This window comes from Acaryochloris thomasi RCC1774 (assembly GCF_003231495.1).
Classification (GTDB): domain Bacteria; phylum Cyanobacteriota; class Cyanobacteriia; order Thermosynechococcales; family Thermosynechococcaceae; genus RCC1774.
Map to the genome: position 1 here is coordinate 57,672 of NZ_PQWO01000003.1, position 115,343 is coordinate 173,014.

Consider the following 115,343-nt stretch of genomic DNA (forward strand, 5'->3'; position numbering starts at 1 on the left):
TTCATGGAGTTTGATGGCCTGCTGAAAGGCTCTTTGGCTGGCGTCAATTTGACCTATTTTGAGCAATGCAACGCCCAGATTTTGGTGGGCTTCTGCATAGCTTGGCTGGTGACAGATGGCCTGTTGATAGGATGCGATCGCATCTCCAAAGTACCCCATCGCCCGCAGCGTCAGCCCTAGATTGTTATGGGCGATTGCCAGAGTCGGCTGCGCCACAATCATCGATGTATAGAGCTGTCGCGCCCCTTCTAAATCACCCTGAATCTGAAGCAAATTTGCCAGATTATTACAGGCTCCGATTTTCAGCAGGAGCGGTAAATCGATAGCGAGCGCCTGCTGATACTGCTCCTGTGCTTTACTTCTCTCACCCAGCGACTCATAGACGTGGCCTAAATGGTAATGCAGCTCATAGATCACAGCAGGCTCCGGCGGCTGGAGATTCAAACCGCACCGGAGTAGGGCCATTCCCTTGTCTAGCTGGTGGTTTTCAACGTATAGGGCACCTAACTTACTGCAAAGATAGGCATCATCTGGCTCGTTGGCAAGCGCTTGTTCCATAATCCGCTGCGCCCGCTGGGTTTTCTGCTGCTGATCAATGCGTTCAGCCGTGTAGCCTTCATGGAGGATCGCAACAGGTTCTAAACAGCCAATTTTCCAGTGCTGCTCTTGGGCCTGCAGGGCAACGACGCTGTCGTCAATCAGCTCATGGTAGGGGCAGTGAAACTTGATTTTAGGGTGATTGCGAAACAGCCGTGACATTAGGGTGTAGGGGGACTGCTTGGCACCGACTTCCTGACGGAGAAGATTTATCACCAGCACATCGGGCTGCTGAATCGCTTGTTTAAGCTGGGAAATAATATCAGGGACTAGGGTTTCGTCGGCATCTAAGACTAAGACCCAGTCTCCAGTGACGTACTGAAGGGCAGCGTTGCGAGCGGCGGCGAAATCATCGCACCAGGCAAAGGTGTATACTTCTGCGCCGTGGGATTGGGCGATTTGGGGGGTGCGATCGCAAGACCCGGTATCAACGACCACCATCTGATCGACCACGCCCTGTACACTCTGCAAGCAGCGAGACAGAGTCCGCTCCTCATCTTTGACAATCATGCAAAGGCTAAGGGTCATCGCAAATCTGAAACAACGTCAACAGACCGACGGCTTTATCTTGGCACAAGAATTGCGCGTTAGAGTCTTGATGTCCATGATCGCTAAGACATCAAGAGTAAATACTGTACGCTTCAACCAGTTGAATGGAGAAGCTTAGATGGAATTCTCTTCGTAGGTTTCAGAACCTATAAATAAGCAGCAGGCAATCGCAACAATACCTAGCAGGAAAAAGAAAAACTCTTCCGATTTACCCCAATTCACCACAAGATTCTCTCTGTAAAATGTCAAAGTCTTACCGTTCAAGACGCCAATATCGGTTGATTGATCGTGAGAACCAGCACTTTTAGTCTTCCCCGATACACAGGAAAAAAGACAATCTGTTTCGGGCTGTTTATTCAGCGGGTGAGGAATACGGCATGATGGATTCAGGCGCTTGAGAAATTTGTACACAATAAGGCAACTGAGCGGTAATGACTTCAATTCGGATTGGCAACGGCTACGACATCCATCAGCTTGGACCGGACCGACCGCTGATTTTAGGCGGGGTTCAAATTGACCATGAGCTAGGACTGATCGGCCACAGCGACGCCGATGTTTTAACCCACGCGATCATGGATGCTCTTTTAGGTGCCCTCAGCCTCGGCGACATTGGTCACTATTTCCCGCCCACCGACCCGCAATGGAAGGGGGCCGATAGTCTGAAGCTGCTGGCCCAGGTCAATCAGCTCATTCAAGAAAAAGGCTGGCAGGTGGGCAATATTGATTCAGTAATTGTGGCCGAGCAACCGAAGATGAAGCCTCATATTAGTGAGATGCGCGATCGCCTTTCTACAACCCTCAAGGTGCAGCCCGACCAGGTGGGCATCAAGGCCACCACCAACGAAAGGCTGGGGCCGACCGGGCGCGAAGAAGGGATTGTCGCCTACACCGTTGCTCTGTTAGTCCCCCTGACTTGATAGGGCGTACCTTAAATCTTGGTGGTCTATGTCTGCAATTCCAATCTTCAGGCAACGTGTAAATCATGACTTCTTCGCAATCAAAACCGTGGCCCTTTTCTCAGCAAGACGGCTACCGCATCTATCAGTCGGGTCACCACAAATCTGGTACTTTCCAGCGCATCTATGTGCCTGAGACTGCAACTCAGCCAGAGGCAAAATTGCGGCCCATACTCTACCTACACGGCTTCGCTCTATGTATGCCCTCCTTCTACGAGACACACTTGATTGAACTCGTCAAAGAGGGTTATATCGTCTTCTTCCCAGACTTTCAGCGCAGTGACTATCCCGACACGCTTCCGACAGATTTATTGGTAACACGCGCAGAAGATATCCAGCACTTTCGGCACTGGCTTTCTATTGCGACGCAACTGCCTTCTCAGGGAGATGACCGTCTCTCAGCCAGTGAAACACCGTCACTATATGGAAACGCGCCCCAACAAAAAGAGATGCCTTTGGGACCTGGACTGCAAAAGCCAAAAGTTAGTGATGTACGACGAGTTGCGTGGGCCTTGGTCATCATTATTGGAATCCTGAAGCTACTGAGCTGGTTCCGCCGCGATTACGGGAAAAATCTCATTCACCTGCTGTCAACAGTGGGCATCAGTTTGTTTCACTTCCCCACTGAATGGTTAGCCAATGCGATCAGCTTGCCAGAAGCAGCCTGGGAGAGATTGAGTCAAGATTTTCCCCATTGGGCCACGGAAAAAATGGAGGTCCATGCCTTCGGCCATTCTCTCGGTGGGTTAATGGCTCTCAGCCTTCCTGATGGTTTTAAAGGCAGGCAGGACCAGCGATTTTTCCCGCAGCAGATTGTCACAGCAGATCCAGCGCCCAGTACTGAGATGGGCATTCCTGGCCCTGCAATCTGGCTCCTTAAGTTATTTAATTCGCCCTTTACCCAAAAACCGGTCCTGATTAGCGAGACAGGAAAAAGTCTGAACATTCCTGTCGTGATTTTGCACGGTGGGGCGGATAACATCGTCAAACCGCAGCAGTGGGTAGGACAGACAGGAGACACCCCCTCTAATTACGATGCGATCGCAAGTCAAGAGAAAGCCATTTACTTTTCTTACTCCAACCCAGAACCTCAGCCACCTCTGGTAGCCTTTCATAATCAGGCTGTAACCAGTACTCAATATTATGGAGATGGTCTGTTCAAAAACTTCGGCGGTGTCAAGGATGGACCCAATGCCTATAACTATGAATATGTATGGCCCGGATTAAACTTTATTTTTACGGGACAAGCGACGCCAAGAACTCTTCTGGCAAAGCTTTTAGAACTGAGACCAAGGAAGTTTGACATCAAGCCAGTGCCCCCCGAGGCTCCAAGGAGTAGCTGGGGTTGGATCATCGGACTGTTACTTTTAGCTGGCATCGTTTACTGGGGCTGGCCCCTTGTTCATTAATCGATATCTGTGGCAAAAATGACTCACACGACCGGTATCATCACCAACGGAGATTTAGAGCCAACTAACGGCAAAGCAAGTCCGATAATATCCACGCTGACTCTACTCGTGGCGCTCATCTGAGATGGTTGACATCCCTCAAGTGCTGGGTATCGATGTCGGTGGCACAGCAATCAAGCTGGGGCGTTTTTCTGCTGAGGGGGATTGCCTTCAGTCATTCTCTGTTGAGACGCCCCAACCTGCAACGCCAGAGGCCGTGGTCCCGGCTATCGTGGCGGCCATCAAAGAGGTGGATCGGGACAGAGTTGCGATCGCAACCGGTATGGGCACCCCTGGCCCCGCAAATGCAGCAGGCAGAGTCGCAAGAATCGCCTTCAATCTCCCTGGCTGGGTTGAAGTCCCCATCGCAGATCAAATCGAAGCCCTCGATGGGCGACCCGTCACCATTGCCAACGACGCCAACTGCGCCGGATTAGGTGAAGCATGGCTAGGCGCTGGCAGCGATTATCAAGACTTTATTTTGCTCACCCTGGGTACAGGCGTCGGGGGAGCCATCATTCAAAACGGCGATCTATTTTTGGGTCGCGGAGGCGCGGCCGGAGAACTAGGGGTCGTCACCCTCAACCCCGATGGACCGCCCTGCAACAGCGGTAATCAAGGCTCATTAGAGCAGTATGTTTCCGCCACTGCTATTCGGCGGCGGACAGGAATGGAACCCCATGAACTGGCTAAACGAGCTAGAGAGGGAGAGGGAGATGCGATCTCATTTTGGCACCAGTACGGTCGAGATCTTGGGGCCGGTCTCACCAGCCTCATCTACGTTCTGACCCCAGAGGCGATCGTGATCGGCGGCGGCGTCTCCGCCAGCGCGGATCTGTTCTTACCCACGACAGAACGAGAAATTGAGCGGCGCGTACAGCCCGCCTCCCGCGAGGGGCTGGTCCTCAAAAAAGCAGAACTAGGAAACCGGGCTGGGATGGTGGGAGCCGCCCGCCTCGCTTGGCAGCGGCTCGGAGGTCAACGGCTCGGAGACAGCATAAGCTGAACCATTCAGATTCTGAGCCGCCTCTACAAAACCACGGAATAGAGGATGTGGGCCGTTGGGGCGCGAGTGGAATTCAGGGTGGAACTGAGTTGCGATGAAAAACGGGTGGGCCGGGAACTCAATCATCTCCACCAGGCGACCATCAGGGGACGTTCCGCTAATCAGGTAGCCAGATTCTAGAAACAAACCCCGATAGGCATTATTAAATTCATAACGATGGCGGTGACGTTCGTACACCACCGTTTCTTGACCATAGAGTCGAGCGGCTAAAGACTCGGGCTGTAGGCGACAGGGACATAGCCCCAGACGCATCGTTCCGCCCAGATCAACCACATCCTGCTGCTCAGGCAATAGGTTAATGACCGGGTGGATTGTTTCTTGATCAAACTCAGCACTATTAGCCTTATCAAGGTGGGCAATATTCCGCGCCCACTCAATCACAGAACACTGCATTCCTAAGCACAGACCTAAAAATGGGATCTGCCGCTCCCGAGCATAGTTAATCGCGGCAATCTTACCGTCAACGCCACGATTGCCAAACCCTCCTGGAACGACAATTCCGGCGACGCCATCTAAATGTCGTTCAGCCCCCTCGGCCTCCACCGCCTCGGAATTTACCCAGCGGACATTGACCTCAATCCCCATTGCCACCGCCGCGTGGCCCAGAGATTCCACCACCGACAGGTAGGCATCATTGAGGCGAACATATTTACCCACAATCGCAACTTCAATCGAACGGGTTGGATTTTCTAAGCGATTGACTAAACTTTGCCACTCTGTCAGGTCGGGCTCTCGCTGCTCCATATTTAAGAGATTCAAGACTTGTCCGGCCAAGCCCTCATTTTCAAGCACCAGAGGCACCGCATAAATGCTGCTAGCATCGGGAGCCGTAATCACCGCCTCCACTGGCACATCGCAGAACTCAGAGAGTTTTTCTTTGATGCCCACCGTGAGCGGGCGATCGCATCGACACACCAAAATATCCGGCTGAATCCCGATGGAGCGTAGTTCTTTGACCGAGTGCTGCGTGGGCTTCGTCTTCATTTCACCCGCTGACGGAATCCAGGGCAACAATGTCACGTGGGTATATAGGAGATTTTGGCGACCGACATCTTTACGGAACTGGCGAATCGCCTCTAAAAAGGGCAGCGACTCAATATCGCCCACCGTGCCCCCAATTTCGATAATCAGCACGTCGGGCGTGGTCTGCTGCGCCACCCGCAAAATGCGCTCTTTGATCTCGTTGGTAATGTGGGGAATCACCTGCACGGTGCCGCCGTTGTAGTCTCCTCGCCGCTCTTTGTTTAAAACCGACTGATAAATCGACCCTGTGGTGACGCTGTTGAGGCGAGACATGGGCGTGTCGGTAAACCGCTCATAGTGACCCAGATCTAGATCAGTCTCGGCGCCGTCATCGGTGACAAAGACTTCGCCATGCTGAAACGGGCTCATGGTGCCAGGGTCGACATTGATGTAGGGATCCAGCTTCAGAATTGAGACCGAATAATTCCGAGATTTCAGTAAGCGTCCCAAGCTAGAAGCAACGATGCCCTTACCAATGCTAGAGACAACGCCGCCGGTGACGAAAACAAACTTAGTCATGATTGATTCCAATTCTGAAGGCCCGACCGACCTATTGTGACATAGGTTTCTCAGGCAAAGGATGGATTTTAAGATCCCAACAGCTTTGGATTCACCCCCAGCCAGCGTTCTCCCAGATCCTGCTGCGCTTGAGTTAGATTGTCGAGGGGCTGGATTTTATAGGCCGTAGGACGCGACTCTGTCAGGGTGACAGAGTAGGTCCGTAACTCCTCGTCATGGAAAACCGTGACTTGAATTTGCTCGTTGGGCTGATAGTTGAGCAAGCGATCGTTAAGCTGATTGGCCCGGACCCGAAACCCGTCAATCGCCAAAATCTGATCGTCAGGAGCAATACCGGCATCGTGCGCTGGGGAGTCACAGAAAACGGTCTTGACCATCGCGGTTCCAGTTTCTGACTTCAGTTCAATGCCCAGATAGGGTGGTGCATCTTCAGCCGTTTCAACCTTCACGCCCAAACCAAAGGGGTTGAGAAATTCGTCGTAGGGTAGCTCAACGGTGCCTTCGATATATTTTTCCCAGAAGTCAGTGAGGTCGATACCAGCAACAGATTCCACGACGGATTTGAGCTGGGCGTGGGTGTAGCCTGTTTCAGACTGGCCGAACTGCTGCCACATTTGTTGCATGACCTGATCTTGCGATCGCATATTCCCGCTCTCTCTCCGAATCAGCAGATCCAGCAGCAGCGATACCAGTTCACCCTTCAGATAATAAGAAACCTGAGCATTCTTGCTGTTGGCGTCCGGTCGATACAATTTAATCCAGGTATCAAAACTCGACTCGCTGAGTGACTGCACTCGCCGTCCCGGAATCGCCTGCAAACGCGTAATAGAATCAGAAATCAGCTTCAGATAGTTCTGGGCATCATAGATTCCTGCCCGCATGGGAATGGCAAGATCATAAAAGCTCGTCACCCCTTCGCAAAACCAGAGACAGTCGGTGTAGTTCTCTTGGTCATAGTCAAAGGTTTCGAGCGCCTTGGGCCGAATCCGCTTCACGTTCCACAGGTGGAAAAACTCATGGGCCACCAAACACATAAATTTGTTGTAGTTCTCGGTGGTACGGAAATTAAAACGCGGAAAAAGTAATGTCGTGCAGAATTTATGTTCTAGACCGCCATAACCCCCAGCAGATAAGTGCAGCAGAAAAAAGTAGCGATCGTAGGGCAATCCACCAAAGATTTTGGCTTCGACTTCAACAATTTTTTGCGTATCGACAATGATGCGATCAATATCGAAGTTGCCTTTACCCCAAATCACCCATTGATGGGGTTTACCCAGCACGTCAAAGTCATACAGCGAGTGGGCACCAATCTCAACGGGGCTATCAACAAGGGTATCGAAGGTATCCGCAACAAACGTATTCGGCTTACCTTCTACAGGGGGTAGAGCTGTTGTCACAGTCCAGCCCGCCGGAGGCGTGACCGCCAAAGTCGTCTCAGCCTCTTCAAATCCGGGAATATACATCAGTACTGCCCCCGGATTGAAAAACCCGTGGCTTGCATCCAGATGATTGGTGCGGACCGTCAACTCATGGGCAAAGACTTGATAGCAGACCTTGAGCTGAGTCACGTCGCCCGATTCAATCTGCCAGTGATTCTTACTCACCTTGCGCCAGGATAGCGCTTGTCCTTGATCATCTTCAGCTCGAAACGTCTGAAGATGCTTCGCATATTCCCGGACCAAGTAAGAGCCAGGGGTCCATACCGGAAGCTTCAGATCTAAAATCGCAGAATTCTGATTCTGTATCGTTAGCATCACATCAAATAGATGTGATGCAGGGTTTGGCATCTCCACTTGATAGTGGATCGATGGCTTAACGGCAGATGATGCGATGTTAGGGATGCGAACAGCTTCAGTCATACGGGCCTAAGAACTCAGAGCAGAACCTTAAGCCACACTAGCAAATAGTTCATGGAAAGATTGCTCAGGCGCATCGGGTTGAGCCACAATTTCAACAATCTTGTTGGCAGCTTCAGGATCAGACAACGCTTCAACGCAAACTTGCGCCACCTTTGTTCGAGGCAAGCTCCCCTCAAATAAGGTATCCGCACCAGACATGACGATTCGATCATTATTGTCTTCGTTCTTAAGACCACCGGGTCTAACGATGGTGTACTTCAAGCCACTGGACTGCAGATAGGCTTCTGCTTGTTTTTTCCAGACCAGAATCAAAAAGAACAAATTGAGGGGATGCAACAGCTTCGATGTACACAGTGATGAGACCATCACAAACTGTTCGAGCTGCTTTTCTTTGGCAACATTGACGAGGTTCTTCGTGCCCACATAGTCAACGGAATAGGGACCCAGTGGATTAAAGCTAGGCGCGGCACCCGTTGCGCTCAGCAAAACCGTGCTGTCGCCGATCGCATCCAGTAGCGACTGGGTGTTGAGGACATCGCCGATCACCAGCTCCGCTTCGGGGGGAAGAATTTCTTGCGCTTGGTTGCGATCGCGAACTAACGCCCGTACGTCAACACCCCGTTCAACCAACTGTGCGACAATTCTTCGTCCCGTATTGCCCGCCGCTCCCGCAACAAATGCTTTTACCATCTCAATTCACGCTTTCGCTTTCTGACCGATTCTGCATCTCTACTACAATCATCACACAATGACGGTCGTATTCCTGAGCTGCTTCAAACTAGGACTAGCTTAAACAAATGTCCCCGTGGATCAAGATTCATGCCGTTAGTCGGCCATCACAATCCGATCTACCGCTTGCGATATAAACCAATCAGTTGCCCAGAAAGCGGTCTAGACATTTTATTTGGAAGCAGATCAAAAGCGGCTTCAACCAACAATCTAGCTCCAAACAAGAAACTCTGATCATTGCTTTTTCGAAAATGACCATGCGTAATGGCACCTCGGCGAAAGTCAACCAACTCAAATCCGGTGTTTTTTAATATCTCTTCCCATGCCTGAATCGTTTTACAGGACACATGACCATATACGTCTATTTCTTTACCCTCACAGGTGAACTTGCGAGGTGTTTCTCTAAGTTGTTCAACCTGCTTCAGCATTTTCTTCCGTCTTTTAGACGACCAAAAGCTCCGCTGAAAAACATTTGGCTCATTGGGAGTTGTTAAAATCAGATAGCCACCGGGTGCAATAAATTCATGAATTTTGGACAGGAATTTTTCTGGCTCTGGAATATGCTCAATAACCTCAGAGCAGTATAAAAAATCAGCCTGTCCGTAATGGGATGGGAATTTGAGTTCAGCAAAGTCCATCCAAGAAAAGCTAATATTATCTGACTCTGAACAGTTCTCTAGATGAAATCTTCTTCTTAGATTACACAGCTCTAAATGCTTGGGCGCACCTTCGAATCCAACATATTTAAAGCTATCTTTTTTCTGCTCTAGGATGCTCCTGATTGCAAATATTTCGACACCATGACCACAGCCAAGCTCGACAAAGAGCTTCTGTGATTCCCTGTCTTTTGGCGAGAACAAATCGATATTATCTCTAACAAGTTCAACAACCTTGTTTGTTTTTCGATGCCAAAAATAAAGTACTGACGGAGATTTATTCTGCAGATCATCCTCTACTCCGAAAGAAAATTCTCTTTTCCAGTAGGAATATTCTTCCTTAAGGTCTAATTGCACTATTTCTTTAGACATTTAATTTCCTTGCTCCGACTCCTGTGTTTATGAGTTCAAAGACTGTAGCAATGCATCAACAGACTGTTGACAACTGTAGGATTTCAATAATCTGTTGTACGAAATATGATGGAGATCTTACATTGTATGGTCAAAAAAGTTATATGAAAGATATAAAAAAACTGTATTACGATTGTCCTGCTCAACGATCTTTGAGGGGCTTGCATTTCTGCATACTCTACAAAGGCTGGTCGGCCGTAGACCGAGCCTCAACTGCCGCAAACCTAAAATATCAGCTGCCAGAGCTGACGCTAGCCTACATACTTCAAACATGAATACCATACTATAAAGTACCAAGAAAGTCGTACAGCCTAGAGAAGCTCAGTTGAAGAGCTCACAGGGTTCAAATTCCCAAGCCTTCTGTTCGACAGCAAGCCGATGTTCTTCGTTTCGAGCCACAGAACCCTTTACCATATCGATAGATTTGAACTTCACCTCAAATACCTCCATGACTACGACTCCCTTAAGCTGGCCGGAACTGGAAGCACTAGCGGCGGCTCCCATCGATACAACCCACGGCCCCACTAACGCCCAAGCCAGCCTCCGTCTCTTTGGTCACGCTGAATCTGAGATTCAAGTCACGCTATACCGAGACAACCATGCCTGGTGCCCGTACTGCCAAAAGGTGTGGCTGTGGCTAGAGGAAAAAGAGATTCCCTATCGGATCGAGAAGGTGACGATGTTTTGCTATGGGGAGAAGGAACGCTGGTTTAAACGCATTGTGCCGTCAGGAATGCTGCCCGCCGTGGAGCTGAACGGTCGACTAATTACTGAAAGTGATGATATTCTCATTGCTCTAGAGCAGGTCTTTGGGCCTCTGAGCCGCAGCCTCAAAGATCGGAAAGTTATTCCCTTACGGCAGCTAGAGCGGCTTCTGTTTAGGGCTTGGTGTTCATGGCTGTGTTACCCCACCCGATCAGCGCGAGAAGAGCAGCGCAATCGAGAACAGTTTGTCGGGGTAGTCGCGAAGGTGGAGAAGGCGCTGGCAGCAACGCCGGGTCCATACTTCTTAGAGGAATTTGGAGCCGCCGACGTGATTTTTACGCCCTACGTCGAACGGATGAATGCCAGTCTGTACTATTACAAAGGCTATTCCTTGCGCGAAGAAAACCCTGGTTTCTCGGACTGGTTTGATGCAATGGAAAGCCGCCCCACCTATCGTGGAACACAGAGTGATTTTCACACCCATGTCCATGATTTACCGCCCCAAATGGGTGGGTGCTACGAGAATGGCGAACCTCAAGCACAGCTCAATCAAACACGCGTTGATCACGGGCCGTGGGCCGAATTGCCAGACGCTACCTATCCAGAGCCTGAGACGTCTCAAACCGAAGCACTCCATCGTGTTGCGAAGCACCGCGACAATATTATCCAGATCAATCCGGCCCAGAATGAGCTGTTTGATGAAGCGCTGCGCTGCGCATTGACGTATATGGTGACTGATGAACGGTGTACACCTCCGGCGAAAACGGATATGGGGCTGCGATATTTGCGCGATCGCATCAGCGTCCCCAGAGATATGTCGATCTACGCCGCCAAACGCCTGCGGAAAGCCCTAGAGGAAACCGCAGCTTTAGTGGGAGATCATCAGGGCCCACCCATTCCCGTTAGGCATCGACGAGACCAAGACCCGGCCAACTTTGCAAAGCCTTAGCTGCGCTGCATTGTTTGCCGACTGTAGTAAAACCAGAACACCAGCAGCGGGGTTGCTAAACAAGCCAAGATAAACAGCGTCACAACCCCAGACAGACCTGCAGGCCCATGAGCGAGACGGACAAAATCGTGATCTAAGACGCCGCCTTTACCTTGTATATAAATCTGCCGTATCTCTGGGTCAAACAACAGGTTATGGGCAAACTTTAGATCGTAGAGAAAGATGTAGGAGGCCAACATTCCATAAACAGGTCGCTCTGCCGCCATCCGACAGGCGGCACCGCTGAGGGCGCGATAGAGGAATAGCCCCGCGAACCCCAGTTCAAAGCCGTGGCCCATGCTCACCATCAAAGTTTCCTGGAGGCCAGTGAACGCAAACAGGGTGTACACAACACCAATGCTCAGCAGAATTTGCGAGAGACGGACTTCGGAACGAAAGCGGTACAGTCCATATCCCCAGGCTGAATACAGCAAAAACAGGATAGGGGTAAAGCGCTCATTGGCCTGCAGCGTAATACCGCCCCCATGCACAAAATCAAAGCTGGGGATAGCTGGATAGCCAAACAGCCACGAGATCGCAGCATGCCCAAACTCATGCACCAAAGTCACCAGTGGACTGAGGATAAAGGTGAGTTGCGGCGAAGCCAGAATAATCAGCGCGAGTACAAAGCCGATCGCTAGAGTACGTCCCGCTTCAGCATCCAGCAGAGGCGGATCCGGCCGTCGAGGGCGTCTTGAGGGTGGGATGCGACGAGGTGACATATCCTTAGACTGCCCGACTTTTAAGGCTCCCTATACACAGTCCCTATACATAGAGTTAGCGGCTAGAAGGTCTGGGTTAAGGATTAGTAGCGAGAGGCAGAGTTTGCCGATCAACCCAATAGAGATCCCATGCCCGATTGAGCATGACTGTCTTCATTGCAGCGAGTGCATCAGCCGTGGCTTCCGACCAATGCATCCCTTTATTTTTCTGGCGTTTAGCGACAATCAGATCACAGGCTTTCTCTGCATGAGCACTACCCATATATTGTCGGTTTAGACGACGCTCATTGTAATTAACTATGTAAGGTTTACGAGCCTTGAGATAGTCAATTAATTCTTGGAGCTTCTGCTCATTTTTGGTATGCGGGCGGCAAGCTTCTAGCGCTTTAATAGCTGGACCTATCCGTCCTATCCATAGAGAGGAATTGAGCTTACTCTTGAGTGCCTTCTTTTCTTGCTGAGTCGAACAAATCATCCCGGCAAAATCAGCACATTTTCGATGAAGGTGATACCAGTCAAGGAGTAGCTCCTTCTGGGTAAACTCACTCAGGTCCCTGTCGAAATAATTGCGAATCCACTTGGCCCCATCTCCCAGCAGTGTCACCCAACCATTGAATCCAGCACAGAACACTAACAGCAGAGACATTTGTCTGAGCACCAGTGAGCCGGTCCCACTCAAATACCGATATCCCGTAGCAGTGGCAATCCGAGCCACCCGAATGGTTAACCATTTACTCGCCTGTGGCCGACGAACCAAAATGTCATCGGTTGCCGCGATGGTCTGGTCTGGCTGAATTTCAGGCCCCAAGCGTCGTAGTTTTTCAACTGGCCAGCAAGCCGCTTCACCAGCGCGGGCTTCTAGAACCCGTTGCCAATCTTGTTGAGTGACACCCTCAGGGGCTTTGGGATTAGGGTTGGCTAGGGCTTGCTCCACTGCAGCCGTTAATTCCACCGGCCATGCAGCACGGTGTCGAGGAGCCTCTGCATCAATGAGATTGACCTCAAACTTGCTCAGGTCACTTTGGTCTTCCAGTTGCTTTGCTTCTTCGGCTTCAGCCGCTCGGATCATCTCACCATGTCGTTGCACCAAGCGACTGACTTCCCCTCTAGAAATCACTTTGGGCTGCTGGGTTTGCCAGCCCAGTAATCGTTCAACTGTTCGGAAGGGTAAATCTTGCGGGAATAAGCAGGCCCACTCTTGGAGCGCTCGGGTAATAATCGTTCCATTATGCTCGGGCAATAGGTCATTTCCAGGCATGAGATGTTTGCCGGTCTGCGAGTTAAAACACACTTGTCGTTGGAAATGCAAAATGCCCAAACGACACGCTATCTTTTGGCTAGCGTAGCCATCGCGCTCCACGACATCCGGGTCAAATTGAGCACTGTAGTCATCGACTTGCTGTTGGTCGAGTTGATCCCAATGAAGGCACAACAGATGACGCATCACCTCTTGACCAATGGTGATAGTCTGGTGCTCTAAAGCATCCAAAGTCTGGCTGAGTGCTTGAGCATTTAATTCCAGATTAGGAACAGGTATCCGATTGAATTCACTCACGGGCGATGAAGGTGAATCGTCTTCAACCCAACCTATTGAAATACACAAGTGACCCATCAGATGTCCTACCAGTAAGGAACGGAATAACCTTCTTCCCTACCCTATCAGGCATTAGCGATTTTATTTGCTTAACCCAGACCTTCTAGCCGCTAACAAGAGGAATCAGATCGCCAGTGGCGGACTTGCCGATTTCGCTCAGAATCGCGGTGGTGACTGCGCTAGAGATAGCCTCTAGTAGCTTGCTCTCTGCGTTATAAGTATCTAAATTCGTGACCTCAATATCCTCGATTTCTAGGGTGCGGGTTAGACCTAAGTTTGCGATCGCAGATACTTTAACTTGGGCATCAACTCCTCGAATCGTCAGTCGCTCAATTTCAATCTGCTTCCCTGAGCCAGACCCAGAACTGCCACCGCTGTTGCTACTCCCTTTAGATGCCTGCAGCTGATCAACAATGGTAGCGATATTATTGCGAGCCAGCTTTTGCTCTAGCTGAATCTGTACTCCCTCCACGGCAATGGACTGGATCTGAACGGTATCCTGCCAGAGCGTATCAGGATCGAGCTTAATGTCTAAACGGTCTACCTTGAGAACATAGGGTGTCTTGAAGCCATCAGGATTACTGAGCAGGAGTGTATCAATGCTAAATTCACCTTGAAAAGGCTGAGAATCGACATCTCTGAGTTGGGCCTCAACACCCGTCACGGAGCGCAGCGTCCGCTCCAACATAGAATCTAGAATCGCATCTCGCTGCAGCCAACCAATCCCAGCAAACACAACACCGAGCGTCAGCCCTCCCCCTAAAACACCGAGAATTAGCGTTCCTTTACCCATGCCTGCACCTCACCTACTATTGTTCTGACCGAGCCACCGTATCGCTTAGTTCCCGCCAGCGCTTCCCTCAGCAGAGGTTTGACAATTTCAATGGAGCATAAAAACAGGGGCATGGCTAACCATACCCCTATCTGATTGATTCAAGGTGAAGAGAAAGTGAAAACCTTAGACAACGGGTGCTAATAGGTTTGTCGCCACAAACTCACCAATGTCGGCCCCCACAATCGCAGCATCTTGGGTTGACTCTAGAACGTGAACACCCGCAAAGACACGGCTAACAGCATCCTCAGCCCCCACCTCGGCATAGCTTTCAAAGGTGCGTACCGGATTGAAATCATCGATATCGAACAGAGCGTCATTGGTGGTCTCGAAGATGCCATTGCCTGGAACAATATCTTGAGACACAACTTGAATATCCGTTGCTTCTGGAAACAGTGCATCCAGGACGCCCCCAAAGGCTCCGCCAAAGGTAGAGTGACCCGACAGGTAATCTGGGAAGGGCGGATCGAGCAGTAGGGGCTGCCAATCAGAATCTGCGATTGTTTCAGCCAGTCCATCTATCTCAGCAATCGCTGTCCCCTGACCATCGCCTGAGATAACATCCTCTGGGCGAGGTTGCGTCTCAGCGTACTTCTGGTTCCAGGCAGTAATACCCGCGTCGGCCAATGCAATACCCGTTAAGCCCAAAATTCGTGCACTATCAGCGAGATCAGCGCCTTGCCGGAAAGCCGCTTCTTGGGCAATTTGATGCAAATGACCATAGGGACGGAAGGTATCTGAACGGTCGAAGGACCAGAAGATAGCAACCTCTGTCTGGTCTTGAGAGCGGGTCACCTCCGTTAGATCGGTACTTTCTAGAGCACCTAACTCTCTCACCTGTTCAATTTCGGTTGCATACAGATTCTTCTGAAAGTTACCCACCACTGGGTCAATTCCGTTGGCAAAAGGACGACCATCTAAGTTCAAACCATCACCGTTGGCATCAATACCGGCATTGTTGAGAAAATCTTCAACCGTATTCCCCGAGAATGTTCTAATCTGCCCCCAACCAGGGCTACGAGCAAAGGGCGTATCGCCAAATACGGACTCTCCAGTAACGGTGTCAAAGGTAGGCTCAGGCGTCCAAGCATAATCTTCGAAGTCTCCGCTAGGCTGGTAGCCGGTGGGATCGTCTGGACCTTGGAAGAAACCCACATAGCCATCATCAGCACGGGCATCGATCACTTGACTGGCCGCATTGACACCGAGCAGAAAACCATCCAAGACATCACTCGGAACGTCTGCCACCGCGTCTGCCACAACATCGGGGCTTCCTGGCAAAAAGGGAGCGGCGAAAGAGGGAACAACTTCACCTGGGGTTGGGTCGCCCAAAATGCTCTCTAAGCCACCCGCCGTCAGTAAACCTTCAACCTGGCTTCTATCTAGACCCAAACTATTCTCTAGCTGAGCCACAAGTGCATCACCAAAAAACTCAGTCCCAGGAAAGACGTGAGCTAGAGATGCGACTGCGGCACCTGCCACAGCAGCATCTTCTGATGCGCCCTCGACAGGAGCGCCTGGATCCAAACCGAGGTAGGACTCATACTCTCCGCCGAAGGCATTTACCGCGTTGAAGACAGAGGTCTGCACAATACCCAATGCCCTAGAACCAGTGGTTGGCTGAATTCCAATCGCTGAGGTATCGTTTTCACCAAATTCTTGAATGGCATTGAGGGCGGTTGCATGCCAGGACAAAACTGAATTTGAGCCGGTTGCTGAGACCAGTTCACTGGTCAATTCACCGCCTTCAACACCGGCCAGCAGGTGATAGGCACCCGGTGCAACCACTGATGAGAGATTCTCATAGTCGATCTCTACCGTTGTTGAGTCCCCTGCCGCTAGGTCCACATCAACCGAGAGATTACGAAGCAGGCCATCATTGCGTTCATCGCTAACGGAGTCCTGATCGTCATCGGTGGAGATGAACAGGTCGAGGCTAACGGGACCAGAAAAGCTGCGTCCTAGAGTATTGGTTAGCTCTAGAGTCACGGAGCCTGTATCACCAAAGTTAATGGTCTCCGGTAGGCTGATGTCGTCAAAGCTAACTGAGATGGCTCCTGCTGCTGCAGTTGTAAAAAGAGTGTCAGCATTCTCAGTTAAGACATCTGCAGAAATGCCGGTGACAAATGCGATCGCATCCCCAGTTTCGCTCACCTCAACGCTCGTTCCACCAGCCGTATCGGTGAAGGATAGATCGCCCTGCGTCAGATCGCTATCTAAGGCTAACCGATCGCCCTGTTCGAGGTTGAAAGCGTTGATCGTGTTGAAGCTGCCTTCAGTGCCAATGATCAAAGTATCAGCACCACCATTCCCACGATAGGTGTTGCTGCCAATACCACCATCAAGCAGGTCAGCCCCTCGACCGCCGAAAATAATATCGTCTCCGAGACCGCCACTGAGCGTATCATCTCCACGGCCACCGGCAAGGGTGTCATTTCCGCGACCCGCAATCAGCAGATCGCTGCCCCCTTCTCCCAAGAGAGAGTCGTCTCCCGCACCACCTTCAAGGCTATCGCTTCCACGACCACCATTTAAAGTGTCTGAACCAAGACCCGCTCTCAGCAAATCATTGCCAGTTCCGCCGAAGAGAGAATCATCTCCTTCACCACCGTCAACAGTATCGCTACCGCTGCCACCACGAAGCGTATCGTTCCCCATCTGGCCGTTGAGGAAATCGTTGCCGAGCGCGCCAAACAGCAAATCATTACCGCCAAGGCCGCTAAGAGCGTCGTTTCCGTCACTTCCAACGATGGTATCGTCGCCAGCAGTTGCTTCACCTGTAACAAGACTGGTCTCTTCTGGAGGCTCAAGACCCATCACCGGAGCAGCGGCGCGCACGCTAAATAGCCCCTCTTCTGTCTCGATCAAGTTATCAACAATTTGATCATTCATGAACCACAACACCTAGTAACAACAAAAATCTGATCACTATTCATTTACCCCAAGCGCAAATGGCCCCTTTGCATAAGGTCCATAGATATGGCCGGGGCTTTACCACAATCAATCGACATCGATTGCGCCCAAATAAGGAGGGGGGCTTACACGCTGCTATCTATCGCAGTTGCTTAAGAAGAAAGAACGTAGAGGCTCAAGGCTGCACGAAATTGAACACCTATCAAAGACAAGGTGATCAAGAAGAAAGCACTAAACATCGACCCGTACAGTACGGGTTAACGCCCTTAGCTTCTAAAGATCGGCACCATAGCAAGAACTTGGCAGCTCCAACCTTCTTGCAGATTCAAGCATTAGAACCTATTGCGTACAATTACCTATGAGCGAGAATAAGCGTCTCCGTGAGACTAAGACAAAACGAAGCGGAGTAATATACTCCCTCCCCCCATATTTGATAGATAAGATCAAATAAACCCCGAATATCAAGCTTTTTGTCTCTTAGTAGGATACTGCCACAGCTCCTGTGAAGTTTTCGTGAAAGACTGATTAGAAAAGCAAACACTTCCAGAGGCAAACAAGTAGGCGTTTTACACGACGATACGTCCATTACCCTGTAACTTTCGCCAACGATTGATGGCTGCAGCCAACTCAAACACTCGAAAGGTGGTGGTCAAGTCACCCTGCAGAATCGTGCTGGGCTGATCAAAGCTTTGGGCTTCAATGAAGGCGATACGCTACTGAATCGTTGAGGCTTTCACCATATTTGCCAATGGCTTTAGGCTCAATATGCTTTGACCAACGAGGCATATGATTCAACTTGAGGTGTGATTGACCTAAACCGCTTCATCCAAAACCCGAATATGTAGAACCTCATTACTGACTAAAGGTTCGATCTGTGACTCTGCAACAACAAGTACTGAGATCGTTTCTCCCACTGCGTTGAAGACTTCTAAACTATAGCCATCCTCTGCATCTAATACGGGATGGTGCTCTACGACTGTTGCGACATCACCTTTACAAAGTTTGTAGCGTGGAAAATCTTCGCGCAGTGCCACCCGTGTAAACAGCTCAAACGACATTACTGAGTCCTCTTGTCTGGATATTAAGGTGATGAACTTGGTTTGTTGGGTTTCATACTCGGTCATCCAAATGTGATGACCGCTAGTTCAATACCATTCGGCCCTGCCAAAGTGCCTCGGATTTCATAGACATCGCCAAATCGATTTTCTTCGTCGCTTGGTACTGCATCTTGTGACAGAATCTGGGTTCTCAAATCAGATTCCAGTTGCTGCCAGTTATTTTGACCCTAACCTGCCTGAGCCAAAAATTGTGACTTGTCATTTGCTTCGCGCCAGATCAGCAAATATCTTGTCAACTTAGGGGTTGCAATAATCGCTTTAGGCGAAAGCTTCATTTCATTGCGTCCGCTCGTTGAGCATACTTCAAACGCGGGCCAAGTTTAGAGGTAGCAAGGCTATCAAGATTATCTGAATCGAGATATCGGCTCGTACATCAGTACATCTCTATTACTCCTACCCTAGAATAGCGATGGCAGGATGGTGGAGCGAATTACAGTAATGTTGCCAGAAGTAGGGCTAGGAAAGGCTGTTGTAGGTGTTATTGCACGCAAGGTCATAGAGGCAGGCACTCAAAGCATCACCAATCAGCTAACCGCCACTGAAGTCGAAAAGGCCCTGGTAAATGCCATTGATGAGGCGCAAGCGCTGGGAGAATTGGTGCCGTCATTGAATCTACAGAACCCACTGTAGATTCAATGACGGCATAAACAAAATTTTCTTTATAAGGAATGGAAAATGTCAGCCTAAAAGCAAACTTTCAGCCAGTTATGCAAATCTGAAGCTTCAGAAAAATCAAGCAACGCCTCGCCCAACGCATCCAACCGAGCCAAGGGCAGCGAGCGCACCTATGCTTCTAACTCCGGCGAAAGCACACCCAACTGTCGAGTCAATTAACGCAGAATCAACGCTAACTGACCACCCAATGCAAACTCTGGTATTCAATCAGAAAAAATTTCTTCCAAATTCTGCCGACCGCCAAGCACCCGCAGGATTTCAACCCCATCATCGACAACCTGATAAAAAATGATGTATCCCTCCAACGGGAGACCGCGCATTCCTGATCGAATAGCATCGTAACTTCGTCCTAACTTTGGAAAGCGCATGAGTTTTTCACATTTTTGAGTGAATTCCAGACAGATTCTTTCTCCAGCCTCAATATTCCGTGCTAGGAAATAATCTGAGATCGCATCTAAATCCTGACTCGCTTGCCGTGAAAGAAAGCAGTTGTTCACCCTTGTTGTTCACGAGCCTGACGAAACTTGGCCTGAAGCCGATCTGTGACAACTTCTAGCGGAATTCTCTCACCTCGCTCTAATGACTGCGCCGCTTCCTCAACTTTTTCTCGAACCTCTTCGACCCAAGCCTGCTGTCCTTGCTGTTGGCGTTCTAGTACTCTCAATGCAGTAATAACAACTTCGTCAGCAGACTGATACTTGCCCTGAGCCAATTGTTCACGGATGAATTGTTCTTGTTCCGAGGCTAAAGAAATGTTCATGAGCGCACTGCATTACAAAAGCACTCTTTTATCCTAACCTCAACAACAATGGCCCAACGTATCAAAATTTTGGAGAAGCCAGAGTGTGACAACACAAAACAGGGCAATCACCCTACCTGCAGTCTGCGCCAATGATTGATGGCTGCAGCCAACTCAAACACACGCACCTTCGTCAAGTCTCCCTGCGGGATAGTGGTGAGAGTATCAAACCCCTCGGCTTCAACAAACGCGATCGCATCTCGCAAAACATCAGCAAAAGGCTGGTTCTGAGGCTGCAGCCAAAGCATCGTAGTGGCAATTGCCCTCAGCTGCCCCACCTCCACCAACGACTCCACCGCGCTCAGATCAATCGCCTCTTTATCCAACGAGATCGCATCCAATCCCCGCACCTGAAACTTAATCCGCCGCTCCTGGCGTTCTAGCCCCAAACTTTCTGAAGTAAGCCTCCGCGTCGCAATCTCTCCAAACACTTCCCCGCCCTCGTGAGAGCGCACTGTCGGATACTGCTGCACCAGAGCTTTTGCCCGCTCTGTCACATCGTAGGGCTGAAAATTATCAAGTGCGATCGCAACGTCAGCCACATCAAAATAGTCACCGCTGCCCCCCATCACCAGAACAGTGGATACACCGTATTGTGTATAAAGCTGCTGAATTTTATCCATCAATGGGGTGATGGGTTCTTTATCATTGGTTATTAGGGCCTGCATTCTGCGATCGCGAATCATCAAATTTGTCGCCGAAGTATCCTCATCGATCAGCAGCACCTTGGCCCCCAGCTCTAACGCCTCCACAATATTTGCCGCCTGAGAAGTACTGCCGCTAGCATTCTGCGTCGAGAAATGAGTCGTTGAACGTCCCTGAGGCAGATGATTAATGAAGGGCGAGATATCAACCCCCGCCACACTCCGACCATCTTCAGCTCGAATCTTAACCGCAGCCGGATCAGTCACCACTCGCTCGCGACCATCGCCTGGGATATGGTTGTAGATACCCCGCTCGATCGCCTTGAGCAGCGTAGACTTTCCATGAAAGCCACCCCCCACAATCACCGTCACCCCAGCAGGAATGCCCATTCCCGTCACTCGCCCCTGATGCAGACAGTCAAATTCGACCCTCAAGCTCTCGGGGCTTTGAAAAGGAACTGCTTCCTGTAGCGGGCGATCATCAACACCGCTGCGACGGGGAAGAATTGCTCCATCGGCAATAAAGGCAACGAGGTTCCGCTCTGGCAACTGCTGACGTAGCCAATCTGCATCTTCAGCCGTTTCAATATGGTTCAGTAAAGCCGCCGCATCAAGTTGGTCATAGTGGAGATTCTCTGCCACCAGCCTCGGGATTTGTTCACACAGCATCTCTGCAGCCTGCTCTCCGGCAATGCGGCGACCGAAGGCCGGGAGTCCCACCACGAAACGAACCTCTATACATTGATCGTCAATGAAGGCAGTCGTGCGTTCTAGAATTTGTTGGGGAGGGGATGCGATCGCAACTAGCCCACTTTTTCCACTCCCTTTGCAACCGGGCAACGCCTGCATTGCTCGCTCAACCTGCCGCGTCAGATAATCTCGCAGCGCAATTTCTCGGCTGCGGTTGTTATACAAATCAGCCGGAAACTCCGCAAAATTTTGCGGCACCTGCACTCGGCACGGACTCGGGGCCGCAAAAGGATCGCCCTGCACCCGATCGATCCAAAGCGTAAAATCTGGAAAATCATAGCTGCCGCGAATAGATTGATAGGTTCTGTACCCTCGTCCATCTATCTGTAATAGAGCTTGGCGCAAAGCTTGATCGGTTGCCATAGAGAAAATTGTTGCTCAAGCCGTCGCATCCGTACCTCATAATTAATAGACGAAGTGCAGTCCGCTGTCAGTTTTTGAGCCCACAGCCTGACACCATGATCGCCAAAGACACACGCTGGGACATCACTACAAAGAAAGAGGTAGCGTATTATTTTGTCTTCATAAGTTTTGTTCAAGCCAGCATCATATCCAAGGATTCTCTATGGTGAAAAACAACAAACCCTCCGAGGAAGGTGGAAAGTTTGCCAAGGACCGTGCAGGGGGTTCAGGTCTAACGGCAGCCGTCAATCGATTAACGGACTGGCACTATGAGCAGACCAAAGCGTTGACGCTCCTAAACTGGGTCGGCTATGGCCTTTTGATCTTTTTCTTGTTTGACCTTATCGAAATTTTCTACGCCCCTCAATTTATGAATCCCGCCTGGGAACTCGAAACCCTCGGGAAGCTAACCGAGCGCGTTGCCGTACCGCTGATCGGCTTCGGCCTCGTTTTCATCGGTGGCCTTGAAAAGCGTGGCGAGATAGAACGATCGTGGGTCAAATTCTTATCTTGGGTGACGCTCCTGGCCGCCATCGTTTTTTTGCTGTGGGTTCCCCTAGGCATCTTCGACACCATCCGCATCAATCAGGCAATGCAAACGCAAATCAACACGCAATTAGAGCAGCAAACCGAGCAGGCCCAAACTCAGGTCAAGGCCGTTAAAGAACAGCTAGACCAAGTCTCCAGTCCCGAGGAACTCAAAGAATTTCTGAGCCGCCTCAAGCTCGACGAGCAGGCCCAAACCGTTGAAGATCCTCAGCAAGTGGCTCCCATCAAAACCCAAATTTCAACGATGTTGGACAACCGCGTTAGCAACCTTGACGTTCAGGCCCAGAATGCGCTCACAACCCAGCGCACCACCCTAATCAAGCGCTCTCTCAAATGGAATCTCAATAGCCTCGTCTCAGGCGCACTTTTCTTTAGCTTTTGGCGGGGCACCCGCTGGGTGAGACAGTATCGATAGCTGGATATCTCTCATGCGGCTCTCCCCTTTACTCGCAGTAACGGTGCTGCTCCTGTCTAGTTGCAACCTTCTGCCTTCGCAGCCCCCTTCCCTCAGCCAGCCCCAGGCCAAACGCCTGCCGATTGAATTTGAGGGCGGACATATTTATCTCAAAGCCAGCCTCAATCGCGCTCCTCCAGAGTGGTTTATTCTCGATAGCGGCTCGACCCATACCCTGATTGGCCAATCTCAGGCCCAATCTTTAGGTCTCAAGCCTCAAGGTAGCGTGCAGATTAAAGGTGTTGGTGACCGTAAAGTTCCGGCAACCTTTAGTTCGGGCACTGCCTTTGATCTGTCAGGGGTCCACTGGAACAGCTCAGAATTGCTCGTCGTACCGCCTTCTTTTTTTGCGCCACTGCAGCAGTATTTTGGCCGTGAATTTAGCGGCATCATCGGGGCCGATCTTTTTGAACAGTTCGTGGTTGAAGTGGACTATGCAGAGCAAACTCTGCGTCTATCGGATTCCAAAACCTATCGCTATCAAGGGAATGGCTATAAAATCCCGCTGAAGCTGCGCAAAGGAAAGCCATATATTAAGGGCATTCTTCAGCCAGCGTCGGAACAACCGCTCAAAGGTCAACTGCTTATCGATCTCGGCAGCGGGGCAGCGTTAGATATCAATGAACCCGTCCCCGAAAAGGTGCATCAATGGCTGAGTCAAACCCCTTCCTTGCCGCGATTAACCCTGGGGGTGGGGGGAGAGAAGGCTGTTCAAATTGGTCGCATTCAGCAGTTACAGATGGGCGATCTGAAGATTGAGCAACCGATTACAGAATTTAGCCTGGAACGCCCCCCTCGGCCTCAGCAAAAACTATCAGGACGAATCGGCAGCCAGATCTTAAGCCCGTTTCGGGTCACGCTAGACTATGGGCGTAAGCGTATGATTCTAGAACCTCAAGCCCAACAGCCGCCAATTGATTACGACATGAGCGGTCTGTGGCTCAAAACCCAGGGCAGGCCATTTGATCAGGTTTGGGTAGAGCGGGTCTTTGAGAACTCTCCAGCGGCTGAGGCAAACATTAGGGCAGGAGATCGCATCCTCTCTATTGATCGTAAACCCATCTCGGAACTCTCGCTCAATCTAGTGCGACAGCGGCTGAAAATCCCAGGCCAAACGGTGCAGCTTCAGATCCAGCGGCAGCAGAAAACTCTACCCGTTCAGTTAACTCTCAAGTCGCTTATCTAGCTCACGCCGCACTCTGGGCAGCAGGCAGCGGCAAGGTCCAGTAGAAAGTTGCGCCTTGGCCAGTGGCAGTATTGCACCAAATTTGGCCGCCGTGACGAGCGACAATACACCGGGCCATCGCTAGGCCAATGCCTTGGCCCTCATCTTCGGGAGTGAGCTGCTGAAAAGGCGTGAAGACCTGTTCACTGTGCTGCATGTTGAAGCCAATGCCGTTGTCTTTGACAAAGTAAACGCGCTGTTCTGCAAGACATGGCATCGTCTCTGGCAAATCCGACGACTGGCAGAGGCCCACTTCAATGTTGGCGGGCTGGCAGCCATGCGTAAATTTCCAGGCATTGCTTACTAGGTGATCAAGCAGCATCCACAGAAGCCGAGAATCTCCTCGTACTAGAATTTGAGGTGCGATCGCAACCTTCACCTGTCGCTTCGGGTGCTGTATCTTCAGCTGAGAGACAATCATTTGAGCCGTTGCGCTCAGATCAACCGACTGCACCTGCAGCGGACTGTGGCTGAGCTGTGCAAGCTGCAGCAAGCCTTCAAAAACGTCCCCCATTTGATGGCTGTAGTCTTGAATCATCCCTAGATAGCGGGTGACCTTACCATCCTGTTCGCCGAGGCTCGCGTTAAGCAAAGCACAGGCGGTCTTGATACCCGCTAGCGGGTTCCGCAAATCGTGGGCAACCGTATGATTGAATGCAGCCAAATCGGCATTGGCGTCAGCGAGCTGCTGAGCCTGCCGCTTGAGTTCTTGATTGGTTTCCTCTAGCTCTAGGGTCCGCAGGCGAAGCACTTCATCTGTGCGCTGTCGCTCAATGGCATAGCGAATAGAGCGCACCAGTACTTCTTGGGTAATCTGCCCCTTCACAAGGTAATCCTGAGCACCTTGATTAACGGCCTGAGTAGCCAGGGTTTCGTCGTTGGTCCCCGTCAAAATCACTACGGGTACAGAGGGAACGACTTGCTCCAGTTGCTCAAGGCTTTGTAAGCCTCGGCTATCCGGCAGGGAAAGGTCCAGCAGAATCACTTGGTAGGGGTGCTGCTTAAGGGTTGCGATCGCATCTCCCAGGCGCTCAACGTGCTGGAGCTGAAATTCTTTGGCTTCAGAGGCTCCCACCACTCCTAGCATCCCTTGAATCAGGAAAGCATCTCCCAGGTTATCTTCCACTAGCAGTACAGAGAGAGCCTCCTGTGCTGCGGAAGATTGCAAGACTGGCTGAACGGTCGCAGAGTTATTTACCATAGCAAATCGCAGAAATTCTCACACATCAACATTGAGTCTTCGATCCTGAGGTTCCAGGCAAACGAGGTAATGCAGCCCCCACCAACCAGAACTGCTCTAGAGCCAGCATTAGAGTCGCCGAATCCTGAAGATTTAGAGGCTTCGTCAGATAGCAATTCGCCTGCAGGCGGTAGCAGCGTAGAATATCTTGCTCAGCGCCAGAAGTCGACAGCACAATCACCGGGATATGCATCAGGTCTGGGTCAGCTTTAACCTGCCGCAGAACCTCGTAGCCATCTATCTGAGGCAAATTAAGATCTAACAGCATCAAGTCAGGGAGTTGAGCCGCCTGCTTCAAAAAATCCAGCGCCTCTCTACCATGAGAGACCTGATGCAGAACCGTTGCCGGGCGCTGCTCAAGGGCGTGACTCACCAGGAAAGCATCTCCCGGATTATCCTCCACCAGTAAAATCTGAATCGGCTGCTCGCTCATCACTTCACTTGACGTTGGCCTTAGGTTAGACAATATGACCCGCAATTCTGACAATAAGCCACAAAATATCTGTAAAAGAACCTCCCTCAAGCCTCTCTTCTGACAGAGAGTTAGGGGATAAAGACAGCTACTTCGGGAGCGTAAAGTAGAAAGTCGATCCCTTACCCAGCTCTGACTCCACCCAAATCTTCCCCCCCAGTTGCTCGACAATTTTGCAGCAGATTGCCAAACCAATGCCCGTCCCCGGATATTCCTGCTTCGTATGCAGCCGCTGGAAAATCATGAAGATCCGCTCAGCATGAACCGGATCCATACCGATGCCGTTGTCGCGCACGAAAAATTGCCACTGATGGGTCTGCTCCTTGGCTCCAATCTCAATCTCAGGCGGGCAGTCACGGCGATACTTAATTGCGTTCCCTAAAAGATTTTGCCAGAGCTGCTGGAGCTGCAGGCGATCGCTCACCAACGTCGGCAATGGTCCCTGATCAATTACAGCCTGACTTTCGGCAATCGCTATCTGCAGGTTGGCCTTAGCAGCTTCCAACACTGCACCACAGTCTAGAGACACTAGGGTATTTCTTTGGGTACCAACCCGTGAGTAGGTCAGCAAATCGTCGATCAGCTGCTGCATGCGAGCTGCGCCATCCACCGCAAACGCAATCATCTTATCGGCCTTATCATCCAACTGTCCGGTGTAGGTTTGAGCCAAAAGCTCAGTAAAGCTGGTCACCATCCGCAGTGGCTCTTTCAGGTCATGGGACGCTACATAGGCAAACTGCTCTAGCTCTCGATTGGAGCGAATCAGTTCAGCATTTGCCTTTTGCAACTGCTGCTCCACCTGCTTTAACCCTGTCACATCAATGATCACCGCCAACGATCGCTCAATTTGGCCTCGGGAATCCCGCTCGGCAATCGCAGAGAGCAGTACGTCCATCACCGCTCCAGTCTGGGTCACAAACTGATAGGTCGCGTTTTGCACAAATCCCTGCTGACGGAACTGGGGCATATAGAGGTCTCGGGCCTGCTGTTGTGAGGCTGGAGTGAGGAATTCAGTTGATTTTCGGCCTAAGACTTCATGCCGCTGATACCCCATCTTTGCTAGCCAGTAATTACTGACGCTAATTAAGTTCCCTTGAGCGTCAATGGAGTGCAGCATGACGGGCGTATTGTCATAAATCGCTCGATAGCGAGCTTCACTCCGCCCCAGTGCAGTTTCAAACTGTTTGCGATCGCTAATGTCGCGGGCCACCCAAAGCACCGCCTGCTCAGACATGGGGGAGACGCTGGCGGTGAACCAATGCTCATGGTTATCAACGGCAAGACAATACTCAAATTCAATCGATTGCCCCGTTGCTAGCGCCTGCTGAACCTGAATCCCCCAGTCATTGTCGCCACCGTTCCACAGATGCTGGACCGTTTGATTCACGCAGTCACTCTCAAAGTCTTCATAGATTGAGGGATCGGTGGGAGCAATTTCAATGTCTGTAATTTCACCTTCCTGTACATGACACATCAATACAACATCGTTCATGGCTGCAAAAATGGCGCGCATCTGCTGCTCTGAACTTCGGAGTCTGGTTTCTAAGAGTTTGCGATCGCTAATATCTCTCTGCAGCACCAGCACATAGGGATCAACTTCCCCGTAGCGAATCACGCGCCAGGAACAGTCCATGCTGCGCGCCTGTCCCTCCGGCATCATCCACTGCACCTCTTGCCGCCCAATCTCTTCCTCAAACAGATCGATAAAGACCTGCGGATCGCTCTGCTGATCAGTCGGTGCCAAAAAGTCTGCAAACGCATGGTTAAGCAGTTCTGCTTCTCGATAACCCGACCGCTGCAGCACCGTTGGATTGACCTGTTGAATCATCCCTCGAAGGTCTAAGACAAAAATAAAGTCTGGGGCAGCCTCAAAGAGAGATCTCCAGCGCTGTTCACTCGCCTGCAAACGAGCCTCAGCCTGCCGTCGTTCCGTGGTATCTCGCGCAACCGCATAGATTGCACCCAGCGGATCAGGGGAAGCCGTCCAGGCCAGCCATCGATAGGTTCCATCAGCACACAGGCAGCGTTTTTCAAACTCTGGGGTGGCCTTACCCTGCTGCAGCTGCTGCAGCTCCATGCGAGTAGCGGCATGATCATCAGGATGAATAAAATCAAAAATAGACTGGCCAAAGAGCTGATCATTCGTATGACCCAGCGTTTTGAGAAAGGATGGATTCACGCGCCGAAAATGACCGCCCGTATCGGCAATACACAGCAGATCCATTGAGAGAGAGAAGAACTGCTCAAGCTCAAGCTCGGCCTGTTGGCGCTCAACCACTTCTTGCTCCAGTCTCATGTTGGCATTCTGTAAATCTACCGTCCGTGCTTGAATCCGCCCCTCTAGCTCTGCATTAAGCTGCTGCACCCTCATCTCTGCCAGTCTTCGATCTTCAATTTCAGCTTCTAAACGTCGATTGATGGCCTCTAGCGCCTGCGGATTTGGGAGTGCCAGCGCCTGTGGCAGCACCGGTACCAATGCAACAGCGGTGTAGCAAGACACAAGGGCTGTCAATGCCTTGACACCCCCTGACAGCCAGTAAACCGGCTGCCAAAGGGTCCAGATCTCTATGAGGTGAGTTGTCCCACAGGTCAAGATAAATGCGCTGAACAGCACAAAAATCCGTCGGAAGGGCACATCTTCTCGCTGACGCACAAAGTACACCAGCAAAATGGGAATGGAATAGTAGGCCAGAGCCGTCAATAGATCAGAGACGACATGCAGTCCCACCAGCCCTGGCTGCCATAAATAGCAGTGCCCGTGGGGAATATAGCGCCGAGAGAACAGAACGCTCTGCACAAAATTCAGCATGGTGATCCCTCAAACGCTTTGCGGTCTGGGTGTAGGGTACACCGATAGGGCAAAGACCTTTCGTCTTGGAAGACTTCAACTGCAAACGTTTTGGGCAAACCTGTTCCTTCGCTAAGATGGGGATAAATTCAGAACGTCCATCCGCATTAGAAATCTTGGAGCAGTATGACTCAATCACACCCTCTCAACTCAGCGCTTGTTCTAGTCGCGGGTGCGACGGGTGGGGTGGGGCAGCTCGCGGTCGGGCAGCTCGTGGCTCAAGGGATTCCGGTCCGGGCCTTAACGCGCAATCCTGAGAAAGCGGAGCAACTGTTTGCGGGGCCTACGTCTGACCCACAGGCAACGCCACTACAGATTACCCAGGGCGACATCCTCAATCCAGCAACGCTTCCGGCAGCCGTCGAGGGCGTCACCCACATCATCTGCTGTACGGGCACTACGGCCTTTCCGTCTCAGCGATGGCAGTTTCCAGAGCCAAAGGAGTCCAGCAATCCCTTGGCTTGGCTAGAGATTTATGGCAGTCCGCAGAACTACGGCGAGATTGCACGCAATAGCCCTCAAAAAGTTGATGCCGAGGGAGTGGGAAATCTAGTGCAGGCGGCCCCTAAGGATCTACAGCAGTTTGTTCTCATCTCATCCTGCGGCATCCTGCGCCGCCAACAGCTACCGTTTAGCATTCTGAACGCGTTTGGGGTGCTGGATGCCAAACTGCAGGGTGAGACAACCCTGATCCAGTCAGGCTTGCCCTACACAGTCATTCGCCCCGGTCGGCTCATTGACGGCCCCTACACCTCCTATGATCTGAATACGCTGATCAAGGCGAAGACAAAGGGTCAGTACGATGTGGTGCTCGGGCAGGGTGACACGCTCTCAGGGGAAGCCAGTCGGATTGACGTGGCAAGGGCTGCGGTGGAGTGCCTGAAAGCACCGGTCACGGTTGGCAAAACGTTCGATCTGATCAATGAAGGTGCTAGACCCACGGCGATTGATTGGTCTAGTTTGTTTAGCACGTTGGCTTAGAGCGTGTTCAGATAGCTCAGCAGATCGGCCATTTCTGCTGGGCTAACCTGGAATTTTGGCATCGGTGGGGTCTCGCCGCTGGTGATTTGATGCATGAGGCTGAGTTGCGATCGCTTCCCTGAAATATTGCGCAAACTCGGTCCCACTTTACCGTTGGCTTTAGTTCCATGACAGCCCGCACAGTTGAGCTGAAAGATGGCTTTACCCTGTGTAACCTGTCCCTCTAGAGTCAGCACGTCTCGAACGTAGGGATCTGAGAGCCGGATTTGATAGATCGCTGTCGCTGTAATTGCGATCGCAACCACAACCCCCAGCAACACAGCTATAGTTCTCCAAACCCTAGGTTCAGAAGTGGACAGTACCTCAGAAGTCGCTTGCTTATCCAAAAGAATTGGCCTGTGCTGAAGTCAGGTTCATCTTTCGTTATATAACATATCTTTACGTAATTCTTAAAGGTATCCAGCATTACTAAAGATTTCTCCCCCTTATGATTTTCTGGGTAGAGGGCTAATTCACAATCTTCCGCATGTACTGCCCCCAGAGCGTTGCAGCCTGACCACTACTGCCCGATGTTGGCTGATTATCATCATTCCCCAGCCAAATGCCCGTGAGCAGACTGCGACGGGGCACATAGCCAATAAACCAGAGATCGCGCCCCTTATCAGTGGTGCCGGTTTTGCCCGCTTCACCCAGTCCCAAGCTGGCCGAGCGCCCTGTCCCCGAACTAATCACGCCCTGCATCATTCGAGTCATTGTCCGGGCAATCCGGGGCTCTAACACTTGCTCTGCCGATTCCTGACCGCGATTGAAGATCACCCGACAGGTTTGAATATCCTGAGCATCCTCACAATCCCCAGCATCGAGCACCTTACGAATCGCTAGGGGCGTCGCCTTCAGGCCACCATTGGCAACCACCGCATAGGCGCGGCTCATTTCTAAAACAGTGGACTCATTTTGCCCCAGCACCACAGCAGGCACAGGATCTAACTTTGATTCAACACCCAAATCACGCGCCGTCTGGATGACACGATTGAGGCCCGCATCTTGAGCCACCCGCAGCGCCACCACATTCTCCGATAGCGCCATACCGGTATACATATTGACGCTGGCCCCGCCCGAGCGACAGCCCTTATAGGTGAAGCCCTGATAGGTCAGAGGACTGCAGGCATAGGCCTTGCTGGGTGAAATGCCCCGATCAAGGGCGGCGGCATAGCCAAACAGCTTGAAAGTAGAACCGGGCTGGCGCTTTGCCTGAGTTGCCCGATTAAACTGGCTTTTTGCATAATCCACTCCGCCGACCAAGGCCAAAATTTCGCCGGTTCGATAGTCTAGGGTCACAATTGCCCCTTGACTGAACCGAAATTGCGACCCCGCAGTACTGACGGCCTGCTGCAGAGAAAGCATTGCCTCTTCTTGGATCTTGGGATCTAGACCCGTTTCAACGATGAAGTTACCTTCTTGAGCCAAGTCTGGACCCAGAAGCGTTTTGAGTTCATCAAAGACGTAGCTGTAGTAGTAGGGCGCTCGATTACTCTGCAGTGCCTTTTTCGCCTTGGGGCTAATTTCAATGCGCGATCGTCTGGCCCGATTGCCTTCTTCTTGCGTAATGCGACCTTGAGCCGCCATCCGGGTAATCACCCGATTGCGATAGAACAGCGCCGCATCGTAATCTTGCACCGGATTGAAGGCGTTGGGCGCAGGCAAAATTCCAACTAAGGTTGCCGCCTCTGAGATCGATACATCGCCAGCAGACTTATCAAAGTAGAAACGGGCCGCATCTTCAAACCCATTAGCGTTGACGCCCAGATAGACCTTATTGAGGTAAGTCAACAGAACAAGGTCTTTACTGTAGAAGGTTTCCAACTTGAGGGCCACCATAGCCTCACGATATTTGCGGGCAATGGAATTTTCTGCCCCCACATAGCCACGAAACAGACTTCGGGCGACCTGCTGGGTAATACCGCTGCCCCCCTGCTGGCTACCGCCACTAACGTTAGTAAGAAACGCCCGCAGTGTTCCGATGGGGTCAACACCCAAGTGCCAGTAATAGCGACTGTCTTCAGAGGCCAAGAGGGCGTCAACGACGTAGGGAGAAAACTCAGATAGAGACTTAAGCTCACCGTGGGCAGATGTGCGCTGCGGCGTCAGGGGGGTTTGGTCACGAGCCAGCACGACAATCGGCCCCTGATTGACAACAGGTAGAGGCGTCACCTCAAATTTTTGCCACTCAAATGCAACAACGGCGGTGACAAGCGCAATCATGCCCGTCACACCGTAGAGCGCATAACGAAGCCCCCGAATGTACCAAGGGGGCGGATCAATGAATGTGATCTGCACCGCTTCTGCTAAAGCAGGCGGACCAAGGGTTAACTGGTCTTTGTGATGAAGCCAGTACTGTTTAACCCGCTGCTTGCGATGAAAGGTACCGTTCGTAGAGCTTTCATCTAAAAAAACAAAGCGATTCGAACGCTTTTGATCTCGCTGCAGTGAGGCATGCACCTGACTGACGATGGGGTTGCGAATCACGATGTCACAGCCCTGAGAACTCCGCCCAATCACATACCGATCCCCAATCAGCTTATGTTCCTTGGGCTGGTCTTCACCTACGCGGATCAAGAGCTTTGGCACCCTGGCATTACTCTTGAGGACAAGCTTCGTCACATTAGCTGGGGCAAAGATAGTCTTCACGACCTGCGTGACGTTGCCCAGGATAGTACGAGAGGGAGGGGGATCGGGAGTCATTTAATCTGTCACAAGGTCAGCAAGAAGCATGCTTAAACAGAGAGACGAAAACCTTGAGAATAAAGTTCTAGTTCAAGGGTTATCGACCTTACGTACAACATACTGAATCTTGATCATACAAGCAGACGTTGTAACAGTGGTCCAAGAGGCCTCCATATGGTAATCACGGAATCTGGAACAGGAGGTCAGATACGATTGACTATGCCTTATCATTTGCAAAATTTCTTGCACAGATCGGGTGAGAAGGTCCAGGTTTTTGGGCTACGGCTTCTGATATTTCAAGAGGTTGAGTTGTTAACGCAACATCACCGTCTGCAGTGATATGCCATCCGTGTGCCTCAACAATGCGAGTTTGTAACTTCGCAACTGTTATTTTTGAAGACTGCCTATTTCTACGAGCATCCTCCTTAGCAGCACTTATATTTTTTGACTGTCTTAAGGCCCAATTTGCAACAACAGCATCTTGGCTAAGATTTCCATTAGGATCAGGAGATAAACCACCACGACCAGAAACAAAAAATCGACTCAACCGCGACTCTTTTCCCGTTTTGTCAGTACAAACAGCAGCAAAATCTTCCGAGAATATCTTGCTCCTAAATCTTCGTAAATTCATTGGATTCACTGCATTCTCTCGTGAATTTATTTGAATTATTTCATTCTCTCGTGAATTTGCTTGATTTTTTTCATTCGGTTGAAGTCTTAGAGTCCGTTGATCTTGAACAATCAAATCGATACGACCAGTACTAATCATTACATTCCCTCCCATTAGGAATAAAGACAGGTCTGGACTTACTCCCAAGCCTGTTCGATCTAACAGAGAATTCATTATTGAGGATTGGCTGCTAATCGAAGCTGGATTCTCACCCAACTGCAGACCCACTGGCGTACTTATTGTCAGCAGAGAAGATGTTTGTGGCTCTACAGCACTAAACGATGAGCCATCAGAGAAATCAAGCGAAGCAGCATTACTAGCAATAAATGAGCCACCAATATCAAGAGAGGAATTTGGTCCAAATATAATCCCATTAGGATTCAAGAAGAAAAAATTAGCATTCCCATTAGCTTTAATTAAGCCATCGACATTAGAAATACTTCCACCCGTTACGCGACTAATAATATTTTCAACTGAAGCAGAATTATTAAACCGAGCTTCGCCTCCACTCGGTACAGAGAACCTTTCAAAACTGTGAAACAGATTTCTGCCACGTGTTGTCCCCTGATCGATTTGATACAGCAAACCATCCTGAGTTGAAACAGCAGAATTAGCAGGTAAGGTTTGATCTCCAACAACCTGCCCCCTCAGAACCGCCTGGTTTGAGAAGAATATAAATACAGCCCAGAATATTAGTCGCTGGGGTCGAGGCCATCTTTTAAGCAGAAAAATAGCGCGTTGCCCCCATCGCTGCCGACTTACTATGCGTTCAGCCATATACGTTCCAATCACGAAAGCTAATCCCACAGACATATCTCTGGAGGCGGGTGCATTTATGCAAAACTTGGCAAACGCAAAATTAAAACAGGCTCAGCGTCATAGGCATTTTGTTAGAGGTACGACAATCACTTGATTGTTCCTCACGATGGCACAATAGTCCCTACCCTACTCAAACTCTTGAGGACGATAAAAATGTGGAAAGTGATCATCCACTGCTCTGCCGACGGTTGGCGTAACTATGCCACTGCCTTTCGGGAGATTGCAGACAAATACCCTGCTGGCACACTCTTATCCTCACGCAAACTAAAAGGAGATGAGCGCCGAATCATGGAATATGAATTTGAAGATGCCAATGATGCAGAAGCTCTAATGCAAGAATGTATGACCCTCGAAGGCTTTGTGGCCGCCTTTGAGTCAACATAAAGCTCAGTCAACGAAGTATGCCAGTCCAGTCTCTACTTTCTTCAAATTAATTTCATTGTTGAGAAAGATCTGAAGAAATTGAGTTCGCACCAAATCTTGCGCTACGATCCAAAGCTGTTCGTTTAATCGCAAGGGGGTGTCTATGGGCACGCAGCACAGTCTCGAAACAAAATGTCTACACGCCGGTCAAGTCCCTGACCCCACGACTCTATCGCGGGCCGTCCCGATCCATCGCACTAGTTCGTACACCTTCCGCGATACCGAACATGCAGCGAATCTATTCGCCCTCAAAGAACTCGGGAATATCTATACTCGCCTCGGCAACCCCACCCAAGATGTTCTCGAACAGCGCGTGGCTGCAATGGAAGGCGGAGCCGCCGCTCTAGCCGTGGCTTCCGGCACCAGCGGTATTTTCTACAGCATTATCAACATTTGTCAGACCGGTGATGAGATTGTCTCAGCCAATAATCTCTACGGCGGTAGCTACACGATGTTTAACGACATCCTGCCGCAATTCGGAATCAAGACACACTTTGTAGACCCCAGCGACCCAGCCAATTTTGGTAAGGCTATTACAGACAAAACCAAGCTAGTGTTCTGCGAGACAGTGGGTAACCCTGCGCTTGAAGTATCAGACCTTAAAGCTATTTCTGCCATTGCCCATGAAAATGGCCTACCGCTGATTGTGGATAGCACCTTCACAACCCCCTATCTTTTGCGCCCCATTGAGCACGGCGCTGATATCGTCGTTCACTCACTCACAAAGTGGCTGGGCGGTCACGGGACCGGCATCGGCGGTATTGTTGTTGACGCCGGTAAGTTTGACTGGACTTCAGGCAAATTCCCGCTCATGAGTGAGCCAGACCCCAGCTACCATGGTCTCCGCTATGCCCATGACTTAGGGGATTTATCTGCGATCGCATATATCCTACGCATGAGAGTGGTCCCCTTGAGAAACCTGGGTGCCTGCATCGCCCCGGACAACGCTTGGTTGTTCCTTCAGGGCATCGAGACCCTCCATCTGCGTATGCAGCGCCACTCTGAGAATGCATTAGAAGTCGCAAAGTTCCTTTCGAAGCACAAAGCTGTAGACTGGGTTCGCTATCCCGGCCTGGAATCCGATCCGGGTCACGCGACGGCTAAGAAATATCTCAAAAATGGCTTTGGAGCGATGGTAATTTTCGGTATTTCTGGCGGACAGGCAGCGGGACAAAAGTTCATCGAAAAATTGAACTTGTTCTCTCACCTGGCAAACGTCGGCGATGCAAAAAGTCTAGCCATTCATCCCGCTACCACCACTCATTCACAGCTTACAGAAGAGCAGCAGCGTTCTGGCGGTATTTCCCCTGAACTAGTGCGGCTTTCGATTGGGATTGAGAACGTGAGCGATATAATCAGCGACCTCAAACAGGCGCTGTCCTAGATGAGCGTAGGGCCTGTCTCAACTCAGTTTTATACCTTTGAGCGGCCCTTTGAGCTGGAGTCGGGGGATCGGCTTGATGGGGTTGCGATCGCATATGAAACCTACGGCACCCTCAATCCAGAGGCCAATAATGCAATCTTAGTCTTTCATGCCTTAACGGGCAGCCAACATGCCGCTGGCGTCAACCCTCACGTCCCTGGCGTAGAACCCCTGTGGACTTCAGACTGCGAGCAGGGCTGGTGGGACGCCTTCATCGGCCCTGGTAAAGCCCTAGATACCGATCGGTATTTCGTCATCTGCGCCAACTATCTGGGGAGCTGCTACGGCTCCACCGGCCCCCACTCCATTAATCCGAAAACAGGAACCTCCTACGGCAGCTCTTTCCCCCCGGTCACCGCCTGGGACGTGGTTCAGAGTCAAATAATCTTACTAGATGCCTTAGGAATTGACTGCCTTCATGCGGTCGTAGGCGGATCTTTAGGCGGCATGTTGGCGCTACTGCTTGCCACCCGCGCCCCTCAGCGGGTCAACAACGTAATCTCAATGGCAACAGGAATGCAGACCACCGTGCTGCATCGCATCCTGAATTTTGAGCAAGCCGTCGCGATTCGCAACGACTCTGACTTTAAGCAGGGGGACTACTACGACATCCACAGACCTAAGGTTGGCCTAGCCCTAGCGCGGATGATTTCGCACAAAACCTTTGTGTCTCTCGAGGTACTAGAGAACAGAGCAACCCGAGAGATCATGCCTCAAGATCTAAGGTCAAAGAACTATCCGCTATCCCATCCCATCGAATCCTACATGCTGCATCAGGGACAAAAATTTGCCGATCGCTTTGATGCCAACAGCTATCTGTGCGTCATGGATATGTGGCAGCATTTTGACCTCGGCGATCTCGGCCCGGAGCTATTTTCAGGGTGCAACCATCAGACCTATCTCGTTTTCAGCGTCGATTCAGACGTCTGCTTTTATCCCGAGGAGCAGCTTGCGATCGTTCAAGCTCTCAAAAACAGCAGCATCGCTGTCAAGTACATCACTGTTCATTCAGACAAAGGACATGACTCATTTTTGCTAGAACCTGAGCTATTCACGCCATATATCCAGTTTGTACTCAACGGCAATTGATTTTCCGTTTCGTCACTGGAAACCCTCTTCACGATTCCTTCCCAGTTGCTTGATAGTTTTTAAAAACGGTTAGTGTTTCCCAAAGCGTTACCGTATTTCACCTTGACTGAACCAAAATTCTCAGCAACTCGCTGGGAATTTTTTTTGTCAGGTTCATTTTTAAGTACAGCTCAAAGCATCGCCTCAGTCATGTGAACGTCTTCGGGCTTCTTGAGCTTTCCTCAGGTAATCGCGGCAGAGTAGACTACTTAGATAACAAATTGCTAAGCTACATTGCTTTTAGATTCCCATGAACTTAATAAAATTCGTTTCTCTTTTTTTGGCTAGCGCAACTGTTTTCCTAGGCACAGCCATAGCTGAAGCAGCCAACCCAGAACATCTTCAGCAGCTTTTACAGACCAATGAGTGTATTAACTGCGACCTAACCGATGCAGACCTAAGGGGCAAAAATCTTAGGGGGGCAAAACTCATGGGTACCTCTCTAACACGGGCTAACTTATCAGGGGCTAATTTGGATGATGCCAACCTAGGCGACACAAACCTACTGCAGGCAAACCTTGAAAGTGCCACCCTGCGCAGAGCCAATTTGAGTACATCTATCAAGCGGCAGGCCGATCTACGCCAAGTGAACCTCAAAAGCGCAGTTCTCAGCTATGCCCAGCTCAATGGCGTCAATTTAGAAGGGGCCAATCTAGAAGGGGCCAATCTAGAAGGAGCTAACCTATACGCAGCCATTATCAGGACGACGGCAAAAGAGCGGCATATCGTTCCCACAACGTTGCGGCAGGTCAATCTGCGCAATAGTACACTTCGGAGAACCAAGCTTGATCAGGCAATCGTTGAAGATACAGACCTGACCGGCGCAAACCTACAGGGTGCGAGCCTCAGACAAAGCCGAATTGCACGCTCTAACTTAAGCAAAGCTGACTTCAAAGGAGCAGATCTACGGCGAGCATCTTTTACTGAAACCAATTTAACAGGGGCAAATCTAAGTGCAGCTTTTCTCGCGAAAAGTAACATGCAGAATGTCGATCTCCGCGAAGCCGACCTTCGTAACATTGACCTGCGTGGGGCCAAGCTCTGCAGCGTCATGCTACCCACAGGAAATCGCTCTGATAAAGGCTGTTAGCAATAACGCTAGTTTTGCACCGAATCACTAGGCATGATTGCCCCAGACAAGTTAGCGCCCGTTAAATCCGCACCCTTTAAATCTGCACCCGTCAGGTTCGCTCGCTCAAGATCGGCTCCTGACAAATCACTACCCCTGAGGTTAGCGCCCGTTAAGTTAGCTGCAAATAAATCAGCCTTCTGCAGTTTGGCACCGGATAAATCAGCCTCGCTGAAGTTGGTCCCTCTCAGTTTTGCTTCGGTTAGCGTGGCATCTCGGAAGTCAGCTTTGGGGGCGCGGGTACTGCGTAAATCAGCCCCCGTCAAATTAGCGTCCCGTAAATCAGCCTGACTCAGATCAGCGACATTGAGCCGAGTGGTTTGTAGATTACCCGACCGCAGCTTTGCTCGAATCAGTTTTGTATCTGTCAAATTCGCTGCACTCAAATTGGTCCGCTTGAGATTGGCTTGGATGAGATTGGCGCCTTTCAGATTTACGCTGCTGAGGTCAACACCGCTGAAGTTAGCTCCTGCTAAATCACAGCGAATACAGATTCTCGTATCGAGCAAAGTTTGGATGTGCTCAGGCAGCCTAGCCTCAGCCACACTGGCAGCCAACAATACAGCAGCCAAAGAGATTTGAAGCTTCATAGCGAATACCTGCCTTAGAGACTACGGGGCTTATCTTCTGCAATGCCTTTACCAGGACCAAGATCTAAGCGCTTACGTCCGGGAGAGATTTGCAGCCAATACCCATAGCGATCGCGCACCACCCCAAAGGAGTAAATAAGACAGTTCTTAGTGGGACAATCCACACGAAAAACACCCTTCTTACCCGTTTTGACAGTTTTGTAGCCCTCTTTATCCGTTAGCAGTGGCAGAAGCTGCTGATCAAGCTGAGAAAAAACATTCCAGGCTTCTTCAGGCCGCTCCAAGGATAGGCGAGCCTGACGCATTTCTGACTGAGCCTGCGTTAGCTCTGCCTGTATCGCCTCTTGCACCTGTATACAGTCATTTTTAGGAGAGCACGGAATGTAGTGAATCGCGTTGTCTTCTAATGGAGCATCCCCACTATCTGCAAAAGTGACGTACTGGAAACCAACAATCTTGCCCGCCGCTTCCGCCGATCCCATCCAGCCCAATGTACCGAGCAGCAGCGTTATTAAACCCTGTTTAATCTTCATCGATTTTTCCTTGGCCGGTGTGATTAATTTTTTTTACGGTTGCTGTATATTATTTGAGCCTTTTTGGGACACTTACGCAAGCAGGGGCAACCTAGCCCAAAGCCCTGAATCATCGTGTGATCCCCGACGGTACAGAGTTCTGACAGCCATGTAAAACGTATTTGTACTTACCAAGCCGATGGAGCTATCCCCCCTTTGGCTTAGGGCTCTCCGGCTCATCTATCGCCCTTCTCTAAAATCGGAATCAAAGCTTCTTAAGGCTTTTGTAACTTTTGTGTCATCTTCCGAAGTAAGCCTCTGTTATTTATTTGGAACGTGTACTCTAAAAACATAAAGAAAATCTTAAGCAACAAAACCACTCCTGAATTTAGTACAGAACATTCCCTAGGCGGTGAGAGCTATGACACCCGATGCAATTCATGAACTTTGGTCCTTAGTTGAGTCAACTCAGACGAACGTTCTGCTGAACTTGGATGATACGACCCTTGTGCAGTGGTTAATTAAGCGCCTAAAGCAAAAGGGTATTCAGGATACGGCAGCCTGCAGTACTTATATCAGTAGCCGTTTGCCCCTTATTCGCGATCTGGCCAGCGATCGCAACTTGATCTATCAATAATTGAGTTGAAGATGGTCTAATAGAGGCTGGCCAGAGTTCTACATGGATATCGGCCCCATTGTTCAGACTCACAATGCCCCTATGGATGATCGGTTTACGGTAGAGGTTATTTCTCAGACCCCTAACCCCCAACAAGTTGCCTACGCGGCAATGCACCAAGACTATGCAGAGCAGCTTGTTTGGACAAAGCGCGATAGCTGGCCCGGCGAAGAGAAATGCGGCGAGCTAATCGTTAAGAATTTGCTTCAGGGCAATCGAGGCCATTATGGCCCACTAGAACATCCCCAAATTGTGCTTAATTTCGGCTACTTTCCGCACAGTACGATGCAGCAGATGCGAACTCACCGGAATGTATCCTTCGATGTACAATCCTTTCGGTACACCGGCAAAAGAATTTTGGATGTTGTCGCAGGTACGCAAGAACTAGAGGATGTTTTTTATCTGCGGCCTGTGGGTAGCTACAGTGATCGCCAGGGCAAAAAATATGACTACACCGCCGAACAGCGTCAGCAAGACTTAGACTGGTGCCACCAAGGGTGCCAGCGCTATGCCGAACGCATTGAGCAGGGACTTGCAGAAGAACATGCACGGGGGCTAATCCCCTTTGATGTGCGGCAGCATTGGGTGATGTCAGCCAATACGCGATCTCTGATGCACCTGCTCGACATTCGCGGCAAGTACGATGTCCAGCTTGAAACCCGCGTGATGACGGAGCTAATGCTGGAATGCTTCAAAGCCTGGATGCCAACGCTTGCAGAGTGGTATGAGAAAACTCGCTGGCGCAAGGGACCATTGGCTCCGTAGGTTACGTCAAAGTAGTGCAAGTGGCGTGAGGCAGCAATGCAAAAATCGAAATTAGCCTGGATAGCTCTAATTAGCAGCGTGACGATACTGGGCTATATTCAGCCTGTCCACACGCTAGAAGATAGCCCCAAAGCTCTCGTTGATCAGGCTTGGCAAATCGTTCACCGTCAGTACGTTGACCGTGATTTTAATCAAATTGATTGGCAGGCGGTTCGTCAAGACTATCTGAAGCGCAGCTATAGCTCTCCACAACAAGCCTATATTGCAGTGCAGGAGATGCTGAAGCCGCTAGAGGATCCCTACACGCGTTTCTTGCCGCCTAATAATATTAAAGATTTGGTCGATAAAGTTTCGGGCGAATTCATTGGGGTCGGTTTAACCGTGGGCGTCAACGCTCTCAGTGACGAATGGGTTGTAGTTGAACCTTTACCGGGATCTCCAGCAGCAGAGCAAGGCATCAAGAGAGGAGATGTTGTGGTCAGCATCAATGGGACTCGCACACCCAATATCGATCCTCGAAAGGCAAGTCAGTTCATTATTGGTCCGGTGGGCAGTAAGGTGACCCTTAGCGTTCGCAGTGGCTCTAAGACAACTGACTATGAGCTTGTGAGGGAGCAGCTTGATCTGAATCCTCTGACCTTCAAGGTGCTAGAGACTGCAGCGGGTAAGGTTGGCTATATTCAGGTTCCGGTGTTTACGACAAAGTCACCCAAGGCAATGCGTGCAGCCATTGAGACCCTAGAGGCTCAGCAGGTGAAGGGGTATGTTCTAGATTTACGTGGTAATCCGGGCGGTGTGTTTGAGGCCAGTGTAGAGATGGCCCGCATGTGGCTGAGGCCCAATCGTCTGATTTCTCTGGTGGATCAGCGCGGTGAGATTGAACGCCACGAAACAACGCAGAAGGAACTCACAGCAGCACCATTAAAGGTTCTCGTTGACGGCGAGTCGGCTAGCGCCAGTGAAGTGTTGGCAGCAGCACTCCAGGATAATCAGAGAGCGACTGTCATCGGAACTCAGACGTTTGGTAAAGGGGTGATTCAGTCTTTAGAAGCTCTGGAAGATGGATCTGGAATCGTGATTACGGTTGCCAAGTATTTAACCCCTAAGGGGCAGGATATTAACAAGATCGGGATTACCCCCGATCTTGTAGTTTCCGCTGCTGATAGAAAATCAGCAGAGCAGTCAGAGTCACGTCAATCTGAGAATATTGCGAGGATCTCCGACCGGCCTTCGGCCATCGCAACTCAGCAGCCCAGAGCTGATCAACAGCTTCAGCGAGCCTTAAAGGAGCTAGCGCAGCAGATGCGTTGAATCTAAACATTTTAATTCAACGCATCTATTGTCTTTAGAGGCTAAACTGTGGGGCACATAGAATGCCCCAGCACAATCAGCGGAGACACTCTAGATACTGATGCTATTCAAGATTAAAGAGGGCTTTAGGTAGGGATACTCAATCACGCGTTTGCGGTTATCGAGATCAATTTCAGTCTCTACGACTCGTAGATTCTGCTTGAACTGCTCGACAACAGCATCAACAGCGGTGTCAAAACTGCTTCCAGCAAAAGCATCCTTGAAGGTGCGGTCATAGTAGCCCAACTTGTCATAGCGATAGTCCGTCAAAATATTCATGATTTGAAGCTGTCCTGCAGCCTGCTGGTAGGGCGGCAGATACTGCATCAGGTGGGCTTCGTCAGTGATGGCAGGTTTAGTCTCGGAGCCGTTTTCAAGACCTGTTAGATCTTGATAGGCCGCTAGGGGAATGTTGGAGGCCAGAGCCATATATTCATATTGGGTATAGTTGACGGCACAGTGCTGCGGGCCACAGGTAAAAATAATGGTGGTCACCATTTCAACGAGCGGCTCTAGCGCTTGAATATGCTCGGGCACGCCTTTGATGCGTCCGCCCTGCGGATCGCGCAGTTCTTTAAGCCAGCTCTGTAGCTCTTCATCGTTTTTAAGAGCGTCAGAGTCAGCATAAAAGAGCCGCAGGTAGTCGGTCACAAATTTATAAATCGCATCCCAGACGAGCTGGCCGTCATCTCGGTAAGGGAAATGGGGCAGATCTGGGCTATCCATACCGCGATTGCGAACCTCGGTGGGGAAGGAAAACTGATCAAGGCTCCAGGATTCAAAGGAATTTTTGACAACCTGCAAAGATTCGGCCAGCGTCCCGGCCAAAAGCTTATCTACCGGGCCACCGTGTTGTATGAGCTGCTTCCGGCCCAGCTCGTTGTTGGCCAACATAAATCGGAAGTGAGGCTGCAGTAAAATATAGAGTGGGTGATCTTCGGCCAGTTGGCGTGCAGTGACTACGGCAATGGGTTCCATAACAAAATGAGTGCGACACAGATGGCTGCTCATCTCGTGATGATTACCGTCAGCAATCTGGACACAGAGTTTGGCAAATAACCAGTCAAGATGGGCATCTCGGGGCGTATAGACTCGACCACTGTTGTTTTGCTGAATCTGAATGGCAATGGGCAGTAGTTCGCCATGATCGCTGGTCTTGTGATCGCGATACCCCATTGACTGCCAACTAAAAAGAGCAAAGGGAGTGGGTAGGTACTTTTTGCCCTTGGCGTAGGTTCCCCCCTGGATAAAGCTGAGTTCGCTGTAGTCAACGTAGTAAAGATTACGCTCGACGAGCGTTTTACCCTTGGTTGCTAGCTGTTGCTTAATATTGAGATATGCCGACGGCGGATTGCTGGGATCAAGTCTGCGAATTGCCATTGGATTCGCTCCTGACAACCGCTGTTCAGCAAAGACTTCATCCGTTTGGAATGTATTGGCAATAGCCGGTTTAGGCAGCAAGGTAAACAAGTCGTCATAATCCTCCAGGCGATCTAGGGGATCTAAGAGAGAATGAGCCTTCGCCGCCAACATATTGACCGGGAGATCAGCGGCGCGCGTTAGACGTTCGGCAAGATAAGCGCCGGAGAAATTCTCATCCTTGGGAACTTCATCCAGCATGGCCAGCGGTGCCAGATACTCGAAGTTAAATTGATAGCGCTCCTGCTGCTGCTTGAGTAGAGCTTGACGCGCTTGTAGGTCGGGATCGTTCTGAGGCAGGCTGGGCATGACAGTTACCTAATTCACTAAACTGATCTAATGAAGACTTCAGGCAGAACGACAATATTTATGTCGGATTTGGGAAATGCTTACAATCTGAAATGTCTATCCTCAGAGTGTTCAAAAGCGGCTGGTGCGTTTATCAATCATGTCGGCCAGTAGGGCAAAAATACCAACTTGAGTGGTCGCAATTAACAGTATGAGGGTCCGCTCAGTCAAATCCTGACGGATAAAAATATCTTGACCGAGAGTAAACAGAAAACCAACGAAGAATAAGCCCGCCAAAGGCAAAAACACCTTCAATGGCGCAAAGTAAACGCCGGTTCGCAAAATCAACTGAACAAAGCGAATCGTGTCACGGATCGGCTTAATCTTGCTGCGTCCCACCCGCAGATGATAATCAATAGGCTCGTAGTGAACGGCATACTGATTGGTCAGCATGGCAACCGTGATGGTGGTCGTAAAGCTGAAGGTATCCGGCAAAATTCGCAGGAATCGCTCAGCAATAGATTTACGAAACACTCGCATCCCGCTGTTGAGGTCAGGAATCGGGGAACCGGTAATCCACTGAGCAAACCGGACTAAGAAAAACTTAGGAATCTTGCGAATATTGGAATAACGAACATTGGCCCCAGTTCTGGCCCCCACCACCATATCGAAGTCAGCCGCGAGAGAAACAAGATAAGGAATCTGTTCGTGGGGATAGGTGCCGTCGGCGTCGGTAATTACAATCCAGGGATATCGCGCTCTTTTGATACCGGTTTTCAGGGCTGCGCCATAGCCGCGATTGCGCCTGTGGGTGAGTACGGTAACGTCTTTACGGGTAGCGAGAACGTTGGGGGTGCGATCGCAAGATCCATCGTCTACAGCAATAATTTCATACTGACACTGGGCCGCATCCAAAATTTCTTGGAGCTGCTCAATGGTGGATTCAATGACATCCTCTTCGTTGTATACCGGCAGAACGAGGGAAAAACTAGAGTCGGGCATTTGAAGCTTAGGAAACAAAGTGAGGCATGACCTGTGCTGAAGTCAGCAATCCACAGAATCCCTGCTGGTGAAGCTGAGCACCTGCCTTCAGGTAACCAAAGGCGGGACCGCAGACATTTGCCGCCATGCTAGTTTCGTCACCGAGCGTAAAGGTGTGGGTCGAAATCTTGCCTTCAAAGGTACGTCCCGTGATTTGAACATTCGTACTCAGGGGCTTCTTGGCGTTGCGGGTATCGACAACGCCACCAACGGTGACGCGATCTCGTCCACAAATTCCGGCCATTTCTAGAATCACGTCGTCAGCATGTTCCATGTCTTCGAGAGTGAGCAGACCATTCGTCTCTTCTAAAAGCGTCTCTACCTCTGCATCCGTCATGGCCTGAGCCTGAGCAATCGTGTACCCCGGTAGATGACCGATATCTTCTCGAATGGTGGCTCTATAAGCCTCCCAATTGCCGATGCCAACGCCAAAGGTGATTTTGACCTGATGAATTTCAGCGTAGCTTTGGGCTGCGAGGGCTGCTGCTGCCGTTAGCAATCCTGGAGTTGCACCGCAACCGGTCACATAGGTAATACCCGCTTCTTTTAGCTCTGACTGCAGTTCAATGAGCTGCTCAACGGCGCTGGTGCGCTTAATGGCGTCCACGAGGACACCCTGCCAGCCGGAGGCAACAAACTGCTTGGCAACCGAGGCCATGAAGGTGTTAGGCAAGTTGGGGAGCGCCAGGAAGAAGCCCGCTACGTTCTGACTACGTCCAATTAAATCGGCGATGCTTTGTTCGCTAAGGACGCCACTCGGCTCTAGATACCCCAAAGAGCCTTGGGATTGATAGGTTGCGATCGCATCTTTCAGATCAAGTCCTTCAGGACTATAGGCATAGCCTTTTTTATCCGCTGCCGCCACTAGACGCATCTGCTGCTTGGGAGCCAACACATGAGCTGCAGCCTGACCCAGACCACCAAAGCCCAAGACACCCACCGGAATTGGATTGACCTGATTCGTCACTGGCTTCTTTCCTATACGTGAACATGCCCCAACATTATCAGCCAAGAGGGGAGCCTGCGATCAAGTTGAGAACGATAAAGTCTCACGATTGACCCACGAAGGGTCCAGGCAAGACAATGCTTCATGAAAATTCACATACTGGCGACAGCTCGACACAGAAAGGGACTCAGTATAAACTCACAGTTAAAGCAACTGCTCCTGCAATTAAATACTTTTATGATGTTTTCAATGCAGTTCGTAACGTTTTACACGCGTTAGCTTCAGAAACAATTAGATAGCCCCAAGTTCAGCCCCTGCATCGCCTTAGTTTTTTAGTACGACAGGAACAGCATGGAAACCCTGGAATTTGTCATTCACCCCGATGGTCGTGTTGAAGAGAAAGTGACTGGAATCGTGGGGTCTTCCTGCGCCGAAGTCACCGCCGCCATTGAGGCACAGCTCGGTCCGGTCATTAGCGCCCAGAAAACCTCAGAATTTTTTGCCCAAACAGAGACGGTGCAGCAGAAAGACGCAACCGCTGCAAAAGTTCATAGCCAGTGGTAGGCAGCGCCTTGCCCCTGAGAACTTGGTTCACGCTTCCTTTATTGTTCAGCTAATTTTAGATAACGCTATGTCACACTTCAGCCAGATCAAAACTCAAATCCGCAACCTACCTGCTTTAGAATCTGCCCTTGCTGACCTTGAACTGCCCTATAAGGCTGGTCCTCACCCTGTACGCGGTTATCAGGGCCAAACCCAAACGGCAGAGGTCGTCATTGAGCAAGAGAACGGTTACGACATCGGCTTTAGCAAGCAAGGCGAAGCCTATGAGTTAGTGGCTGATATGGACTTCTGGGCTCAGAACTGGTCTGTGAATCGCTTTCTAGAAAAAGTGACGCAGCGATACGCTTATCACACCGTCGTTAGCACGACAGCCGATCAGGGCTTTCAGGTCACTGAGCAGAAAGAAAATGCTGACGGTACTATTCAGCTTGTTGTCCAACGCTGGAGTTCCTAGATGACTGGACCTTCTGACCCTCTTCAGACTCAATCCTCGACAGAGGAAAATCGGTCGGGCTTAGAACCTGAATTGGGCGGTCAGCTCCGCAGCCATCCTGAACGCTCTGGCCTAGAGCCGGAGCTGGGTGGGGTGCTTAGGCAGAAAGGTGTATACGTCGATGAGCCAACCTGTATTGGCTGTAAGCATTGTGCCCACGTGGCCCGCAATACCTTTTATATAGAGCCGTTCAATGGTCGCTCACGGGCCTTTCGGCAGGATGGCGACCCGGTAGAGGTAATCCAAGAGGCGATAGATACGTGTCCGGTGGACTGTATCCATTGGACCGACTATACAGAGTTGAAGCAACTGGAACGCGATCGCAAGTATCAGAAGGTCAACATCATGGGTTCACCGGTTCCCGCAACTTACAAGCGACGCAAGCAGGGCAGAACAAAGCCAGGGCGTTCGTAGAGATGTAGTGCGGTTTAGCAGAATGCTGATAGAGCTGATTAGAACAACGTAGTGCGCCATTGCATTCATCAGCCTTTTACAATTTCTCCAAAATCAGCCAGCACACGGGCCTGATTGCGTAGAACTCCGAGCAAATTTAGGCGGTTCTGCTTCAGTGCTGCATCTTCTGCCATTACCAAAACACTATCTGGACCGTTAAAGAATGCGCTCACTTTTGGAGCACTTTCCGCTAGTCCCTTTACCAATCGCTGATAATCTCGCTGCTCCTGTGCGGCTTGCACCTCTGGCAACAGCTTATTTAACGCGGCATAAAAAGCTGACTCTGAATCTTGCTCAAAGCGTTTAGCATCCACCACGGTTGTTGCATCTAAAACGTTGAACTCTAGATTGCCCTTGCTTGCCAGTCGTGCGGCCCGGTTGACAGTTTCATAGATACCACCAAGCGTCTTGTCATCCCGAATCTGCTGCAGGAATTTAGCGCGATCGCAAACATCCAAAACATCCACCAGCGCCCTCTGCGTATATTCGGGGTCGTCGGTCCCCAACACAGCATTCACAAGATCATAATCAATCTTCAGCTCATCCTGAAGCAGACTGCGAATCCGCACTAAGAAAAACTCCTGAAGCTTCTGCTGGAGTTCTGCCGCCGGCATCGACTTCTCTACGGTCTCAGCACAGGTCGCCGCCGTATCGAACAGAAGCTGATGCAAGTTCAGCGGCAGTTGAGCATCCCAAGTAATATTGATAATCGCATTTGCCGATCGCCGCAGGGCAAAGGGATCTGACGAACCAGTGGGAATCAAGCCCAGGCAAAAAATGCTCACGAGGGTGTCTAGACGATCTGCAATCGCAACCACCTGACCGGGCAAACTCTGGGGCAAATCATCATCGGCTCCCTTGGGTAAATAATGCTCACCAATCGCAGTCGCCACCGCCTCCGGCTCACCACTGGCCGTCGCATACTTTTGTCCCATCAATCCCTGCAGCTCTGGGAACTCCCCCACCATTTGAGTCACAAGATCTGCCTTACAAAGCTGAGCTGCCCGTTTAACAATGGCTTGAGCATTTTTATCAAGCTGGAGCTGATCCACAATCCGCTGAGCGTTTTGCTCAATTCGGTCAGTCTTCAGACGCACTGACCCCAAGTCTTCTTGGAAAGTGACTGTCTCTAGCTTGGGTAAATACTCATCGAGCTTGACGCCCTGATCGGCTTTATAGAAGAACTGACCATCAGACAAACGCGCCCGAATGACTCGCTCATTCCCAGCCGAAATAATTTCGGACTTAGCCGGATCACCGTTAGAGATGGTAATGAAATGGGGCAATAGCTGACTCGATTTGACCACCGGAAAGTAGCGCTGGTGGCTAATCATCTCGGTCGTGATCACTTCAGTGGGCAGCTCTAGGAATTCCGACTCAAATCCACCGCCAACGGCTGTCGGCCATTCTACTAAATGCGTCACTTCTTGAAGCAAGGAATCACGGATATCCGCTTTGCCGCCCAGTTTCTTGGCGACCGCTTCGATTTGTTCGGCGATTTTTGTTTGTCGCTGATCTTGATCCACCTGCACAAAGGCAGCTTCGAGCGATGCGATATAGTCCTGGGCGTGAGGAATCGATATCGGCTCTGGATGGAGAACGCGATGGCCCTGAGAGATGCGATCGCAACTAATCTTCCCGCCTCCATTTTCAAGTTCTAGCGGCAAAACCTCATCGTTGTATAAAGACACCAGCCAGCGAATTGGACGCGAGAACCGCAGGTCGCCATCGCGCCAGCGCATGAACCGCTTACCTTCCAGCCCAAAAATCCATTGAGGAATAAGCTCGGGCAATACATCTTTAGCGGGCTGGCCCAGCGTTGTTTTTTGTACAAAGATGAATTCGCCTTTATCTGTCTCGCGCAGCTCAAAATCTGCAATCTCTACACCCTGCTTACGGGCAAAACCTTCTGCAGCCTTTGTGGGCTGGCCGTCTTTGAAGGCGGCTTTGGAGGGTGGACCTTTAATTTCTTCGGCCTGATCCGGCTGTTGTTCAGGGAGACCTGTGACCAAAACGGCTATCCGTCGAGGGGTTCCGTATACGTCGATGCGCTCAGGCGTGAGTCGATTTTCTTCAAGACTTTGCGGGATCTGGGTTTGCCACTGTGCGATCGCAGACGCCACAAATGCTGCGGGTAATTCTTCTGTTCCGACTTCTAATAAAAAGGTCGCCATTGGCCCCCCAGATCACTGCTACTGTAGCCCGCAGGCCATTGCTATCACAGTGTATCGCGGGACGCACGATCAAACCTGCAGCAGTTGCTCAACCGTCAGTAAAAGTTCCGGGAACGTTTGAGAAATAATCGGTTCAGCACCACTGAATTTCTGTCGCTCATACTGACCTTGATCATTCAAACAAAACACAAAGACGCTCGGAACTTTAGGGTTACCCAAATCAGCCCTCGGACCAAGCGCCAAATAATCAACCACCCAATATTCTGGAATTCCTAGACGGGCATATTCATCGAGCTTATCGATATAGTCATCTTCCCAATTCGTTGACACAACTTCTACTGCTAGCTGCAGCGGTTCTCTCAGCGCACTATAAGCTTCCCGATTCGCTTCCCACACATTGCGGTTTACCACGCTCACATCAGGGTGACGCCCCTGTTCTTGTCCTTCCGGGGTTAGCGTACAAACAACAATCCGAACAGAAACACGATAGTTGAGCTGCCGATGCCGAACTTCTGCTTTAAGAACATCAGCTGCAAAATCAGAGATATCCTCATGTCGGCGAGTCGCCAGAATTCTCACGATTTCTCCATTAACCAGTTCATAGCGCCCGCCATCAGGATAGAACTCAAGAAACTGATCAAAATCGAGCTGTAATTTGGATTGAGCTGCGAGGGTCATAGGCAAACGCCTCTACTTTGATTTATAGCCTTCGACATATTGATTAGGACATTAAGGCGACTGAAAACGATGTATGCCAAAGCAGTGCTGTCCTAACTCAGCTAGCGACGGCTATAGCTCTATGATAAACAACGACTTAAGATAAAACGCAAGCTCATCAGTGCCAACACTAACCTAGCGGAAACTCCTGGCAAATCTCCCAACGCTGTCCGTTGTGGTAAAGGAGCGTCAGAGCTGCCACCTTAAATTGAGTCTCAAAAGCCTGATCTTTGAACTCGGTCCAGCCTGCATGAAAATTAGACTTACTCAAGTCTCGAAAAGCCACAGTCATGTGGGGCACAAAAGCCCGACCTTTCCCAGCTCGATCAGCAATTCCCCATTCAGAAGCAAAGTACCGAGCAACCTCAGCCTGTAGAGCCATCAATTCTGCCGTCTCTACAACATTGATATAAATTACCCGAGGTGCAAACGCAGCGAACCCAGACAAATGCATTGGGACAGAAGCCTGCAAAGCCGCAAAATCAGCAAGTCCGTTTGCTAACTCTGTAGGAATGAAGCTGGTAGAATCCTCAACATCTGGAACAGGTGGCGACCACTCAAAGGGCGACTGCAGCGTAATGTGAGGCGGCGAGTTAAACGCTTTTCGACTCTGGTAGCGAGCGGCGAAGTGCTGCTTTATGCGACAAACTTCCGCCTGAATATCATCGGGCGGAAGCAAGGCGACAAAATAACGTGCCACTTGTTAGAAGTAGCGACCGACTAAAAGTGAGCGAGATTGATTCCAGCTTCTCTAGCGAAGGCACTCAGCCCTTTCTTCTCTATGCTTTTGATTGCTTTTGTCGAAAGTCTTAGCTTGACCCAGCGCTTACCCTGAGGCCACCAGACTCGCTTCCACTGCAGATTTGCTTCCTGCAGTTTTTTGGTGCGACGGTGTGAGTGCGAGACGGCATAGCCGTTGTTTGCCTTCTTACCGGTGAGTTGACATTTACGGCCCATGTGTCTAATCGTCCTGTTGAAAGACGCCTGATCGTTGTACAAAACAAGCGGAGAGGGAGGGATTCGAACCCTCGATGAGGTTTAATCCCCATAACTCCTTAGCAGGGAGCCGCTTTCAACCGCTCAGCCACCTCTCCAAGTAAGCAGATCCAATAATAACAGATATGCCTGAGATAGGAAGCATGTTTATTAGGTTGAGGTAGCAGACCGCCCGTGCAGCCCAGCCATAAACTTTAGAGACCACACCTTAAGGGGCGGAATCCTCTGCATCACCTGCAGGCCCAGGCGCCGCACCTGCACCAATGGGAACCACTGATTCGAGAAGGTGCGGTTGAGAATATCGGTAAATCCCAGTGAGAGCAAGTTTTGCTGACGCCGCCAGCTCTGATAGCGACGCAGCACCATTAAGCTGCCGATATCTTCACCATGCTGATGGGCCACTGTTAACACCTGTGCCAGCGTCGCAGCATCACGAATACCCAGGTTCAGGCCTTGCCCACCGACCGGGTGGCAGGAATGGGCTGCGTCTCCCACCAACGCTAGGCGGGGCTGTACATAGCGGTTGGCATGCATCCACTTAGCTGGAAAGAGATGGCGTTTGCCTACCAGCGACAGCTGCCCCATCTGGTTGCCATAGCGATGGTGGAGCTGGTCAATAAACTGATCGTCATTGAGATCCAAAAGAGCCTGAGCTTCTTTGTGAGGCGCAGTCCAGACAACCCGGCACTCATCTTTAGCTGAGGGCAGAATCGCAAAGGGACCGCTGGGCCAAAACTTTTCGTAGGCAATATTGTCGTGATGCTTTTCAGGGGCAATCGTTGCGACCACGCAAGACTGCCAGTAAGGCCAACCGTGGGTTTTAATACCCGCCTGCTGTCGGACTTGCGATTTAGCCCCATCGGCTGCCACCACCATCCGCACCCGCAGCGACTCGCCGGAAGCAAGCTGAAGCGTGGCTCCCTTGGCGTCATAGTCAGTCGTCGTCACCTGAGCCGGACAGTGCCAGTCCACTTGCTCACAAGTGGTCAAAAAGCTCTGCAGCTCCTGTAGCAAAATCCGGTGCTTAGCGACGTAGCCAATAGCTTTAGCCTGCAGCTCAGAGGACTCGAACTCAACGACGTGGGGCGAATCAGCATCTGAGAGGCGCACCTGCCGGAAAAACTCGATCTGGGATTCAATCTGTGGCCAGACGCCAATATCGTCAAAGACCTGCCGAGAACTTTGATGAATGGCGTAGGCTTGTCCCTTGGCAATGGCATCCGATTGGGATTGGGCTTCAATAATTGCGATCGCAAGTCCCGAGTGTTTGAGCGAAGCAGCCAGGGTGGCTCCAACGACTCCACCGCCAACAATGGCAATATCGTAATCAAAGACAGCGGGCTTAGCGGAACAGGCTACATCCTGAGACATAGAGGAAGCTTTACAGAACATTACATGTCTATTTTGACCTGTATACACACTTCCGGGCAACTTCAAAGCGTAGATCCGTCGCCGCAAACCAAGCTAAGGTGAGCGCCAGAGCCATCTCTCACACTTCTAGACCTATGGCTAACTCTTTGATTTCCAATCGTCGCTTTCAAGTCACGACCGTTCTGATTTTGGTTGCCAGTGCAATCTTCTTCGGTTGGAATTTAAATGGCTATAGCCTGATCAATATCACTGAAGCTCGACAGGCGGAGATTGCTCGCCAGATGTGGCTGACCCACGACTGGATTACCCCCCGCTACAACGGCGCACCCTATTTCGATAAGCCCGCGCTTTTGCACTGGCTGATGGCTCTGGGCTTTACGGTATTTGGTCCCCAGGAGTGGGTTGTGCGGCTGCCGTCGGTTATGGGTGCGATCGCAACTCTCCTCACCACTTGGATCTTTCTCAACGCTGTCGCCACTCGACGGCTGGCCCTAATCACCACAGGGATCCTCGCGGCAAATCCTTTTACTTGGGCATTAGGCCGCATCGGTTTCCACGATATGTTAATGGCCTGCTTTATGACAGTGGCCCTCTATTTATGGTTCTGGGCCGACCATCAACAGCGGCGAACGGCTTATGTGTGGTCCTGCGGATGTCTCGCCCTAGCGACGCTGGCGAAAGGCCCTTTGGCTCTTTTGCTGTGCCTGTTAATCTTGCCGATCTTTTACCTCTGGTCAGGCAAACGCCCCAAAGCAATTCCCTGGGGGCAGGGATTACTGGTCTTTAGCATGCTGGCTGGCCCTTGGTATGTCCTGGTAATCCAGGCCAATGGCTGGGACTACATTCGCTACTTTTTCGGCGAAAGTAACGTTAGCCGGTTCTTGAGCGTCAATCAAAACCAGTGGGGGCCACCCTATTACTATCTATTCAGTCTTTCCTTCTTTTTCTTCCCCTGGATCATTCTGGTGCCGAGTGCCATCTGGCGAACCGTCCGACAACGATGGCCGATCAGCAGCTCGATTCCGCGTCCACTCGATCAATTGATGGTGGTCTGGGCGGTCACGGTGCTGATATTCATGAGCTTGGCCGCAACGAAGCTCTCTTGGTATGTTTACCCCGGTCTACCGGCCTTTGCCTATTTATCGGCTCGGGCCTGGGAGCGGCAGTTCCTCTCACCCCATCGCGGTTTTAGATGGACCGCTGCACTGATGTTTCTGGTCTATGGTGGATTGATGGTCGCCCTTGCCACAGGTCGTCTCGGCGATCCGGCCCTTTTGCAGAGCTTGGAAGCCGCTCATCTGCGCTGGCTTTGGGTGGGGGTGTTTGCGATCGCATCCATTCTCATCGCGCTAAGCCTTCACCAACAGCAGGTCACCTGGACTGTCATCACTGGAATCGCCACCTTTGGCTGCATCGGGTTCACGAGCGCTCATTTATTAATGCCCGTTCTAGACGTTCAAGTACTAGACCAGCAGCTTATTCCCATTGCTCAAACGCTGGGTAAGATGACCTGTGACACCTGCTCAACAGACTTAACCGCAACCTTGGGTCTCCAGCTCCCTAGCCTTAACTTTTACAGTGGCCTGACGCAAATAGAACGATTTGAGCAAGCGTGCCAAATCCCCGCAAAAATTCAGCCCGATCAAAGGCTTTTACTGATTACGACAGCGGAAGCGGTCGAGGCAGAAGGACTTTCCTTTAAGGCTCACCATATTCAACAGCAGTCGGGTAGATTTGAGCTGCTGCAGTTGCCAACAACAGAGCAAAGCGAGTTCAATCGTCAGATTCAGGAACGTTGTTCCCTACCTTAACGTCAGCTATTTGCAGCCTAAGTGGGCTATCGCTTTGCATACTTTTTTAAAGACGTGATTTACTAAACCACAGAGAAATTTATGGCACGCTAAGATATCTCTCACTTGCTGCTATCTCAGAGAACTACAAACAGGAGGATCACAACATGACCGCTAAGCTACTGATGCCGCTAGCTCTGTTAGCTGTTCTCGGGCTACCGACGAAGGCAATTGCCCACGTCATTGAAACCGATTATCTCTTGCCCTCTCTCGAGGCTACCAGCGACCAAGATGCACCTAGCCTAGAGGCAGAAGGCACAGATAGTTCAGCCATTACATTCACCTCTCAATTTACGTCGGGTGAACCCTTCAAAAATGGCAAAATCACAATTTATGCGCCGGGCAACGATGAAAAGCCCTGGCTTGTCTCGGAAATGGATGAAAACGGCGAATTTGAATTTGAGCCAGACAAGTCCATCGAAGGAGACTGGACCATTGAGATCGGCGAAGGCGGCCACTGGGATAGCTGGACTGTACCGGTGAAAGCGAAGGGCAAGAGCGTCACCTATGGCGAAATTAGCGATGCATCCTCGCAGTTTCCAGAGATTCCTTCGCAACTCTTGGTGATTGGAGCCGCATGTTTGTCGGGTGGTGTTGGTTCTGCGCTGCTCCGCCGCAAGCGTTCTGCGTAGTTTTCACTGAATTTTCGAAAAAGCGGTGCAGGTTTGTACCGCTTTTTTGTTCGAAGAATGTGGCCCCTTAAACAACAAAACTGGCTTCAGAACCTTGAGCGGCCTGCCAGCTACGAGCATCAAAATAAAGATCTTCAAGAGAAATGCTATGCAGAGCTTCCTGCAGTTTTTGGTGTAGACGCTGCCAGAGATTTGCGGTCACCCAGTCTTCAGCCTGGGCATCAGGCTCGGCCACCCACGGTTCGATGGATTCTCCCACGGCTTCCAAGATTGCACCCAGTGAGATTTGGCTAGGGTTCTTGGCAAGCTGGTATCCCCCCTGCGGGCCGCGTGTCGATCGGACAAGACCCGCACGCCGCAGATCAATCAATAGCTTCTCTAGATAAGGGGCCGGGAGAGTTTGACGGGTTGCGATCGCATTGACAGAGGCTGGGCCAAAATTCGGCTGCAGACTCAGGTCCAACAGGGCTTTAACGCTGTAGTGGCCCCGCGTCGTTAGCTTCAGTTTCATCCTGGCTCAGCAGACTCCCATCATGAATTCAGTTGAAATGCTCGCTTGGGTAACCTCTACCCCTAAACTATTAAGTTGACAGCGCAATTGACCTTGCGCCTATTTTAACTCGGGACCTTATCTGCCATTCATGAGTTCGTTAGATTCACGTCGCCGCACTAAAATTGTTGCCACCGTTGGCCCTGCGATCGCAAATCCAAAAATGTTGAGGGCCGTCATTGAAGCCGGAGCCACCACCCTCCGCCTCAACTTTTCCCACGGTACCCACGAAGATCACCAGCGATCCATCCAACTCATTCGGCAAATCTCTTACGAACTCCAGCAGCCCGTCGGCATCCTTCAAGATCTGCAGGGGCCCAAAATTCGACTAGGCAAGTTCGCAGACGGCCCCATCACGCTCAAACGTGATGATCCCTTTACGCTCACCAGTCGTCAGATGCCTGGCACCCAAGAGATCAGCTCCGTTACCTATCCACTATTGGCCGACGAAGTCCCGGACGGAGCCACCATTCTGCTAGACGATGGCCGTGTCGAGATGAAAGTGGAGTCCGTTGACAAAGCAACCAAATCCCTTCAGTGCCGCGTGGTTGTGGGTGGCCCCCTCTCCAATGCAAAGGGCGTTAATTTTCCCGGCGTCTATCTCTCCATCAAAGCCTTAACAGATAAAGACAGAGTCGATCTAAAATTTGGCCTTTCTCAGGGGGTTGACTGGGTCGCCCTCAGCTTTGTTCGCAATCCGCAAGATGTTGTCGAAATCAAAGAACTCATCTCATCCGCCGGTAAATCGATCCCCGTGATCGCCAAGATCGAAAAACACGAAGCCATTGAGCAGATGGAAGATATTCTCTCCCTCTGCGATGGCGTGATGGTCGCTCGGGGTGATCTGGGCGTTGAACTCCCCGCAGAGGAAGTTCCGATGCTGCAAAAGCGACTGATTTCCACGGCTAATCGCCTCGGCATCCCGGTGATTACCGCCACTCAGATGCTCGACAGCATGGTCAACTCCCCCCGGCCTACACGCGCTGAAATCTCAGACGTCGCCAATGCCATCCTGGACGGCACCGATGCCGTCATGCTCTCAAATGAAGCCGCCGTGGGCAATTACCCTGTCGAAGCCGTCGAAACAATGGCTCGCATTGCGGAGCGCATTGACCAGGAACGCAGCCTCAGCCAGCAGCCCACCGTGGGTACTGCCGAGCGCTCTATCCCCAACGCCATTAGCCAAGCCGTTAGCCAGATTGCCCACCAGCTCAAGGCCAAGGCCATCCTAACGCTAACCAAAAGTGGGTCCACCGCTCGGAACGTATCCAAGTTTCGCCCCAACATTCCCATTCTTGCCGTCACGCCGCACATGGAAGTGGCTCGACGGTTGCAGATGGTCTGGGGTGTACACCCCCTGATGGTAGTCAACTTCCCCTCAACGCGCCAAACACTGCAGGCATCGCTCAATTCAGCCCAAGAACAGGGGCTAGTGGTCGAAGGCGATCTGATTGTCCGCACGGCAGGAACCCTGCAAGGGGTCTCTGGCTCCACTGATTTGATCAAAGTTGAGATTGTCACCGCCGTCATGGGACAGGGCAGCGGCATTGGCCAAGGCTCCGTCAGCGGCCGCGCCAGAGTTGCCCACCACAGTGCAGAGGTCAGAGATCTTAACGAAGGCGAGATTTTAGTGGCCACACACACTGATGCGTCCTACATCGATGCCATGCGTAAGGCAGCAGGCATCGTCACTGAAGAGAACAGCATCAACGGCCATGCGGCGGTTTTGGGCCTGAAGCTGGGCATCCCTGTCATTGTTGGCGTCCACAACGCCACTGAGCTAATCCGCAGCGGTACCTTGCTCACATTAGATGTGCGCAGAGGTTTGGTTTACTCCGGTGAGCTGTCATCAAGGAACAACGACATCGCTTAACCGAGCACTCGAACCACTCTAAGTCTTAGCTTCAGGATTAAGTTCAGCCCATCGAGCATGAATATCTTGAATGGTAAATATTGTTTGAAAGTTGAGCTGATGTTCGGCGTACAGCTCACTGCCACCTTGCTGACGGTCCACCAGCGCCAGAACATGATTGACGGTGTATCCTGCCTTCTGTAAACGCTCCACCGCCTTCAGAGCAGAGGCTCCCGTCGTCACGACATCTTCAAGCACCACCACCGCACTCCCAGCGGCGAGCTGTGGCCCTTCGAGATAGGCTTGGGTGCCGTGGCCCTTTGGCTCTTTGCGAATAATGAGACCTGGCAAAGGGCAATCTTCGTAGGCCGAAACAACGCTGACAGCCGAGACAATAGGGTCGGCACCCAATGTTAAACCGGCAACGGCTTGAGTGTTAGACGGAAGCTGCTGCAAAATGAGCTTACCAATCGCCAGTGCCCCAAGTGGATCTAGCGTTACAGGTTTACCATTGATGTAATAAGTGCTTTTCTGACCAGAGGAGAGGGTGAAATCACCGGTTTTATAGGCAAACCTACAGAACAAATCGAGGAGGGCCTGTCGGAGTTCTGGGGCAGAGGCAGTAATGAAAGAGGCAGCAGAATCAAGCATGTGGAGAATTGTAGATAGGACAAGGAATTTTTAGAAGTTGAAATGGGTAAGCTAGATTAGAGACCGATCAATTTTGAAGGATGATGTCATGGGTGTAAATATCAAAAAATGGAGTGGGGCCATTGTGCTAGCCGCTCTTGTATCTTCGGCGGGTTCAGCAGCACTGGCCCAAGAGCAAGAAGCCGAATTACCCCCATTGCGCGAGTCCAGCATTCCTGAGACTGTTTTTCAGAACTCCAGCTTTAATTCGGTTTGGAAAGATCTCTCAATCGTGGGCGACACGAAATTTCTGTTTGGAGTTGATTACGATGATGCTCGAATCGCCAAAGACGCCCGCAGGATTGAAACACTTTATGATGAGTTACTAGAACAGCAAGATCGCGACAACCCCACAATCCGAACTCGGGATTTGCCCAACCCCTACGATACGTCAGTATTCGAATTACAGGGTCTATAGGACAGTTTGAAAAAAGCGTAAATCCAGGGTGCAGGAGTTGAACCTGCCTAAGGCGAATTATGAGTTCGCTGCCTCAACCGCTCGGCCAACCCTGGAGGTTATGAACAGCTCAAGTTCCTCAGTTCTGGGACTTGGGCTGTTGTGCGAGTAGCGGTGCCGCGTGGCTATAGTGTTCATGGTACATGATATCTGCTATAGTCCATTTCTAGAACCCGGCTCTATCAGTGGCTGTCGGCGTTCTATCCCCAACTCTAGTCTGGTTGAAAAGTTGGCTAAGCCGCGTCAAAGTTCGCCCCCGAAAAGCTTCAGGTTGCAAAACCGCTTGGACATCAATGTCAGTCCGGCTGTGCGTCGGACATTATTATTGGTGGGTTTTATGCTGACGATTGGTGCGGTGTGCGGGCTAACGGGCTACAGCATGGGCTATCAGTCTCTTCGAGGCATCACTCAGCCCGCCCTCAATCCTGTGCTGAACGGTGGCGGCGACTCCAGTAAGCGCCGTCCGCAGCAGGGGGCCAGTCTACTGAGTGAAAAAGAAATTGTGGCGAAGGTCAAAACGAAGACCCGCGGTGCCAAGAAGCCAACGGCTCAGAAGCCTAAGCCAAAGCCTTCTCCCCAAGAAAGCAACAAAGAAGAGTCAGACAAAGCCAAGAAAGACAGCAAGCCCCAGTCCTTTCCGGTGAAGACAGAGGCCAAGGGCATGAATCTCGAGGTGCGCTCTTTATCCCAGGATGAAGATGGATTGGTGCTAAACGTAGCGCTCCAGAACAATAGCTCTAAGCCGGTCCAGTTTGTCTACACATTTCTCGATGTTGTTGATGATCAAGGGCAGGCGCTGTTAGCTGAAGCGCAGGGGCTGCCGGCAGATTTTCAGGCTAACAGTGAGACGTTTTACGGCACGATCAAAATCCTGGATGTATCGGGAGACAATATCGAGCGAGTTTCGCTGACGCTCACGGATTACCCTGATCAGGCGATTAAATTAGAAGCCTTGAATATCCCTGTATTAGAGTAATCTTAGGATGTTAGTTTTGCTCGCTCCCGATGGGTAAGCAAGCTAGGGACTGTTCAGCACTCAGCAGGTCAATGTTAAGCGGAGATGGTTAACCTGCACGCTCTATTCTCAATGCCGTTTAGCGTTGTTGCGCAAGCAGAGCTGGCGGGGTCAGAAATTATCTCGCGGTGTGTTGCGATCGCAACCCTCATTGCCATCAACGCCTTTTTTGTGGCAGCGGAATTTTCGATTGTGTCTGTTCGCCGCTCCCGCATCAATCAACTGGTGCAGGAAGGTGACGCTCAAGCCAAGACGGTGCAAGGGCTGCAGCGAGAGCTAGACCGCTTGCTCTCTACGACCCAGCTTGGCATTACGTTATCGAGCTTGGCACTGGGCTGGATTGGTGAAAAGACGATGGCTACGGTAGTCATGGTATGGCTACAGCGCTGGCCGCTTTCCGATGACACCTCAACAACCGTCGCTCATTCCATTGCGGTGCCGATTGCCTTTGTTGCGATCGCATATCTGCAAATTGTTCTAGGCGAGTTGTTCCCCAAATCACTAGCGCTGATCTATCCTGAGCGCTTGGCGCGGCTGCTGGGTCCGACAAGCCTCAGCATCGCGCGGCTGTTCAATCCCTTTATTTGGGTGCTCAAGCAGTCCACACGCTACCTGCTGAGAATTGTCGGCATTCGCTACACCAACCAGAGCTGGGCGAACGACGTCACCCCTGAAGAGCTACAGATGATTATCGCCACCTCCACTGCCGTCACTGGCCTTGAAGAAGACGAGCGGGAATTGCTCACCAACGTCTTTGAGTTTGGCGAAGCACAGGTCGAAGAGGTGATGGTGCCCCGTACGAGCATTGATGCCATTCCTGAAACAGCCTCCCTCAAAGCCGTTTTAGAAGAAGTGGCCCGCTCCGGCCATGACTACTATCCGGTCACAGGCGAATCTTTGGACGACATTCGCGGAATGCTGCGGTTCAAAAATCTAGCCGCAGCGCTTGCCAATGACCAGATTTCTCCCGAATCTTCCATTCAAGAGTGGACTCAAGCCGCTTGGTTTGTCCCTGAAGGCACCCCGATTCGAGACGTTCTACAGCGGATGCAGAAATTCCATCTCGCGATGATGATGGTCCGTGAGGACGAGTCTGACGGTACCGCAGGATTAGTCACCCTTACCGATCTAGTAAACGAACTACTCGGGAATGATGATGAACCACCCCCCAGCATGCCCGGCCCTCTCATTCAGGAGCAGGATAACCACACCTTCTTAATTCAGGCTCAAACAGACCTTGACTTGGTTAATGAGCAGCTTGCCATTGAGTTGCCGATCACGGATGAGTATCAGACATTAGGCGGCTTCGTTCTCTGCCAACTCCAGAAGATTCCGGCGCAGGGCGAACATTGCTTCTATGAAAACCTTAAGCTGACAGTAGCAACGGCTGAAGGACCGCGCCTCACGCTGATCAAAGTTGAAATAGTGGAGCCCTCTAGCAAAGCAAGTACTCCTGATGAAGCAAATTCGCCAACAACCGTGGAACAAACACCCCACGAAGTAGACCAAAGCTGATCCTAGCGGCGGCCCTGGAGCTGCATCTTTAAGTAAATGTCAGTGTAGTAGGGGTTGCACTGCATCGCCTTCCGGTAGGCTGCAACAGCACCTCGATGATCTCCGGTAATGTAGCGCAAACAGCCAAGCCCGTAATGACTATCGGCATGTCTGGGGTTAATCTGCGTTGTCTGATCGTAGGCCATCATTGCCTTTTGGTACTTCCCCTGCCGATGAAGGGCTACACCCAAGCCATAATAGGCATTGACCGGATGATTCTGGAGCTGGATGGCAGCTCTATAAGCTAAAACTGCCCCCGCTAAATCACTAAGCCAGTAGAGTGCACTGCCCAAATTAGAGTGCAGATAGGCACAGTTTGGCTGCAGTCTCAGGGCCTGACAGAAGGCCAATCTAGCCGCCTCAAAGCAATGCTGCGTATAGAAAACATTCCCCTTACCATTGTGAGCTGCAGCCAAGTGGGGCTGGTGCTGAAGCGCCTGATCATAGTTCATGCTGGCCTTGGCGTAATCACCCAGGCGGAATCTGTGATGCCCACGCTGTAGCCAAACCTCAGCCCAGTCAGTCTGTCCTGCCACCGTGGCCTGGGGCTGAATAAGAGTGGGCACCTCTAATGGACATTCACTCTCAGCAGGGACAGCGGCGGGTGATACCTTAGAACTTCTAGCAGGTTTCGATTCCAGCTCAGCAGCCAAACGTAAACCGCGCGTGATTAGGCGACTCATCTGATCGCTCTCTCGCAACGTTATCGTCATTGCACTATCGACAGTCATCGGTCCAAAAAAAGGGTTGCCAAATATCTTAGCCTACCTTTGCTTGAGGTCGTTGAGGCGGGTCTGCGCCTTGGCTATTTGTTGATCAACTTTTGCAGCCATTTCTCTGAGCAAGTCACGGCCCATTCTCTGGGCTTTATGGGCCTTGAGCTGTAGTTGGCGGAGGTCCGTTTGCCTTAAATCATTGACTTTCTGTTCGATTTGCATCAAGCGGCGCTGGCTCTGAGCGATCTTACGCATCGTTCGCATAAGCTCAGCTTCGGCTCCCTGCCCCATTACAGATTCTGGACTCAGTTCCCAGTTGCTGAGAATCGCCTGCAGCCGTTGTTCGTTCCCCTCTTCATAGGCACGGTTAGCGGACGCCATCAGTTCAGCTCGCTTGGCCCGCTCTTCTGGATCCGTCGCGAAATCGGGATGAATTTGCTTAGCCACTTCTCGGTAGAGCTGCTTGAGACGATCGGAAGGCCGAAAGTCTCTACTAGCCTCTAGATGAGCCGTATATTCTGCAATCTGAGCCTCAATGCGGTCGAGTTCTTGATGCCGAATACCCACAGACTTTAGATAGCGATGCTCAAAGGCATGTAGGTCGGCCTGAAAGGTGGCTAAATCTAGCTCACGCTGCGCTAACTGGACCTCTAACTCAAGTAATTCTGCCTGCTTTCTTTGGAGTTCTATCTCTTTAGGGGAAAGGTTTCGAACCAGTTGACCGCTCATGCACACATGCTCTCACTTCAAAGGCAAATCCTCCATCGGAGGATAAGTCCTGAGTCACTTCGCCGCTGTTAATGACTGTTTCTTCATTTAAAGCCACCTCATATTTTATTCTGATTGGTAGAGGTCAACAAGGCCAAACTGCTAAGCCCCCCTAACAATAGAAGCAATCCATTGCCCCAGCGCACGTAGGGAGTTTGAGTCTGACGACGATAGATCTGATGCAAATGTGTCGCAGAAGTTAGGCGTTCAGAGATCCAGAGAGTATGGCCGTGGGGATCCACAACCCCAGAATATCCCGTGTTGGTCGCTCGGACGGCCCAGCGATCGCTCTCAATGGCTCGCATAATGTCGTGGGCATGGTGCTGCAGCATCATCCGGTGGCTGTAGGGATCGTTATTGGAAGCCGTCAAGATAAATTCTCCACCGTGGGCAACCTGAAGACGAAACAGTTCGGGAAAAACTGAGTCAAAACAGATGCCCACCACTGCCCGGCCCAGGGGGGTATCAAAAGCTTGTCCGGCCTCACCCGGCAGCATGGCTGACTGTAGGGGCGAGAGACGCCCCATCAGCTGACTCAGCGCGGGTGGAATATATTCCCCCAAGGGCACCAGCTTTACTTTGTTGTACTGGCTTTGAACGTTGCCAGTGGGTGTAAGGGCAAGAAGACTTTGGGTAATAACGGTTTTGGCTGAATTTTGAGGCATAAAGGTGCCAATCCAGGCGGGAATCTGTTGCGATCGCACCTCTTCCAACAGCACCCGATGCCTGTAATCTCCCCACTGAAACGGAAACGCACCCTCCGGCATCAGCACCGCATCAGCACCTTGGCGAGCGAGTGCTTTATACCCTGAAACGTAGGCAGCAATTCCTCTGGCAATCCCAGCGTCAGAGAGCTTCACGCGAGTCGGGATATTCCCTTGAACCAAGCCCACCTTAATTGCCGCAGCCGGATTCTCTGCGAGCGGTTGACGGTAGAGACTGTAGCCGACTAAATGAAGGCCCAACGTCAAGGCACAGGCAATTCCTAAATAGCGCCAGCGATACGTTACGGAGCTAAAACCAGCAGCGATCAAACCGTTCACGGCTATCAAAGCTGCTGTAATCGCGGTGGTTCCTCCCAACTGACCTAAGTGGAGAATCAGGAGATTAGTCGGGCTCTGGGTGTAAGCGAGGGTTGTCCACCAGAGAGGAGACTGGGTCCACAACCACTCAAGGGCACACCAGAGGGTTGAGCCGACCAGCAGCCGCGCGGCTAAGCTATAGCGAGGGAACATCCAGGCCATGACCCCGGACCAGACCATGAGGATAGGTAATCCCCACAGGGTTATGAGCAGCCAGCATAGGGTTGCGATGAGAATACTCGCTAGCCAGGGAACTCCCATCCAGGTCAGAGGATGTAATCCGGTAATCCACGACAGTGCTGCGCCATGATAGCCCAACCCCCAGAATGCACCAAGAAGCACCGCAGATCTAACGCTTTTGGTTTGCTGGATCAGCCACCAGAGGGGTGCTAGGGCAAACCAGGCCACCCACCAGGCATTGACGGGGGCAGGGATAATCCCCATCACTAGACCACTGCCAAGAACCAGGGCATAGGCCCGAATTCCTTTCATCCTTATGATTTAGCGTCCAATTTATCAGGCTTGAGCAGCGGGAAGGCGATTACATCGCGAATGCTGGCGGAATCAGTCAGCAGCATCACTAGGCGATCGATGCCGATGCCTAAGCCCCCCGTGGGCGGCATCCCATATTCTAGGGCCGTCAAGAAGTCTTCATCGACGCCTTGGGCCTCTAGATCACCGGCCTCTTTCTTTGCCGCCTGAGCCTCTAGCCGCTCACGCTGGTCGATAGGGTCCGTTAGCTCTGAGAAGCTGTTGGCCGTCTCTCGACCAACAATAAACAGTTCAAAGCGTTCCACAAGACCCGGTTGCAAGCGGTGAGGCTTGGCTAGGGGTGAAATTTCAACCGGATAATCAGTAACAAACGTAGGCTGAATAAGTGTTTCTTCTACCTTCTGCTCAAAGGCTTCATTAAGAATATGGCCCACGCTCTCACAGTCTTCAAGTCCTGTGATGCCTGCTTTTTGGGCTGCTGCTTGGGCTTCCTTTAAGTCTCCTATCTGGGCAAAATCTACACCCGTCGCTTCTTTGACGACCTCGTGCATGGTCACCCGCCGCCACGGTGCCGTTAGGTCAATCGCTTCTCCCTGATAGCTAATTTTGAGACTGCCGATTGCAGACTGCGCCGCTGTCGTAATCAGGGTTTCCGTCAGCGTCATCATATCGCTGTAGTCAGCGTAGGCTTGATAGATTTCAATGGTGGTAAATTCAGGATTATGCTTGGTCGAAATCCCTTCGTTACGGAAGATGCGACCCATTTCAAACACCTTCTCAAATCCCCCCACAATCAGCCGCTTTAAATGCAGCTCCGTCGCGATCCGCAGATACAGGTCCATATCCAGCGTGTTGTGATAAGTGACGAAGGGACGAGCCTCCGCTCCACCCGCCTCTGAATTAAGAACCGGCGTTTCTATTTCAATAAAGCCCTGCTCATCTAAATAGCGACGAAAGGAAGCTGTGATCTGGGCACGGCGGCGAAAGGTCTCGCGCACCGTAGGATTGACAATTAAATCAATATATCGCTGTCGGTAGCGCTTCGCAATATCGGTTAATCCATGCCATTTATCCGGCAGTGGTAAAAGCGATTTGGTGAGGATTTCATACTCGCTGACGTAGACGGAAAGTTCGCCTTTGTCAGTGCGCTTGAGCGTCCCCTTCGCACCGAGGATATCCCCCGCATCAGTTAACTGCTTGAGCTGATTAAAGGCTTCTGGATTAACCTCTCCCATTACCGACTGGATCCGCTTCTTCTCTAGGTAAAGCTGAATGGTGGTGGTTTCGTCCTGGAGGGTGAAGAAAGCCAGCTTGCCAAAGACTCTGCGGGTAAGAATGCGACCTGCGATCGCAACTTCAACCTCTTTCTCTTCACCATTGGGCAGATCGCGGAACTGATCCTGCAGCACCTGGGCAGTGTGAGTCGATTCCCAGCGGTAGGCATAGGGATTATGGCCTGCAGCTCTCATTTGAGCCACTTTTTCTAGGCGAGCAGCGCGAAGATCGTCGGACATGTGTAGTTTTTGGTCGATGGGTAAATTGAAACTAAGTCATTTAGCTCACTAGCTATACTGACAGGTATCGACTTCGACAAGCAACAACAGTGATTTTGCTCAAGTCAATAACAGCTTTTGACTCTTTTGGCCCCCATTCGCAATGACTCTGGGGGACCCTTTCGATGCGAGCCTTGAAATACTATGTTGCCTGCAGTCTGGACGGCTTTATTGCTCAGACAGACGGTTCCTTTGACCGTTTTCCTTGGAACGATGAGGTGATTGCCGATTTTATCGAATCTTTTCAGTGGTTTGATACGGTCCTTATGGGGCGCAAAACCTATGAAGTGGGTCTCAAGGAGGGGAAGACCGACCCTTACCCCATGCTCAAAAGCTACGTTTTTTCGCGCACGATGGAGAGCAGCCCAGATCCCAAGGTTAAACTGGTCTCAGAACAAGCTGTTGAATTTGTCCGTGCGCTCAAGCGAGAACAAGGGAAGAATATCTGGCTCTGTGGTGGTGCTCTATTAGCGGCCCAGATGTTTCAGAATCAGTTGATTGACGAATTGATTGTGAAATTAAACCCGGTGCTACTGGGATCTGGAATTCCTCTGTTGATGGCGAATGTGCCGCCAGCAATGTTGGATTTGCAGGAGAGTAAGCAGTATGACAACGGAACGTTCCGTCTGCAGTATTCCATCCAATATTGATTAGAGATCTGACCCGATCCCGCTAGCCTGTCACGGGGGGGAATCTGTGTGCTGTTTTGGTTACCATCCGTTAAATGGATAAGCCCAAGTTCAGACCGAGGACGGTGTGTACAATCAACAAAATCAGCGCTGCGCTACCTAAGTAGGCGTGGGATTTACGCAGGGCAGACTTGTCCCCCCAAAAGTTTGTGAGGGAGAGAGTGGCATTTGTTCCCAGGAGCAAAATGGCACAGGCACCCGTTAAAAAGTGAGGACTGGCCCAGATAGACTCCCCCTGCATCACCATCGACAAAGTGCCGCCAGTGGAACCTAACACGATGAAGACAAACATCAGGGCGGCCACTTTGGCATGAGCTGCGCGGTTTTCACTGGCGATCGCAGGGTCGGTCTGCAGTCGGCCCTGCCAACCTTTAACGCCTGCATAGGATCCCATTACAAAAACAACGATACCCATCATCAGCGGGTGCCCCCAATGAATAATGGGTGCGGGTAAACCAAAGCCATCGACAAAAGCGGCAATGGGCTGTAGAAACTGCGTCAGTTGATCCATGATGCGATGTGTTCTCTAGTTTTTAGGATTGACCTTGGGGGTCTCTGCTTCAGCCACGGAAGGCGTCAGAGTGAATCTGAATCCCACTTGTGGCGACTGACTCGTATTTTGACCCTTGACCAAGGTAAGACGATCTACAGAAATTTGCCACTGAGCCGTCAGTTCAGCCTTAATGGCTTCAAATCGCTGCTGATGGAGATCTAAAGCATCTTCTAGATCTACAAATAGCTCTTTCTCGTTTACCTTAGAAACAATGCGCAGACTCAAATTAGGGTAGCGCTCTAAAGTCTGTCCCACTGGCCCCAGCGTTCTTTTTTGCTCAGCCGTCAAGCTCACTTGATTCGAACCTAGCGTCAGCGGCGCGGGCGCAGAGACTAACCGCTCTAGCTCGACAGTGGCCGTCGGGAAACTGAGCCGCTCACGAATGGTACCTCTAAGCAGATTCTTGCCATCGGCTTCAATCTCTCGTTCACTGAGATAAATCAGCCTGATCTTCAGAGGTTCAGCAACATTGGTCAAGACTTCATAGCGCACCAGTGTGGCAGGCGGGGGCAGCGTGAGGGACTGGAGAGCTGCGTCAGTAGTTTGTAAAAACTTTGCCCGCGCTTCAGCAACGGTGAGGGGGCGAGATTCTGCAGCCGTCTGCTCTGAAACACTATCTTCGAGTAACATTGCGAGCGCCTCGCTAGAGGCCGTTGGAATTTGCACAAGCTGAAGAATTACATTATCAGCGGGGCGATTGAGCCGATCGCTGAGTCGCTGCGTAAAAGTCTGCTGCTCTGCCTCTGAATAAAATTGACGGGTGAAGACCGTCAGCCGCAGCGTTAGCCTCCCTTGCTGCTCTTGGCTGGAAAGTTGATCGATGTAGGATCGCAGTTCTCCATCAGGTTGCTCGCTGAAATCTTGCCGCCACAAATTGGTGGCCACCTGACGAATCTGATTTTCACGCTGTTGCACAACGATGCCCTGCTCTAAGCGCCCTAAAGCGCGACTGAGAGGAATCAAAAGCACCAGTAAAGGAACCAAAATCACGAAAAGTCGGCTCCGCAGACTGCCGATCACTTCCCAGCGATTTGAAATAGGGAATCGCTCAATCAGAATCTGAACACGTCTGCTTTCGGCATCTTGATGGTGCCATTGCCTGACCTGCTCTTTGACTTCAGGCGTATCGATATTAAGAAGCAGAAAGATCAGCATGGCAATGAAGGTAATGGCGCTGAGGTTCGTCAGCAGTAGTAAACCACCCCCGCCCGCCACGCGCATCCCTTCTGAAAAATCAAGACTCTGAGAGACGCCAATGCCGTAACCAACAACGCAAAGCGGTGGCATCAAGGCAACTGCGATCGCAACTCCCGGCACCGAAGTCACAACCCCCTTAGGTTCCTTGCAGGTAGCAATCGCTCCTAAGGCTCCAGAGAAGAGGGCAATCACTAAATCCAAAGCATTCGGATTCGTCCGAGCAGCAATCTCTGGGGTTAACTCTTTAAAGGGCAAGATGCTGATCAGCAAAGTGGCAAATAGAATCGCGACCCAGCAGCTCAGATTTAGACTCACAACAGCTCTAATAGCTAGAACCAAGTCTCCAGCAGCAAAAGCTAACCCCGTCGCCAGAATAGTGCCCATCAAAGGCGAGATCAGCATTGCTCCAATGATCACCGCGGGGCTGTTAAGAACCAAGCCCAGCGTGGCAATGCCGGCGGAAAAGATCACCTGCAGCCAATAGCTTGCATCCCGTAAGCTCACCGATCTCAATAAATCAAAGTAAACGGCCAGCTTACGATCTTGATTGATGCCCAGATGAACAGCAAACCAGTTGCGCCAATGGGAAAGCGGCTTCATAGATCAATCACGTCAACAGTGCACGATCAATCATAGAGAGCTATCTGGACAATCACGAATCAAAAATTACGATCTTAATCTTCACCTATCATTTAGGAGCCGCAATTCTTTATAAAGAATGTTTTTACGGCTTTCCTTGAATATATTTCCCAATTTGCAGAAAGAAAAGCCACAATGGTAAACGTGCATCCTAAGATTTATTCACTTAGCTCAACTTATTTGTAAGCCTACATACTCCCAGATTTGCTATGCATAAGACCTATGATCTGCATGTCGTGGAGACTCGCCCACTTGTGAGTCCTGCTCTGCTACACCACGAATTGCCAATTTCAGACACGGCAACTCAGCTCGTGGCCAAAACGCGAGACCACATTCGCAACATCCTTTGCAATGAGGACCAGCGGCTGTTGGTGATTGTGGGTCCCTGCTCTGTACACGACGTAGAGGCAGCAAAAGAATATGGCAAGAAACTGGTCAAGCTCCGCAGCAAACTAGCGGACAGACTAGAAATTGTGATGCGGGTTTACTTTGAAAAGCCCCGTACCCGCGTCGGCTGGAAAGGCTTAATTAACGATCCACATCTCGACAACAGTTATGACATCAACAAAGGCCTGCACCTCGCCCGTCAGTTGCTGTTAGATCTAGCCGATATCGGCTTACCCGCTGCAACAGAGCTATTGGACCCAATCACCCCTCAATATATCGCCGACATTATCTCTTGGACAGCCATTGGCGCTCGCACAACCGAGAGCCAAACGCATCGAGAGATGGCCTCTGGGTTGTCAATGCCCATTGGCTTTAAGAACAACACCAACGGCAGTTTGCAGGCCGCCACTGACGCTATGATAGCGGCCAGCCAGCCCCATCATTTTCTAGGTATCAACGCTGATGGTTTGGGCAGCATTGTCTCGACAACAGGCAACCCCGATGGGCATCTCGTCCTCAGAGGCGGCGTTAGCGGCCCCAACTATTCTGCCGGTCAGGTCATCGCGGCAGCAAAGAACCTATTCGAGCTAGGGATCAATCCTCGCTTGATGATTGACTGCAGCCACGCCAATGCGAAGAAGCAGCACGAGCGGCAAGTCGAGGTATTGAATGAGGTTGCACGACAACTGCAGGGCGGCTCTCGTCATATTCTCGGCGTCATGATTGAAAGTCATCTCGTGGCCGGAAATCAGAAAATCACAGAAGACTTGAGCCAGCTTGTTTACGGCCAAAGCATCACAGACGCCTGCGTAGATTTTGAGACCACAGAAAAAATGCTGCACATGCTAGCGGATGCCGTAGAGCCTGCAGATGTAACCGTCTCAGTCTAGGCTGCTACGACGCCTCCCGCAGATTAGTAGGAGTGAAAGCATTGATTCAAGCTCGGAAGCCCCAACGCTCGACTCGAAGAGCACTGAGAGTCGTCTACACGCCAGAGAGTCAACTGAGACATCCTATTCAACTGCTGCAGGCAATGTGGCGAGACTTGTTGGCATCGCGAGAGCTTGCCTGGCAGCTGATGGTGCGGAACATTCGCGCTCAGTACCGTCAGTCGGTTTTGGGGATCGTTTGGGCGATCATCCCCGCCATTGTGACCGCAGCAATATTTACGTTTGCGAAAAGTCGTGGAATTGTTAACATTGGCACAACAGATCTGCCCTATCCAGCCTATGTTGTTTTCAGCACAACGCTATGGCTAACATTTACAGAGTCACTGAATGGTCCTATGCAGGTAGTGACGCAGGCAAAGCAAATGTTGACTAGAATCCACTTCCCGCGTGAAGCCCTGATCCTGAGCAAGCTAGGAGAAGTTTTCTTCAATTTTGGCATCAAGATATTTCTGATCGTGGGCTTGTTTATCTGGTTCCAGATGCCGGTGACCTGGAACGTGCTTATAGCCCCAGTGGCGCTGATTCATTTAATTTTACTGGGGACCGCAATTGGCATGTTCCTAGCCCCACTGGGTGCGCTGTATCAAGATTTCTCCAAGGGTATCACCGTTCTCACGAGCCTATGGCTGTTGCTGACACCGGTTGTATACCCTGTCCCTCAAGGAGACATTCTTGAAACCGTTGTGAAGCTCAATCCCGTGACACCGCTTCTGGTCACCACGAGAGAATTGGCGACTACCGGCGTTGTCTCCGAGCCACAGAGATTTTGGATCGTTAGCGCGGCAACGTTAATCGGCTTGCTGCTGTCCTGGCTGTTTTATCGGTTGGCGATGCCGTTTGCTGTAGAAAGAATGAGTTCCTGATGACAACAGATCTTCGAGCAGGAAGCGTCGTCGAGTCTCGAAAAGAGGAAGTTATTATCCGGGCACAGAATATCTCCAAGAAATTTTGTCGTGACCTGAAGCGATCGCTATTTTATGGCATGCAGGACATTGCCAGTGAGATAACTGGGCTAAGGGGAGAGCGAGATGAGTTACGGTCTAAAGAATTCTGGGCTTTAAAGGACGTCAGCTTTGAACTTAAGAGGGGAGAAGCCCTAGGCCTAGTCGGCAAAAACGGCAGCGGTAAGTCCACGCTGCTGCGAATTATTGCTGGCCTGATCAAGCCAGATACAGGCACGATTGAAGTCAACGGCTGTGTTGCACCTCTGATCGCCTTGGGTGCTGGGTTTAATCCGATCCTGACAGGACGAGAAAACATTTATGCCAATATGTCAGTTCTAGGGCTGTCTCGAACAGAAATTGACGACCGCTTTGATGAGGTCGTCGAATTTGCCGAAATTGGAGACGCTATCGATGCGCCTGTACAAAGCTACAGTTCTGGAATGGCGGCAAGATTAGGATTTGCGAGTGCTATTCACACAGAACCAGACATTATTCTAATTGACGAGGTACTGGCGGTCGGAGACGTCAAGTTCAAGACCAAATGCTACGGAAAGCTACAGCAGCTGCGAGAGAACCAGACTTCTTTCATTATGGTTAGCCACAGCTCTCACTCGATTGCGACCGTGTGTGAATCAGCACTTTACCTTAGAGCAGGGAAAAAGGTGACTGGAGGCGATACGCTTTCGGTCCTCAACACGTACGAGGACGACCTCTTCCTAGGCAAGGTGGAAAATACTTTAGGCTTCATGCAGCTCATAGAGAAAGATGCGGCAGAGAGTATGGGACTAGATATCACCTCACTTTTTTTCAGAGATCAGGACGGCAATGTCATCAACTCTCCTATTAGTGGAGAGTTGTGCTATCTGGCGATCGAATGCCTAGTGAGAAAACCGTTAGAGCAGGTGAGCGTCAATTTGGGCATTAGAGAATTGTCTGGAGAAAGCCGGTTACTGGTCTATATCAATAGCTGGGATGACGATTTTTATCTCGATATGGCCGCAGGGAAGCACGAGATTCGAGTCAAGATTCCGTGCTTTGGCTTGGGTCTCGGGCTATACGATCTGCGGATTGCTATTCGCCAAGACAAGCTTTCTTTGCTTGACAAAGTTGAATCATTCAAATTCGCGGCCAAAAAAGCTCTCAGCCAAAGTTCTGTTAGTCTTTTTTACCAGCCTCACTCCTGGCAAGTGATTAGTCAGCAAAGTCAGTAATATCATCAAGAGATGGCATGAACTTAAATTTACTGCTTAGCCGATCCTCACTGGGGGTTATAGCTATTTTGCTAGTGCTCCTAGCAATACGGAATCGGGAGCGAGTTGATCGTATCGTCAACAACTTTTTCACAGAGTCAACCCATCCTCTCAATTTAGCTATCTTTCGCATCACAGTTTTCCTAACGCTCATCAAGTTTGTTGATATTTCTTCGACCGTTTGGTTTAGTCAAATGCCAGAGCAACTGCAGTTTTTGCCTGGCAATTTAGGATGGCTATTCAATTACCTGCCTATCGATGCTTCCACAGCAAGATTAACAAGCAGCTTGATGCTGGTATTTTGCTTTACTGGAGCAATTGGGCTGTTCTCACGAACCTCCGCATTTGTGACAACAATCCTTGGCTTCTACGTTCTGGGTATTCCCCAACTATGGGGAAAGGTTAACCACTACAACCACTTACTATGGTTCGTCGCCATCCTCGCGGTGAGTCGCTGTGGAGATTTTCTATCAGTCGATGCTATTTTTGCAGCCTGGAAACGCGCAGACGCAGGCACAACCCAGCCTCCCCAACCAGCGCGGCTTTATACTCTGCCTCTCCGCTTTGTTTGGTTGCTGATGGGGGTTATTTATTTTTTCCCAGGTTTTTGGAAGGTATGGAACTCTGGCTATCGGTGGGCCTGGAGCGATAATCTCAACTTCCAAATGTACAGAAAGTGGTTAGAGCTAGACGGCTGGGTTCCTATTTTCAGAATTGATCAGTATCCACTGCTGAACAGAACATCAGGACTATGGACGATTGCTTGGGAACTCTCTTTTATCTTGCTTATATTCCTACCTAGGTGGCGACTTCCTGCGGCACTGATGGGTTTGTTTTTCCACAACATGACAAATCTGTTCATGCGTATCTCCTTTTGGACGCTGCAGGTCTGCTACGTTTCTTTTTTCAACTGGCACAAGATCTTCAATAGCATCGGCCGCTTCTTTTTCTCTCAGCCCATGTATGTCGTCTATGACGGTAACTGTAAGCTTTGTCGTCGCACAATTGCTTCGCTGAGAAGGTTCGATATCTTAGGGCAGATCACTTACGTCAATGCACTGAACGGTGAAGAACTTCAGGCGTGTGATCTACTTTGGATCGATCCAGAAGCTCTTTTAGAAGATATGCATACCGTTGTAGGTAAACAGTATTGGCGAGGGTTCTCTGCATATCGGGTTTTGTCTCGTCGTATTCCTGTTTTTTGGTTGATACTGCCGCTGCTGTACGTATGGCCTATTCCTAGACTTGGCAATTTTATTTACCATAAGGTCGCTGATTCGCGCACCTGTGACATCGCTAAAGTGCCTACACCGGATAAAGGTACACTCCGTGAGACAGGCAGAAGCAACACAAAAGGAATAATAGCAGTGGGCATTCTTTTTCTGTTCTTGAACACTTTCTACAGTATTAAGTATGAAACAGCAGCTTGGCCTTTTTCCTGCTATCCTACATTTTCTTGGATACAGAAGCCTCAAGAGAAGCTCCTTGAAGTTATTCCTTTAGATGCTTCAGGAGAGCCTATTTCACTTGCTACTAGTGAAAGATCCATCAAGCAATACTTATCTCCCCCGCGAGTCGATAGCTTAGTTAAGAAGCTTCTGAAAACCAATGAATTGGCTGAGAAGGAAAGACGCCTTCAGGCTTTCTGGCAGCTTTTAGCTCAAAATGATGCTCGTCTAAATCAGGCAGTATCAGTAGATTTTTACGAAGTGAGACTTCAGCTAGATCCAGAACGACAAGACGAAAACCCGATTAGTCAAGAACTAGCCTACCGTCTAAAACTGCAGAGATAGATCAAAAAAAGGACTATGAGCAAGCCAGTTAATTCAATTGATGATCCTTTTTTTATAGTGTATGACTCTAGATCAGGCTCAACCTTCCTGGCTAATCTCCTTGTTAAATTTGCTGGGGCAGCAATACCGCCAGAGTCCAACTTCATTACGGGCCTGCTCTCTAAATACCCTAAGCACACAATAGATCACAGCTTTGATTTGGAAAAAGCGATAGAAGTTGTCTACGAAGACAGCAAGTTCAGAGACTGGAATTTAAGTCAATCAGAAATAGAACACTACATCCAAAAAAATTTTCCTATAGAGGTTAGAGATTTCGTACTTCAGATCTGTACCCTATATCGGAACAAGTACTATCCCAACTCTCAAGCTTTCGGCTTAAAAAAAGGTGTCTACCTCGATAGGCATAAAGAGATGAAAATGATGTTCCCGAGTTCGAGGTTCATCGGCATACTCAGGGATGGAAGAGCTGTCTTCAATTCCAAAAAGCATAGTATTTACTCGGTAACAGGCCAAGCATTTGAGACAAACGCACGTAGCGCTGCTGAAGAGTGGTGCAGGATATATGGTCTTCTTCGAAAAGTAGACCAAAAGTATCCGAACGAAGTAGTAACGATACGATATGAGGACATGATTCGAGAGCCAGGCGGCATTGTAAGTACGCTGTGTAATTTTCTCCACATACCTCAACTCAGCGAGTGTTCAGAAAAACAGCAAAGCTATGCTATTCCGGCTAGGTATGGCGACCTTCATTTGAATGTCAACAAAGAGCCGTTGGTAGAGAGAGCTACGGCCTGGCGCAAATCTCTGTCTGACGAAGAAGTCTATGTCTTTGAATCATGTGCATACCGCCAGCTACTTGCAGCAGGTTATCCGGTAGTCAACACCAGAATGCGGCTTAGGAGTAACCAAATCATAGAAAAATGCAGGTCTTTCTTAAGTCTTGGATGATTTTCCTTAACAACAGAGGATTGTAAATAAGGTGGCAAAAAAAATAAAATCTATCCTGTATGTATCTCTAGGAAATCTACCTTCAAAACTGGCTTCAAGTATTCAAGTTGCAAAGATGTCGCAGGCCATAGGGCAAAAGGTAAAGGATTTCGCACTGGTAACGAGCGGAGACATTCTCTCAGCGATCAGGGGAATGGAAGCTGGCTTTCAGAGTTGGTACGCAATACGCCATAGATTCAAGTTGATACGCATACCTGTACATTTTCAGGCAAAGTATCCCTTTCCTAAAAATTACGCGAAGGAGAGATATTTTAAGTGGGCTGTTTTGTATGCCTGTCTTAGATCTCCAACCCTTGTGTATACTCGCTCCTATCCCATCGTTTCTCTCTTATTGGAGACAGATATTCCGATTCTCTGGGAGCAACATGAGCTCCTTCCAGAGAAACTACCGGAAGATTCTCTCTACCATCGGCTTTTCGCCAGCGATAGTCTAGTGGGGCTAGTTACCCTTTCGCCCCTAATAGCGAAGAACTATATTAAAAACGGGCTGAGCACAGAAAAGGTCTTAATTGCACACAGTGGTGTTGATATCAGCATTTTTCAACCCTATCGTTCCAAAAGCGAGGCTCGTAAACACTTATCTTTAACGGGTGATCGAAAAATCATTCTCTACGGAGGTCATCTTTACGAACACAAAGGAATGGGGACTCTCGTAGAAACTGCTCTACGAATGCCAGAATGCAGGTTCATTTTGGTAGGAGGGTGGCAAGCGGATATAGAAAGAGTAAAAGCCGCTTGTCGTCAAAAAAACGTGCGTAATGTAATTGTTGTCGGACACGTTTCTCAGTCCGTGTTGGCAATGTACCTCTACGCGGCAGATGTTCTGCTGCTACCAACTAGCAAGCAGTGGCAGCTTGCACAAACGACTAGTCCAATGAAGCTGTTTGAGTATATGGCAGTGCAAAGGCCCATTGTTGCTTCCGCATTGCCGAATATCATGACGGTGCTGCGCGACCGCGAAAATGCACTCTTGGCTGAGCCTGATCAGCCACAGTCTTTTCAACAAGCAATCACGGAACTGCTTGAGAAGCCTGCGTTAGCAGATGAGATAGCAAAACAAGCGTTTCGAGAGGTCGATCAATACACCTGGGATAGTCGGGCTGAAATTATCTTGCGATTTGCAGAGGAAAGGCTAGAGAAGATGAATTTTCAGCCGAAGGCCAGAAGAAATATCTTATTCAAGTATCTCAAGACAATCACTTTTACATAGGAGGATGTCTAAGATTGTCATTCTCCTGACACTAATTTGAGGGTCAAACTGATACCTCAACAGATGATGTTGGTTGTTCCAAATTTAGCCGCAGGACTGATTTTGGATCTTTTTGATCAATGAATGAGCCATATCATGATTATGGTTCTATAATAATCTAACAGCCAGAAGTAAAGCTAGGCGTGACTTTGTCTCCGAGCCGCTGTGCTGAATTGCTCCTTCCGTTTTGAATGTGGCGGGTGCACTAGATCCAAACTATCTCATGCAGGAAATCTTGAGTCAAAGCATCCCTGAAGGCATGTAAGGCGAACATTTCCTATAGGATTGTCCCATTTCCTAATCTATTTAACTGGCTAAAGCGAGGATGTCTGTCCGTATCTCTGCCATCATCTGTACGTTCAATCGCTCTAAATATCTTCAGAAAGCAATTCAAAGTCTGATCGATCAGACGCTTGAAAAATATGAGTATGAGATTTTGGTCGTTGATAATTGTTCAGTAGATGATACTCGAAAGGTTGTCGATGATAAATCTAGAATCGCTGGAAACTTACACTATATCTATGAATCCGAAATTGGACTCTCCAAAGCTCGCAATACGGGATGGGAGGCTGCGAAGGGTGAATATATTGCTTATTTGGATGATGATGCGATCGCAACTCCTCACTGGCTCGCAACCCTACTGCACAACTTTGAAAACATAACGCCTAAACCGGCTTGCATCGGTGGAAAAATCGATCCAATTTGGGAAGCTGAGCGACCCGAGTGGCTTCCAGACAAGTTACTGCCTTACCTAACGATATTAGACTGGTCTAGCGAATTGATAATAATTGATGAGAACCAGTATATCGCTGGAGCCAATATGGCCTTTACTCAACAAGCATTAACTCTCGCAAATGGTTTTCAAACTAAATTTGGGCGCAGGGGTAAGAAGTTGCTTTCCAATGAAGAGCTTGTACTCCAAAATCAGATTCGAAAGCACGGTTTAGACATTTATTACAATCCTGAAGCTGTTGTCGAGCACCATGTTGTTGCTGATCGTTTACAGCAAAACTGGTTCGTAAAAAGAACGTACTGGCAAGGCGTATCTCGCGCCTTCTTAATTGTTAGTGAACAATCCCCCTCAGTTTTACAACAGTGGAAGATGGGAGTCTATTCACTGCTAAATTTGCTCAAATCACCTAAGCGGATTGTCAAGTCACTGCTTCCTAGTCGCAATCCTCGCTACCTACAGGCTAGATGTAGTACTGCAAGCAATATTGGATACATTGTGGGACTATTGACCGCAAAGGGTGGTGAATGACTGTTTCTGCAGCAGAGAGCCTCTGCCTAAAACTTGAGGAAGAAACCCGCACTCTCTTTTTAACTCGCTATGCCCCCTATCCGCCTTCTAGTGGAGCACCCTTACGCAACTGGCAAAACATCAACGCTCTAATGTTGCTAGGGCCTGTCGCCGTTTTCTCCATTTCGGGTTTCAAGGGGGAAGCAGTCGATGATTCTGAGCTACCACCCGGCTTAACGCTTTGGAAACACCACAAGTTAGATACATTTACTCAGCCAAGATCTATGGCTGAAAAATTCTCTCAGTGGCTTATTTCTGATCAGTTACCAGGTTCTAGGCTGCTGACTGATGTAGTGGTCAGTGAAAAACTAAAGAGCCTTATCCAGGAATTCAAGCCTAATCTCGTTATTTTTGAAGAACTCTGGCTGTATGCTTATCTGCCTGTTGTTAAGGAGTTCGGATGCCGAGTTATTTTAGACAACCACAATATAGAGGGTCCACTCTACTTAGATAAGCAAAGCCAAAATCAAGATCTTCTCAATCGAATTAAGATTTCATTTATCTTCCAAAAAATCAAAACGATAGAGCATCGGTTCGCAAATCAAGCCAATCAGGTTTGGCTTTGCAGCCAAGCTGACGCCGAACAATTTCTAGATCGTTACGAAACCTCTACACAATTGTGTGTTGTTCCAAATGGCGTTGATGTTAATTTCTACAGTAGTGTCCGCTTGGGTAACTGCCACCTGCCCAGAGATATAGCAGAAGACCAACAGGTTCTTTTGTTCATTGGGCGCTATTCATACACCCCCAATGCTGTTGCAGCCAGGCTCCTTTTAGAACAAATTTTTCCAAAACTCCAAAGACTTTATCCCGACTGTTTACTGGTGCTGGTTGGAGCATCACCGACCCAACAGATGCTAGCGACATCTCAATCGGCTAAAAATATATGGATAACAGATTTTGTAAGTGATGTTCGCCCATATCTAGCTCTATCAACGGCTGTGATTGTTCCTCTCATAGATGGTGGGGGTACTCGCCTAAAAATTTTAGAGGCATTTGCTTCTGGCCGTCCTGTCGTTAGCACGACAAAAGGAGCTGAAGGTCTAAACGTTGAAGATGGGAAGCAGATTTTGATTAGAGATAGTGTTGATGAGTTAGTAAAAGGCATCGGTGATTTGTGGTCAGACTCTGATCATAAAGGCAAACTTATCGAAAGGGCTTATGAGCTCGTCAAGAACAACTACTCTTGGGAAGCGAATGCCAGAGCAATTATCAAAAACCTGAAATTTCTTCAACAATGAAAACCCTAAAACTAGATCCAAAAATAGATTTTTGCATATGTTTTTAAACAGAATATTCTGCAAAATAGGCATCAGGAAATTCATCCTCGACCAAAGATTGAAATGAGCACAAAAAGAGATGTTTTGATCATGGAATGACTAACCTTCTTTGTGCAAATGGAGGCTTTACTAAGCAGTAGATCATGGTTCTCTAAAAGTTTTTTCGGTTAAAAATAATGAAAAGGTGAAAGATTTGACAAGCCATCCAAAAATCAGTGTAGTCATGTCAGTGTATAACGGTGAGCTTTTCCTAGAGCAGTCTATGGAAAGTATTCTCTCTCAAACCTACGCTAACTTTGAGTTGATATTGATCGACGACTGTTCTACGGATAACACCATCCAAATTCTAGAACATTACGCGCAGCGTGATTGGAGGATTAGGCTATTCAGAAATAAGGAAAACATTGGATTAACTAAGTCGCTTAACAAGGGGTTAGAATTAGCGAAAGGAGAATACGTCGCCAGACAAGATGCTGACGATATTTCTTTGCCTGAAAGATTTGAAACGCAAGTAACATTTCTAGATAATCATCCAGAGATTGGATTAGTGTCTTGCAATATGGAAATTATTAACTTTGAAGGTCATAAAACTGGAGAGCACAAAAGGGCCTGTTCGTCAGAATTTGTTAGCTGGTATCTCTTGTTCTACAATCGCTTGGCAGGGCACAGCCAGGTTACTTTCAGACGGCAGCTCATAACAAAATTAGGGGGATACGATGAGCAGCGTCGCTTTAGTCAAGACTACGAACTTTGGTCACGGGTAGCGAAGGTCAGCAAGATCGCTATTCTCTCAGAGACTTTGCTTAAGCAGAGAATACACAATTCCAGTGTCTCTACAACGAGGTCTTCAGAGCAAAGGAGCTACAGCCTCAGTCAGTCAAAGCACAATATTGAGGAATTGATCAGCAAGGAAATCAACTTAGAGGAGGTCGTCCTTCTAAGAAATTTTTGGCTGAGCTGCTGGCCTCTCATTTCTAGTCTAGAAATTCGTGAGTCAATTTATAACTTAAACTCAAGGCTAATAGATATTTACCAGAGTTTTACCCAACAGAGTAGTCAGCGAGGTGACGATGTCAAAGCAGAGTTATCTCAATGCTTACGCATCTTAATTGGGAAGCAGTTCCTTGCGTGGGTGCAGTTTCCTATGAAAGCAGATCATACTCTATTCCCAAAGCTTTGGATCTCCTACTATGCCTTTTTCTGGTGTCCACAGGGGGTGCCAATTAGCTGGCTTATATTACTCTGGAGAACCTTACCAAAATGGCTGAAGCTGCCGGTTCGAAAGGGTTATAGGATTTCCAGGAATCTATTTAAAGTTAAGACATAGATGCTACGATATGAGAAAGATATTAGTAACCGGCGCTGCTGGATTTATTGGTTTTCATATATGCCAAGAATTACTAGCCAGAGATGAAGCTGTAATAGGTCTCGACAATTTAAATGATTACTATGACGTTGGCCTAAAGCAGGCACGTTTAGATAGGCTTACTATCCAGAAAAATTTTCAGTTCTTTCGAGTCGATTTAGCCGAGCGCACTGAAATTGCAAATTTATTCAGTTCCTGTAAACCTGATCTTGTCATTCACCTAGCTGCTCAAGCTGGTGTACGTCATTCACTAACACATCCTCATGCATACATTGATAGTAATTTAGTTGGCTTTGCCAACATTCTAGAAGGATGCCGAAGTATAGAGGTTAAGCACCTCATTTTCGCTTCTTCTAGTTCAGTTTACGGGGCTAATACCAAAATCCCCTTTGCTGTTGGTGACTTTGTTGATCATCCTGTTAGTCTTTATGCAGCTACGAAAAAGGCGAACGAACTTATGGCCTTCACTTATAGCCACTTATACGCTTTGCCGGCGACTGGTTTGCGATTTTTCACGGTTTACGGGCCCTGGGGTAGACCTGACATGGCTTATTTTTCATTTACGCGCTCAATTCTTCGCGGCGAACCCATTAAGGTCTTTAACTATGGCAAGATGCGCCGAGACTTCACCTACATCCGTGATATTGTAGCGGGCATAGTAAAAATCTTGGAAAAGCCTCCTTCATATGCTGGAACTGATATGAAGCTTGGGTCAGAGTCAACTATTGCTCCCTACAAAATTTACAATATCGGTAACAATCAGCCTATCGAGCTGCTGGCTTTTATAGAAGTCTTAGAAAACTGCTTGGGTATCGAAGCTAATAAAAAGTTATTGCCGATACAGCCTGGGGACATGCTCGAAACCTATGCTGATATCAGCGAATTGTCACATGATATAGGTTTTAGGCCAAGCACCTCCATTGAATCTGGCCTAAGGTATTTTGTCGACTGGTACCGTTCATACTATGGAGTGTAGGCTTATGTCTATATTAGCTCCTAAAATCAGCGTGTTAATGGGAGTCTACAACGGATCTTGCTATCTGCGAGAATCTGTTAGCAGTATCCTCAATCAGACTTTTTCTAATTTTGAGTTTGTTATTATTGATGATGCTTCTAATGATAATACATGGGATATATTGACAAGTCTCTCAAAGCAAGACGAACGTATTAAGCTGATCAGAAACAAGCAAAATATTGGCTTGACTCGCTCATTAAACAAAGGTCTTGTCATTGCTCAAGGCGAGCTGATCGCACGACAAGATGCAGACGATATCTCTTTACCAATTCGCTTCGAGAAACAAGTCCAATTTTTAGATCAGCGGCCCAGCGCTGTTCTCGTCTCTGGATGTTATGAGTACATCGATGCTGAAGGCATTTCCTTCAAAACAGTTCGGGTCGCAGGTGGTCCAGACATAACGGCGTGGTATTTGCTGTTCTACAACCGTATTGGGGCTCACGGGCTGGCGATGTTCCGGCGGCAGGTGGTCGCAGAAATCGGTGGCTATTCGGAAGACTATCGCTACAGTCAAGATTACGAGCTGTGGTCAAGATTAGTTGATACGGGTGATCTAGTAGTTTTGCCAGACGTTCTTCAACTCTATCGGCGCGATCACGACAGCAGTATCTCAGTCAAATTTAGCTCAGTTCAGCAAGATCTTGCTTTACAAGTAACAGCTCAAAATATTACGAACGTCATTGGAGAAGGAATGAGCAAAGAAGCTCTCATTGACCTAAGAAATTTCTGGGTAGGACAATATCTCGAGATTCAAGATATCGGTGCTCTCTACGCAAACCTTAAAAAGATACATCGGGCATTTATACAGCAGCGTTCGAAGATAGCTTCTTACTCAGGCACAGGTGTGAGTCGCAGGTTAGGAGATGTTGTACTTTTACGCTTTTTGTGTTGGACGAATTTATTTAGCTCTTCTCATGACTGGCATCGAAAAGCTAAAGTTATACGTTGTGCATTTCTATGGAACCCAGTAAAAGCCATTAATTTATTCTCGAGACGAGCATTCCGTAACTTACCTCGCTCAATCAAAACTTTTCCGATATAAGAAGGGTCTGCATTCGTAGCTTTTTAGTCAATCTGTTATCGATTTCACTGTATATGATTTGGCATTAGTTTTAGCTAATGAGTATGCTATATTGCGTAGAATCTCGGCTACTAAGCTTATTGCTCAAGCAATCCAGCGAACATTTCCATGACATGGATTTGTAGAGTAAGGGTCTTATCATCGTGTGAACGCAGCCTATCTGAGGATGCTGACTCAGCTCGTGGCTCTCACTACAGTATTTTTTAAGCCTTTAACAGTCACCCAGCATCTCAACTATTCCCCGTCGTTAATTTCATGATTCAGACGACTAAGAAATATCTAAACGTTTTTTTCTGGCCTTCTTGGCCGAACAATCCTTACCAAGTGCTGCTCGCTCATGCCCTAGAGCCGCTCGGGGTGAAGGTTGAGATTGTTCCATCTAGCAATCGGCTACTGCGTGCAGGCGTTCAAGAACAACAACCCGCCTATCTCCACTTTCATTCTCTGTACTATCTGTTCACAGCTCCTAAACCGTTCATTGCTTGGCTCCGTTCTATCAAAGCCCTTTTTTGGCTGTTAACGCTGAGACTGAGCGGCAAAACTTTGATTTGGACGGTTCACGATCTCCAAAATCACGATGATCGAAATCCTTGGGTAGATTGGTTCTTCAGCTTCTGTTTTTCTAGGCTAGCGCAAGGTATTATCCTTCACTCAGAGCGCATTCAGCAGCAGTTTGTGCAAAGATTCAGAATTGCCGAAACGCGGAAGCTCTACGTTATTCCTCACGGCCACTATCTTGAGTGTTATCCCAACCACATTCAGCCTAGTGAGGCTCGTCACAGCCTAAATCTCAGAAAAGACCAGCTTACTTTTTTGTTCTTGGGTCTAATTCGTCCCTACAAGGGAGTGCCTGAACTAATTTCAGCATTCCAAAGTTTGTCCACAGAGTCGGCTCAACTTGCGATCGCAGGCAAACCGGCCTCAGAAGAAATCGGCAACCAAATTAGAGACGCCATTCAGGACGACTGCAATATTCATCTCTGGCCGACATACATTGAAGAAGACCAGATTCAGGTCTACATGAACGCCGCGGACGTCGTAGTTTTTCCCTATCGCAGAGTTCTGACATCTGGCTCTATTGTCTTAGCAATGTCTTTTGGTCGCGCTTGTATCGCACCTCAAGAGGGTGGGATACAAGATGTCCTTGATTCCTCCGGTGCATTTCTATACGACTCTAGGCAGCCGATAGGGCTTGCTCAAGCCATGCAAGCGTCCATTGAGAATCGAGAACTCCTGGCAACAATGGGCACATACAATCGTCAAAAGGTACAGCAATGGAGCTGGCAAGATATTGCACAGCAGACCCATGCTGTTTACCAAGCGAGCGTTAGCGCGGGAAAAATATTGTGACGCACCCTTCGAATATTTCCACTTCGTCAACGTCAACAAAGCCCCTCGTTACCATCATTATCAACAACTACAATTATGAGCAATTTATTAGCGATGCAATCAATAGCGCCTTGGCCCAAACCTATCACCCAGTTGAGATAATTGTTGTTGATGACGGTTCCACGGATCGCTCTCGAGACGTCATCAACAGCTATGGTTCTAAATTGAATCCAATCTTCAAAGAGAATGGGGGACAAGCTTCTACTTTCAATACGGGGTTTAAAGCAAGTCAAGGAGACGTTATTTGTCTCCTTGACTCCGATGATTTATTCCACCCAGAGAAGGTATTGGAGGTAGTTTCAGCATTTCAAGCGGACGAAAATATTCGCTGGTTCTTTCATCAACTCAAAGTGGAGCACTTGTCTACAAAAGAGGTTATTAGACTCTCTCCCAACAGGGATTCAGGCCCCTACGATTTTAGAGAACCCATGCGAGCCGGTTCAAGTGTAGAATTTTCACCGCCTTCAACATCAGGGTTGTGCTTTTCTCGTGTATTACTCCAGGAGATCCTTCCCATGCCTGAGGCCGAAGATATCGTTATGAGCGACCTCTATCTGAAGCTTTCTTCAATGGCTTTATACAAAGGATTTTATCTCAATCGTCCTCTTGGAGTGGTCAGAGTCCACAGCAATAATCGATACACAGAGAAGCGTGGTAGACACCTCCTAAAGGGAAATATCGAGATCACTACAGCTTATTACTTGCGACAAAAGTGGAGATTTTTGAGTCGGCTATCCAATAATTTATTTTGCTTAGGTATGTCTGACCTATCTAAAGCAAAAAAGGTTGATTTGAGATATCAAAATACTGGATACATATTATCAAAGTACTTGCGGTCTATATCACCGTTGGGCCAACCGAAGATCAAGCTAAAGATAAGTTTTTTCTGCCTTAAAATACTTTTGAAGCGGCTAAAAAACTAGAGAGTCAAATCTTGAAAGCTCTTGGGTAGAAGAAACCTCGAAGAATCCAAGAAGAAAGGCGCATCCCCAGAGGAATACGCCTTGTCGGAGTCGCAAGATCTAGAAACTTTCCTATGCGCCTACAGACTCTTTGGCTGCGTAGAGGATCTCTGCAGTAATCTCAACGAACCCACGCTCCCGAGCAAATTTCTCAGTGTTGCGCTTGACTTTACCCCGCACAAATCCAGGGATTTTGTTGAGTTCAGAGAGGCCGTCGTTAGCCCAGGCAAGATCAGAGTCAGCGGTCATACTCTTCGTAATCACTTCCTTGGTATCGTGACCGCCGAAGATCTCTAAGAGGTGATCCTCCATACCCAGAGTAAAAGAGTTATACACTAGGTCAGCAAGCTGATTTGTCCCCTCGTAACCCAGGAATGGCTTGTAGCCGATGGGAAAGTCCTGAATATGAATCGGAGCAGCAATGACGCCGCAGGGAATGTTAAGACGCTTACCAACGTGGCGCTCCATTTGAGTGCCAAAAATAGCGGATGGCTCGACCTTTGCGATCGCATCTCCAATGGCACCGTGATCTTCGTTGATGATCACCTCATCACAATACTCACTGACCTCTTGGCGGAACCAGTCCTGATCATACTTGCAGTAAGTCCCGGCCCAAACCACATGAATGCCCATTTCTCGAGCGAGAATCTTAGTCATTGCAGCCGCGTGGGTGTTGTCGCCATAAACCACCGCTTTCTTACCCGTCAAATTCTGACAGTCAATAGAGCGCGAGAACCAAGCCGCCTGAGACACATGCAGCGTCTGCTCTTCAATAAAGGCTTCATAGTTAACGTCTGCACCCTGCTCGTTCAAGATCTGCTGAATGCGGCGAATGCAGCGAGCTGTCTCAACTACGCCCATTGGAGTGATGTCTACGTAAGGCGTCCCGAACTCCTGTTCGAGATACTTGGCCGACATGTGGCCGAGTTCACGGTAAGGCACCAGGTTAAACCAAGCCTGAGGCAAACGCTTCAGGTTATGAACCGACGCCCCCTCAGGAATCACTTCGTTGACTTGAATACCCAAGTCGGTCATCAACCGCTTTAGCTCGGTGCAGTCATGCTGGTTATGGAACCCAAGCGTTGACATACCAATGATGTTGACCGAGGGCTTCTCAGTCCTTTTCTCTAGCAGGTCACCATGCTTGCGACCTTTCTCAATGTAAAACTGCACAATTTGGTCGAGGGTCCGGTCAGCCGCCTGCAGCTCATTGACACGATAGTGGTTTACATCTGCCAGTAAGACATCGCCCTCTGTGCTCTCTGAAGCCCGCTCTACAAAATTTTCAAGATCTTCTTGCAGAATACTGGAGGTGCAGGTCGGCGTCAGCACAATCAGGTCAGGATGCTCTTCTGCATCTTTACGTGTGATATTATCAACCACTTTTTCCTGGGAGCCACGCGCCAGAACATGGCGGTCTACCACGCTAGCAGTCACGGGCGTAAAGTCTCGTTCACGCTCTAGCATCGAGCGCATAACGTTGAAGTAATCATCCCCAAGGGGTGCGTGCATAATGCCGTGCACGTTTTTGAAGGAGCTGGCAACGCGCAATGTACCGATGTGGGCAGGCCCTGCATACATCCAGTAGGCTAATTTCATCCTGAAAATCTCCGTTGGGTCTTCCAAATCGCCGATCGCACATAGTGAACTAAGCGGTATCTCTAAAATGGCTTAGCTCCTACTTGCAGCATCAGCTACGTGCATTATTGTCCACTTTCAAAGACCACTAGAGGCGGGATTGCTGCCGAAATGATATATAAAAGAATAAAAGTAAACACAGATGATTAAATAAATCTAAATTACAGTTTTTTTAGATTTTGAAAGGAACTTATAAGTTTTTACTCTTTTCTATTTATAAAATTAAGATCAAAAAGCAAAATTGAAATCAAAAGTAAAAAGTGCTCAACGGGAAACAGGGCACATCACCACTAAGCCTTGTTGTCCCTGAACTTGAGGCGCTTGGCTCAACCTCAAAGATATGATCAATCCTGAGGGAATATACCCCCTCAGCAAATTGAATAGCTTGCATCTAGAGATAAAGAGACTGCCTTGGCAACTGTATTAAAAATAGTGAATTAAGTCTAAAGAGAGGCGCTAGGTAAAGAAGCGTGACTTCTATAAGCGCTGGGGTCATGCATTCAGTGCAGCGGTGAATGCTCTTACGTCCCCTTATATCGAGCGTTCGAATATGATTCACGAACAGCGGCGGCTCAACTAAAATCTGAAGTCAGCGGCTTCTAAATAGATGGTTGGTAGAGAATCCATTTGCCTAACTTTGAAATCCTAATCAACTTTTGGCTTGGAGGCTAGTCAAGCTCTTCATCCTCTGGCTCACTATCTAGCTCATCCTTGAATCCTCGAAGCGACTTCCCTAAAGACGCCCCTAGCTCTGGTAGACGCTTGGGACCAAACAGAACCAGAGCTGCCAACCCAATGAGACCTACCTCTAACCATCCCAAGCCGAACATGCAGCTTTTCTCCTAGTCATAGAACTGAGCGATGCTATGACCCTAGCACAGCGTCCCAAGGATCTTAAGGCTCCCCGCTGACGAAAAAAGTTCGCCATTATATAGTGCTATCAATAGCTGAGGGTAGGACAGGTTCTACCCTCAGCTATCATTCTTAACTAAGAGGCTTCGCGCTTGAGAGCAATCTCTACCTGCTTAAACTCTTGATCAAGTCGAGTCTTGAGCTTCTCAGGTACGGGACGGCTAGGATAGGCAGTGTAGTGACCAGCCAGAGCATTGAGAGCGGTCGTCATCGTCATAAATGAGGCCAGACCTGCCGTTTTGTTGTCACGACGATATCGAGAAATAAATTCGTTGATTTGCTCTTTAGCTTGAGCCTGGGCTTCGGCTTTGCCTGAATCATCGTCAGGTAAATCGACCGCTGTTCGCAGACTATCAACAACCGTCAGCGTATCTTGGTTGTAGTTACCCGATAGCGTTTGCGGAGGGCCTTGGATACCAAAGGCACCCGCAGCGGGAGCGTAGCCCACGCAAAAAATGCCGGCAACGAGAACAAAGCTCAATAGAGTAGAAAACAGGCGCTTCATATGTTTGGAGGTCTCACTTAAACTAGCGTCAATAAATGTTGGTTACCAGTGCGTCTTGGCATTGGAGGGCCACTTGACCCCAACTTAATCAGGATAAAACATTCCTGCCCCTTGCCTCAGCCGCCGCTCTCATGCGAAGTCATTCACCATGCCTGATCCCCGCTCTGGATATACGTTGCCAGTTTTTGCCTGTGCAGCTGCGATCGCATCTCTACGCTACCTCTACAAACCGCAATCTTATACAACGATCCCCGTTGATTTGATCAACCCGCCCGAGCAGGCTGACATCCCCATTGACCAGACATCAGCAATCCGGCCTGGGATGGCGCTGGCTATCACCCGCAGCGATCCCGGCGATAATCTTGACCTGACCCGGCATACCCCTATCTGGGCGGTGGTGGAATGGGCAGACGCCTCACAAACAGAGTGCGTTGTTCTCAAAGGGGGAGAGGGAATCGGAATTGATAAAAACCGAGGGGACCAGGCGGCTTTCTATGACTATGCCCAGAGGCTCTTGCTCACAAACTTAGAACAAGAGCTGCTGAAGGGCGATCGCATCCAGGTCACCATCATTCTGCCGGAAGGGCGAGCACTCGCTCAACGGACCTCTAATGCTTCCTTTGGCGTTGTGGAAGGTCTTTCGTTGCTGGGTACCTCCGGTATTTCTCAGCCGTTATCGGCACCGGGTCAGCTTGAAGCATTTAAAGCTGAGCTTCAGCAAAAAGCCGAACAGACCGATAGCCTAGTCTTTTGCCTGGGTGAAAACGGTCTTGATATTGCCCGTAAGAGGGGCGTTCCAGAGCATTGCTTAATCAAGACGGCTAACTGGCTGGGGCCGATGCTAGTGGTGGCGGGAGAACAGGGCTTGAAATCTATTCTGCTGTTGGGGTATCACGGCAAGTTGATTAAGCTAGCGGGAGGAATCTTCCATACCCATCATCACTTAGCCGACGGTCGCCAAGAAATTTTGACAGCGATTGCCGCCAATGCCGGACTCCCGACGCCGGATCTTCAGGTGATTTTTAATGCGCCCACGGCAGAAGCAGGGCTGCAGCACTTGCGTTCTCTTGATCCAGCTGGGAGCAACTGGGTCGATGATATCTATACAACGATGGCAGAACGGATCGATCACAGAGCGGAGGAGTATGTGAAGGTGCATTGCGATCTCAGCATCCAGATTGGCTCGGTCCTATTCGACCGCAGTCGCCAGATATTTGCCACCAGCCAGGTCGGCCACTCGTTGCTCCAGAATTTTTCCCAAAGGGAACAGTAATATGGCCTCTAAGACACTGCGATAGGGACAGCATGCTTTTGAATCCAATTCTGAAGCAGAGGATTCACCACTTCAGGCGCTTCATCTTGAGGGCAATGACCAATCCCGTCTAGGGCGATAAAGTCCTCAACCGCTGGAAACTTTGCCAGTTCTCGCCCCTGATCAATGGGTTCCCAAGGATCTTCTTTACCCCAGAGCATTAATACGGGGCAAGTGACTTGAGGCAACAGATCTTCGGGAAGTGGGCCTTGCGAATACTGGATAAAAGCTAAAAATACTGCCGGTGCGCCTGCTTCAAAGGCCGGTCCCAGCAAAAGATCAACGAGTTCATCGGTGACGGCCTCTTTGCGGCCATAGGCCTGAAGCAAAATCTTACGGACGGCCTTGGGTTTCGCCACGCCCTTGAAAAAAGCTTCGCCCAGCAGCCGATAGGCCAACACCTTCTGCAGAACTGGAGCCGACATTCGCCGATACCAGGGAATTTCTTGGCGCTTGCGTTCGTGCAGCAGCCGCAGTGAACAGTCCAGCATACTGACGCCCAGAATCTGGCTTGGGTTCATGACCGCTGCCTGGAGCGCCACAATACAGCCAATCGAGTTTCCCACCAGAAAAGCCGGACCGCCCACAATCTCTTGGCAAAAATCGAGTACCTGCTGCCCCCAGGTTTCGAAGATATATTCCACGTTCTGACCGGGCTGCAGGGGGCCAGGGGCAGGCTTATCAGAACCACCAAACCCAACCAGATCAATAGCGTAGACACGACTCGTTTCCGCTAGCTCAGCAATATTTTTACGCCAGTGCGCGCTAGAGGCTCCAAAGCCGTGGATCAAAACAACCGCAGGTCCCTGCTCACCTGCGAACTGATAACGAATCCGAAAGCCTTGCCATTGCCAAGTTTCAGTTTGAGGCTGCATGATGGGTCCCTAGAAGTCTTCATATATTGTAATATTCCTGCGAGTCTGTGTCGTTGCGACTCGGTCAATCTCGCTATAGTCGAAGAGAAGCAACTGCTGCGAAGAACTATGACCTCTACACTCAATCGCAATACTAAGGAACCCCAAAAAGAGCCTTTGACGTTTGCTGATATTCCTGCGTCGAATGCACCGAGTTGGGTGCAGCTTCTGCAAACGGTCTTTAATCCGATACCTGAACTAGAGCGATCTCGCCAACGCTTCGGTGACGTTGTTCGCGCTGGGGCGGCGGGCTTTCCGCCGATGGTTTTTGCGGGCAGCCCTGAAGGGGTTGAGGCAATTTTGGCGGCTGATACAGAGCTGTTTGAAGTGGGCAGTGGCAACAAGGCACTCCGACCTTTACTGGGAGAGCACTCCCTAATACAGCTTGATGGTGCTCCCCATCGGCGGCAGCGCAAATTAATGATGCCTTCTTTTCACGGTGCGAGCGTGCAGCGCTATGGCGAGGTGATGGCGGAGGTGACGGAGAATGTCATGTCTCAGTGGCAGCCGGGGCAGGTCTTTCCGATTCATTCGTCGATGCAGAAGATTACCCTGAGGGTGATTTTAAAAGCCGTGTTTGGGTTAACAGAGGGAGAGCGCTTTGAGCAGCTACAGAACCTACTGTGTGAGTTTACCGATGCGTTTAATGCGCCCTGGCAGTCTTTGTTTTTATTTCTGGAGCCATTGCAGAAGGATCTAGGAAGCTGGAGCCCCTGGGGGCAGTTTTTGCGACGTAAAGCAAAGATCAATCAGCTTTTATTAGATGAGATTCATGATCGCCGTCAGCAGCCCCCCCAAGACGATGTACTCAGCCTGCTTTTAGCTGCTCGAGATGAAGAGGATGGCTCGGCGCTATCTGACCTTGAGCTACGTGATGAGCTAATGACGCTGTTGTTTGCAGGCCATGAGACGACGGCATCGGTTCTCGCTTGGGCGATCTATTGGATTCACTCCCAGCCAGAAGTAAAGCAAAAGGTAATGGCTGAGCTATCGGATCTAGGGGCAGATCCAGACCCAATGGAGGTGGCAAAGCTTCCTTATCTCACAGCAGTCTGCAATGAGGCGCTACGAATTTATCCGGTGGTGCTATTTACCTTTGGGCGTATTCTCAAGCAGCCTTATAACTTTATGGGCTACAACCTGGAGCCGGGGATTATGTTGGCTCCCTGTATTTATTTGCTGCACCACAATCCGAAGCTTTACCCTGAGCCTAAAACCTTCCGGCCTGAACGATTTTTGGAGCGACAATTTTCGCCCTATGAATTCATTCCCTTCGGCGGCAGCAATCGGCGGTGTTTGGGATATACCTTTGCACTGTTTGAACTTAAGGTTGTGCTGGCAAAAATGTTGGGTTCAGCAAAGCTTGAGTTAGCGAGCGATCGCCCTTCAGTTCCGGTTCGTCGTGGTGTCACCTTTATGCCTTCAGAGGGCGTTCCGGTAAGGCCTCAGGGGTGATGATATTTATACAAGGTATACATCGATAGATTTGAGTTGCGATCGCACATGGTATTTAAAGTCACATCCCCCAAGTTTGAGCAGGAGTTTGAGCGCTGGACCGATGCCCTAGAGCAGGCTAAAGAACTAGTCCCGGACTGCAAGGGCATCTTTCAAGAGGTCAGAATCCTTGAAGACGGCGAGCTGGTTTGGGTGAAAGATCGGTTTCATCGCTACCCACAGTTTATGGGTCCGGGAACCTACAACCGACTGGCAAGGCTATTCCTGCAAGAAGACATGGAAGCGGAGCAGGTTAAACAGGATGACGCCAGCTAAAAAGATCGAGTCCAGCAGCAATTGCACCTATCACTTTCGCTAGGTCTAACGGTCTAGCCTCCCGTTTGCAAGAGCTTGAGAAACCTCTTCCTATTCATACAGACAGACTTGTCGATTGTGTAACTACCGATACGAGACAGCCTAGGCATCACCTTTAAGGTGCCTTTAAGTGATGACCGCTCTTGAAAATTTTTCGACCCGAGCCAATGGATTGCAGAGATAAATTTCTTTGCATGTCTCGACTCGAGGGTCATCACGCATCCACGACCTCGTGAAGGATTTTTATATGCCAGAAGTAACAGCTCCCGCTCATAAGGCGGGCGATTTCTTTGTTGACTATGAAGAGAAAGTCTTTCCTGATGTGCAGGCAGACCCCGGTGAAAAAGCACTTGTAACCTTCCACACAATTGCCTTTGAAGGCTCGATTGGCTTGGTGAACTTGCTCCAGGCCACGCGCCTGATTCGGAAGGGCTTTGACACCTCAGTCTTGCTCTACGGTCCTGGGGTAACACTGGGCATCCAGCGCGGTTTCCCAAAGCTGGGCGATGAAGCCTTCCCCGGACATATGGCGATGAATAATCAGCTCGTTAAATTGATGGAAGAAGGCGGTAAGGTTTACGCCTGTCGGTTCGCACTCCAGGCGCTTTGCGGGCATGGTGAACCCTCCTTAATCCCCGGTATTCGCCCGATTAATCCCCTAGATGTCTTAGACATTGTGCTGATGCATCGCAAAGAAGGGGCATTTATCCTCGATACCTGGACAACCTAACCGTGGACTATTCCCGAACCATACGAGCGGCAGCGGCTCAGATTAGTCCGGTTTTGTTTAGTCGAGACGGGACTACTGAAAAGGTTTTAGATGCGATCTCATCCGCAGCCAAGGACGGGGTAGAGCTACTGGTTTTTCCAGAAACCTTTATCCCTTACTATCCGTATTTTTCGTTCGTGCAGCCTCCAGTGCTGATGGGTAAAGAACATATGCGCCTCTATGAAGAGGCCGTCACAGTTCCTAGCCCTGTCACCGATGCGGTTGGTCAAGCCGCTCGCACCCACAGCATGGTAATTGTTTTGGGCGTCAATGAACGGGACGCCGGATCGCTCTATAACACTCAGCTTATTTTTGATGCCGACGGTACTCTGCTACTGAAGCGGCGCAAAATCACCCCCACCTATCACGAGCGCATGGTGTGGGGGCAGGGTGACGGGGCAGGCCTCCAGGTTTTAGACACCGCCGTTGGTCGATTAGGTGCCCTAGCCTGTTGGGAACATTACAACCCCTTGGCGCGGTTTGCGTTGATGGCTCAGCACGAGCAGATCCACTGCGGTCAGTTCCCAGGGTCAATGGTCGGTCAAATCTTCGGTGACCAAATGGAGGTGACCATGCGCCACCATGCTTTAGAGTCAGGCTGTTTTGTGGTCAACGCCACCGGCTGGCTTTCCGAAGAGCAGAAGCAGCAAATTGTTACCGATGAAAAATTGCAGAAGGTGCTGAGCGGAGGCTGCTACACCGCCATCATTAGTCCCGAAGGAGTACCGCTGTGTGAGCCAATTACGCAGGGGGAAGGGCTGGCTGTGGCAAATCTAGATTTTGCCTTAATCACCAAGCGCAAGCGCATGATGGATTCTGTCGGGCACTATGCCCGCCCCGACTTACTGCGGCTACTGCTTGACCAAGAGGCTTGGTCCGTTCTGGAGCAATCTGCTGGTCAATCACCGGTGACAGATGCTGAGAATAGCCCTCTGCTAACGACTGCACCTGTTCCCATGTCTCTTACGACAGAGGCACTTTAAAGCCTTGCGGACGGGGTGATCACCACAGTAATCACAATATATTTTACCCTAGAGCTGCAGCATCATGACAAGACCTGTCAGCGCTGGTTCGCTCTGCATTGGCCCCCCCGGCCCCCCAATTCTGGGGGGAGAAAGCTAGAGGCTTGGGTCATTCCCTTTGATTGCGAGGAATTGGGGAAACACAAGTGAAATGCTTTTGGTTCCTTCTAAATGAACAAACAACAACTGATTACAGAGCTGCAGTCCAGTGGCCTAAAGCTGGTGGACCCTAACGTAGGGGCTGCCGGACGCCGAGGCGGAGCCGGTCCTTCAGACCATAAGGCGGTCACCATTGAGGGGACGACGGTGATGGTGCCGATTTACACCGGCACTGCCGATCAGTCTCCCTACACGGCGGAAGCGGATACCCTATTGCTCAAGCGAGAAGGTAAAGCCGTTGCCCCGCTCCACTTTCCGGAGCAGCCTCAGTTTTATGGTCTGGAGACTACCGACGGCATTCCCTACTGGAAGATTGCGCTGCTCCACAGCCATGATGTGCTAGCGACGACGGTGCAGCAGACCTGTAAGCGATACCGCGATCCAGAAACGGTCTGTCAGTTCTGTGCCATTGAAAAGTCGCTGGATGCTGACCGCACCATTGCCCGTAAAACGCCGGAACAGCTGGCTGAAGTCGCTGAAGCAGCCGTGCGCCTTGATGGGGTAACCCAAATGGTGATGACCACGGGGACGCCCAATACGTTAGATCGCGGTGCAGCCTATCTGACCGACTGCGCCCGAGCTGTGAAGGCCCGAGTGGATTTGCCGATTCAGGCCCAGTGCGAACCGCCGGATGATTTTGGCTGGTTTGAGCGGATGAAAGCAGCGGGTATTGATAGCTTGGGCATGCACCTAGAGGCAGTGGAGGATGAGGTGCGATCGCAAATCATGCCCGGGAAGGCAGATGTGCCGGTGTCATTTTACTTTGAGGCATTTGAGGCCGCCGTGAAAGTCTTTGGTCGCGGACAGGTAAGTACCTATCTGCTGGCTGGCTTGGGGGATAGTGCAGAAACGCTGATTAAGACTTGCGATCGTTTGATCCAAATAGGGGTTTATCCTTTCGTGGTTCCCTTTGTACCGATTACGGAAACTCCACTGGCGGGGCATCCGGCTCCGACAGCGGAGTTCATGTTGACGATCTATCAGCAGGTGGGTGCATTGCTGAAGATATCTGATTTGTCTTCTGCAGAGATGAAAGCAGGCTGTGCCAAGTGTGGTGCTTGTTCGGCTCTGTCTACGTTTGAGTCCTAGGAGGTGCTTTGAAAGAGATGTGTCAGTTGTGAGATCGGGCTGATGATCCCCCCTAGCCCCCCTTGAGAAGGGAGAGCCAGAGTAATGGTCCCCCTTCTCAAGAGGGATTTAGGGGGATCTCACAATTTTTAGCTATCCGAAATGAGGCATTCAGTATATCTTTATCGTTCTCAAAATATCTGCAGTCCAAGAGGTTTGATTCATGTCTGCCCAACGCTATACCTTTGAACTGGCCCGTTCTCAAACAGAAGTTGATGCCTACTTTGATCTGAGGCGCACTATCTTTTGCGAAGAGCAGGGACTGTTTGAAGGCCATGATGAAGATGGTATAGACGCGATCGCAACCCCCATCATCGCCATCGATCGTGAATCATCTAATCGGGTCGTCGGCGTTGTCAGAATATACGAAGATAACACCCGCCTCTGGTATGGCGGCAGGCTGGGCGTGCATCCTGACTATCGGCGCGTCGGTCGCATTGGCAAGGGACTCATATACAAGGCAGTTACAACCGCAAACACTTGGGGTTGCGATCGCTTCTTAGCCACTGTTCAACAGCAAAACGTACGCTTCTTTCAGCGGCAGCATTGGTTCTCGCTAGAAGAGATTGAGATTTGCGATCGCCCCCATCACCTCATGGAGGCAGAGCTAGACTTTTATCCACCAGGGAATGAACCACGCCCTGTGCTGACTCGGCCCGTGGCCCAAGCATCATAATGCTCACCGAGCTAGCGGCAAACCTACGGCAAACGCTGGGTATCTTGCACAAACAAGATATTCAACCCGTAGCCCATCACCTCGGTCGCTGGGTTCCCGATAATACGACGGATTCTCCGATCTGGCTGGGCGATGACTGTGCTGCGATTCCCGATGGCGAAGGCTACTTACTACTGGCCGCAGAAGGGATGTGGTCGGTCTTGGTAGAGACAGAACCCTGGTTTGCAGGCTGGTGTGGTGTCTTGGTCAACGTCAGCGATATCTATGCAATGGGAGGCAAGCCGGTCGCCGTCGTCGATGCCCTCTGGAGTCGCTCAGTCGAACAGTCTCAGCAGATCTGGGAAGGCATGAAAGCGGCATCAAAAGCCTTCAACGTCCCGATTGTGGGCGGACACACCCACTGCCACAGTCCCTATGAAGCGCTATCGGTGGCAATTCTAGGACGCGCGCAGCATCTGATTACAAGCTTTAACGCTCAACTTGGTGACACCCTATTGCTGGTCACGGATTTCAATGGCAAACCGCATCCTAAATATCCATTTTGGGATGCCGCGACGATGGCAGAGCCTGCAGTTTTGCAGGCCAATCTCGATTTACTGCCGACCCTAGCGGCTGCTGGTCTGTGTGATGCAGGTAAAGACGTCAGCATGGGTGGTTTAGTGGGCACATTGTTGATGCTCTTAGAAACATCCGGCTGTGGCGCTATTTTGGACCTTGACTGCGTTCCTGTGCCCTCTAGCTTGAGCTTGGAGCAATGGCTGGTAAGCTTTCCTAGCTATGGATTTTTACTCAGTGTGCGACCTAAAAAAGTTGCTTCAATTCAGACTTTATTCCGTCAACAGGAACTTGTCTGTGATGCGATCGGGCAGATTACAGAAGGACAGGCCTTAACATTCCAGGCTGGCTCTAAATCAACCTGCTTTTGGAACTTGAGCCAAGATCCGCTCACTGGCTTTTCTAAATTGTGAGAAGAGCTGGGATTAAGAGATTTCGTCTGGGTTGATGCCTTGCGATCGCAAATAATTCTCCAGCCGCTCTTTCTGTTGCCGTTCCTGATCTGCCCGTTGTCGTTCCTGATCTGCCTGCTGTTGGGCAACATCCTCCGGTAAAGGGATCAACTCTCCCTCTGCCGTATACCAGCGTAGCTGTCGGTCATAGATGCCTAGTGCTAAGCCCAACTGCTCACTTTTCAATTTGCCATCCGTGAGTTCAATTTCAACATAGGTTCCACCCATGAGCCGAAATCCAGCAAACTCCATCGTCTCTGGATGAAACCAGTAATACTCCGGTACACGCCAGACGTCCTGATAGAGATCTTTCTTCTTACCCCGATCAATCGCCGCCGTGGAATCAGACAGCAGCTCAATCACAAGATTGGGATATTTGCCCCCTTCTTCCCAAATGGCCCAACTACGGCGGTTCTTTTTCTCTGCGCCGAGGACAACGAAAACATCAGGCCCCTTAAAGTCTTGTGATTTAAGCTGTTTCTCGTTGTAGTAAACAGTGAGATTCCCAGAGATATAAAAGTCTGAGCGGTCTCTCCACCAATATTTCAGCAGCCGGAGTAGAAGATCAATCTGGTCGCGGTGAAAGTCAGTTTCCAAAGGTGGCTCATCGCTATACAAATTTGTAGGTAATCGCTGAACGGTATCAGGGACTTCTTCTTGAATTGATTGTGGCGGGTTAGCTTCAAGACGAACCACTGCAGGACTCTCCAGCAAAACTGCCCTCAGTTTAGCGCAGAGGTATTGAGGCATCATGTGACCCCTTTAAGAAATATCGGCACCCAGATTTGAATCAGTCGCCTTATCGCAATGTCTAGATCATCACTCTCGATCGCGCTCCTCACCTATGCAACCAAACCTCGGGGCAGCGTCATCCACACTCTAGAGCTAGCGACAGCTCTCACCGCCCTTGGGCATCACGTCTGTGTCTACGCTCTTGATAAAGATGGAAAAGGATTTGAGCGATCGCTTCCCTTTCCAACGCAACTCGTTCCGGCTCAAGACGCGCCTAAAGACATCGACGTCCTTATCCAGCAGCGAATCCAGGAATTTATAGGCTTCTTTACAGCTCATCCCCACCATCACGATATCTATCACGCCCAAGACTGCATTGGTGCCAATGCCTTGATCCAACTGCGACAGTCGCAAACAATTCCCCACGTTGTTCGCACCGTGCATCATGTCGAAGACTTTCAAAGTCCCTATCTGCAGCAGTGCCAAGATCGCTCGATTCAGGAGCCTGACTTGTGTTTGTGCGTCAGCGATCGCTGGCAGCAAGCTCTACAGAAGGAGTATTACATTGAAGCTCCCCGCGTCCTCAACGGCGTCGATCTCAACCGATTCTCACCGGAACTGTCGGGCCAAGAGATTGAACTACAAAAACGCTACGGCCTCAATGACTCTCCGACTTATCTAACGGTGGGTGGCATTGAGCCTCGGAAAAACTCACTCCGACTGCTGCAGGCATTTGCCCAAGTTTTACGCAGCCACCCTCAAGCTCAACTGGTGATCGCAGGGGGGGCAACTCTATTTGACTATCAGCCCTATCGAGACCAGTTCTTTCAGCTTGCCGATCAGTTCAATATTGCCGTAGGTCGGTCCTTAATTTTGCCGGGTGTGGTGACCAATGCAGAGTTACCTGCACTCTATCGCTGTGCGGATGTGTTCTGTTTTCCTTCAACAACAGAGGGCTGGGGGTTGGTCGTACTGGAAGCGATCGCATCCCATCTCCCCGTCATTCTTTCTAATCAGCCACCATTCACAGAGTTCCTATCGACCGAGCAGGCGCTGTTTGTGGAACCTGAAGATGAGGACGCCATTGCTTTGGCCATGCAGTCTGCCTTAGACCCACGATTGGCACAGACGCTGATCACAAACAGCTATACAATCTTGCAAAACTATACATGGAAGAAATCCGCACAGCTTCATCTCCAGCACTACCAAGCGTTGCTGTACACCCGCTGAATACCCGAATAAACCTTATCCACTGAAGACAATGCCTGAAATGCGTTTTCAAATCGAATGGCCCGACGGTACCCAGGAGACCTGCTACTCACCATCACTTGTGGTCAAGGACTATCTAGCCGTAGGCGAGACCTATAGCCTTGAAGAGTTTGTGACCAAAATAAGAGCAGCTCTGAAGATTGCGAGCGATCGCGTCCAGGCAAAATATGGCTTTCCCTGCGGTCTTGCCCTGGGACAACTAAAAGAAATTGAGTCAAAAGCTATGGGCTACCGTGACTTACCCGACCCCAAAGTTCGTGCCATTCAATTTATCGAATAAAAGCCTGCATTCGGGCAAGATTCACGCGATCAGCAGACTTTAGATGATTACCAAAACTATACATAGTTGACCGTGGTTCTGTAGCCTATTTGGCATTTTCGCTTCTGTTAAAGGCACTATCGTTCACTTATAGAACGGCCAACGATCGGTCCATCACCCTATCGTTTTATCTCAAGTGCCTTTGCAGCCATTCTGTCACTGAAACGTCCTACAATGAACGGCTTCATCACTGGCCCCAGTGGACTTCTAGAGCAGAAGCTGCATTTTTTTTAATATTTAATTAGGGCGGAAATCGTTTTTTGTCTAGCCCTTCACCAATCAACAGAAATATCTGAAGGAGTGAAAGCTATGCCTGAAACCCTCTTCAAAATTGATCTAACAAAGCCAATGCACGCACAGGAAGTGCCAGGACATAATCGTTGGCACCCTGAGATTCCGGCTGTGGTCAATGTGAAACCGGGCGATAGCTTCAGAATTGAATGCAAAGACTGGACCGACGGCCAAATTAAGAATGATGATGACCCCAGCGATATTCGAGATGTTGAACTGTCTGTTGTTCATGTTCTAAGCGGTCCAATTCGTGTCGAAGGGGCAGAACCAGGCGATATTTTGGTAGTTGATCTGCTCGATATCGGCGCACTGCGTGGAGATGAGTGGGGCTTTACAGGCATCTTTGATCGCGAGAATGGAGGTGGTTTTCTGACCGATCATTTTCCTGACGCCGCCAAAGCCTGCTGGGATTTACAGGGCATCTACACCAGCACCCGTCATATTCCTGGCGTCAAGTTTGCGGGCATTACCCATCCCGGCCTGATTGGCTGCGCTCCGTCTGCTGAATTATTGGCGACCTGGAACAAGCGAGAGAAAGCCCTGGTTGATAAAGGCGGACCACCTTGGAAGCCCCCTATCCCAGCCCTAGCAGAGTTGCCGAATCCTAAAAACGCGGTTCTAGGAACGCTGGCAGCATCTGAATTCGATCGAGTCGCAGCAGAAGCAGCTCGAACGGTTCCGCCGCGCGAGCATGGTGGCAACTGCGACATCAAGAATCTCTCAAAAGGATCTCGCATTTACTTTCCGGTGTATGTCGATGGAGCCAATCTATCTATGGGAGATATTCACTTCTCTCAGGGAGATGGCGAGATTTCTTTCTGCGGCGCGATTGAGATGTCAGGGTATATCGACCTGCACGTGGATCTGATTAAGGGCGGCGTGGAAAAGTATGGCATGGTTAACCCCATCTTCAAGCCCGGTCCCGTGGAACCGCAGTATTCTGAATATCTAATTTTTGAAGGCATATCGGTTGATGAACATACAGGTGAACAGTACTACCTAGATGCCCATGTCGCCTACCGACGGGCCTGCCTCAATGCAATTGAGTATCTCAAGAAGTTTGGCTACACGGGCGAACAAGCTTACCTACTACTAAGCTGCGCCCCCGTTGAAGGCCGCGTCAGCGGTATTGTTGACATCCCAAATGCGTGCTGCACGTTGGCACTGCCCACGGGTATCTTCGATAAAAGCATCTTGCCAACCTAGCTTTAGGGAGGGGCTTAGCTACGCGACTAGATAAAGTTAGGCAAGCCCCCCTCTCTTCATGCTCCGACATTAAAACTTCAGCAAGGAGAGTTCCGATGCCGCTCTACGACTTTCGCTGTGAGACCTGTGGCGAGTTTGATGCATGGCAAACGCTAGCTGAGCTAGATCAGCCGATGCCCTGCCCAACCTGCCCAGCCACTACGAAGCGTCTCTTTTCAGCTTCAAATATTAGCTTAAGTTCCGGCAAGTTAAGGACGATGGACCGTCAAGTTGCTTCAGAACCTAGGGTTGTAAAACGCGATCGCAACCCCACCCCCCCGAGACACCAAGCGTCTAAAAACCCTAGACCTTGGATGGTTGGTCATTCAACCCAAAGACTCTAACCCCACATTCAACGTCGCAAATCTTGAATAATGGCCTTGAGGGAACGCTCTTGGGCTTCGATGCTCTCAGTCAGCTTGAACTGAACCAGTGCCCGCGCCAGATTATGGTCTGGATATTGGGTCTTGAAGTAGCGATCGCCCATTAGATAGTCGGTAAAAAAGCGCAGCCCTAACTCAAAAGCAATCAGACGGATAGCATCAAACAGATAGTCGTAGTCTGTTGGCGTCAGAAAGCTGCGAGCCACGGACAGATAGCCCTGCAAAACGGCCTGACTCAGATCTAAATCAAAGCAAACACTTTCCCACTGATCAGTTTCTTCACCCAATGGGTTACAGCTCGATCTAAGACAGTCGCCAATGTCGTAATGGACTAAGCCGGGTTTCACGGTATCCAAATCAATCAGGCTAACGGCTTGGCCAGTCACTGCATCAATCATGATGTTATTGATCTTGGGATCACCATGCATCAAACGCAGCGGCAGCAGACCTTTTGCCTTCGCTGTCTCTAGAGTGTGGGCCAGGGAGGTGCGATCGCAAATAAACGCCCGACAATAGTTCACCTCCGGCGACGAACCCATCGAGTTCTGCTCTAGAACCGACTCATACTGCTGCAGATAGCGAGGCGTAATGTGGAATCCCTCCAGCGTATCCGCCAACTGTTCAGACGGCAGGTCGCTGATCAGATGATGAAACATCCCTAAGCCATAGCCAACCTCACGAGCATGATCCAAACTTTGGATCGTATCGAAAGACTGAGCCGCATCAATAAAGCTAATGGCCCGCCAAACCGTCCCGTCAGACTCTAGCCAATGATCCTGCTGGGACTGCGTCAACAGCACCTGAGGAACATCCCATCGCCGCTCGGCACAGAGCACATCAGTTCGCTGCCTCTGGCGCACATGCTCCGTAAACGTTCGCATATTCCGCATCACCAGCTCTGGCTGACGGAAAACATGCGTATTAATGCGCTGCAGAACAAAGGGGGCCTCACCAGAATCCAGCGTCACCAAATAGGTATCGTTAACGTTGCCTTGACCAAACTCTTGAGCGGTCGCCACTCGTCCCTTCTGTGCAAATTGAGCCGCGATGGTGAGAATGCGATCCACAGCTGCTCCCTCTGTCTCAGTCACTGATGTCATGGTGTGGCGTACGGAAAATCTTGGCCTTCGCCCAGTATGGCGCACATCTTAGCACCAACCTGCAGTCTTCTCGCCGTCTTAAGGTTCGCCTCATGTTTGACTGGTACAGTCAAACCGTTGTGGCAATGATTCTGACTCAGCGCAAGGCCGCTAGCTCCACCAAGCGAATCACATAAGCTGCGTTCAGAGCGTGGTAGACGTACACTTCACGATCCGCTCAGGATGCTTGATGACGAGCACCACCACTGAGCTACACGACTAGCTTTTTTATCCCTTCTTGGAATATTCACTCACAACAAAAGGAGACCCCATGAGTTTAACAACCGATCTTCAGACACAGAAAGAGCAATTCCTGGCCAACGTTCCTGATGAGACAGTTCAGGTAATGGGCAAAGCGACCCAGGCTCTAGCAGAGTCAGGCATCGTAGATCAAAGCCTGAAGGCAGGTCAGCAGGCTCCCCCTGTGCAGCTCCCTAACGCCACTGGAAACACCATCGATCTGCAGGAACTCTTAAAGTCTGGCCCAGTGGTACTCAGCTTCTATCGCGGTCAGTGGTGTCCTTACTGCAACTTAGAGTTACGCGCTCTGCAGCAGATCCTACCCGAGATTCAGACACTGGGCGCTAGCCTCGTCGCAGTTTCACCGCAAACACCGGATAGTTCACTCTCAACGGTCGAGAAGAATGAACTGACCTACGAAGTTCTGAGCGATGTCGGCAATCAGGTGGCTCGGGCCTATGGTCTGGTCTTTAAGCTACCCGAGCATCTGCGCCCAATTTATAACAGCTTCGGGATTGACGTCCCCGCCCACAATGGAGACTCATCTTTTGAACTCCCGATTGCCGCCACCTATGTGATCGCAACAGACGGCACAATTGCCCATGCCTTCATTGATGCCGACTACACACAGCGCTTAGATCCAGAGGCAATTTTGACAGCTCTCAAGACTCTTAGCTAACGGAGCTGCAAGGCTCAAGCTTCCGAAAATATTTTGAATGGAAGCAGCGATATTCGTCATTTGAGAAGTCCCCTCTAGTCTCCTTTGGGAGAGACGTGTTCTTGTCTCGTTTTCCAGAGAGATTGAGGGGGCTTTTGCAAGAAATCAGCATCAATTACAAAAAGAGGTGTTTCCTCTAGAGAAAAATACCGGTGAGCACAAAAAACGTCCGTCATTGATTCTGAGTTAGGTTTGCGCAGGCTTCTCCGTTGAAGGCAAGTGAGCAGCGTTAAAGAAACCAGAGTACTCACTAGAAGGGTCTACATCCAGGTATCCCGCATACTTCGTGCGGTCTAGGCGTTTGGGATTAGGCGTCGGGGCTTTCTTCTGTGGCTTAGAGCCTGGGCTTTCGTGAGTAATCTTGCGCATAGCTTAAAAACGTATTTATACTTAGCCTCCATCCTTGGCAATACAGCCTAAAAACGGTGTGATTTAGATCACTTGCTAAGTCAACGGCTAAAGTTCAGAAGCGCCAAGACACAAAAGAAGGTAGCTCGATAATTGGCAGAGAAGCTGAAGCCACAGAAGCAAAAGGGCTATCTTACAGTGCTGTGACATCCATGCTTCAACGTCAGATATAGCGTTTTCAAAAATCCTTGCAACAGAGTCCCATCTGCTCCCGGATGGCGCTTGCCACCCGGAGAGGCAGACATCAAAACACGAAGTTGTCGGCGCTGAGGTCATTAACATCAAACGAATCCAGCGTGATTGTTGTCCCAGCTAGATCATCAATCACCGCATTGCCGCCCACTGACGTAATGTGATTATTGAACAGGTCCGTGGCGTCAGAGATACCGCTGATTCCCGCGAGATCGATCACCTCGGCAGACGCGAAGTCAAGGATGATATTGGCTCCGTTGTTGTCCTCAAAGATGAATGTGTCGTTGCCGCCGCCACCCGTGAGTTCATCATCGCCAGCGCCGCCAACAAGGATGTCATTACCAGCGCTGCCAAAGAGTGCATCTCTGCCCACACCGCCGATGAGGGTGTCACGACCCGCGCCGCCGATCAGGGTATCATTACCATTCCCGCCATTGAGCAGGTCATTGCCACCTTGACCCAGTAGCTCATCACTGTTGTCCTGGCCATTGAGGATGTCACTCCCCGCACCACCGATGAGGGTGTCATTACCAACTCCACCATTGAGGAGGTCATTGCCACCTTGGCCGAGAATCTCATCGCTGTTGCCCTGGCCGTTAAGGGTGTCACTGCCCGTGCCGCCTATGAGAGTGTCATTACCCGTTCCACCATTAAGGAGGTCATTGCCACCTTGGCCGAAGAGTTCATCGCTGTTGCCTTGGCCATTGAGAGTGTCGTTACCATTCCCGCCCTCTAGGAGGTCATTGCCGTTGCCGCCCTCTAGGAGGTCATTGCCGCTTTGACCGAAGAGTTCATCGCTGTTGCCTTGGCCATTGAGGGTGTCATTGCCTGCGCCGCCTTCGAGAGTGTCATTGCCGTTCTCGCCTGAGAGTTCGTTGTTATCCCCGTTGCCCACCAGGAGGTCATTGCCCGCATCACCTCGGATGTTGAGATCGTTGAATAATATAGATACGTTGGCATCGTCTTCGTTAACAATGGCTAGGTCCAAGTCGCCATCGCTATCCAAGTCCTCTGCAACGACTGCAAATGGGTTATCTCCCACCGCAAAGGTGGATGGAGTTTCAAAACCTCCATTTCCATCGCCTAACAGCACTGATACGTTATCGTTGTTGCGGTTAGCAGTGGCTAAGTCCAGATTGCCATCTCCATTTAAGTCGCCGACTGTGACTGAGAATGGACTATTCTCCACTGCGAAGGTCGATTGGGGCGCAAACCCTCCATTTCCATCGCCCAACAACACTGAGACTGTGTCATCGTCCTCGTTCGCTGTCACCAGATCTGCATTACCATCCCCATTAAAGTCGCCGACGGCAACTGAGAATGGATTATCCCCCACTGCGAAGGTCGCTTGAGGTGCAAACCCTCCATTGCCATCGCCTAACAGCACTGAAACTGTGTCATCAAACTGGTTTGCCGTTACTAGATCTAAGTTTCCATCCCCATTAAAGTCCCTGATGGCGACGTCCTCTGGCTCATCTCCCACTGCGAAGGTCAATTGAGGTGCAAACCCACCATTTCCATCACCCAACAGCACTGAGACTGTGTCATCGTCCTCGTTCGCTGTTACGAGGTCAGCATTGCCGTCTCCATTAAAGTCCCCGATGGCAACTGAGTTTGCATTCAAACCTACTGCGAAGGTTGCTTGAGGCGCAAACCCACCATTCCCATCACCCAACAGCACCGATACATTACTGTCGTCACGGTTGACCGTCACCAGATCAGCGTTTCCATCCCCATTAAAGTCTCCAATGTCTAGGTCCTGTGGCTCATCTCCTACTGCGAAGGTCGATTGAGGTGCAAACCCACCATTCCCATCACCTAACAGCACTGAGACCGTGTCATCGTTCTCGTTCGCTGTTACGAGATCTACATTTCCATCCCCATCAAAGTCTTCGAAGGCAATTCCCTCTGGACTATTTCCCACATCGAAGTTAACTGCATCTTGAAATGTCGCCATGATTATTTCCCTCTCTAGAATCAATTTGTGAGTAATTCAAACCCCATCTGCATTGCTTTTGGGGGTTATAAGTGGCTGCTTGCATTGCCGCTCGGGTCGAAAACTTGACTCCGGATAAAAAATCCAGGTTCGTCAATTTCAACTGCCCTCGACTAATTTGATTAGACTCTGCAGATGGCTATCTTCAGGGCTGAGAAAGGCTAACTTATGGCTAACTTGTGGCTAAGTTAAAGATGCAATTGTGAACGAGGTTCAATCCTGGGTGATCAATCATGGACGATTTAGGAAAATATTCGCAGCCGAAATCGAACCCTCTGTATCAATGGTTTTGTTACAAGGAGTGGAGCTGGAGATATTTTTTTGAGAGCCTTGCCAGCTTTAGATTACAGTTATGTCTATGGATCGCCCCTTCAGATATCGCCAATATCCATAGCGCCGTTGCGCGAAAGACCTAATGCTCTAGCTGATATTAGTTAGGCTCTGAAAGTTGCAAGTCCTTTAATTTCTCACCAGTCCGCAATATCTGCCCAGCTAGCATCGCAGCCCCAAAGCCGTTATCAATATTGACAACCCCCATACCTGTCGCGCAGGAGTTAAGCATCGTCAGCAGCGGCGCAAGGCCGTTAAAACTAGCACCGTAGCCAACACTAGTGGGAACCGCGATCACAGGTACGTCGGCAAGACCCGTGACGACGCTGCCGAGTGCGCCCTCCATACCGGCCACCACAATTAAAACCTGAGATTGAGCAATGATGTCTCGATTGTTGAGTAGCCGATGGATTCCTGCCACCCCCACATCCCAAAGGCGCTGTACTTTGAAACCGCAGAGATTGGCCGTAACAGCCGCTTCTTCAGCAACGGGTAAGTCAGCGGTGCCCGCCGTGATAATACCAATCTGACCGGGATAGCGAGGCACAGAAGGCAGAGTCGTGGTCGCACAGATCTGGGCCTGTTCGTAATAGTGCAGCTCTAAGTGCTGCTGGAGCTGTGCATAGACCTCTGGAGCAATGCGGGTCGCCATCACGCAGGGATAGGCACTCATCGCCTGAAAGATCTTGATAATTTGCTCTGGGGTTTTGTCCAGCCCCCAGATCACCTCCGGGAAACCAGTGCGTAAGGCTCGATGGTGATCGACACGAGCAAAGTCTTCGACAGGCTCGTAGGCAAAATATTTAAGTTTTTCTAGGGCTGCATCGGGACTCAGGTCACCGGCTGCAACATTACGCAGCATCTGGCGGAGGGCATCAGGATTTGTCACAGGAAGAGATTAAATCTACGTCTTAATTCTAGAAGCTGCGTGGGGACTCGGCAGATCATTCTCCCTAGCTAGAATCAGCCGTGATCGGATGGGCATTGTCAGGGTTCAACAAAGTTGATTACTCTAAAGGTGGTGAGGACGTTTTGTTCACAGGAAAGGAAACCAGCATGGACGAGAATAACGTAACGGATGTCTTGAAGAAAGGCTTTCAGGTGACGCTGGGAGCAGCAACGTCATTGGCCGAGTCACTTCAGGATGAACGGAAGCGAGAGGAGAATCTCTCTCAGCTCAATCTTGGTTTTGACAAAGTAACTGAGATTTGGGCTGAGAAGGGGGCCGTCACCGAAGTTGAAGGCCGAAAGATGATTGACACAATGGTGGAGCAGTACGGCCCCAACGCCAACAGTTACTCAACGCCAGGGACAACGCCAACCTCGACGTCACCGGGTGTCGATCCAGGGCTGCATCAAGAGCTGCGCGACTTGACAACGCAGCTAGCTGCGATCAGAACAGAGCTGACGCAAACCAGCCCAGATAAAGATTCTTAAAAACTTTGGCGTCTCAGTTTACCTAAGGTAAACGTCTGATGAGCAACGCTTAAAAGTCCCGATCATAAAATAGTGATCGGGACTTTTTTCGTGCCAAAGATCGTAGAACGATAAAATACTGACACTTCGGCAAATGAGCGCAGGGTAGATGTTTGCAACTCGATCTGTAACCCTTCCATTACTCTGTCTGGGGCTGTACGGCTTGGGCTGCAGCAAAACAGCTCCCATACCTGAGCCTGATCCAAAAGAGGTTTCCAGTCCGACGGTACAGAACGCTCAGCCGTTAAATCTGACTTTGCAGCAACCCAAATCTGTTGAAAATTCTACAATTGACCAATATCTTGGTCAGCTTGCAGCGCCCAGGGCAGCCCAAGGGGTCTGGATTCAATCATCAACGCAACTACTGGCAAATCATCAAGGTACTGTACCTTTGCCTGCGGCTTCGATTACGAAGGTAGCCACGTCGTTGGCCGCTCTAAAAAAGCTGGGGCCTCGTCATCGCTTCAACACTGTGATTGGGACAACGGGACCAATTAAGGATGGGGTGCTACAGGGCGATTTGGTCATTCAGGGCGGGGCAGATCCCCTCTTTGTTTGGGAAGATGCGATCGCAACGGCCAATCTCCTCTCTCAAAAAGGAATCCAGCGAGTGTCCGGCAACCTGATCATCCAGGGGCCATTCTACATGAACTTCAAAACCGACCCTCAGCAAACAGGAGAATTACTGAAGCAGAGCTTCAACGCCCAACAATGGCCACCAGAAGCCGCGACGCAGTACCAGACGCTGAAAGACATCCCGAAACCACAGCTAGAAATTCAGGGCAATGTACAGGTCGCCGAAGCAGTCACCCCACCCACGATCATTCATGAGCATCCATCGTTGCCGCTGGCTGAACTCCTGAAGCGCATGAACCGCTACAGCAATAATGCAATGGCAGAGATGCTAGCACAGGAAGTCGGAGGGGCTCAGGTTGTGGCTCAAACAGCAGCACAAGCAGCTGGGGTTCCTCAGAGCGAAATTCAACTGATTAACGGATCTGGGTTAGGGGTTGAGAACAGGATGTCTCCTCGGGCGGCCTGTGGGGTTATGTTTGCGATCGCAAATCTTCTCCACCCCCAACAAATGAACCCTGCCGACATCTTAGCCATCCCCGGCAAAGACATCGGCATCCTGGACAGTCGCCCACTACCTCAACAGGCGATCCTTAAATCAGGCACACTTAACAGAGTGAGCGCCTTAGCCGGAGCTATTCCAACCCAAAAACAGGACGCTGTCTGGTTCGTACTCCTGAACGGAGAGGGAAATATTGCGCTCTTCCGCTCACAACAAGAGGCCCTATTACAAACCCTAATAGCTGAGTGGGAAGCCGCAGCAGAGATCCCTCCCAGCCTAAAACCCACCCCCCTATCACACCAGGGAAGATAGCATGTACAGAATAGCTAGAGCCATACAGCAACTGAAGTCTACGCCCGAGAAAGCGATCCTAACTCAGCCGGGCCCTTCGATGAATCGGGAGGTTATTCAAGGGCAGTAAGAGAACGCAGATCAACTTCCACAAAACAGACAGACAAGCCTCTAGTGGCCATCTCATGCGCTAATAATGCCCGTCCAATCACAACTATATTTTCCAAATTCACAGGTCGAGAACAAGCAAACAACTATTATTTTGAGTCTAGATCTTTACCCAGAATTGCAATATTTGGCCTACAGGCAAACCATGCCCTGAAACTGGCATTGACGAGAACCAATACGAATGGTTAATTTCAGCAATCAACCTATTCCCAACAAGACAACTTAATGGCTATCAGCGAACGAGCTGAAACCGCTAGCAAGCTCTAGGCTCCCACTTTTTTTAACTTGCGAGCGACATCATTACCGAAGCGCTCTAACCCCAGGCACAGGAGAACAAAAGCAGGTGAGACAATAATCACTGCAACAACACTCCAGAGAAGGTCAATTTTTAGAACGCCAATTTTCGCTAAAAGGAAATAGTACGTCATATGAAACAAGTACACTGAGAATGAAATCCTTCCCAGAAAAGCGAAAAATTTAATTTCAATCCCATTCCTAAGTGCATAGATAGTCCATGCAATAACGAGTATTAGAGTACCAAAGACTGGGAAGGAATAGACCTTATCCAGCAGAACAGAGAAGCAAATTAAAATAAAAATCAACAAGAATATTGTGCAATGCACAGACTTAGGGATCTTGCTCTCCCATTGCGTTCGATTCTTAATTAATTCCAACTTCTGCAGAGACATCCCCAGAAAGAAAAGATATGTATGCAAAAAATATATATCTAAATAGGGAGACTCCACGAAATGCAGCCAGCCGAGAGTATTCGCAAGAAAGGGATAGTGAGAAGGGAGAAAGTAAACACCGATAAAAACAAGCGTGGTTCCGAAGAGAGTCAGATACTTTTTCCGATCTAAAGCATAGGCAAGAAAAGGGCTCAGCAAATAACACTGAAGGATGGCAGAGATAAACCAGTAGTGACCCTCCGCTCCTATCCCCAGAAAATCAGACACCTGGTAGGGTTCATGATTGACGAGCATCTGCGCAGCAAGAGCAATCCAATACAGAGGGAACAGGCGCACTAGACGATCTCGAAAGAAAAGCACCAAACTGATAATGGAGAAATCCTTGATAACTTTTTTGCGTACAGAGGCAAAAATCCCATAACCGCTGAGCAAGAAAAAGACCGACACAATCACATTTGCAAACCCACCAACATTCATTGTTGAGTAATCATTTATGTAGTGATTCACCAAGACAGCTAATATTGCAAGCCCTCTAAGTGACTCACTAGAAGATCTAGTATCAGCGGTGCCAGCATGTTGAGTCAAAGCAGTCAAAACAGGCGTTCTCTATATCTATACAATAGGAATACAGGCATCACAGAACAGAGACAACCTTGCTCTTGAAGATCTCGAAGATATTGTTATTCTAATTCAGAACAAAAATTTTTCTTACCACTCTTACCACTCATTCAAATATCAAATTATTTATCCATTATATTTTCAAGCCATTGTTTCAATAATAGCCAGCAGCAACCAAGTGCCTCAACGTCACTGCTGAAAATCTCAACAACAGAGGAAAGCAGCACAAGCCTTAGGGAACCATCCGGAACTCGCAGAAAAGGGTCATGCGCTCCGAGAACCTTGAGCAGAGTAGGTTACATAAGTCTAGATTTTATCGATCGAGAGAATATAAACGGGTGACGAGAAGAATACGCCCCCTATCCCCCCCTTGCTCAGGTTAACACCACATATTGAGATATTTATCTCAATATTCAAGATTAAATAATTGGGCAGAAAATAATCCAACTCGCAGTTCACCTGAAGACTCATGCATATTCAATAGTTTTATTAGCGCCAAACTCCAACATCTTCAATACTAGTCGGCTAGTTGAGAACACCAGGAATGCATTATCTGAAGAAATGACAGGAGTCAACCCACAACTTATTGAAATGAGAGAGTAGCTTCGAGCACAAAATTCATTGCACAAAGAGATAAAAAATGTCTTACTTATAATAGAAGGCAAACAGGCTTAGATAGGGGGATTATCGGCCTGAAAGCTTTACCTGCAGGACATGAAACATCTGCAGCACTTTTAAGTATTTTAAATAAATAAGCCTTTAGAAGCGATGAACCAGGCAGAGCCCCCTCGCAGACAAGTTATTGGCATTTCTATCAATCCCCTGTCTCTGAGCCAGCACGTCAACCTGATTCTAGGTTGGGCCACGCAGAACGAGAGCCGAGCCGTCTACGTGGCGAATGTTCATATGTTGATGGAAGCTCGCTGGAATCCGGACTTTAGACAGGTCTTGCATGCAGCAGACCTAGTGACGCCTGATGGCATGCCGCTTGTGTGGATGTTGCGTCTACTAGGAATTTACGATCAAGAACGGGTCGCTGGCATGGATCTGCTGAGAGAATTGTGTGTAGGGTCACAAAGCCGCAGTATAGGCGTCCTATTTTTAGGATCTAGCGCTCAGATTTTGGCCAAGATGCGACAACGTTTAGACATTGAATATCCTAGTCTTAATATTGTAGGCATGGATCCCTTACCTTTTCGCCCTCTAACGCCCAGTGAGGACCGAGATCTCATCAACAAAATTAATCAGAGTAAGGCTGGACTACTGCTCCTATCTTTAGGTTGCCCCAAGCAAGAAAAATGGATCGCAGCTCATCGCGGCCGGGTCAACGCAACCATGATTGGCCTAGGAGGGGTTTTCCCAGTTTACGCAGGCCTCCAAGCATACGCACCGCAATGGGCCAGAGACTCTGGGCTTGAGTGGGCCTATCGTCTATGCCAGGAACCCGGAAGACTTTGGCGGCGCTATGCAACCACCATTCCTCCATTTCTTTGGCTAGCAGCTCAGCAGCTCGCAAATCGATCTAGTAAGCACTAAGGCGTCCTATCGGGCGATCCAAGCTCATTCAAAACGTAAAATTGGCTTTTCAAGCCAATCGCAGCGATATATTCTATTGGATCTTTTGAGAGCGGCATTTCATTCCGGTTACTACCTCACGGATCTGCAAGAAGACAGTCCCTCACTTCATTAACATTTGTAAGACAATCAATAGAAAGCTGAACTTAGGTTAACTAGTGACGAAGAGTCGCAATCATCTCAGGTGATCGTGGTTTACTTTTAGATATTGCATCTAGACGACGGGTCGTTAAGATAACGGCTAGTGACTGAACGCTGAAATTGTTATGGAGTCAGTGTTTAAGCACTATTGAAAGGGGGCTGAGTTTCATCTGACTACAGTGGGGTTTCAGAAGCTTGTTGCATCTTCCCTAGTTCTTCCCGGAACTTAAGCTTTTGTGTGGTCGCCATGTTTTCGGAGCAGCAGTCATAGGATGTATTTATATTTCATTCGAGAAAGTAAATTCTCGTGTTCGGAGATATTGCAAGTGAACACATCCGTAGAGTTCAACCCATCGACGCATTCACCGGGTCAAAAAACAGAAGGTCACAAAGTTCGCTCATTGCTGCAAGGCTGGCGACAGAAGCTCAAGACGCACAGCTACCAAGCCTCTGGTGCAGGGGTTGATTTTGTGCTGGAAGCGAGTTCTGAAAGTCCAAAAGAGTTTTACATGACAGCGCACAAATCGGGCGTCAAAAAAAGTGACTCGATCAAAATCAATGATTCATCTCGTTCTCAGACGTATGAAGTTTTAGAAGTCGACTATTACTCGGATCCCTCAGATATGTGGATGGCCCGTTTGGTCTTAGTGGGCTAGGCAAGATGGCTAACGGTCTAACCGAGAGAGTGAAGCCGTTGGCATCATTTGACTAAAGAACAGACTGGCTCAAAGGACTGGCTTTCAGAAAATACCGAAAGCACTTCTGTAGGGATTAACGTCAAAGACTCCATCTCTGAGGGGATATTTCGTCAATTATGGCTGGGGTCTGGGGCTTTTGCCGAGCGGAAGCAAAGACTTGATGATTGTTAGGTCTTGCTTCCTGAACTCGCCCAATAGCAGAAATCCAATGAGGATACCCACGGTGACGACTGCAAGCTTCAGAAAGACACCCCATGCTGAAACAGGCCAAAGCTTCGTCACAGCAGCGCTAGCGCCCGAGAGTAAGACACTCCGCCAGAATGTTCCCAAGGGAAGCTGAAGGGTCCAGGTAGACTGAACCACCAGCGCACCGGCGAAGCCACCGAGCAGAGCAACGACGGTGGTGACCTGGGCTGCCCCTAACGCTCCTGAGCGGGGAATGAGCCAAAAATAGCCACAAAGAGCAACCGGAGAGAGCGGTGCGACAAGCCAAATACTGGCTCGGGGGCGGCCAAGACCGGTCAAAATAGCTGAAGTGATTTGGAGCAGATCGAGGCCCACAGCACTGAAGATCAGCCAGGCAAAGAAGGAAGCAGCTGGTCTGTATTGTTCACCAAATCCAAGGACAATCCATTCAGGAGCTGAGGCCGCCAACATCGCCAACAGAGGTAGCTGGAGCAAGAGAATCCGTAGGGCAGTTTGGGCTATTTGCTTTGCCTGGGGCTGCTCCTTTGCCTTCAAAAGCCGACTGAGAGTGGACAGCAGTAGAGGATTTAAGGCTGCGGCAAAGACCCGCGCAATAATAATCAGCTGGAGCGCCAAGGCATAAATCCCGGCTTGAGCGACGGTACCACCGAGGGCTTTATAGGCAAGCAAGTCTAATTTATCGTAGATTTGCAGCCCCATACTGGAGATAAAGAGAGGCCCAGCATAGACCCAAAGAGGGTCTCGGGAAAATTCGCTGCGTTGAAAAAGAGCGGGACGAATAAAGTATCGTCCAATCAGCAACGAGGCAACAGAGCCAGCCATGCAGCCTAGCAGTGCACCCAAAACGGACCAGCCAAGGAAGACAAAGCCAACAATCAGCAGAACTCGGGTGAGCCAGTAAGCCCCCAAACTCAGCGCTCGCTGGCGAAATTGACCGGTCCCAATCAGTAGACTGTTGTGGATGCGCGCCAGACAGAAAAGGGGTATGTCAAGGCTCAGTAGCCTCAAGTAACCAGAGAGAGCAGGGTCTTGAAGAAGAGTTGCGATCGCATCTGCTAAAACCCACAGTAGCAGTACCGCTCCCAGGCTCAGTAGGCCCGTTATTTGACTGACTTTTGCCCCAATGGGTCGCCAATCATCGGCTTCACTCACGAGCTTCACCGTAGCCTGCTCAAACAGCAGCGTGATCGAGAACTTGAGCCACAACACCACCGTCGTCGTCAGCGTAAAGCGACCAAAATCCTCCGGTCCTAGCACAGACGTAAGGACGACCACCGTAATAAATCCCACCGGCAGACGAATGCCAACGGCCAACATATTCCAGATCGTGCCGCTCAGAATTGAATGGCCTGAGGAGAGCTGCGTCTTTTCAGCCATCAGGATTATCTGTAGACAAAAGTTTAAAGCCCAATAGCCGGACGATATCGTTAAGTCCCACGGCGAATTTGAAGGATCAAACCGGCAACAAATCCCAAAACCAAGCCTGAAATATGACCAATGAAACTAACCTCAGGGGTGATTAAATCAAAAACGGTCTGTGACGCAACCACAATCCCAATTAGACGGAGTCGCCGTTGCGCAAATCGAGAGGGTTTACGTCGCCATTGCAGCAACAAAATCACGGCTTCTGCCCCCAGCACGCCCATGACGGCTCCAGACGCTCCCAAGGCCAGCCCCCTCGGGTCAAGCCCCTGCAACACCAATAACATTGAACCCACCCCTGCCACAAAATACATCAGGCTAAATCGCAGACGTCCCAACTGCTTCTCGACAAAGGGACCCAAGATAGCTAAACCCAACATATTGAACAGTAAGTGGCTAATGTCATAGTGCAAAAAGGTAGCCGTCAAAACCCGCGACCACTCCCCATTGATCACCGTTTCATACTTCACCAGAGCCCCAAGCTGAATCAGCATTTCTTGATGAGCTAGAAGCATCTGATCCGGCGTACTTATGCCTCGCAGGCTATTGAGCATGAAAAGAATATCAAGGCTCCCGCCCTGAATTTCGCGCAGGAAAAAGAGGAGGTTTATACCAATTAACACCAGCGTAACGGGAGATGTCTTTAGGGACGCAGAGGTTGTCACCGATGGAAAGGCTCTATCCACATCCGGTCGCCACTGCCGTAGCAAAGCATGAGAGCGATCGCTGAGATCTGATTTAGAGCGCGACCATTGCGTCCGGGCTTGAAGCGTTTGGTAATAGAGCAAATCACCACTGTCTAAAATCTCATCAATATCGGCTTGAGCCACCTCCGGCTTCCCAGCGGCCATGCAGGCAGTCGCGAGCCAAAACCGGCGGTCGCGAGGGGTTCTCGTGCCCTGCAGTAGGTGAGACACCACTGCAGGCTGTCCACAGTAGGTAAACACAATCAAACGACCCAGATTCCAGTCGATTTGTCCCATCTTTTGCAGTAGGGACTGGAAACGGTCCATTGTCTCAACCATGGCATTGAGAGCATTCGTTTCACCCAGAGCCTGCAGGTAAAAAGAAATAAGGCGGGGATAGCGGCTGAGATTCTCCAGCGTAATGTCTTGCTCAACCCAGCGTCGCAGTCCCTCCCAGTCTCCCTTGACTCGAAATAGATTACAGTAGGCAGCCTGTCCTAAACCTGAAGTCGTATTTTTGAGGCGT

At 49.9% G+C, this 115,343-nt stretch carries 107 protein-coding genes and 2 tRNA genes (2 of these 109 cut by a window edge); 56 read left to right on the forward strand and 53 right to left on the reverse strand.

Features of this window, described 5'->3' with window-relative positions:
* A protein-coding gene (locus C1752_RS05870; RefSeq protein WP_199464303.1) for a glycosyltransferase family 2 protein crosses the window boundary here: on the reverse strand, positions 1-1,125 show its 5' portion. It extends 69 nt beyond the left edge of the window; the window shows 1,125 of its 1,194 coding nt (coding positions 1-1,125); it begins with the start codon at positions 1,123-1,125; its stop codon lies beyond the left edge, outside the window.
* A gap of 135 nt (positions 1,126-1,260) precedes the next feature.
* On the reverse strand, positions 1,261-1,557 hold the full coding sequence (locus C1752_RS05875) for a hypothetical protein (RefSeq protein ID WP_110985136.1): 297 nt from the start codon (positions 1,555-1,557) through the stop codon (positions 1,261-1,263).
* 20 nt (positions 1,558-1,577) lie between these two features.
* Between C1752_RS05875 and ispF the strand changes: the two genes are divergently transcribed.
* The 3 genes from ispF (at position 1,578) to C1752_RS05890 (ending at position 4,556) form a co-directional block, all read left to right on the forward strand.
* Complete coding sequence (ispF, locus tag C1752_RS05880) at positions 1,578-2,063, forward strand: 2-C-methyl-D-erythritol 2,4-cyclodiphosphate synthase (protein WP_110985137.1); 486 nt, start codon at positions 1,578-1,580, stop codon at positions 2,061-2,063.
* Positions 2,064-2,128: 65 nt separating this feature from the next.
* Positions 2,129-3,511 carry an alpha/beta hydrolase family protein gene (locus C1752_RS05885; RefSeq protein ID WP_110985138.1) on the forward strand — a complete coding sequence of 461 codons (1,383 nt, stop codon included), beginning with the start codon at positions 2,129-2,131 and terminating at the stop codon, positions 3,509-3,511.
* A gap of 124 nt (positions 3,512-3,635) precedes the next feature.
* Complete coding sequence (locus tag C1752_RS05890; RefSeq protein WP_110985139.1) at positions 3,636-4,556, forward strand: ROK family protein; 921 nt, start codon at positions 3,636-3,638, stop codon at positions 4,554-4,556.
* Here the strand turns inward: C1752_RS05890 and pyrG are convergent.
* The 4 genes from pyrG to C1752_RS05910 form a co-directional block, all read right to left on the reverse strand.
* Positions 4,470-6,158, reverse strand: coding sequence for a CTP synthase (gene pyrG, locus C1752_RS05895; RefSeq protein ID WP_110985140.1), 1,689 nt, complete (start codon positions 6,156-6,158; stop codon positions 4,470-4,472). The two genes, C1752_RS05890 and pyrG, sit on opposite strands and share 87 nt — an antisense overlap.
* A 68-nt stretch (positions 6,159-6,226) precedes the next feature.
* Complete coding sequence (locus C1752_RS05900; RefSeq protein WP_110985141.1) at positions 6,227-8,017, reverse strand: M61 family metallopeptidase; 1,791 nt, start codon at positions 8,015-8,017, stop codon at positions 6,227-6,229.
* A gap of 27 nt (positions 8,018-8,044) precedes the next feature.
* On the reverse strand, positions 8,045-8,707 hold the full coding sequence (locus tag C1752_RS05905) for an NAD(P)H-binding protein (protein WP_110985142.1): 663 nt from the start codon (positions 8,705-8,707) through the stop codon (positions 8,045-8,047).
* Positions 8,708-8,865: 158 nt separating this feature from the next.
* Positions 8,866-9,774 carry a class I SAM-dependent methyltransferase gene (locus C1752_RS05910; protein ID WP_110985143.1) on the reverse strand — a complete coding sequence of 303 codons (909 nt, stop codon included), beginning with the start codon at positions 9,772-9,774 and terminating at the stop codon, positions 8,866-8,868.
* A 487-nt stretch (positions 9,775-10,261) separates the two neighbouring features.
* Here C1752_RS05910 and C1752_RS05915 point away from each other — a divergent pair, with 487 nt between their 5' ends.
* A complete protein-coding gene (locus C1752_RS05915; protein WP_110985144.1) occupies positions 10,262-11,467 on the forward strand; it encodes a glutathione S-transferase family protein in 1,206 nt (401 codons plus the stop codon).
* Here the strand turns inward: C1752_RS05915 and C1752_RS05920 are convergent.
* The 5 genes from C1752_RS05920 to C1752_RS05945 all read right to left on the reverse strand — a co-directional run bounded on the left by C1752_RS05920 (position 11,464) and on the right by C1752_RS05945 (position 18,625).
* Positions 11,464-12,228, reverse strand: coding sequence for a hypothetical protein (locus tag C1752_RS05920; protein WP_110985145.1), 765 nt, complete (start codon positions 12,226-12,228; stop codon positions 11,464-11,466). The genes C1752_RS05915 and C1752_RS05920 overlap by 4 nt on opposite strands.
* 76 nt (positions 12,229-12,304) lie before the next feature.
* Complete coding sequence (locus C1752_RS05925; RefSeq protein WP_110985146.1) at positions 12,305-13,783, reverse strand: hypothetical protein; 1,479 nt, start codon at positions 13,781-13,783, stop codon at positions 12,305-12,307.
* A 142-nt stretch (positions 13,784-13,925) separates the two neighbouring features.
* The gene (locus C1752_RS05930) at positions 13,926-14,615 is read right to left on the reverse strand and encodes a DUF748 domain-containing protein (RefSeq protein WP_110985147.1); all 690 of its coding nucleotides are present in this window, start codon (positions 14,613-14,615) and stop codon (positions 13,926-13,928) included.
* Between the two features lie 165 nt (positions 14,616-14,780).
* Positions 14,781-17,546, reverse strand: coding sequence for a hypothetical protein (locus C1752_RS05935; protein ID WP_110985148.1), 2,766 nt, complete (start codon positions 17,544-17,546; stop codon positions 14,781-14,783).
* 833 nt (positions 17,547-18,379) lie between these two features.
* The gene (locus C1752_RS05945; protein WP_110985448.1) at positions 18,380-18,625 is read right to left on the reverse strand and encodes a DUF4926 domain-containing protein; all 246 of its coding nucleotides are present in this window, start codon (positions 18,623-18,625) and stop codon (positions 18,380-18,382) included.
* A gap of 498 nt (positions 18,626-19,123) precedes the next feature.
* Between C1752_RS05945 and C1752_RS05955 the strand changes: the two genes are divergently transcribed.
* The gene (locus C1752_RS05955; RefSeq protein WP_110985150.1) at positions 19,124-19,315 is read left to right on the forward strand and encodes a hypothetical protein; all 192 of its coding nucleotides are present in this window, start codon (positions 19,124-19,126) and stop codon (positions 19,313-19,315) included.
* Positions 19,316-19,368: 53 nt separating this feature from the next.
* Here the strand turns inward: C1752_RS05955 and C1752_RS30195 are convergent, their stop codons facing one another.
* The 4 genes from C1752_RS30195 to C1752_RS05975 all read right to left on the reverse strand — a co-directional run bounded on the left by C1752_RS30195 (position 19,369) and on the right by C1752_RS05975 (position 21,916).
* Positions 19,369-19,470, reverse strand: coding sequence for a DUF4351 domain-containing protein (locus C1752_RS30195; RefSeq protein ID WP_199464304.1), 102 nt, complete (start codon positions 19,468-19,470; stop codon positions 19,369-19,371).
* Between the two features lie 93 nt (positions 19,471-19,563).
* Positions 19,564-19,857 (reverse strand): type II toxin-antitoxin system RelE/ParE family toxin, encoded by a 294-nt coding sequence (locus C1752_RS05965; RefSeq protein WP_110985151.1) that lies wholly within the window; start codon positions 19,855-19,857, stop codon positions 19,564-19,566.
* Positions 19,854-20,120 carry a type II toxin-antitoxin system ParD family antitoxin gene (locus C1752_RS05970; protein WP_110985152.1) on the reverse strand — a complete coding sequence of 89 codons (267 nt, stop codon included), beginning with the start codon at positions 20,118-20,120 and terminating at the stop codon, positions 19,854-19,856. The genes C1752_RS05965 and C1752_RS05970 overlap by 4 nt, the downstream gene beginning before the upstream one ends.
* Before the next feature lie 107 nt (positions 20,121-20,227).
* Positions 20,228-21,916 carry an ABC-ATPase domain-containing protein gene (locus tag C1752_RS05975; RefSeq protein ID WP_110985153.1) on the reverse strand — a complete coding sequence of 563 codons (1,689 nt, stop codon included), beginning with the start codon at positions 21,914-21,916 and terminating at the stop codon, positions 20,228-20,230.
* Between the two features lie 202 nt (positions 21,917-22,118).
* Here C1752_RS05975 and hpsJ-A point away from each other — a divergent pair, with 202 nt between their 5' ends.
* Together hpsJ-A and C1752_RS05985 are read left to right on the forward strand one after the other, a co-directional pair.
* Positions 22,119-22,919 (forward strand): HpsJ-like protein, cyanoexosortase A-associated, encoded by an 801-nt coding sequence (gene hpsJ-A, locus C1752_RS05980; protein ID WP_110985154.1) that lies wholly within the window; start codon positions 22,119-22,121, stop codon positions 22,917-22,919.
* 13 nt (positions 22,920-22,932) lie between these two features.
* Complete coding sequence (locus C1752_RS05985) at positions 22,933-24,144, forward strand: aspartyl protease family protein (protein ID WP_110985155.1); 1,212 nt, start codon at positions 22,933-22,935, stop codon at positions 24,142-24,144.
* A 1-nt stretch (position 24,145) separates the two neighbouring features.
* Here C1752_RS05985 and C1752_RS05990 read toward each other — a convergent pair whose 3' ends face one another.
* The 3 genes from C1752_RS05990 to C1752_RS06000 form a co-directional block, all read right to left on the reverse strand.
* The gene (locus C1752_RS05990; RefSeq protein WP_110985156.1) at positions 24,146-25,384 is read right to left on the reverse strand and encodes a sensor histidine kinase; all 1,239 of its coding nucleotides are present in this window, start codon (positions 25,382-25,384) and stop codon (positions 24,146-24,148) included.
* 25 nt (positions 25,385-25,409) lie between these two features.
* A complete protein-coding gene (locus C1752_RS05995; protein WP_110985157.1) occupies positions 25,410-25,856 on the reverse strand; it encodes a response regulator in 447 nt (148 codons plus the stop codon).
* 127 nt (positions 25,857-25,983) lie between these two features.
* The gene (locus C1752_RS06000; protein WP_110985158.1) at positions 25,984-28,704 is read right to left on the reverse strand and encodes a PAS domain-containing sensor histidine kinase; all 2,721 of its coding nucleotides are present in this window, start codon (positions 28,702-28,704) and stop codon (positions 25,984-25,986) included.
* Positions 28,705-28,869: 165 nt separating this feature from the next.
* On the opposite strand from C1752_RS06000, the gene C1752_RS06005 reads away from it, so the two are divergent.
* Complete coding sequence (locus C1752_RS06005; RefSeq protein ID WP_110985159.1) at positions 28,870-29,724, forward strand: SDR family oxidoreductase; 855 nt, start codon at positions 28,870-28,872, stop codon at positions 29,722-29,724.
* On the opposite strand, the gene C1752_RS06010 is transcribed toward C1752_RS06005, so the two are convergent.
* The 3 genes from C1752_RS06010 to C1752_RS06020 form a co-directional block, all read right to left on the reverse strand.
* Entirely contained in the window at positions 29,721-30,044 is a 324-nt protein-coding gene (locus tag C1752_RS06010; protein WP_233501398.1) for a cytochrome c, read from the reverse strand. The two genes, C1752_RS06005 and C1752_RS06010, sit on opposite strands and share 4 nt — an antisense overlap.
* A gap of 187 nt (positions 30,045-30,231) precedes the next feature.
* Entirely contained in the window at positions 30,232-32,466 is a 2,235-nt protein-coding gene (locus tag C1752_RS06015) for a transglycosylase domain-containing protein (RefSeq protein ID WP_110985160.1), read from the reverse strand.
* Positions 32,467-32,665: 199 nt separating this feature from the next.
* Positions 32,666-33,931, reverse strand: a complete 1,266-nt coding sequence (locus C1752_RS06020; RefSeq protein WP_233501399.1) for a filamentous hemagglutinin N-terminal domain-containing protein — start codon at positions 33,929-33,931, stop codon at positions 32,666-32,668.
* A 159-nt stretch (positions 33,932-34,090) separates the two neighbouring features.
* Between C1752_RS06020 and C1752_RS06025 the strand changes: the two genes are divergently transcribed.
* From C1752_RS06025 to C1752_RS06040, 4 genes are all read left to right on the forward strand, one after another.
* On the forward strand, positions 34,091-34,321 hold the full coding sequence (locus C1752_RS06025) for a hypothetical protein (protein ID WP_110985161.1): 231 nt from the start codon (positions 34,091-34,093) through the stop codon (positions 34,319-34,321).
* 142 nt (positions 34,322-34,463) lie between these two features.
* The gene (locus C1752_RS06030) at positions 34,464-35,744 is read left to right on the forward strand and encodes an O-acetylhomoserine aminocarboxypropyltransferase/cysteine synthase family protein (RefSeq protein WP_110985162.1); all 1,281 of its coding nucleotides are present in this window, start codon (positions 34,464-34,466) and stop codon (positions 35,742-35,744) included.
* On the forward strand, positions 35,745-36,872 hold the full coding sequence (gene metX, locus C1752_RS06035; protein WP_110985163.1) for a homoserine O-acetyltransferase MetX: 1,128 nt from the start codon (positions 35,745-35,747) through the stop codon (positions 36,870-36,872). It abuts the gene before it with no gap.
* A gap of 319 nt (positions 36,873-37,191) precedes the next feature.
* Entirely contained in the window at positions 37,192-38,001 is an 810-nt protein-coding gene (locus C1752_RS06040; protein ID WP_233501400.1) for a pentapeptide repeat-containing protein, read from the forward strand.
* A gap of 8 nt (positions 38,002-38,009) precedes the next feature.
* On the opposite strand, the gene C1752_RS06045 is transcribed toward C1752_RS06040, so the two are convergent.
* Together C1752_RS06045 and C1752_RS06050 are read right to left on the reverse strand one after the other, a co-directional pair.
* Positions 38,010-38,630, reverse strand: a complete 621-nt coding sequence (locus C1752_RS06045) for a pentapeptide repeat-containing protein (protein WP_110985165.1) — start codon at positions 38,628-38,630, stop codon at positions 38,010-38,012.
* Between the two features lie 14 nt (positions 38,631-38,644).
* Positions 38,645-39,163 (reverse strand): hypothetical protein, encoded by a 519-nt coding sequence (locus C1752_RS06050; protein ID WP_110985166.1) that lies wholly within the window; start codon positions 39,161-39,163, stop codon positions 38,645-38,647.
* Between the two features lie 400 nt (positions 39,164-39,563).
* Here C1752_RS06050 and C1752_RS06055 point away from each other — a divergent pair, with 400 nt between their 5' ends.
* From C1752_RS06055 to C1752_RS06065, 3 genes are read left to right on the forward strand one after another with little or no spacing between them, the layout of a single operon-like run.
* Entirely contained in the window at positions 39,564-39,779 is a 216-nt protein-coding gene (locus tag C1752_RS06055) for a hypothetical protein (RefSeq protein WP_110985167.1), read from the forward strand.
* Between the two features lie 42 nt (positions 39,780-39,821).
* Positions 39,822-40,583: an FAD-dependent thymidylate synthase gene (gene thyX, locus C1752_RS06060; RefSeq protein WP_315865241.1), complete on the forward strand. Its 762-nt coding sequence runs from the start codon at positions 39,822-39,824 to the stop codon at positions 40,581-40,583.
* Positions 40,584-40,619: 36 nt separating this feature from the next.
* A complete protein-coding gene (locus C1752_RS06065; RefSeq protein ID WP_110985168.1) occupies positions 40,620-41,894 on the forward strand; it encodes a S41 family peptidase in 1,275 nt (424 codons plus the stop codon).
* A gap of 90 nt (positions 41,895-41,984) precedes the next feature.
* On the opposite strand, the gene C1752_RS06070 is transcribed toward C1752_RS06065, so the two are convergent.
* From C1752_RS06070 to bioU, 3 genes are all read right to left on the reverse strand, one after another.
* Positions 41,985-43,661: a lipoxygenase family protein gene (locus tag C1752_RS06070; RefSeq protein WP_110985169.1), complete on the reverse strand. Its 1,677-nt coding sequence runs from the start codon at positions 43,659-43,661 to the stop codon at positions 41,985-41,987.
* Between the two features lie 111 nt (positions 43,662-43,772).
* The gene (locus tag C1752_RS06075) at positions 43,773-44,642 is read right to left on the reverse strand and encodes a glycosyltransferase family 2 protein (protein WP_110985170.1); all 870 of its coding nucleotides are present in this window, start codon (positions 44,640-44,642) and stop codon (positions 43,773-43,775) included.
* Between the two features lie 7 nt (positions 44,643-44,649).
* Positions 44,650-45,648: a (S)-8-amino-7-oxononanoate synthase BioU gene (bioU, locus tag C1752_RS06080; RefSeq protein ID WP_199464307.1), complete on the reverse strand. Its 999-nt coding sequence runs from the start codon at positions 45,646-45,648 to the stop codon at positions 44,650-44,652.
* A gap of 330 nt (positions 45,649-45,978) precedes the next feature.
* Here bioU and C1752_RS06085 point away from each other — a divergent pair, with 330 nt between their 5' ends.
* The 3 genes from C1752_RS06085 to C1752_RS06095 all read left to right on the forward strand — a co-directional run bounded on the left by C1752_RS06085 (position 45,979) and on the right by C1752_RS06095 (position 47,098).
* The gene (locus C1752_RS06085; protein ID WP_110985171.1) at positions 45,979-46,191 is read left to right on the forward strand and encodes a DUF2997 domain-containing protein; all 213 of its coding nucleotides are present in this window, start codon (positions 45,979-45,981) and stop codon (positions 46,189-46,191) included.
* 67 nt (positions 46,192-46,258) lie between these two features.
* Positions 46,259-46,645: a DUF1257 domain-containing protein gene (locus C1752_RS06090; RefSeq protein ID WP_110985453.1), complete on the forward strand. Its 387-nt coding sequence runs from the start codon at positions 46,259-46,261 to the stop codon at positions 46,643-46,645.
* Positions 46,646-47,098 carry a ferredoxin gene (locus C1752_RS06095; RefSeq protein WP_110985172.1) on the forward strand — a complete coding sequence of 151 codons (453 nt, stop codon included), beginning with the start codon at positions 46,646-46,648 and terminating at the stop codon, positions 47,096-47,098.
* Positions 47,099-47,166: 68 nt separating this feature from the next.
* Here the strand turns inward: C1752_RS06095 and glyS are convergent, their stop codons facing one another.
* The 6 genes from glyS to C1752_RS06125 form a co-directional block, all read right to left on the reverse strand.
* Positions 47,167-49,311, reverse strand: coding sequence for a glycine--tRNA ligase subunit beta (glyS, locus tag C1752_RS06100; protein ID WP_110985173.1), 2,145 nt, complete (start codon positions 49,309-49,311; stop codon positions 47,167-47,169).
* A gap of 69 nt (positions 49,312-49,380) precedes the next feature.
* Positions 49,381-49,989, reverse strand: a complete 609-nt coding sequence (locus C1752_RS06105) for a Uma2 family endonuclease (protein ID WP_110985174.1) — start codon at positions 49,987-49,989, stop codon at positions 49,381-49,383.
* 169 nt (positions 49,990-50,158) lie between these two features.
* Positions 50,159-50,728 (reverse strand): 2'-5' RNA ligase family protein, encoded by a 570-nt coding sequence (locus C1752_RS06110; protein WP_110985175.1) that lies wholly within the window; start codon positions 50,726-50,728, stop codon positions 50,159-50,161.
* A 20-nt stretch (positions 50,729-50,748) separates the two neighbouring features.
* Positions 50,749-50,985: a 50S ribosomal protein L28 gene (rpmB, locus tag C1752_RS06115; protein ID WP_110985176.1), complete on the reverse strand. Its 237-nt coding sequence runs from the start codon at positions 50,983-50,985 to the stop codon at positions 50,749-50,751.
* Positions 50,986-51,033: 48 nt separating this feature from the next.
* A tRNA-Ser gene (locus C1752_RS06120) sits at positions 51,034-51,122 on the reverse strand.
* A gap of 52 nt (positions 51,123-51,174) precedes the next feature.
* Complete coding sequence (locus tag C1752_RS06125) at positions 51,175-52,395, reverse strand: FAD-dependent hydroxylase (RefSeq protein ID WP_233501402.1); 1,221 nt, start codon at positions 52,393-52,395, stop codon at positions 51,175-51,177.
* A gap of 134 nt (positions 52,396-52,529) precedes the next feature.
* On the opposite strand from C1752_RS06125, the gene C1752_RS06130 reads away from it, so the two are divergent.
* On the forward strand, positions 52,530-54,206 hold the full coding sequence (locus C1752_RS06130) for an ArnT family glycosyltransferase (protein WP_110985178.1): 1,677 nt from the start codon (positions 52,530-52,532) through the stop codon (positions 54,204-54,206).
* 146 nt (positions 54,207-54,352) lie between these two features.
* Positions 54,353-54,877, forward strand: coding sequence for a hypothetical protein (locus C1752_RS06135; RefSeq protein WP_110985179.1), 525 nt, complete (start codon positions 54,353-54,355; stop codon positions 54,875-54,877).
* Positions 54,878-54,944: 67 nt separating this feature from the next.
* Here the strand turns inward: C1752_RS06135 and C1752_RS06140 are convergent, their stop codons facing one another.
* Positions 54,945-55,382 (reverse strand): RrF2 family transcriptional regulator, encoded by a 438-nt coding sequence (locus C1752_RS06140; protein WP_110985454.1) that lies wholly within the window; start codon positions 55,380-55,382, stop codon positions 54,945-54,947.
* Positions 55,383-55,518: 136 nt separating this feature from the next.
* Here C1752_RS06140 and pyk point away from each other — a divergent pair, with 136 nt between their 5' ends.
* Positions 55,519-57,300 carry a pyruvate kinase gene (pyk, locus tag C1752_RS06145; RefSeq protein ID WP_110985180.1) on the forward strand — a complete coding sequence of 594 codons (1,782 nt, stop codon included), beginning with the start codon at positions 55,519-55,521 and terminating at the stop codon, positions 57,298-57,300.
* 18 nt (positions 57,301-57,318) lie between these two features.
* On the opposite strand, the gene pyrE is transcribed toward pyk, so the two are convergent.
* Positions 57,319-57,930 carry an orotate phosphoribosyltransferase gene (gene pyrE, locus C1752_RS06150; protein ID WP_110985181.1) on the reverse strand — a complete coding sequence of 204 codons (612 nt, stop codon included), beginning with the start codon at positions 57,928-57,930 and terminating at the stop codon, positions 57,319-57,321.
* Positions 57,931-58,018: 88 nt separating this feature from the next.
* On the opposite strand from pyrE, the gene C1752_RS06155 reads away from it, so the two are divergent.
* Positions 58,019-58,387 carry a hypothetical protein gene (locus C1752_RS06155; RefSeq protein ID WP_110985182.1) on the forward strand — a complete coding sequence of 123 codons (369 nt, stop codon included), beginning with the start codon at positions 58,019-58,021 and terminating at the stop codon, positions 58,385-58,387.
* Between the two features lie 22 nt (positions 58,388-58,409).
* Here C1752_RS06155 and C1752_RS06160 read toward each other — a convergent pair.
* Positions 58,410-58,482 (reverse strand) — tRNA-Ile (locus C1752_RS06160).
* A 251-nt stretch (positions 58,483-58,733) separates the two neighbouring features.
* Here C1752_RS06160 and C1752_RS06165 point away from each other — a divergent pair.
* Positions 58,734-59,402 (forward strand): DUF3426 domain-containing protein, encoded by a 669-nt coding sequence (locus C1752_RS06165; protein ID WP_233501405.1) that lies wholly within the window; start codon positions 58,734-58,736, stop codon positions 59,400-59,402.
* Between the two features lie 84 nt (positions 59,403-59,486).
* On the forward strand, positions 59,487-60,956 hold the full coding sequence (locus C1752_RS06170; RefSeq protein WP_110985183.1) for a hemolysin family protein: 1,470 nt from the start codon (positions 59,487-59,489) through the stop codon (positions 60,954-60,956).
* 2 nt (positions 60,957-60,958) lie between these two features.
* On the opposite strand, the gene C1752_RS06175 is transcribed toward C1752_RS06170, so the two are convergent.
* From C1752_RS06175 to lysS, 4 genes are all read right to left on the reverse strand, one after another.
* Positions 60,959-61,726: a tetratricopeptide repeat protein gene (locus C1752_RS06175; protein ID WP_110985184.1), complete on the reverse strand. Its 768-nt coding sequence runs from the start codon at positions 61,724-61,726 to the stop codon at positions 60,959-60,961.
* Between the two features lie 33 nt (positions 61,727-61,759).
* Positions 61,760-62,440, reverse strand: coding sequence for a molecular chaperone DnaJ (locus C1752_RS06180; RefSeq protein WP_110985185.1), 681 nt, complete (start codon positions 62,438-62,440; stop codon positions 61,760-61,762).
* Positions 62,441-62,538: 98 nt separating this feature from the next.
* The gene (gene lnt, locus C1752_RS06185) at positions 62,539-64,053 is read right to left on the reverse strand and encodes an apolipoprotein N-acyltransferase (RefSeq protein ID WP_110985186.1); all 1,515 of its coding nucleotides are present in this window, start codon (positions 64,051-64,053) and stop codon (positions 62,539-62,541) included.
* A gap of 2 nt (positions 64,054-64,055) precedes the next feature.
* The gene (gene lysS, locus C1752_RS06190) at positions 64,056-65,567 is read right to left on the reverse strand and encodes a lysine--tRNA ligase (protein ID WP_110985187.1); all 1,512 of its coding nucleotides are present in this window, start codon (positions 65,565-65,567) and stop codon (positions 64,056-64,058) included.
* Between the two features lie 164 nt (positions 65,568-65,731).
* On the opposite strand from lysS, the gene C1752_RS06195 reads away from it, so the two are divergent.
* The gene (locus C1752_RS06195) at positions 65,732-66,256 is read left to right on the forward strand and encodes a dihydrofolate reductase family protein (protein WP_110985188.1); all 525 of its coding nucleotides are present in this window, start codon (positions 65,732-65,734) and stop codon (positions 66,254-66,256) included.
* 70 nt (positions 66,257-66,326) lie between these two features.
* Here C1752_RS06195 and C1752_RS06200 read toward each other — a convergent pair whose 3' ends face one another.
* Together C1752_RS06200 and C1752_RS06205 are read right to left on the reverse strand one after the other, a co-directional pair.
* Positions 66,327-66,806: a DUF4079 domain-containing protein gene (locus C1752_RS06200; protein WP_110985189.1), complete on the reverse strand. Its 480-nt coding sequence runs from the start codon at positions 66,804-66,806 to the stop codon at positions 66,327-66,329.
* Between the two features lie 15 nt (positions 66,807-66,821).
* The gene (locus C1752_RS06205; RefSeq protein WP_110985190.1) at positions 66,822-68,645 is read right to left on the reverse strand and encodes a DUF389 domain-containing protein; all 1,824 of its coding nucleotides are present in this window, start codon (positions 68,643-68,645) and stop codon (positions 66,822-66,824) included.
* Positions 68,646-68,893: 248 nt separating this feature from the next.
* On the opposite strand from C1752_RS06205, the gene C1752_RS06210 reads away from it, so the two are divergent.
* From C1752_RS06210 to C1752_RS06270, 13 genes are all read left to right on the forward strand, one after another.
* On the forward strand, positions 68,894-69,961 hold the full coding sequence (locus C1752_RS06210) for a 3-deoxy-7-phosphoheptulonate synthase (protein ID WP_110985191.1): 1,068 nt from the start codon (positions 68,894-68,896) through the stop codon (positions 69,959-69,961).
* Positions 69,962-70,002: 41 nt separating this feature from the next.
* Positions 70,003-70,884: an ABC transporter permease gene (locus tag C1752_RS06215; RefSeq protein ID WP_233501406.1), complete on the forward strand. Its 882-nt coding sequence runs from the start codon at positions 70,003-70,005 to the stop codon at positions 70,882-70,884.
* Positions 70,884-72,176 (forward strand): ABC transporter ATP-binding protein, encoded by a 1,293-nt coding sequence (locus tag C1752_RS06220; protein WP_110985193.1) that lies wholly within the window; start codon positions 70,884-70,886, stop codon positions 72,174-72,176. The genes C1752_RS06215 and C1752_RS06220 overlap by 1 nt, the downstream gene beginning before the upstream one ends.
* Before the next feature lie 17 nt (positions 72,177-72,193).
* Positions 72,194-74,008: a DCC1-like thiol-disulfide oxidoreductase family protein gene (locus tag C1752_RS06225; protein ID WP_110985194.1), complete on the forward strand. Its 1,815-nt coding sequence runs from the start codon at positions 72,194-72,196 to the stop codon at positions 74,006-74,008.
* 15 nt (positions 74,009-74,023) lie between these two features.
* Positions 74,024-74,956: a sulfotransferase family protein gene (locus C1752_RS06230; RefSeq protein WP_110985195.1), complete on the forward strand. Its 933-nt coding sequence runs from the start codon at positions 74,024-74,026 to the stop codon at positions 74,954-74,956.
* 31 nt (positions 74,957-74,987) lie between these two features.
* Entirely contained in the window at positions 74,988-76,226 is a 1,239-nt protein-coding gene (locus tag C1752_RS06235; protein WP_146242280.1) for a glycosyltransferase, read from the forward strand.
* A gap of 364 nt (positions 76,227-76,590) precedes the next feature.
* Positions 76,591-77,526 (forward strand): glycosyltransferase family 2 protein, encoded by a 936-nt coding sequence (locus C1752_RS06240; protein WP_110985197.1) that lies wholly within the window; start codon positions 76,591-76,593, stop codon positions 77,524-77,526.
* A complete protein-coding gene (locus C1752_RS06245) occupies positions 77,523-78,806 on the forward strand; it encodes a glycosyltransferase family 4 protein (RefSeq protein WP_110985198.1) in 1,284 nt (427 codons plus the stop codon). The genes C1752_RS06240 and C1752_RS06245 overlap by 4 nt, the downstream gene beginning before the upstream one ends.
* 223 nt (positions 78,807-79,029) lie before the next feature.
* Positions 79,030-80,172 (forward strand): glycosyltransferase family 2 protein, encoded by a 1,143-nt coding sequence (locus C1752_RS06250; protein WP_146242281.1) that lies wholly within the window; start codon positions 79,030-79,032, stop codon positions 80,170-80,172.
* A 10-nt stretch (positions 80,173-80,182) separates the two neighbouring features.
* Positions 80,183-81,187: an NAD-dependent epimerase gene (locus tag C1752_RS06255; protein WP_110985200.1), complete on the forward strand. Its 1,005-nt coding sequence runs from the start codon at positions 80,183-80,185 to the stop codon at positions 81,185-81,187.
* A gap of 4 nt (positions 81,188-81,191) precedes the next feature.
* Positions 81,192-82,268 carry a glycosyltransferase family 2 protein gene (locus tag C1752_RS06260; RefSeq protein WP_158535025.1) on the forward strand — a complete coding sequence of 359 codons (1,077 nt, stop codon included), beginning with the start codon at positions 81,192-81,194 and terminating at the stop codon, positions 82,266-82,268.
* 294 nt (positions 82,269-82,562) lie between these two features.
* A complete protein-coding gene (locus tag C1752_RS06265) occupies positions 82,563-83,657 on the forward strand; it encodes a glycosyltransferase family 4 protein (RefSeq protein ID WP_110985202.1) in 1,095 nt (364 codons plus the stop codon).
* On the forward strand, positions 83,654-84,619 hold the full coding sequence (locus tag C1752_RS06270) for a glycosyltransferase family 2 protein (protein ID WP_158535026.1): 966 nt from the start codon (positions 83,654-83,656) through the stop codon (positions 84,617-84,619). The genes C1752_RS06265 and C1752_RS06270 overlap by 4 nt, the downstream gene beginning before the upstream one ends.
* 111 nt (positions 84,620-84,730) lie before the next feature.
* Here C1752_RS06270 and bchB read toward each other — a convergent pair whose 3' ends face one another.
* From bchB to psb27, 3 genes are all read right to left on the reverse strand, one after another.
* Positions 84,731-86,257: a ferredoxin:protochlorophyllide reductase (ATP-dependent) subunit B gene (bchB, locus tag C1752_RS06275; RefSeq protein WP_110985204.1), complete on the reverse strand. Its 1,527-nt coding sequence runs from the start codon at positions 86,255-86,257 to the stop codon at positions 84,731-84,733.
* 707 nt (positions 86,258-86,964) lie between these two features.
* Positions 86,965-87,126, reverse strand: a complete 162-nt coding sequence (locus C1752_RS06280; RefSeq protein WP_110985205.1) for a twin-arginine translocase TatA/TatE family subunit — start codon at positions 87,124-87,126, stop codon at positions 86,965-86,967.
* 158 nt (positions 87,127-87,284) lie between these two features.
* Positions 87,285-87,713 (reverse strand): photosystem II protein Psb27, encoded by a 429-nt coding sequence (gene psb27, locus C1752_RS06285; protein WP_110985206.1) that lies wholly within the window; start codon positions 87,711-87,713, stop codon positions 87,285-87,287.
* A 148-nt stretch (positions 87,714-87,861) separates the two neighbouring features.
* Between psb27 and cbiD the strand changes: the two genes are divergently transcribed.
* Positions 87,862-88,986 carry a cobalt-precorrin-5B (C(1))-methyltransferase CbiD gene (gene cbiD / locus C1752_RS06290; protein ID WP_110985207.1) on the forward strand — a complete coding sequence of 375 codons (1,125 nt, stop codon included), beginning with the start codon at positions 87,862-87,864 and terminating at the stop codon, positions 88,984-88,986.
* Positions 88,987-88,994: 8 nt separating this feature from the next.
* Here cbiD and C1752_RS06295 read toward each other — a convergent pair whose 3' ends face one another.
* Positions 88,995-89,900, reverse strand: coding sequence for an alpha/beta fold hydrolase (locus C1752_RS06295; RefSeq protein ID WP_110985208.1), 906 nt, complete (start codon positions 89,898-89,900; stop codon positions 88,995-88,997).
* 108 nt (positions 89,901-90,008) lie between these two features.
* Here C1752_RS06295 and C1752_RS06300 point away from each other — a divergent pair, with 108 nt between their 5' ends.
* The 7 genes from C1752_RS06300 (at position 90,009) to C1752_RS06330 (ending at position 96,470) form a co-directional block, all read left to right on the forward strand.
* Complete coding sequence (locus tag C1752_RS06300; protein WP_110985209.1) at positions 90,009-91,394, forward strand: cytochrome P450; 1,386 nt, start codon at positions 90,009-90,011, stop codon at positions 91,392-91,394.
* A 48-nt stretch (positions 91,395-91,442) separates the two neighbouring features.
* On the forward strand, positions 91,443-91,709 hold the full coding sequence (locus tag C1752_RS06305) for a SelT/SelW/SelH family protein (RefSeq protein WP_110985210.1): 267 nt from the start codon (positions 91,443-91,445) through the stop codon (positions 91,707-91,709).
* Positions 91,710-91,995: 286 nt separating this feature from the next.
* Positions 91,996-92,478, forward strand: a complete 483-nt coding sequence (locus C1752_RS06310; RefSeq protein ID WP_110985211.1) for an MSMEG_0572/Sll0783 family nitrogen starvation response protein — start codon at positions 91,996-91,998, stop codon at positions 92,476-92,478.
* A gap of 2 nt (positions 92,479-92,480) precedes the next feature.
* On the forward strand, positions 92,481-93,500 hold the full coding sequence (locus C1752_RS06315) for a Nit6803 family nitrilase (protein ID WP_110985212.1): 1,020 nt from the start codon (positions 92,481-92,483) through the stop codon (positions 93,498-93,500).
* A gap of 210 nt (positions 93,501-93,710) precedes the next feature.
* Positions 93,711-94,787: an MSMEG_0568 family radical SAM protein gene (locus C1752_RS06320; protein ID WP_110985213.1), complete on the forward strand. Its 1,077-nt coding sequence runs from the start codon at positions 93,711-93,713 to the stop codon at positions 94,785-94,787.
* Between the two features lie 202 nt (positions 94,788-94,989).
* Positions 94,990-95,502: an MSMEG_0567/Sll0786 family nitrogen starvation N-acetyltransferase gene (locus tag C1752_RS06325; protein WP_110985214.1), complete on the forward strand. Its 513-nt coding sequence runs from the start codon at positions 94,990-94,992 to the stop codon at positions 95,500-95,502.
* Positions 95,502-96,470 (forward strand): sll0787 family AIR synthase-like protein, encoded by a 969-nt coding sequence (locus C1752_RS06330; protein WP_110985215.1) that lies wholly within the window; start codon positions 95,502-95,504, stop codon positions 96,468-96,470. The genes C1752_RS06325 and C1752_RS06330 overlap by 1 nt, the downstream gene beginning before the upstream one ends.
* A gap of 12 nt (positions 96,471-96,482) precedes the next feature.
* Here C1752_RS06330 and C1752_RS06335 read toward each other — a convergent pair whose 3' ends face one another.
* Entirely contained in the window at positions 96,483-97,259 is a 777-nt protein-coding gene (locus tag C1752_RS06335) for a Uma2 family endonuclease (protein ID WP_110985456.1), read from the reverse strand.
* Between the two features lie 57 nt (positions 97,260-97,316).
* Between C1752_RS06335 and C1752_RS06340 the strand changes: the two genes are divergently transcribed.
* The 4 genes from C1752_RS06340 (at position 97,317) to C1752_RS06355 (ending at position 100,709) form a co-directional block, all read left to right on the forward strand.
* A complete protein-coding gene (locus tag C1752_RS06340; protein ID WP_110985216.1) occupies positions 97,317-98,471 on the forward strand; it encodes an MSMEG_0565 family glycosyltransferase in 1,155 nt (384 codons plus the stop codon).
* Positions 98,472-98,502: 31 nt separating this feature from the next.
* On the forward strand, positions 98,503-98,790 hold the full coding sequence (locus tag C1752_RS06345) for an MSMEG_0570 family nitrogen starvation response protein (RefSeq protein ID WP_110985217.1): 288 nt from the start codon (positions 98,503-98,505) through the stop codon (positions 98,788-98,790).
* 348 nt (positions 98,791-99,138) lie between these two features.
* Positions 99,139-100,326 (forward strand): formamidase, encoded by a 1,188-nt coding sequence (gene fmdA / locus C1752_RS06350; protein ID WP_110985218.1) that lies wholly within the window; start codon positions 99,139-99,141, stop codon positions 100,324-100,326.
* 95 nt (positions 100,327-100,421) lie between these two features.
* On the forward strand, positions 100,422-100,709 hold the full coding sequence (locus C1752_RS06355) for an FmdB family zinc ribbon protein (RefSeq protein WP_110985219.1): 288 nt from the start codon (positions 100,422-100,424) through the stop codon (positions 100,707-100,709).
* Between the two features lie 8 nt (positions 100,710-100,717).
* Here C1752_RS06355 and C1752_RS06360 read toward each other — a convergent pair whose 3' ends face one another.
* Positions 100,718-101,848: a phosphotransferase enzyme family protein gene (locus C1752_RS06360; RefSeq protein ID WP_110985220.1), complete on the reverse strand. Its 1,131-nt coding sequence runs from the start codon at positions 101,846-101,848 to the stop codon at positions 100,718-100,720.
* Between C1752_RS06360 and C1752_RS28015 the strand changes: the two genes are divergently transcribed.
* Entirely contained in the window at positions 101,842-102,024 is a 183-nt protein-coding gene (locus C1752_RS28015; RefSeq protein ID WP_146242283.1) for a hypothetical protein, read from the forward strand. The genes C1752_RS06360 and C1752_RS28015 overlap by 7 nt on opposite strands.
* A gap of 134 nt (positions 102,025-102,158) precedes the next feature.
* A complete protein-coding gene (locus C1752_RS06365) occupies positions 102,159-102,806 on the forward strand; it encodes a peroxiredoxin-like family protein (RefSeq protein WP_110985221.1) in 648 nt (215 codons plus the stop codon).
* Positions 102,807-103,031: 225 nt separating this feature from the next.
* Here C1752_RS06365 and C1752_RS28340 read toward each other — a convergent pair whose 3' ends face one another.
* The 3 genes from C1752_RS28340 to larB all read right to left on the reverse strand — a co-directional run bounded on the left by C1752_RS28340 (position 103,032) and on the right by larB (position 106,660).
* Entirely contained in the window at positions 103,032-103,214 is a 183-nt protein-coding gene (locus C1752_RS28340; RefSeq protein ID WP_158535027.1) for a hypothetical protein, read from the reverse strand.
* Between the two features lie 283 nt (positions 103,215-103,497).
* Positions 103,498-105,402: an FG-GAP-like repeat-containing protein gene (locus tag C1752_RS06370; protein ID WP_110985222.1), complete on the reverse strand. Its 1,905-nt coding sequence runs from the start codon at positions 105,400-105,402 to the stop codon at positions 103,498-103,500.
* Between the two features lie 469 nt (positions 105,403-105,871).
* Positions 105,872-106,660, reverse strand: a complete 789-nt coding sequence (gene larB, locus C1752_RS06375; protein ID WP_110985223.1) for a nickel pincer cofactor biosynthesis protein LarB — start codon at positions 106,658-106,660, stop codon at positions 105,872-105,874.
* 167 nt (positions 106,661-106,827) lie between these two features.
* Between larB and C1752_RS06380 the strand changes: the two genes are divergently transcribed.
* The gene (locus C1752_RS06380) at positions 106,828-107,208 is read left to right on the forward strand and encodes a hypothetical protein (protein ID WP_110985224.1); all 381 of its coding nucleotides are present in this window, start codon (positions 106,828-106,830) and stop codon (positions 107,206-107,208) included.
* A 148-nt stretch (positions 107,209-107,356) separates the two neighbouring features.
* Positions 107,357-108,634, forward strand: a complete 1,278-nt coding sequence (locus C1752_RS06385) for a D-alanyl-D-alanine carboxypeptidase (protein WP_110985225.1) — start codon at positions 107,357-107,359, stop codon at positions 108,632-108,634.
* Between the two features lie 410 nt (positions 108,635-109,044).
* Here the strand turns inward: C1752_RS06385 and C1752_RS06390 are convergent, their stop codons facing one another.
* Entirely contained in the window at positions 109,045-110,064 is a 1,020-nt protein-coding gene (locus C1752_RS06390; protein ID WP_110985226.1) for an acyltransferase family protein, read from the reverse strand.
* A 792-nt stretch (positions 110,065-110,856) separates the two neighbouring features.
* Between C1752_RS06390 and C1752_RS06395 the strand changes: the two genes are divergently transcribed.
* The gene (locus C1752_RS06395) at positions 110,857-111,624 is read left to right on the forward strand and encodes a WecB/TagA/CpsF family glycosyltransferase (protein ID WP_110985227.1); all 768 of its coding nucleotides are present in this window, start codon (positions 110,857-110,859) and stop codon (positions 111,622-111,624) included.
* Positions 111,625-112,130: 506 nt separating this feature from the next.
* Complete coding sequence (locus C1752_RS06400) at positions 112,131-112,460, forward strand: hypothetical protein (RefSeq protein ID WP_110985228.1); 330 nt, start codon at positions 112,131-112,133, stop codon at positions 112,458-112,460.
* A gap of 156 nt (positions 112,461-112,616) precedes the next feature.
* Here the strand turns inward: C1752_RS06400 and C1752_RS06405 are convergent, their stop codons facing one another.
* Both C1752_RS06405 and C1752_RS06410 read right to left on the reverse strand, forming a co-directional pair.
* Positions 112,617-114,086, reverse strand: coding sequence for a lipopolysaccharide biosynthesis protein (locus tag C1752_RS06405; RefSeq protein ID WP_110985229.1), 1,470 nt, complete (start codon positions 114,084-114,086; stop codon positions 112,617-112,619).
* A gap of 50 nt (positions 114,087-114,136) precedes the next feature.
* Positions 114,137-115,343 carry the 3' portion of a rhomboid family intramembrane serine protease gene (locus C1752_RS06410; protein WP_110985230.1) on the reverse strand. Its footprint extends 386 nt past the window's final position, so only the last 1,207 of its 1,593 coding nucleotides appear in the window; its start codon lies beyond the right edge, outside the window; it ends in the stop codon at positions 114,137-114,139.

Coding starts and splice junctions, on each gene's coding strand:
- glyS (WP_110985173.1), bottom strand. CDS start 49,311: ATGGCGACCTTTTTATTAGAAGTCGGAACAGAAGAATTACCCGCAGCA.
- hpsJ-A (WP_110985154.1), top strand. CDS start 22,119: ATGGTGAAAAACAACAAACCCTCCGAGGAAGGTGGAAAGTTTGCCAAG.
- C1752_RS06300 (WP_110985209.1), top strand. CDS start 90,009: ATGACCTCTACACTCAATCGCAATACTAAGGAACCCCAAAAAGAGCCT.
- fmdA (WP_110985218.1), top strand. CDS start 99,139: ATGCCTGAAACCCTCTTCAAAATTGATCTAACAAAGCCAATGCACGCA.
- C1752_RS06405 (WP_110985229.1), bottom strand. CDS start 114,086: ATGGCTGAAAAGACGCAGCTCTCCTCAGGCCATTCAATTCTGAGCGGC.
- C1752_RS06025 (WP_110985161.1), top strand. CDS start 34,091: ATGTGGAAAGTGATCATCCACTGCTCTGCCGACGGTTGGCGTAACTAT.
- C1752_RS06095 (WP_110985172.1), top strand. CDS start 46,646: ATGACTGGACCTTCTGACCCTCTTCAGACTCAATCCTCGACAGAGGAA.
- C1752_RS06335 (WP_110985456.1), bottom strand. CDS start 97,259: ATGCCTCAATACCTCTGCGCTAAACTGAGGGCAGTTTTGCTGGAGAGT.
- ispF (WP_110985137.1), top strand. CDS start 1,578: ATGACTTCAATTCGGATTGGCAACGGCTACGACATCCATCAGCTTGGA.
- C1752_RS06240 (WP_110985197.1), top strand. CDS start 76,591: ATGTCTGTCCGTATCTCTGCCATCATCTGTACGTTCAATCGCTCTAAA.
- C1752_RS06020 (WP_233501399.1), bottom strand. CDS start 33,931: ATGTCTGTGGGATTAGCTTTCGTGATTGGAACGTATATGGCTGAACGC.
- C1752_RS05990 (WP_110985156.1), bottom strand. CDS start 25,384: ATGGTAAATAACTCTGCGACCGTTCAGCCAGTCTTGCAATCTTCCGCA.
- C1752_RS06365 (WP_110985221.1), top strand. CDS start 102,159: ATGAGTTTAACAACCGATCTTCAGACACAGAAAGAGCAATTCCTGGCC.
- C1752_RS06195 (WP_110985188.1), top strand. CDS start 65,732: ATGCGAGCCTTGAAATACTATGTTGCCTGCAGTCTGGACGGCTTTATT.
- pyrE (WP_110985181.1), bottom strand. CDS start 57,930: ATGCTTGATTCTGCTGCCTCTTTCATTACTGCCTCTGCCCCAGAACTC.
- C1752_RS06210 (WP_110985191.1), top strand. CDS start 68,894: ATGCATAAGACCTATGATCTGCATGTCGTGGAGACTCGCCCACTTGTG.
- thyX (WP_315865241.1), top strand. CDS start 39,822: ATGGATATCGGCCCCATTGTTCAGACTCACAATGCCCCTATGGATGAT.
- psb27 (WP_110985206.1), bottom strand. CDS start 87,713: ATGAAGCGCCTGTTTTCTACTCTATTGAGCTTTGTTCTCGTTGCCGGC.
- C1752_RS05890 (WP_110985139.1), top strand. CDS start 3,636: ATGGTTGACATCCCTCAAGTGCTGGGTATCGATGTCGGTGGCACAGCA.
- C1752_RS06045 (WP_110985165.1), bottom strand. CDS start 38,630: ATGAAGCTTCAAATCTCTTTGGCTGCTGTATTGTTGGCTGCCAGTGTG.
- C1752_RS06070 (WP_110985169.1), bottom strand. CDS start 43,661: ATGCCCAGCCTGCCTCAGAACGATCCCGACCTACAAGCGCGTCAAGCT.
- C1752_RS06175 (WP_110985184.1), bottom strand. CDS start 61,726: ATGACTGTCGATAGTGCAATGACGATAACGTTGCGAGAGAGCGATCAG.
- C1752_RS06380 (WP_110985224.1), top strand. CDS start 106,828: ATGGACGAGAATAACGTAACGGATGTCTTGAAGAAAGGCTTTCAGGTG.
- C1752_RS06075 (WP_110985170.1), bottom strand. CDS start 44,642: ATGCCCGACTCTAGTTTTTCCCTCGTTCTGCCGGTATACAACGAAGAG.
- C1752_RS06220 (WP_110985193.1), top strand. CDS start 70,884: ATGACAACAGATCTTCGAGCAGGAAGCGTCGTCGAGTCTCGAAAAGAG.
- C1752_RS06050 (WP_110985166.1), bottom strand. CDS start 39,163: ATGAAGATTAAACAGGGTTTAATAACGCTGCTGCTCGGTACATTGGGC.
- rpmB (WP_110985176.1), bottom strand. CDS start 50,985: ATGGGCCGTAAATGTCAACTCACCGGTAAGAAGGCAAACAACGGCTAT.
- C1752_RS06385 (WP_110985225.1), top strand. CDS start 107,357: ATGTTTGCAACTCGATCTGTAACCCTTCCATTACTCTGTCTGGGGCTG.
- C1752_RS06200 (WP_110985189.1), bottom strand. CDS start 66,806: ATGGATCAACTGACGCAGTTTCTACAGCCCATTGCCGCTTTTGTCGAT.
- C1752_RS05970 (WP_110985152.1), bottom strand. CDS start 20,120: ATGAACATTTCTTTAGCCTCGGAACAAGAACAATTCATCCGTGAACAA.
- C1752_RS06310 (WP_110985211.1), top strand. CDS start 91,996: ATGCCAGAAGTAACAGCTCCCGCTCATAAGGCGGGCGATTTCTTTGTT.
- C1752_RS05905 (WP_110985142.1), bottom strand. CDS start 8,707: ATGGTAAAAGCATTTGTTGCGGGAGCGGCGGGCAATACGGGACGAAGA.
- C1752_RS06205 (WP_110985190.1), bottom strand. CDS start 68,645: ATGAAGCCGCTTTCCCATTGGCGCAACTGGTTTGCTGTTCATCTGGGC.
- C1752_RS06055 (WP_110985167.1), top strand. CDS start 39,564: ATGACACCCGATGCAATTCATGAACTTTGGTCCTTAGTTGAGTCAACT.
- C1752_RS06230 (WP_110985195.1), top strand. CDS start 74,024: ATGAGCAAGCCAGTTAATTCAATTGATGATCCTTTTTTTATAGTGTAT.
- C1752_RS05945 (WP_110985448.1), bottom strand. CDS start 18,625: ATGTCGTTTGAGCTGTTTACACGGGTGGCACTGCGCGAAGATTTTCCA.
- C1752_RS06255 (WP_110985200.1), top strand. CDS start 80,183: ATGAGAAAGATATTAGTAACCGGCGCTGCTGGATTTATTGGTTTTCAT.
- C1752_RS05955 (WP_110985150.1), top strand. CDS start 19,124: ATGTTGCCAGAAGTAGGGCTAGGAAAGGCTGTTGTAGGTGTTATTGCA.
- C1752_RS06370 (WP_110985222.1), bottom strand. CDS start 105,402: ATGGCGACATTTCAAGATGCAGTTAACTTCGATGTGGGAAATAGTCCA.
- C1752_RS05930 (WP_110985147.1), bottom strand. CDS start 14,615: ATGGGTAAAGGAACGCTAATTCTCGGTGTTTTAGGGGGAGGGCTGACG.
- C1752_RS05915 (WP_110985144.1), top strand. CDS start 10,262: ATGACTACGACTCCCTTAAGCTGGCCGGAACTGGAAGCACTAGCGGCG.
- C1752_RS05985 (WP_110985155.1), top strand. CDS start 22,933: ATGCGGCTCTCCCCTTTACTCGCAGTAACGGTGCTGCTCCTGTCTAGT.
- C1752_RS05900 (WP_110985141.1), bottom strand. CDS start 8,017: ATGACTGAAGCTGTTCGCATCCCTAACATCGCATCATCTGCCGTTAAG.
- cbiD (WP_110985207.1), top strand. CDS start 87,862: ATGCCTGATCCCCGCTCTGGATATACGTTGCCAGTTTTTGCCTGTGCA.
- C1752_RS06320 (WP_110985213.1), top strand. CDS start 93,711: ATGAACAAACAACAACTGATTACAGAGCTGCAGTCCAGTGGCCTAAAG.
- C1752_RS06260 (WP_158535025.1), top strand. CDS start 81,192: ATGTCTATATTAGCTCCTAAAATCAGCGTGTTAATGGGAGTCTACAAC.
- C1752_RS05910 (WP_110985143.1), bottom strand. CDS start 9,774: ATGTCTAAAGAAATAGTGCAATTAGACCTTAAGGAAGAATATTCCTAC.
- C1752_RS06125 (WP_233501402.1), bottom strand. CDS start 52,395: ATGTCTCAGGATGTAGCCTGTTCCGCTAAGCCCGCTGTCTTTGATTAC.
- C1752_RS06005 (WP_110985159.1), top strand. CDS start 28,870: ATGACTCAATCACACCCTCTCAACTCAGCGCTTGTTCTAGTCGCGGGT.
- C1752_RS06135 (WP_110985179.1), top strand. CDS start 54,353: ATGACCGCTAAGCTACTGATGCCGCTAGCTCTGTTAGCTGTTCTCGGG.
- C1752_RS06330 (WP_110985215.1), top strand. CDS start 95,502: ATGCTCACCGAGCTAGCGGCAAACCTACGGCAAACGCTGGGTATCTTG.
- bchB (WP_110985204.1), bottom strand. CDS start 86,257: ATGAAATTAGCCTACTGGATGTATGCAGGGCCTGCCCACATCGGTACA.
- C1752_RS06305 (WP_110985210.1), top strand. CDS start 91,443: ATGGTATTTAAAGTCACATCCCCCAAGTTTGAGCAGGAGTTTGAGCGC.
- C1752_RS06065 (WP_110985168.1), top strand. CDS start 40,620: ATGCAAAAATCGAAATTAGCCTGGATAGCTCTAATTAGCAGCGTGACG.
- C1752_RS06090 (WP_110985453.1), top strand. CDS start 46,259: ATGTCACACTTCAGCCAGATCAAAACTCAAATCCGCAACCTACCTGCT.
- C1752_RS06085 (WP_110985171.1), top strand. CDS start 45,979: ATGGAAACCCTGGAATTTGTCATTCACCCCGATGGTCGTGTTGAAGAG.
- metX (WP_110985163.1), top strand. CDS start 35,745: ATGAGCGTAGGGCCTGTCTCAACTCAGTTTTATACCTTTGAGCGGCCC.
- C1752_RS06355 (WP_110985219.1), top strand. CDS start 100,422: ATGCCGCTCTACGACTTTCGCTGTGAGACCTGTGGCGAGTTTGATGCA.
- C1752_RS06395 (WP_110985227.1), top strand. CDS start 110,857: ATGAACCAGGCAGAGCCCCCTCGCAGACAAGTTATTGGCATTTCTATC.
- C1752_RS06245 (WP_110985198.1), top strand. CDS start 77,523: ATGACTGTTTCTGCAGCAGAGAGCCTCTGCCTAAAACTTGAGGAAGAA.
- C1752_RS06360 (WP_110985220.1), bottom strand. CDS start 101,848: ATGACATCAGTGACTGAGACAGAGGGAGCAGCTGTGGATCGCATTCTC.
- C1752_RS05935 (WP_110985148.1), bottom strand. CDS start 17,546: ATGAATGATCAAATTGTTGATAACTTGATCGAGACAGAAGAGGGGCTA.
- C1752_RS06280 (WP_110985205.1), bottom strand. CDS start 87,126: ATGTTCGGCTTGGGATGGTTAGAGGTAGGTCTCATTGGGTTGGCAGCT.
- C1752_RS28340 (WP_158535027.1), bottom strand. CDS start 103,214: ATGCGCAAGATTACTCACGAAAGCCCAGGCTCTAAGCCACAGAAGAAA.
- C1752_RS06340 (WP_110985216.1), top strand. CDS start 97,317: ATGTCTAGATCATCACTCTCGATCGCGCTCCTCACCTATGCAACCAAA.
- C1752_RS05885 (WP_110985138.1), top strand. CDS start 2,129: ATGACTTCTTCGCAATCAAAACCGTGGCCCTTTTCTCAGCAAGACGGC.
- C1752_RS06180 (WP_110985185.1), bottom strand. CDS start 62,440: ATGAGCGGTCAACTGGTTCGAAACCTTTCCCCTAAAGAGATAGAACTC.
- C1752_RS06105 (WP_110985174.1), bottom strand. CDS start 49,989: ATGACCCTCGCAGCTCAATCCAAATTACAGCTCGATTTTGATCAGTTT.
- C1752_RS05920 (WP_110985145.1), bottom strand. CDS start 12,228: ATGTCACCTCGTCGCATCCCACCCTCAAGACGCCCTCGACGGCCGGAT.
- C1752_RS06030 (WP_110985162.1), top strand. CDS start 34,464: ATGGGCACGCAGCACAGTCTCGAAACAAAATGTCTACACGCCGGTCAA.
- C1752_RS06325 (WP_110985214.1), top strand. CDS start 94,990: ATGTCTGCCCAACGCTATACCTTTGAACTGGCCCGTTCTCAAACAGAA.
- C1752_RS06265 (WP_110985202.1), top strand. CDS start 82,563: ATGATTCAGACGACTAAGAAATATCTAAACGTTTTTTTCTGGCCTTCT.
- pyrG (WP_110985140.1), bottom strand. CDS start 6,158: ATGACTAAGTTTGTTTTCGTCACCGGCGGCGTTGTCTCTAGCATTGGT.
- lnt (WP_110985186.1), bottom strand. CDS start 64,053: ATGAAAGGAATTCGGGCCTATGCCCTGGTTCTTGGCAGTGGTCTAGTG.
- C1752_RS06015 (WP_110985160.1), bottom strand. CDS start 32,466: ATGACTCCCGATCCCCCTCCCTCTCGTACTATCCTGGGCAACGTCACG.
- lysS (WP_110985187.1), bottom strand. CDS start 65,567: ATGTCCGACGATCTTCGCGCTGCTCGCCTAGAAAAAGTGGCTCAAATG.
- C1752_RS06225 (WP_110985194.1), top strand. CDS start 72,194: ATGAACTTAAATTTACTGCTTAGCCGATCCTCACTGGGGGTTATAGCT.
- C1752_RS05975 (WP_110985153.1), bottom strand. CDS start 21,916: ATGGCAACCGATCAAGCTTTGCGCCAAGCTCTATTACAGATAGATGGA.
- C1752_RS28015 (WP_146242283.1), top strand. CDS start 101,842: ATGTCATGGTGTGGCGTACGGAAAATCTTGGCCTTCGCCCAGTATGGC.
- C1752_RS06345 (WP_110985217.1), top strand. CDS start 98,503: ATGCCTGAAATGCGTTTTCAAATCGAATGGCCCGACGGTACCCAGGAG.
- C1752_RS06130 (WP_110985178.1), top strand. CDS start 52,530: ATGGCTAACTCTTTGATTTCCAATCGTCGCTTTCAAGTCACGACCGTT.
- C1752_RS06295 (WP_110985208.1), bottom strand. CDS start 89,900: ATGCAGCCTCAAACTGAAACTTGGCAATGGCAAGGCTTTCGGATTCGT.
- pyk (WP_110985180.1), top strand. CDS start 55,519: ATGAGTTCGTTAGATTCACGTCGCCGCACTAAAATTGTTGCCACCGTT.
- C1752_RS06170 (WP_110985183.1), top strand. CDS start 59,487: ATGGTTAACCTGCACGCTCTATTCTCAATGCCGTTTAGCGTTGTTGCG.
- C1752_RS06000 (WP_110985158.1), bottom strand. CDS start 28,704: ATGCTGAATTTTGTGCAGAGCGTTCTGTTCTCTCGGCGCTATATTCCC.
- C1752_RS06155 (WP_110985182.1), top strand. CDS start 58,019: ATGGGTGTAAATATCAAAAAATGGAGTGGGGCCATTGTGCTAGCCGCT.
- C1752_RS05995 (WP_110985157.1), bottom strand. CDS start 25,856: ATGAGCGAGCAGCCGATTCAGATTTTACTGGTGGAGGATAATCCGGGA.